Origin of the sequence: Rhizorhabdus histidinilytica (assembly GCF_900167915.1) — a bacterium.
Classification (GTDB): domain Bacteria; phylum Pseudomonadota; class Alphaproteobacteria; order Sphingomonadales; family Sphingomonadaceae; genus Rhizorhabdus; species Rhizorhabdus histidinilytica.
Genome location: NZ_FUYM01000006.1, coordinates 109,043 through 219,938, shown reverse-complemented (window position 1 = coordinate 219,938; position 110,896 = coordinate 109,043). Strand labels below are relative to the sequence as shown.

Sequence of the window (110,896 nt, the reverse complement as noted above, 5' to 3'; positions counted from 1 at the left end):
CGGATGCGGGTCTTCAGCGCGAAGCCTTTCGGCCGCCCGCCCGGCTGGTCGGCGATCGCGCGGATCGTGGCGAGGCCCTGCGGCGCGCCCTCGAACAGCGCCTGCGCGGCGGGTTCGTTGAGCGAGGCGGTGATGCGGATGCCGGGCGCCTCGTCGAACGCCTTGCCGTCGGCGCCGACCCAGGCGAAGCTCGGTTCGTCGGCGAAATGGACGCTCTGCGCCCAGGGACGCGTCTTCATCGACAGCAGCGTGCCGACGCTGACCATGCCGATCGCGCCGTGCCGGTCGGCGGCCTGCGCCTTGGTGGCGGAGGCGTGCGCCGCCTCCTCGCTCGGCAGCCCTTGCGGGAAGCCGCGCAGCGTGACGACGATCTTCCCCTTCACGTCGAGCCCGGCATAGTCGTCGATGCCGAGCTTCGCATTCTCGATACCGTAGCCGACGAACACCAGCGGCGCGGTGATGTCGAGCGCCGGCTCGTTGGGGTTGAGGCCGACCAGGACGTCGGTGCCGTGCGTCCAGCTCTGCGTCCTGCCGTTCGGCGCGGTGATCGCGACGCTGCCCGGGGTCGCGCCGGGATCGGTCTGCTGGAAGGTGATGCGCTGGAACCAGCCGCCATCGTCGCCGCCGGGCTTGAGTCCCAGCGCCTCGAACCGGCTGGCGACGTAGCGCGCCGCGATCTCGTGCCCGCGGCTGCCGGTGTCGCGCCCCTCGAGCAGATCGTCGGCGAGGAAGGACACGGTGGCGCGGAAGCTCTCGGGCGCGAAGGCCGGGGCGGCCGGCGTCTCGGCAATGGTGGCGAACGGCGCTGCGAGCAGGGCGAAGGCGGCGAACGCGCCGGCGACGGAGGCTGGTTTCACGGGCGGGAGTCTCTTTTGTCTATACAATTGCGGCGACCCTATCAGCGGGCGAGCGCTTGTCCAGTGCGACCACCTACCGCCGCAGCAGGAACACGGCATGTTCGGCGCGCAGGTTGGCGGCGGCGGCGGGGCGGCGGCTGCTGCCGGTCAGGAACCAGGCGCGCTCGACGGTGATGCCGCGCTCTCTCACGAAGGCGCGGAAGTCGTCGATGGTGAGCTGGTGGATGTTCTGGGTCGCGTACCAGCTCACCGGCAGCGCCGGCGTCACCGGCATCCGCCCGCCCCAGGCGAGGCTCAGCCGCACCCGCCAATAGGCGAAGTTGGGGAAGGAGACGAAGGCGCGCCGGCCGATCCGCATCAGCTCCGCCAGCACCCGATCGGGCGCGCGGGCGGTCTGGAGCGTCTGGCTGAGGATCGCATAGTCGAACGCGTTGTCGGGATAGTTGACCAGGTCGGTGTCGGCGTCGCCCTGTACCACCGACAGGCCACGGCCGACCGCGAGGCTGACATTGGCGGGGTCGATCTCGATGCCGCGCGCGTCGCAGCCCTTGGCGCGCAGCACGTCCATCAGTTCGCCGTCGCCGCAGCCGACGTCGAGCACCCTTGAACCGGGTGCCACATGGTCGGCGATGATCGCCAGATCGGGGCGCAGCGCGCTCACCGGCCCTCGCCCGCGCGCAGGAAGCCGTCGACCACGCGGTTGAGCTCGGGCACGTCGAGCAGGAAGGCGTCGTGGCCGAAGGGCGAACTCAACTCGACGAAGCTGACCGGCGCGCCGGCAGCATTGAGCGCGTGCACGATCGCGCGCGATTCGGCGGTCGGGTAGAGCCAGTCGGTGTCGAAGCTGACCAGGCAGAAGCGGGTCGCCTTCGCGGCGCCGAAGGCGGTGGCGAGCAGCCCGCCATGCTCTTCGGCCAGGTCGAAATAGTCCATCGCCCGGGTGATGTAGAGATAGGAGTTGGCGTCGAACCGGTCGACGAAGCTGATCCCCTGGTGGCGCAGATAGGATTCGATCTGGAAATCGGCGTCGAAGCCGAAGCTCTTGGCGCCATTGGCGTTGTTGGGCCGGGCCTGCAGCCGCCGGCCGAATTTCTCGGTCAGCCCCGCCTCGGACAGATAGGTGATATGCGCCGCCATCCGCGCGACGGCGAGGCCGGCGGCGGGCGGGTCGCCCGCGGCGTAATAGTCGCCGCCGGCCCATTTGGGATCGGCCATGATCGCCTGGCGGCCGACCTCGTGGAAGGCGATGTTCTGGGCCGAGTGGCGCGCGGTGCTGGCGATCACCACGGCGGAGCGGACCCGATCGGGGAAGGTCGCGGCCCATTGCAGCACCTGCATCCCGCCCATCGACCCGCCGACAGCCGCCGCCAGCGTGCCGACGCCGAGATGGTCGAGCAGCATCGCCTGCGCGCGGACCATGTCGCGGATGGTGATGACGGGGAAGCGCATGGCATAGGGCGTGCCGGTCGCCGGATCGATCGTGCCGGGGCCCGAGCTGCCGAGGCAGCTTCCCAGCACATTGGCGCAGATGATGAAGTGGCGGGCCGGGTCGATCGGCTTGCCGGCGCCGACCATCCGCGTCCACCAGCCCGGCTTGCCGGTGATCGGATGGGTCGAGGCGACATGCTGGTCGCCGGTCAACGCGTGGCAGATCAGGATCGCGTTGCCGCCGTCGGCGTCAAGGCTGCCATAGGTCTCATAGGCGATCTCGACCGGTGCCAGCTTCGCCCCGCCGTCGAGCCGCAGCGGGCCGGCCAGGGTCACGGAACGGGCGAGGCCGAAGCGGCTGTCGTCGGTCATGGGCGACCTCCGGGCTAGGACGGGGGCGGGGGGCTGTCAATGAGGGGGGCGCTCCTCTTCCCGTCATGCCTGCGGTCTTCTCAGATGTCCTCTGGCCGATGAGAGACATGGACCCCATCCTTCGGCCAGAGGCCGAAGTCTATCCCGAGCGCCTACCTTGCAGGCAGTCGAGGGGCTGGGGTGACCTGCTTGGGGGCGAGAGGTCACTGCAAGCATTGCAGCCCTTCGCCTTCCCCCGTAAAGCGCGCGCATGACACAGACCCTCGCGCCCAAGCCCTGGATCGATGCGATCGCCCCCTATGTGCCGGGGCGGTCCACCACCGACGACGGCCGCAAGGTCGCGAAGCTCTCGTCCAACGAGAATCCGCTTGGCACCAGCGAGGCGGCGCGCGCGGCGTTCATGGCCGGTGCGGCGTCGCTCGATCGCTATCCCGACGCTTCGGCGGCGGACCTGCGCGAGGCGATCGCCGCCGCGCATGGCGGGCTCGATCCGGCGCGGGTGATCTACGGCACCGGCTCCGACGAGATCCTCCACCTCGCCGCCGGCGCCTATGCGGGGCAGGGCGACGAGGTGCTGTTCGTCCGCTATGGCTTCTCGGTCTATCCGATCGCGGCGCGCCGGGTCGGCGCGACCCCGGTGCAGGCGCCCGACGCCGACTATGCGACCGACATCGATGCGCTGATCGCGCACATCACGCCGAAGACGCGGGTGATCTTCCTCGCCAATCCGAACAACCCGACCGGCACCTATACGAGCGGGGCGGAGATCGCGCGCCTCCACGCCGCGACCCCGGCCGATTGCCTGCTGGTGATCGACCAGGCCTATGCCGAATATCTCGAGGCGGGCGAGGACGACGGCGCCTTCGCGCTGGCGCAGTCGGCGGCCAACGTGCTGGTGACGCGGACCTTCTCGAAGATCTACGGCCTCGCCGCCGAACGGATCGGCTGGGGCTATGCCAGCGCGGCGGTGGTCGATGCCCTGCACCGCATCCGCGCGCCGTTCAACGTGACGACCGCCGGGCAGATGGCCGCGATCGCCGCGCTCGGCGACACCGGCTTCGTCGCGCGGAGCCGTGAGCATAATGCCCGCTGGCGCGCCTGGTTCGAGGATGAGATCGCCAGCCTCGGCAACCAGGGGCTGCGCGCCGTCCCGAGCAAGGCCAATTTCTCGCTGGTGCTGTTCGAAGGCAAGCTGACCGCCGAGCAGGCCTACAAGGGGCTGATGGAGGCGGGCTATATCGTTCGCTGGCTGCCCGGGCAGGGCCTGCCGCACGGCCTGCGCATCACCATCGGCACCGAGGAGGAGGTCCGCGGCCTTGCCGCCGTGATCCGCCGCATGGTCGAGGCGGCGGGCTGATGCTGCCCTTCGCCCGGGTCACGATCATCGGGCTGGGCCTGATCGGCTCCTCGGTCGCGCGCGCGGTGCAGGCGCAGATGCCGACCGTGCGGCTGACCGGCCACGACGCCAGTCCCGAGGTGCGCGAACGCGCGCGCGCCATCGGCTTCTGCGACGACGTCACCGACACGGCCGGCGCGGCGGTAGTCGACGCCGATCTCGTCATCTTCTGCGTGCCGGTCGGCGCGATGGCGGCGGCGGCGGCGGAGATCGCCGACGACCTGCCCGCCGACGCGATCGTCAGCGACGTCGGCTCGTCGAAGGAAAGCGTGCTCACGGCGCTGCGCGGCGCACTGCCCGACGCCACGATCATCCCCGCCCATCCGGTCGCGGGTACCGAGAATAGCGGCCCCGACGCGGGCTTCGCGACGCTGTTCCAGGGTCGCTGGTGCATCGTTACCCCGCCCGAGGGCGCCGATCCCACCGCGACCGAGCGGGTCGCCGAGTTCTGGCGGCGGCTGGGCGCCGACGTCGAGACGATGGACCCGCGCCACCATGACCGGGTGCTCGCCGTCACCAGCCATCTGCCGCACCTGATCGCCTACACGATCGTCGGCACCGCGTCCGACATGGAGGAGGTGACGCAGAGCGAGGTGATCAAATTCTCGGCCGGCGGCTTCCGCGACTTCACCCGCATCGCCGCGTCCGACCCGACGATGTGGCGCGACGTGTTCCTCAACAACAAGGACGCGGTGCTGGAGATGCTCCAGCGTTTCAGCGAGGACCTGACCGCGCTCCAGCGCGCGATCCGCTGGGGCGACGGCGACACGCTGTTCGACCTGTTCACCCGCACCCGCGCGATCCGCCGCTCGATCATCGAGCAGGGCCAGGACGACGCCGCCCCCGACTTCGGCCGCGCGCACTGATCCCGCGCGGCGGCGGTCCTCGCCGTCACTGTGGCAAATTTACCCGGCCGTCGGAATTGTGTCCGCAGCGGTTCATTCCCTGATTGTAACAATCGGTTCCCTTTATTAGTTGCGCCTGGCAACCGTCACGCCAGAAACGTGAAATTTCAACAGGTTGCTGAAATGAAGCCGCATCTCAAGCGGCGCGTACTTTATAAGGGGTACTTATCTTGAAGATGATCAAAATCGCGGCCGTCGCTGCCGCCCTCGCCGCGACTCCGGCGTTCGCCGCCGACTTCGCGGGTCCCTATGTGGGTGGTGGCGTCACGCTCGACAACGTCCAGGGCTCGGGCGCGCTCGAAGGCGTCGGCTTCTCGGGCGTCGGTGCGACCGCGTTCGCCGGCTACAACCTGCCGGTCGGCGCTTCCACCTTCGCCGGCGTCGAGGCGAACATCGACCTCAACACCGCCGATGCCGGCGGCGTCGAGGCGAAGTGGGGCTGGGGCGTCGGCGCCCGCTTCGGCTACAAGCTGAACGACAGCACCGCTCTCTATGCCCGCGCCGGCTATGCCCGCGGCAAGATCGAGGTGCTCGGTTCGAGCGGCTGGGGCGATGGCGTGCGCTACGGCGCAGGTCTCGAGACCCGCGTGACCGACAGCGTGTCGCTCCGCGCCGAGTTCACCCAGACCAACTATGAAGCGGACATCATCAACAACCAGGGCACCCTGGGCATCGTGTTCGGTTTCTGATCGAAACGGGGGAGGGCGCCGGGCGGGACCGGCGTCCTCCTTCCTTCACGGTCCGGACGGCCGCACGTTCAGTCAAAGCGTTCCGTAACCGTGGATCCCGCTTCGCGGGATGGCAAGGAGAGGGGCTTCATCCCGCCTCCGGCGGTGCTTGCGATCTCCCGGCATGACATTCGTGCCACTAGGCTCCGTCCGCCGGCCGCTCTAGGATAGGCGGATGGCCTATCTCTACCTCGCCATCGCGATCGTCGCCGAGGTGATCGGCACGACCGCGCTCAAGCTGTCCGACGGCTTCACCCGGCCGCTCGCCTCGGTCGCCACCTTGCTCGGCTACGGCGTCGCCTTCTTCTGCCTGTCGCTGACGCTGCGGACGATGCCGACCGGGGTGGCCTATGCGATCTGGTCGGGCGTCGGGCTGGTGCTGATCACCGGCGTCGCCTGGCTGTTCCAGGGCCAGAAGCTCGACATGGCCGCGCTGGTCGGCATGGCGCTGATCGTCGCCGGAGTGGCGGTGCTCAACCTCTTCTCGACCTCGATATCGTCCTGATGCGGACTATCAGCGGTCGAGCACATTCATCGCGGCATGGACGCGCGCCTCGATCTCGGCGCGGGGGAGTCCGGCGGGGACGGGATCGCCTAAGCGGATGGTGATGATGCCGGGGCGTTTCAGGAAGCTGTTGCGCGGCCACAACCGGCCGCTGTCGAGCGCGACCGGCACCACCGGCAGGTCGAGCGCCTTGTAGAGGCCGGCGAAGCCCGGCTGGAGCGGCGGCTGCTCGCCCGGCGCGACACGGGTGCCTTCGGGGAAGATCAGGATCGAACGGCCGCTGTCGCGTGCGGCGGTCGCTGCGCGCATCATCCGGCGCAGCGCCTTGGCCGATCCGGCGCGGTCGACCGGAATGACGCCCTCGCGACGGGCGATCTGCCCGAACAGCGGGATGTCGGCCAGCTCGCGCTTGAGCACGGCGGCCGGATCCCCGACGATCAGCAGCAGCTCGAGCGTCTCGAACATCGATTGGTGCTTGGCGGCGTAGAGGTGCGGGCCCGGCGGCACGACGCCCTCGACCGACGAGCGGATGCCGAGGATCCAGCGCGCGCACCAGCGGTGGAAGCGTGCCCAGCGTAGCGCGTGCCGCCGCAGCGGCGCGTCGCCGAACGGCACGATCAGGAAGGCGGTCAGCACCGCGACCACGGTGCCGGCATAGAAGAGGATCGCGAACAGGGTCGAGCGCAGGACGGTCATCAGATCCCGATCAGGGCGGCGATCCGCCGCAACAGATATTTGTTGTACTCACGCACCAGATCGATGAGCCCGGGCTCGGTCGGCACCGCGTCGGTGACGATCTCCAGCCCGTCGCCAGTCGCGTTGCGCAGGTCGAAGCGCGCGCGCACCATGTGCCAGTCGGAGGTGACGAGGCGGATCGACGTGTAGCGGCGGCGCGCGATCCAGCCCGCCGCCTCCGCCGCGTTGGAGCGCGTGTCGACCGATTCATGGCCGAGGTCGACGCAGCATTCGACCAGCGCCATCGGGGCCTTGAACTGCACGGCCAGCTCGTGCGGGCGGACCCGCCGGTCGGCGCCGGAGATCAGCAGCCGCTTCGCCTGCTTCGCCTCGAGCAGGCGCAGGCCGCGTTCGACGCGGCCGCGCCCGCCGGTCATCACGACGATGCCCTCGGTGACGACGCCATCGGGCGCGGGTTGCGGCAGGAACAGGGCAAAGGCCATGAAGCCCGCGATCCACAGCAGCAGGGCGGCCGCCGCCGCGCGGACGATCACAGCCGCCGCCTGAGCGCGAGGATGATCGTCGCCCGCGCGGCCAGCGTCGCGAGCAGCGTGCCGGCGAGCGGCAGCAGCGCAAGCATGCCCCAGGCGGCGAGCGGCAGGTCGACCGATCCGATCAGGTCCGATCCGACCCGGGCGATGCGATCGCCGACCGCGAAGATCACCAGTGAGGCGAGCAGCAGCCCGACCATCCCGCCGAACAGCGCGTCGGTCGCGATGCGCCGCTGGAAGAGCTGGGCGATCTGCGCGTCGGTCGAGCCGAGGTGGTGCATCACGTCGATCGTCGCCTGGTGGGTGTTGAGCGCCGACCGCGCGGCGAGCACGACGGTGAACGCCGCCGCCGCCGCCATCAGCAGGACGAGCACCGCCGCCAGCCAGCGCAGCGAGGCGATCAGCCCGGCGAGCGGCGCCAGCCATTGCGCATGGTCGTCGATCCGCGCGCGGGGACCGAGCGCCAGTACCGCCGCCTCGGCGGCGCGTTGCGCGCCATCGGCGCCGGGAACGAAGGCGACGTCGATCATCGCCGGCACCGGCAGGTCGTTGTCGGCAAGGCCCGCACCCAGCCAGGGGCGCAGCAGCTCGGTGATCTCGCCGTCGCTGATCCGGCGCACCGCGGCGACGCCCGGCTGCTTGCCCAGCGTCGCGACGATGCGGTCGGCGGTGGCGTCGCGCCGCGCCTGATCGGCGTCGACGATCTGGACGGTGATCTGCCCCGACAGATGCGAATCGAGCCCGCGAGCGGCGAAGCCCAGCGCCAGTCCGGCCGCGGCGGCGAGCACCATCAGGAACATCATGATCGCGATCACCCAGGGCATCGGCCCCGACAGCCAGCCCTCGGGCAGCAGCCGGCGGCCCGCGGCACTGGTCAGCCAGTTGCCCGATCCTCTCCCGAACAGCGCCATCAGCGGGGCGCCGCTTCGAGGCGGCCATTGTCCAGCCTGCCATTGTCCAGCCTGCCATTGTCCAGCCTGATCGTCTGGGCGTGGTGGACGCGCGGGATCAGATGCAGGTCGTGGGTCGCCACCAAAATCGTCGTGCCGAGCTTGTTGAGCGCCTCGAACAGATAGAGCAGCCGCCCCGCCATGTCGGGATCGACATTGCCGGTCGGCTCGTCGGCGACGAGGATCTCGGGCCGGCCGATCACCGCGCGGGCGATCGCGACGCGCTGCTGCTCGCCGCCAGACAGGGTGGCGGGGCGGGCATAGGCGCGGCCCGACAGGCCGACCCATTCGAGCATCTCGCGCACCGGCGTGTCGATGTCGGCTTCGGCGACGCCGTTCACGCGCAACGGCAGCGCGATGTTCTCATAAGCCGACAAATGCGGGATCAGGCGGAAGTCCTGGAACACCGTGCCGATGCGGCGGCGGAAGCCGGGCATGCGCGCGCGGGGCAGGGTGACGACGTCCTCCCCGAACATCCGGATCAGCCCGCGGCTCGGCCGCTGCGCCAGATAGATCAGCCGCAGCAGCGAACTCTTGCCCGCGCCCGACGGCCCGGTCAGGAAATAGAAGGCGCCCGCCGCCAGCCCGAAGCTGAGATCGCTCAGCGTCTCGGCGCCGGACCCGTAGCGCAGGCCGACATTCTCGAATTGGACGATGTTGGCGGCCCCCGGCCTCATCCGTCCTGCCTCACCGGATCGACACCTCGCACATGCCGCGAGCCATGGCACAGCATCGTCCCTCCCGCAAATGCTTGCAGCCGGAGTCGTGTCGGGGTTAGGGAGGTGAACGTGATACTCATCTGCCCCGCCTGCCAGACCCGCTATCTCGTTCCCGACGCCTCGATCGGCGCGACCGGCCGGCAGGTGCGCTGCGCAAGCTGCCGCCACAGCTGGTTCCAGGGGCCGCCCGAGCCCGCCGCCGCCGAGGTCCCGGCGGCTCCCGCGCCGGCTGCGCCGCCGCCCCAATCGACCATCGTCGAACCGGTGCCGCCGCCTGCGACCGCCGACAGCGAGCAGGCCGAGGCGGAGGTCCAGGCGCGCTATGACGGGCCGCAAGAGGTCGCCCCGATCCACGACCGTCCGATCCACGACCGGGTGCCCGCGCTCGCCGGCCGGCCGCGCCGCAACACCGCGAAGCTGCTGACGATCGCCTCGGCGATCATCGCGCTGGTGCTGGTGGCGGCGATCGGCGCCGTCGTCGCGGTCGGGCCCGACAAGCTGGCCGAGCGGCTGGGCCTCGTGCCCGCACCGGTCCCGCTGCTGATCGAGATGACCGGCAAGCCCGAGCGGCGCGAGACGGCGAGCGGCAACGAGCTGCTGGCGGTGACCGGCAAGATCGTCAACCCGACCGACCAGCCCCAGCCGGTCCGCGACATCCGCGCCGAGCTGCGCGACATGCAGGGCCGCACCGTCTATAGCTGGACGATCACCCGCCCGGTGCCGATGCTGGTCCCCGGCGGATCGGCCGAGTTCGACAGCGCCGCCGTCGACATCCCGCGCGGGGCGAAGAACCTGCATCTGAGCTTCATCGGCCCGACCGGGAGCTGAGGGCGGCGCGCGTCCCGAATGCGTCATCCTGGCGAACGCCGGGATCTCTCTTCCCTTTCTTTGCTCTGCCGGGGAACAAGCCAGGAAGATTCCAGCTTTCGCTGGAATGACGAAGCGGAAGGGAAAGGAGACGACATGCGCATCGGCGTGCTGACCGGCGGCGGCGACGTTCCAGGACTCAATCCCTGCATCCGATCGATCGCGCTGTCGGCGCTCGACCGCGGCTGGGAGGTGATCGGCTTCCGGCGCGGCTGGCAGGGTTTCCTCGAGATCGACCCCGCCGAGCGGGAGAGCGTCGCCGCGCACAGCATCGTGCTCGACCGCGAGGCGGTGCGCGGGATCGACCGGGTCGGCGGCACGATGCTCCACACCTCGCGCACCGACCCGCGCACGGTGGCGGGCGGCGACCGCACCGGCCATGTGCTCAAGGTGCTCGACGCGCTCGGCGTCGATGCGCTGATCACGCTGGGCGGCGACGGGACGCTGCGCTTCTCGGCGCATCTGTCGGCGAAGGGTTTCCCGGTCGTCTCGATCCCCAAGACGATGGACAACGACGTGTTCGGGACCGACTATTGCATCGGCTTCTCGACCGCGATCACCCGATCGGTCGACGCGATCAACGCGCTGCGCACCACCGCCGAGAGCCATGAGCGGATCGCGATCGTCGAGCTGTTCGGGCGGCGGAGCGGGGAGACCGCCCTGCTCGCCGGCTTCCTGGCGCAGGTCGACCGCACCGTGATCGCCGAGGTGCCGGCCGATCCCGACCTGCTGCTGCCGCTGCTCGCCGCCGATCGCCGCAGCCGGCCCGGCGCCTATGCGATGTGCGTGATCTCGGAAGGGGCGAAGCTGGCCGGCGACGAGGCGGGCGACGGCGACCGCGGGCTATCGGCCACCAAGCGCAGCGAGACTGCGGTCAGCCGGCGGCTGGCGCTGCTGATCGAGGAGCGGGCGAAGGAGGGGACGATCGTCCAGCAGCTCGCCTATCTGATGCGGTCGGGCGATCCCGACGCGCTCGACCGGATGGTCGGCTTCGCCTTTGGCGGCCTCGCCATCCAGAAGATCGAGGCAGGCGAGACGGGCCGGATGCTGGCGCTGCGCGACGGCAATTACTGCCATGTGCCGATCGACACGCTGCTGGGCGGCACCAAGACGGTCGACGTCGACAGGCTCTATGATCGGGCGCGCTACCGGCCGAAGCTGACCCATGTCGAGGGCATGCCGATGTTCCTCTATTGAGGGCGCGGGACGGCCGGCAAGATTTATCGCGATAGCCCATTGCGCCCCGCCGAACCCTTTGCTAGTGGCGCGGGCCTGCCAGCATCCCGGCCATCCGGGATTCTCCTCGGTGTGCGGTCGTGGCGGAACTGGTAGACGCGCAACGTTGAGGTCGTTGTGGCCGAAAGGCCGTGGAAGTTCGAGTCTTCTCGACCGCACCACCCCCCATCCTGATCGCTTGTAATCGCTCAGCCTTCCCTTCGGGGGACGCCCCTTGCCGCCGTCTCGCGGCCTGCGATCAGCCGCCCAGGGCGCGGGCGATCGCCGTGGCGCAGGCCGTCACCGCCGGGGCGATGCGGTCCGCGTCCAGTTCGATCAGCGCGACGACGCCGACGCTCGCCTCGAAGCGCATCGGCCCGCCGGCGCTCGCACGGATCGGGCTGGCGAGCCCGACGGCTCCCTTCTGCAATTGTCCATAGGTCAGGCTATATCCGTCGCGGCGCGCCCGCAGCACCGCCTCGCTCTCGCCGGGCGCCGGTTCGCGGCCGCTGAGGATCGCGATTCCGGCGGCGCCCCGGTCGAGCGGATGGCGGCTGCCGACGCGATAGGCGATGCCCATCACGCTGTCGCGCGGCTCGCAGACGAGGATCGCCACGCCTTCCCCGCCCTCCGCGACCGACAGGAAGGCGGTGCATTCCGTATCGTTGGCGAGGCTCTGCAGCAGCGGATGGGCGGCGGCGCGCAGCTGCGGCTGGAACGCCCTGGCGAGCGTCAGCACGCCGACGCCCAGCCGGAGCTGGCCGTCGGGACCGCGCGAGACCATCGCCCGCTGTTCGAGCGTCGCCGCGAGCCGGTAGGCGATCGCACGATGGATGCCGAGCTGGCCGGCGAGCTGCGCGATGCTCATTCCGTCCGGATGCCGCGCCAGCAGGTCGAGCAGCAGGAGCCCGCGGTCCAGCGTCTGGAGCGCGGCCGGAGCGGCCTTCGTCGCGTCTCTGTCCGGTTCCCGTCCCTTGCCCGCCACGCTGCCCCCTCGATCGATGTCCGCTGGTGCCATGGTCCGACTCGCTTGACCATGGCCTCTGGCTGGCGCATTTCTCTCTATAAGAACAAAAAGTGCGATATCAGTAACAGATTCATTTCTTCCCGTCGTGCACCGAAGGTCGATCGCAATGAGCCAAACCCCATCGGCGAGGTGCCCCTTCCACGCCGCCACCGACGCGGAGATCGCGGGCGCCGTCGCGGATTTCGACGTGTTCGAAGGGCCGTTCACGGTCGATCCGGCGGCCGCGATGCGCCTGTTCCGCGAACGCCGGCCGATCTTCTTCAGCCCGAAGCTCGGCTATTGGGTGGTCAGCCGCTACGAGGACGTGAAGGACGTGTTCCGCGACACCGGCGCCTTCTCGCCCGCCAATGCGCTGGAGAAGGTCACGCCGAGTTCGGCGGAGGCGAACGCGATCCTGGCCTCGCACGATTATGCGATGAACCGTACGCTGGTGAACGAGGACGAGCCCGCGCATATGGAGCGGCGGCGCGCCCTGCTCCACAGCTTCCTGCCCGCCGAGCTGGAGAAGCATGCACCGATGGTACGCCGGCTGGTCGCCCGCTTCGTCGACCGCTTCGTCGACCGTGGCGAGGCCGATCTGGTCGATGAGCTGCTCTGGGAAGTCCCGCTGACGGTGGCGCTCCACTTCCTCGGCGTTCCCGAGGACGACATGGAGGTGTTGCGCCGCTATTCGATCGCGCACACCGTCAACACCTGGGGCCGCCCCTCGCCCGACCAGCAGGTCGCGGTGGCCGAGGCCGTCGGCAATTTCTGGACCTATTCGGGCCAGGTGCTCGATCGGATGCGCCTCGATCCATCGGGCGACGGGTGGATGGAATATGCCTTGCGCCGGCAGCGGGAGCTGCCCGACGTCGTCACCGATTCCTATCTCCATTCGATGATGATGGCCGGCATCGTCGCCGCGCACGAGACGACCGCCCATGCCACCGCCAACGCGCTGCGGCTGCTGCTCGAAGATCGCGAGGCCTGGGACGAGATCTGCCGGGACAGCGCGCTGATCCCCAATGCGGTCGAGGAATGCCTGCGCCTGTCGGGCTCGATCATCGCCTGGCGGCGCGTCGCCCTCAAGGATGCCGAGATCGCGGGCCAGCCCATCGCCGCGGGTGAGAGGATCCTCGTCGTGATGACGTCGGCGAACCATGACGGGCGGCATTTCGAGAACCCCGACATGCTCGATATCCGGCGCGACAACACCACCGATCATCTGTCGTTCGGCTATGGCGCCCATCAGTGCCTGGGCAAGAACCTCGCCCGGATGGAGATGCGCATCCTGCTGGAGGAACTGTCGCGCCGGCTGCCGCACATGCGCCTGGCCGAGCAGCGGTTCGACTATCTGCCGACGATCTCGTTCCGCGGGCCGGACCATCTGCGCGTCGTCTGGGACCCGGCCGGCAATCCGGAGCGGGCCGACGACCGGGCGAGGACGCCTCGTCCGCTGCACCTGCTCGGCTCGCCGCCCCGCAGCAGCCTCGCCCGCCCCGTCCGCGTCGCCGCGATCGAAGCCCTGACCGACGACATCAGGCAGATCACCCTGGTCGATCCGGAGGGGCGCGACCTGCCGCTCTGGAGCGCGGGCGCGCATATCGACCTGCTCGCGGGCGGCTTCCAGCGCAAATATTCACTGTGCGGCGATCCCGCGGACCGCAAGCGCTACGTCGTCGCGGTCAAGCGCGAGGCGGCCGGTCGCGGCGGTTCGCTCCATATCCATGGCGAGGTCCGGGTCGGCGACACCATCCGCATCCTTGGTCCGAAGAACCTGTTCCGCCTGCCCGATGGATCGGAACCGATCGTGCTGGTGGCCGGCGGCATCGGCATCACGCCGATCATCGCGATGGCCGACCGGCTGAAGAGCCAGGGCCGCCGCTATGAGGTCCATTATTGCGGGCGGGCCCGCGCGGCGATGGCCTATGCCGACCGGCTCGAACGCGATCACGGTGCGGCCGCGCATGTCCATGCCAGCCGGGAAGGCCGTCGCCTCGACCTGGCGGCGCTGGCCGGCGCGGGGAAGGATATGATTGTCGCCTGCGGCCCGGATCGGATGATCGACGCCTTGCAGGCGCTGTGCGCCGACGCGCCCGACCGGCTGCGCTTCGAGCATTTCTCGGCGGTCGAAACGCTGCTCGATCCTTCGGTCGAAGCGCCGTTCGAAGCCGAGCTGCGCGACTCTGGCCTGACCCTCACCGTGCCGGCCGACAGGACATTGCTTCAGGTGCTTCGCGAGGTCGGCATCGATCTGCCCTCGGATTGCGAGGAGGGCCTGTGCGGTTCGTGCGAGGTCGGCGTCGTCGACGGGGAGGTCGACCACAGGGACATGGTGCTGACCGCGAAGGAGCGCGCGGAGAACAGGCGGATGATGGCCTGCTGCTCGCGGAGCCGGACCGGGCGGATCGGCCTGAGCCTGTAGGCCCCGGCTGCGGTCAGTAAAGGAACGGCGTCAGGTCGATGTCCTCCAGCGGATAGTAGCGCTGGAAGTCGGCGCGCGGATTGCCGACGCCTATGGTCGCGTTTAAAAGTTGGCTGTCGCTCCGGAATTCCTCCACCACCGTCGTCACGCGCATCTCCCGCCAGGCGACCGCCACGCCGGCCCGGCGCGCTCCCTCCCCGCTGACCTGCTCGAACGCGACGATGCTGTCATGTTCGGCATCCCAGAAGCGCGTCCCGGTGTTCAGCGCGTCCTCGAGCACGTCGTCGGTGAAGAGCCGCGCGCCCGGGCGTGTCGCGTCGAGGCGCACGATCGCATGGGCGGAGGTGTTGGCGAGGACCCCCTGGTCGATCGCATGCGCCGCATCGACGATCCTTGCGACGTCGTCGACATGGTGGCCGATGACGGTGAGTCCCCGCACGAAATCGATCGCCTTCATCACCGGCTTGCCCCCGCCGAAGGTGATCGCGCCGAACACGGCGGCGGTATAGCCGAAGGTGTCGAGCGGCTCGCCCGACAGAAGGTCGCTGCCCGAGAAGCTCTCATAGACGTCGCGTGGCCAGCCGAGCGGCGACAGCGACACGGCGAGGTCGACTAGAGGCTTGGCGAGCTCCTGCGCGACCTGTGCCGCGACCGGATCGCCCGAATAGAGCTTCTGCGCGGCCTTGAGACGCAGCTGATCGGCGGCATCCAGGACGCGCAGGCCCTGCGGCGTCAGCCCGCTGCCCTCGCTTTCGAGGCCGGCGATCCCGGCGTCGAGCAGGATCTCGTCGCTGCGATAGTCGCGCAGGCGCGCCAGCAGCGACTCCCGGGGCAGGGCGGCGGGATCGAGCAGCGGGATGCGTTGCAGCTTGCCGGCTTCGTCGATGATCGCGACGGTGCGGACGGGAAGGTCGCCACGCTCGAAGAACCGCATCGCGGCGGCATCCGTCACCAGTGCATCGATCAGCTCGTCGGGCGCGCCGTTCGCCGCGAGCCGTGCCGCGCCGTCGAGCGCATCGTCCGCGATCCGGCGCGCGGGCGAGCCGGGACTCATGTCGCGCATCACCTTGCGGCGTTCCTGCAGGATCGTCCGGGCGGGCAGGGCCAGGTCGGGGGCGTAGGCGCGCGTGGGCGCGGAGATGCCGGCCACCGGCGGCGCATCGGCGGGGATGTCGGCCTCCGCCAATCGAGGCAGGCCGAGCTGCGGCGCGCCGATCGCGCCGGCCAGCGTCGCGGCGCTGGCATCGGCCGACGGGGCCGCCAGGAACCGGTCGATCTGCACGCGGGCTTCGGCGTTCACCTGGGCCTGTGCGGTCGAGAAGCGGACCCGGTCCGCACGCTCGCCATCGAGCCGGGTCGCGGCGACGCTGCTCAGCGTCTGCAGGGCAAGGCGGTTCTGGTCGCTCCATGCCCCCATCGCCGCGCGCGCCGGTTCGAAGCGCGCGGTGACCTCGCCGATCCGCTTCTCGATATTCGCCCTGACCCCGTCGATCCCGGCGGAGATGCGCGCATCGGCGCGGTAGCCGCCGTCGATCGCCCTGCCGAGGATCGACTGGCCCTGCGCGGAAGCGGTCGCGAACTGGCTCGCATAGCTCGAGCCCCCGGTCTGTCCGCAGCCATATCGTCCATTGCCGTTCCGCCAGAGTATGCAGAAGCCGAACTCGCCCGAACCGGCGATCCCGTCGGCCGCCAGGGCCTTCATCGCGATGCCGCGCTTCTCGAAGAAGGCGGCCTCGGTTCCGGGCTGCGCGGCGATCTCATCGGGCGCGGGGTCCGGCCCGCTGCCGCTGCCGCAGCCGCCGGCCGGCAATGCCGCGCGGAGCTGCGCGGCGCGGGTGCGTGCCGCCTTCGACGCCTCCATCCGGCTGTCGAGCAGCGGTTGCAGCGTCGCCAGCGACCGCTGATTCCCGAAGGCCTCGTACACCGATTCGGCATAGCCGTTCGCCTCGTCGAGCGCTTCGAGCGCGCGCAGGCCGCCGGCATCGCGACAGGCGCGCATCGCCGTGAGTTCCTTGCGGGCGGCATAGCTTGCGGTGCGGCCGATATCGCTCGACAGCCGCGCGCGTCCGAGAGTCTCGAACAGCCTGTCGAGCGGGCCGCCGCTTCCGGCCTGGCGGCGGACATTCTCGATCACGGCGGCGCTCAGCACGGCATGTGCCGCCGCGGAGCGCTCGGCGTTGAAGGCGACGAGATTCTTCCAGCGTTCGAGCAGCTTGTCCTGCGCGTCGCGCAGCGCCGGCGAGCTGCTCGCCTCGAACAGGGCGCGGTTCTCCAGGAAGAGCTTTTCATAGAGGGCGAACTGCGCGTCGGGTTTGATCAGCACCTTGCCCAGGCGCCGTGACGCGCGCGAGACCAGCCTGTCCTGCCGCTTGCGCTCGCGGCGGCACTCCTGCTCGTTCCAGGCATGGCGGCCCATGAGGTAGGCGGCCATCACGAACGGCGCGTAGGGGCCGGTATAATAAGAGAGAGCGAAGGCCACGTTGTCGACCATCGTCACGTTCGGCGGCGGATCGCCCGCCCCCGTGATCCTGCCGTCGTCGGCGATCGTCACGCCCACGTAGAAGCCGTAGCGCTGCGCCAGATCGAGCTGGGTGAGGTCGCCCATTTCCTGCAGCGACGCGACCAGCGAGGCGCGCCCGACATTGCCGAGCCCGGCGAGCTGGAACCGGTCGAGCGTCGGATCGGCCATGAGCTCGCGGTGCAGGCGCTGCAGCACGGCCAGCTCGGCGCGGAGCTGTGCGAGCGCATCCTCGATCGAGGCGGCATTCTGGTCGCGCAGGATCGCGCGAACCGTCTCCCGATCCGCGCCGCCGACGGCATCCGCGGCGCCGATCGTCCCCTCGGACGCGCGGATCGCGGCGGTGAGCGCATCGAGGCGGGCGGCGACCTCCACGGTGCGCCAGTTGAGTTCCTCGAAGCCGATCAGGAAGGCATTGAACGTCCGTGCCTTGAAATCGGCTTCGGCGAGCAGGCGGGATTGCCGGCCGGCATCGTCGTCGACCCATCTGAGCAGCTTCTCGCCATAATCGAGCGGGCAGGAGCCAAGGGCGCCGGCCGGCGGCAGCGCCGCCGAAAGGGCCAGGGCGGCAAGGGCTTTTCGAAGCATCGCCTTCCTCATGGAGCGGGATCGGGCAGGCCGAACTGGGCGCGCAGCGCGGCGCCGTTCTGGCCGGCCGCCTGGTCGGGGATGAGGGTGTCGCGCGGCGACAGCTTCGCCCGGATGATGTCGCGCGTCTTGGGCGGCACCATGTTGGCCAGCGTCGCGGGATCGACGAACTGCGCATATTCGAGGATCAGGCTCTGATAGTCGCGCACCTGCCGGTCGATCTCGTCCTCGAACTGGCCGAGCAGGATATGCACCGCGTTCGAGCTGGCCGAGAGCGCGGCGCGGGCGCGCTCGAGCATCGCGAGGGTGTTGCGCAGGTCCAGGCATCCGCCGGCGGCGCAGCCCGACAGGCGCGCCCTGATCCATGCGATCTGGACCTCGACCTCCTCGGCGGTGAGGATGCCGTCGGCGTTGAGCGCGCCGTGCAGGGCGACGAGGTTCTGGTCGATCGCGGCGATGTCGACGAGGCGGCGGCGGAGGTCGTTGGCGACGCCCTCGGGATAGGCCAGCGCGGCGTCGGCCGATCGCACCCGGATCGCGGCGTCCAGCGTCTTCCGCTCGATCAGCAGGTCCTCGGCATCGGGCGTCGAGCCGCCGAGCGCGGCATCTATCCTGCGCCGCCGATCCTGGAGCCGGGCGATATCGACATAGGCCTGGGTGCGCAGCCGATCCTCGTAGGTCGTCGGCAGGCGGGGCGGGCCGCGATGCCAGCGGATGCGCGTCTCTGCGCCGAACAGGCGCGACTGGCGTGGGCCGAGCTTGACCGTCAGTGCGCCCTTGCTCCGGTCGAAGCGGCGCGACGTCCCCGGATAGACGTTTTCCGTCCGTCCGTTCTGGACGACGACGAGCGGCATGGCGGGAACGTCCTCGGGGCCCCCGAGCCCCTCGCGCAGGGGGAAGCCGTAGGCCTCGTTGGGGTTGAAGACCTCGACCTCGCCGTAGCAGGTCGGGTTGCCCGGTTCGTCGAAGGCGCAGGCCGGGACGCGCAGCTCGCCTTCGATCGAATGGATGATCCCCTGGTAGATCCATTCCTGTTGGAGCGCGAAGCGCTCGCCGTCGTCGATCGGCCTGCGCGACGATGTCGCCAGCTCCTTCATGCTCGCCGAGCGAAGCGGATCGGCCGTCGAAGGATCGCCGCGCAGGGTGATGACCTCGCCGAAGCAGGTCGGCGGGCGCGACACGCATTTGAGCGACCAGACGAGATCGGGGAGCGCCTGGGCCTGGTTGGCCGCGAAGTGGCGCAAGACCTCTGCGGGGGACTGGCGGGCGCCGGCCGGGCCCAGGTCGATGCGCTTGTCGCGCAGCAGGCGGATGCGCAACGCGGTGTCGACCCGTGCCGAGCGCGGATAGTCGACATCGGCACGCTGGAAGCCGTTGCGCGCCTCGAAGCTGATCGCGGCGCCCTGGAGCAGCAGATGCTCCGAGATGGCGTCCCGGCCGAGCTGGAGCGCCAGGGTCAGCGGCGTCCTGCCGAAACCGTCGGCGGCATCGATGTCCGCACCGCCGTCGAGAAGCTGGGCGACCTTGAAGCGGTCGTCGGCGCGCACCGCGGCGTGGAGCGTGCCGCCGCCCGTATCGACGGCGGCATAGACCGCGTCCAGGCGGGTGACGGTGGCGGGCTTCGCCGCGGCGGCCATCGCCGCGGTCTGGCCGAAGCGGTTGCGCTTCTGGACGTCGAGGCCGGCGTTGACGAGCACCGCCAGCGCGGCGATGCGCGGCGGGGTGAGCACGACGCGCGTACCTGTCGCCCGCGCATCGTCGCGGACGAAGCGGTACAGGACCGTCTCTCCATTGTCGTTGCTGGCCGAGGGATCGACACCGCTTTCGATCAGCAGCCTGAGCATGTTGGCCCGGCCGTAGTCGACCATCTGCTGAAGCACCTCGAACCGGTTCGAGGCGGGAATTTCGAGGCCGGCCGCGAGCAGCCGCGCGAGGACCTTGTCGCCGCCCCAGACCGCCAGCTCCCGTAGCATGGCGAGGCTGGCTGCGCCGGGCGCCGGGCGGGCGCCCGCATCGAGCAGCGCCAGCGCCGGGGTTTCGCGCGGCAGCCGGTCGACGGCTTCGCCGAGCAGGTCTCCGGCAAGGTCGCGGGCGCCATGGTTGAGCACCCAGTCGAGCATCGCGCGGCTTTCGAAGAGGATCGCCATGCGCAGCTCGCCGGCGCCGGCGCGGGCACCTGCCGTGTAGAGGGCGTCGAGAAAGGCGTAATCGACCTTGCCGCCCGCCATGTTCGAACTGAGCGTACTGCCGCTGAACCGGGGATTTGCGAAGTCGAAGCCCAGTTCCCGCAATTGCTGCGGCATGCTGTACTGCGCCGCACCGAGGGTGCGCCGGGGCGACATGAAGGCGTCGTGCAGGACCATGCCGTGGAGCACCGAGCGCCCCGCAGGGTCGGCTTCGTTGATGTCGGCGCCACGCTGGACCAGATAGGCGACCACCTGCGGCCAGCCGGCGCGGACCGCCGCACGCAGCGCCCAGTCGGTCGGCTCCTGTCCCGCGGCGTTGCGCGCGCCCGCGTCGAGCAGCGCGGCGACGATCGCCAGGTTGCCGCTCTCGGCCGCCGCGACCAGCGCGCGCGGCTGATCGGTCCCGGCCGTGTCGACGCCGGCCCCCGCGGCGAGGAGCCGCCGCACCGTCTCGACGCTTCCCGACACCGCGGCTTCGGGCAGGGCGAGCCGCCCGTCGGGGGCGGGGGCATCGGCCTTGGCGCCGGCGGCAAGCAGCGCTTCGACCTCGGAAAGCTCCCCGCGCGCGGCCGACGCGACGAGCCGCGCCTGGAGCTGCACCGGGGTCGTGCCGACCGCGATGCCGTAGCGCGCGGCGAGCACGGTCAGCAGATCGCCATCGTTGCGCGCCGCGGCGAGCGTGGCGAGACTATTGCCTTCATCGTCGACGGCCGCGAGGTCATGGCCCTGCGCGACGAGCGCCGCCAGCATCTGCTCGAAGGCGTTGCCGTCGGGCTTTTCCTGCAGGCCCTGCATCGCGATCAGCGCGCCGGCCATCGAGCGTGCCTGTGCGGTCTCGTCGTCGGAGGCGATGGCGTCGAGGAAGGCCGCGCGCATCGCCGCTGCGCGCGCGGCGGGCAGGCGCCGGGCGACCCATAGCGCCAGGGGAGGGGTGTCGGCGCCCGGCTTGCCGATCGCAGCCACCATCCGCGCAAAGATCGGGCCATCGTTGAGCAGCGCGGCCCGCATCAGCGCATCATGGTCGCCCCGCACGGGATCGGCGCCTCCGGCCAGCAGGGCGTCGACGATGTCGAGCGATCCGGAAAAGACCGCCGCGCCGAGCGGCGAGACATCCTCTTCGGCACCGAGCGTGACGGTGGCGTTGACGTCGGCGCCGCCGGCGATCGCCCCGGTCACCGCCGCGAGATCGCCGGATGCCGCTGCGCAGGCGAGCGCCGCATCCCGCTCCTGCGGGCAGACGGGAGCGGCGGAGCCATGGGAGGCGAGCGCAAGCATCATCACGAGCATGGTCCCGCGCCACAGTCGTCGCATGCGTTTCTCCCCCCGGAGAGGGAAGCTTAGCGCGCCGCGTTTGGCGCGCAAGACCAGTTCGATTGGATGGGGAACCTGGAGCTTCAGGCCATCATTTCACCACGATTGCGGCGGCAGATGTTCCGATCTATCTGGAAATGCCGCTATTTCGGCGCTTTCACGGCAGTCACCTCGATCTCGACCAAGAACATCGGCTGGACGAGGTTGGCGACCTGGAAGGTCGAGCGGGCGACGGTGTTGGGGTTCGCAGGCGAGCCGAAATAGTCGCGGAAGCCGGCGTTGAAGCCCGCGAAGTCGATCTTGCCGAGCTTGGGGTCGGCGGCGAGGAAGGCCTGCATCTTGACCACGTCGGCCATCGCATAGCCCTTGCTTTCGAGCAGCGCCTTGATCTTGGCGAGCACGCTCAGCGTCTGGGTGCGGGTGTCGCCATAATCGTCGATCGTCGCCATCCGGGCGGGATCGATCGGATCGGCGAGCTGGCCCGACAGGTAGAAGGTCTCGTAGCCGGCCGGGACGATCACGCCCTTGAGGATCAGGCCGGGCTTGCCGTCGGGCCCCGGGCTGGCGATGCGCTCGACCGGCGCGGGGGCGGCCGAGGCGGCTCCGGCAGCGAGGAGGGCGGCAGCGGCGGCGGCGATCATCGGCTTGGTCTTCATCACAGTCTCCCGCTTTCGGCGATCAGGGGGCGAGGGGCTTCGCCGGTTTCCCATCTGGCGACGACCGCCGTGGCGATCGCGTTGCCCAGCACATTGGTGGTGGTGCGGCCCATGTCCATGAAATGATCGATCGCCAGCAGCAAAGCCACCCCTTCGACGGGAAGGTCGAACTGCGCGAGCGTCGCCGCGACGACGACCAGGCTGGCGCGCGACACGCCGGCGATCCCCTTGCTGGTCACCATCAGCACCAGCAGCATGGTGATCTGGGTGGCGACCGGCAGGTCGACGCCATAGGCCTGGGCGATGAAGATCGCCGCGAAGGTGGCGTACATCATCGACCCGTCGAGGTTGAAGCTATAGCCGAGCGGCAGCACGAAGCCGTAGACGCGGCGCGGGACGCCGGCGCGGTCGAGCGCCTCCATCAGCCGCGGATAGGCGGCTTCGGAAGAGGCGGTCGAGAAGGCGAGCAGCAGCGGCTCGCGGATATGGCGGAGCAGCGGCGCGAGGCCGCCGCCGAGGAACGCCGCCCCGGCGCCGAGCAGGACCAGGCACAAGGCCGCCAGCGCGACGTAGAATTCGCCGATCAGCGCGCCGAAGGTCAGCAATATCCCGGCGCCCTGGGTCGCGACCGTCGCCGCGATCGCGCCAAACACCGCCAGCGGCGCGGCGCGCATGACATAGCCGGTGATCGTCATCATCAGCTCGGCGGTCGCCTCGACCACGGCCAGCAGCGGCTTGCCCCGCTCGCCTGCCGCCGCCAGCGCGACGCCGACGAACAGCGAGAAGACGACGATCTGCAGGATCTGGTTCTCGGCCATCGCCTGGACGACCGATTCGGGGAAGATGTGGAGCACGAACTGCCGGAAGCTCAGCGCCTTCCCGGCCATGTCACCGGGATCGCCGGTGCGGACGAGGTGCAGCGCCTCGCCCGGGGCGAAGGCGTTGACGAACAGCAGGCCGAGCGAGAGCGAGACGATGCCGGCCGTCACGAACCAGCCCATCGCCCGAGCGCCCATCCGGCCGAGACTCGCGGCGTCGCCCATATGCGCGATCCCGGCCACCAGCGTCGCGAACACCAGTGGCGCGACGATCATCTTGATCAGGCGCAGGAACACGTCGGCCGGAAGCTGGAGATAGTCGGCGATCTGCGCAGCGGCACCGGAGTCGCCGCCGGCCCAGAGGTGCACGCCGACGCCCGTGGCGATGCCGAGCGCCATGCCGCCGAAGATCAGCGGCGTCAGCTTGAGACGCATGTCGCTTTCCCTCAGCAGCAGCGGCCGTTGCCGCCCGATCCGAAGCGCGTCCGCTCGCGCTCGCGGAAGAAGTCGGCGCGGCTCATCGGCGGCCGGTCGGGATGATGCTCGGCCATGTGCGCGCAATAGGCGTCGTAGCTCGGCTGGCCGACCATCAGCCGGGCCGTGTCGCGCAGCCGGCGGAACAGCGCCCTCATTCCGCCGGCACCGCGTCGGGCAGGATCTCGTTCGCGGTCGGCGCCGCGCTGCGGCGGGCGGCCAGGCAGCTGCGGACCGCATAGACCATCAGCGACAGCACCACCGCGAGGAAGATGGCGCACAGGCTGGCGTCGATCCAGTCGTTGCGGATGATCTGCCGCATCGCCGCCATCGACCTGGCGGGTGCGAGCAGCTCGCCCCTTTCCGCCGCGGCGGAGAAGCGCGTGGCGTGGGCGACGAAGCCCACCGCCGGATCGGGCGAGAACAGCTTCATCAGCCCGGCAGTGATCGTGCAGATGACCAGCCAGACCGTGGGGATCAGCGTCACCCAGGCGAAGCGCTCCTGCTTCATCCGGAACAGGACGACGGTGCCGAGCATCAGCGCGACCGTCGCCAGCATCTGGTTCGAGATGCCGAACACCGGCCACAGCGTGTTCACCCCGCCAAGCGGATCGGTGACGCCCTGGTAGAGGAAGAAGCCCCACGACGCGACGCACAGGCCGGTCGCGATCACGCCGGGCAGGATCGTGTCGTTGCGCCGGAAGGACGGCGCGGCGAGGCCGATCAGGTCCTGGAGCATGAAGCGGCCCGCGCGGGTGCCGGCGTCGACGGCGGTCAGGATGAACAGCGCCTCGAACAGGATCGCGAAATGATACCAGAAGGCCTTCATCGCCGCCCCGCCCACCGCGTGGCTGAAGATTTCCGCCATCGCCACCGCCAGCGTCGGCGCGCCGCCGGTGCGCGAGATCACCGTCGCCTCGCCGACGTCGCGCGCCGCCTGCTGCAGCGTGTCGGCCGAGATCGGGAAGCCCATCGCGGTCACCGCCGCGGCGGCGCTGGCAGGATCGGTGCCGACCACCGCGGCGGGGCTGTTCATCGCGAAATAGACGCCGGGGTCGAGGATCGAGGCGCCGATCAGCGCCATGATCGCGACGAACGCCTCCATCAGCATCGCGCCATAGCCGAGCAGCGGCGCGTCGCATTCGTTGGCGATCAGCTTGGGCGTCGTGCCGCTGGAGATCAGCGCGTGGAAGCCCGACACCGCGCCGCAGGCGATGGTGATGAACAGGAAGGGGAACAGCGCCCCCGACCAGACCGGCCCGCCGCCCGCGACGAACTGGGTGAGCGGCGGCATGCGCAGCGGCGGCGCCATGATGACGATGCCGATCGCGAGCGCGGCGATCGCGCCGATCTTGAGGAAGGTCGACAGATAGTCGCGCGGCGCGAGCAGCAGCCACACCGGCAGGATCGACGCGACCGCGCCATAGCCGATCAGGATCCAGCAGAGCTGCTCGGGGGTGAAGGTGAACAGCGGCCCCCAGAAGGGCGAGGCCGCCACCGACTGCCCGTAGACGAGCGCGATCATCAGCCCGAGGAAGCCGAGGATCGACACCTCGCCGATCCGGCCGGGCCGGATCCAGCGGGTGTAGACGCCCATCGTGATCGCCAGCGGCACCGTCATCGCCACGGTGAACACGCCCCACGGGCTGTCGGCGAGCGCGCGGACGACGACGAGCGCCAGCACCGCGAGGATGATGACGATGATCATGAAGGTGCCTGCCAGCGCGATCGCGCCGGGCACCGTGCCCATCTCCATGCGGATCAGCTCGCCGAGCGAGCGGCCGTCGCGGCGCATCGACACGAACAGGATCATGAAGTCCTGCACCGCGCCGGCCAGTACCACCCCGGCGAGGATCCACAGCGTCCCCGGCAGATAGCCCATCTGCGCCGCGAGCACCGGCCCGACCAGCGGACCGGCCCCGGCGATCGCCGCGAAATGATGGCCGAACAGGACGCGCCGGTCGGTCGGGACATAGTCGAGCCCGTCGGTGCGGTAGAGGGCGGGCGTCGGCCGTGCCGGATCGAGCCGCATCACATGGCGGGCGATGTAGAGCGCATAATAGCGATAGGCGACGAGGAACACGCAGGCGGCGGCGATCACCATCCACAGGGCGCTGACCGGTTCGCCGCGGGTGAAGGCGATCACCCCCGTCGCATAGGCGCCCAGCGCCGCGAGGACGATCCAAATGACATGCCGCTGCACCGATCCGACCTTTCCCGAGGGGCGCTTGCCGAAGCGCGCCCGTGCCTCTCCCGAAGGCCTTCGATCGCAGGCCCCGCCCCCAAGCCAATAGGAGTGAGGGGGCGAGTACAAGTCATGATGCGGCACGATTCGATGCGCATATATTATAGGCCGGCACCCTATAAGATTTGGGCATGGACCCCAAAGCTGCGGGCATTGAGATCGCCCGGCGACCGCGCCATTGTCGCGGCCATGAAGGATCTCACGAAGGTCGTGCATCATCCCCCGGTCGACAAGGACGGCTTCACCAGCCTCGCCGTCCCGACCTATCGAGCCTCGACGATCGTGTTCGACAGCGCCGACGCCTATGCCCAGCGCAAGCGGCGCGGCGCATCGGGCTATGCCTATGGGCTCCACGGCACGCCGACCACGCGCACCCTCGAAAGCCAGCTCAGCGCGCTTGAGGAAGCCGCCGGCACGATCATCCTGCCGTCGGGCCAGGCGGGGATCGCGCTGATCTTCCTCACCGTGCTCGGGCCCGGCGACACCGTCCTGGTGCCGGCAAACCTCTATCCCCCGGCGCTCGATCTCTGCCGCGACATCCTGGCGCCGCTCGGGATCGGGCACCGCGTCTACGACCCGACGATCGGCGCGGGCATCGCCGCGCTGATCGATCCGGACTGCCGGCTGATCTGGACCGAATCGCCCGGCTCGGCGACGATGGAGGTCGGCGACCTCCCCGCGATCGTCGCCGCCGCCCGCGACCGGGGGGTGCTGACCGGCTGCGACAACAGCTGGGCGACGCCGCTGTTGTTCAAGCCGCTCGCGATCGGGATGGATTTCGCGATGGAGGCGATCACCAAATATATCGGCGGCCATTCCGACCTGCTGCTCGGCTCGGTCAGCGTGCGCGATCCGGCGTGGGATGTGCGGCTGCGCGAGCGGGCGCACATGCTCGGCATCGGCGTGTCGCCCGACGACTGCACGATCGCGCTGCGCGGGATCGAGACGCTCGGCGTCCGGCTCGGCCATATCGGCGGGGTCGCGCTCGATTTCGCCGGGCGGCTCGCCGATCATCCGGTGGTCGAGCGGGTGCTGCATCCGGCGCTGCCCGACTGCCCCGGCCATGTCTTCTGGAAGCGTGACTTCAAGGGCGCGAGCGGCGTGTTCAGCGTGATCTTCGCGCCCGAGCGCGAGGCCCTGCTCGACGCGGCGCTGGCGCATATGCGCAGCTTCGTGATCGGCGCGTCGTGGGGCGGGACGCGCAGCCTGCTCGCGCCGATGACGATGCCCGCCGAACGGCTCGGCGGGCCGCCGGGGCGCAGCCGGCGCCTGCTGCGGATCAGCATCGGGCTCGAGGACCGGGACGATCTCTGGTCGGATCTGGCGGACCTGCTCGACAGGCTCGCCGGGTCGGCCGCCGCCGGCTGACGTGCGCCGGCTCGCGCCCTTCGTCGTCCTCGCCGCGCTGCTGGCGGGCGGCTGCGACATCGGGGCGAGCCACAAGACGCACGGCCGGCTGACGCCCCACACGCTCGAAGCGGTCCGCGCGCGCGGCTATGTCCGGTGCGGCGCGAGCAAGGAGGCGCCCGGCTTCAGCGGGCCCGACGAGAGCGGGCGCTGGCGCGGGCTCGACGTCGACACCTGCCGCGCGATCGCCGTCGCCGCGCTGGGCGACCGCGAGAAGGTCCGCTTCGTTCCGCTGACCGGGCAGCAGCGGATCACCGCGCTCCAGACCGGCGAGATCGACGTGCTGCCGCGGACCACCACCTGGACGCTGCGCCGGGACGCCGCCGGGATCAATTTCACGATACCGACCTATTACGACTATACCGCCTTCATGGTCCGGCGGAAGGTCGGGGTCCACGACCTGGCCGGGCTGCGCGGCGCGTCGGCCTGCGTGCAGAGCGGCTCGATGACCGAGGTGATCCTCGCCGATGTCTCGCGCAAATACCGGCTGGCGCTGCGCCCGGTGATCTTCGACAATGTCCAGAGCACGCGGCAGGCTTTCCTGTCGGGCCGCTGCGACGCGCTGATCACCGACGCCTCGGCGCTCGCCGCGCTGCGGGCGACGCTGCCCGGCCGGGCCGACGACTATGTCATCGTCCGCGCCGACAGCAACGTCGCACCGCTCACCCCGGCGGTGCGCCACGGCGACGATCAGTGGTTCGACATCGTCAAATTCGCGATCGAGGCGATGATCGATGCCGAACAGCTCGGCATCGGGCGCGGCAATGTCGACCGCCTCCTCGCCTCGACCGATCCGAACGTCCGCCGTTTCCTGGGCGTCGAGCCCGGCAATGGCCGCGCGCTCGGGATCAGCGACGACTTCGCCTATCAGATCGTCCGCCAGATCGGCAATTACGGCGAGGTCTATGACGACAATCTCGGCAGCCGCAGCCGGCTGAACATCCCCCGCGGGCTCAACCGGCTCCAGCGCGACGGCGGCCTGATGCTGCCGATCGGCTTCTACTGATGCGGCGGCGGGGGGCAGGGCATGGCTGGGGCTGGTGGCTGCCCCAGATCGCGTTGCTGCTGGCGCTGGCGGGGCTGGTGCTGGTGGTCGCCCGGACCGTGTCCGACAATATGGAACGGCAGGACATGGTGCTGAGCCTGGGCTTCCTGCGCAGCACCGCCGAGTTCCCGATCGCCGAGTCCTTCCTCGCCTATGCACCGGGCGACACGATCGCCTGGGCGTTCGTCGTCGGCCTCGGCAACAGCATCGCGCTGACATTGCTCATCATCGTCCTGTCGACCATGGCGGGGGTGCCGGTCGCGCTGGCGCGGCATTCGGGGCACATGCTCGCGCGGACTCTCGCCGGCGGCTTCGTCGACCTGGTCCGTAACGTGCCGCTCGTGGTCCAGTTGCTGTTCTGGTACGGCGTCATCCTCATGGCCTTCCCGCCGGCGCGGGCGGCGGCGCAGCCCCTGCCGGGCCTGTTCCTTACCAATCGCGGCATCACCGTCACCACGGTCGGCATCACCGGCACCGCGCTGCCGATGATCGCGACGGTGATGGGCGGGCTGACCCTGACGCTGGTCGCCGCCTGGCGCGGACGGCTCCACCAGGCCAGCCTCTACACGCTCGGCACGATCGTCGCGGGGTCGGTGCTGTGGGTGGTCCTCGACCTCGGGCTCGCCCGCGACGTGCCGCATTTCGACCGCTTCAACTTCAGCGGCGGATTGACGCTGACGCCGGAGTTCGTCGCCGTCGTCTGGGGGTCGGTGATCTATGCAAGCGCCTTCGCGGCGGAGATCCTGCGCAGCGGCCTCGACGGCGTGCCGCGCGGCCAGTGGGAGGCGAGCCGCGCGCTCGGCCTGAGCAAGCGGCAGAGCCTGCGGCTGGTGATCGTGCCGCAGGCGTTGCGGATGATCGTGCCGCCGATGAACAGCCAGTTCATCACCATCCTCAAGAATTCGACCCTCGCGCTGGTGGTCGGCTATCCCGACCTCAACTTCGTCGCCAACACCGCGATCAACCATACGGGGCAGGGGCTGGAGGGCGTGGCGATCCTGATGCTGGTGTTCTTCACCCTGGCGAGCGCGATCTCGCTGGCGATGAACCGGCTCAACGCGCGCGTCCAGCGGGCCGGGGCATGAGATATGTCCGCACCGCGCCGGAGCCGGTCCGCCCCGCGCCGCCCCGGCCGAAGCGGCCGGCGCTGCGGTCGATCGTCAGCGGCGGCGCCAACCTCCTGACCACCGCGATCATCGTCCTGTTCGCGATCCGCGCCGTGCCGCACCTGCTGTCCTGGGCGGTGACCCATGGCGTGTGGAACGGCGACGGTGACGCGTGCCGCGACGCCGGGGCCTGCTGGGCCTTCCTGCGCGCGAAGATGCCGTTCATCCTGTTCGGTATCTATCCGGAGGCCGAGCGGTGGCGGCCGATCCTGGTCGTCCTGATCCTTGGCGCGGCGACATTGTGGTCGCTGCCGCGCGCGCACTGGACCCGCGCGACGCTGGGCCTGTGGGGCGTCGCGATCGTCGCGTCGCTGCTGCTGATGGCGGGCGGGCGCCTCGGCCTGTCGCCGGTGCCGACATCGGCCTGGGGCGGCCTGCCGATCACGATGCTGCTCACCATCTTCTCGCTGGCGCTGGGCTTCCCGCTCGGCATCGTGCTGGCGCTGGCGCGGCGGTCGGACATGCCGGTCTATCGCTGGACGGCGACCGCCCTGATCGAGGTGATGCGGGCGATGCCGCTGGTGACGCTGCTGTTCGTCGCCTCGGTGATGGCGCCGCTGCTGCTCCCGGCCGGGGTCACCGCCGACAATCTGACCCGCGCGCTGGTGGCGTTCGTGCTCAGCTCCTCCGCCTATATCGCGGAGGTGGTGCGCGGCGGCCTGCAGGGCGTCCCGCCGGGGCAGCAGGAATCGGCGCGCGCGCTGGGCCTCGGCCGGTCGACGGTGCTGCTGTCGATCATCCTGCCCCAGGCGATCCGCAAGGCGCTCGCCCCGCTGACCAGCACCGTCGTCGTGATCATCAAGAACAGCAGCCTGGTGCTCGTCGTCGGGTTGTTCGACCTGCTGAGCGCGGGTCGGGTGTCGCTCAATGACCCCGCCTGGCCGACGCCCTATGCCGAGACCTATCTCGTCATCGCGCTGATCTATTTCGTCATCTGCTACGGCTTCGCGCGCTATGCGTTGCACCTCGAACGGACGACGCAGGGCGGGGAGAGGCGGCCGTGATCCACATGGCGGGGGTGGGCAAATGGTATGGCGACTATCATGCGCTGCGGAACGTCTCGCTCGACGTCGCGCGCGGCGAGCGGATCGTCATCTGCGGCCCGTCGGGGTCGGGCAAGTCGACGCTGATCCGCTGCATCAACGGGCTGGAGACCCATGACGAAGGGGTGATCCGGATCGGCGAGGACGAGGTGCGCCCCGACCGCCGCGTGCTCCAGCGCATCCGCGCGCGGGTCGGCATGGTGTTCCAGGACTTCAACCTCTTCCCGCACCTGACGATCCTGGAGAATTGCGCGCTCGCGCCGATGAAGGTCCGGGGCCTGGCGCGCGACGCGGCCGAGGCGCTGGCGCGCGAGCTGCTCGAACGGGTGCGCATCGCCGACCAGGCCGACAAATATCCCGCGCAGCTCTCCGGCGGACAGCAGCAGCGCACTGCGATCGCGCGCGCGCTGGCGATGCAGCCGGAGATCATCCTGTTCGACGAGCCGACCTCGGCGCTCGACGCCGAGATGGTCAAGGAGGTGCTCGACATCATGAAGGCGCTCGCCACCGAGGGGATCACGATGCTGTGCGTGACCCATGAGATGGGGTTCGCCCGCGAGGTCGCCGACCGGATCATCTTCATGGATGCCGGCCAGATCGTCGAGACCGGCAGTCCGCACGACTTTTTCACCGCGCCCTGCCACGAACGCACCCGCGCCTTCCTCAGCCGGCTGCTCTATTGAACGCAGCCTATAAGGATTGGTTATAAAATCGTGCGGCAATGCAAATTGTTCTCCTGCCGTGCCTCCGTAAGCTGGTGTCCGCAGAACTGATCCGGCGCCCCGGGAGGCGCCGCTCTTCCATCCGCGGGAAAGGGACCGGGGATGTCCATGAAACGACGTGTCGACCAGCGGCTTCGTCAGCCAGGGGGGATTTCATGACAAAACAGATCCGCACGCTCTCGCTCACCACCACCATCCTCTTCGCGGGCGCCGCCGGGATCACCCCCGGGGCCGCCCAGGGTGTCGGCCCCGATCCGGACGGCGCGGACATCGTCGTGACCGGCTCGCGCTTCGGCAGCCGCTCGATCGCCGAGTCGCCGACGCCGATCGACCATATCGGCACCGAGGAGCTCAATCGCGGTGGCCGCGTCGAAATCCAGGAGATGCTCAAGACGGCGGTGCCGAGCTTCAGCACGCCGCGCCCTAATGCTTCCGGCGTCGGCGATTTCACCACGCCGCCGACGCTGCGCGGCCTGTCGACCGGCCAGCTCCTCGTCCTCGTCAACGGCAAGCGCCGCCATTCGTCGGGCGACCTCAGCACCAGCAACGGCATCGGCCGCGGCGACGTCGCCTATGACTTCAACTCGATCCCCTCGGCCGCGATCGGCCATATCGAGGTGCTCCGCGACGGTGCCTCGGCGCAATATGGGTCCGATGCGATCGCCGGCGTGATCAACCTGTCGCTCGACAAGTCCGAAGGCGTCAGCGGCAAGGTGACCACCGGCATCACCAAGCAGGGCGACGGCGAGTTCGTCGACGTCGGCGCCGGCTTCGGCCTGGCGATCGGCGACGGCGGCATCATCCGCACCACCGTGCAATATCAGAACCGCCGCGGCAGCAACCGCGCCGATCCCGATACGCGGCAGCAATATTTCGGGACCAATGCTGCCGGCCTGCCGACCGCGATCTCGTCCTTCTTCGGATCGGGCGTCGGGCTGACCCCGTCGAACGGCACGCTCGACCCGCGCGAGGCGACGGTCGATCGCGACACCTCCTATGAAGGCACCGCGCCGTTCACGATGAAGGCGATCTTCGTCAACAGCGAGCTGCCGGTCGGCGATGCCGTCACCCTCTACGGCTTCGGCGGCTACAGCGATCTCGACGGCAAGACCGCCAATTTCTTCCGCCGCGCCGGCCAGGACCAGACGGTGCGCTCGCTCCATCCCGACGGCTACGCGCCCTACGGCAATTTCGGCCTGCGCAACCTGTCGGCCTTCGGCGGCGCGCGCGGCGACGATCTCGCCGGCTTCGGCTGGGACCTGTCGACCGGCTTCGGCAAGAGCCTGATCAATTCGGACATCAGCAATTCGAACAATCCGTCGCTGGGCAATGCCAGCCCGACCGAGATGCGGATCAGCCGCATCCGCTTCTCGCAATGGACCACCAACCTCGACCTGACGCGCGAGTTCGACGTCGGCGACGGCACGCCGCTCAAGCTCGCGCTCGGCGGCGAATATCGCAAGGAGGTGTGGCGCCTGCTCGCTGGCGATCCGGCCAGCTATATCAACGGCGGCGTCCCGATCATCGGCGGGCCCGCCAACGGTGCGGCCGCCCCGGTCGGCGCGCAGCCCAACCCCGGCGTGTCGCCCGCCGACGCGACGACCGGAAGGCGCAACAGCAAGGCGGTCTATGGCGAGCTGGAGAAGGAGTTCTTCGACCGGCTGACGCTCAACGGCGCGGTCCGCTACGAGGATTTCTCGGACTTCGGCGACACCGTCAACTACAAGCTGTCGAGCCGGCTCGAGCTGGTCGACGCGCTGGCGCTGCGCGGATCGTTCAGCACCGGCTTCCGCGCGCCTCATCTCGCCCAGAGCTTCTTCAACTCGTCGCTGACCAACTTCATCAACGGTGCGCCGGTGCTGATCCGCAACTTCCCGGTCGACAGCGCGCCGGGCCGGCTGATCGGCGCGACGCCGCTCAAGCCCGAGAAGTCGAAGAACATCTCGATCGGCGCGGTCGCCAAGCTGTCGAGCTGGACGATCACGCTCGACGGCTACCGGATCAAGCTGAAGGACCGCATCGTCCAGTCGTCGACCTTCCAGGACGCCCGGCTGACCAGCCTGCTCGCGGCCAACGGCTTCCCCGGGATCGGCGGCGCGCAATATCTGACCAACGCGGTCGACTCGACCACGCACGGCGTCGACCTGACCGTCAGCGGCACGATCGACCTCGACGATTTCGGCAAGCTCGCGGTGCTGCTCGCCGGCAACTACAACAAGACCAAGCTGGACCGCGTCGCCGGCACGCCGGCGCCGCTCGCCGCGCTCGGCATCACCACGCCGCTGTTCGACCTCACCCAGCAGGTGCGGATCACCGACAGCCAGCCGCGCTCGAAGGTGCTGCTCAACCTCAACTGGTCGTCGGGCGACTTCACCCTGGGCCTGACCAACACCTATTACGGCAAGGTCTCGGCGGTCGCGTTCACCAGCCTGACGCCGGCGCAGATCGCGGTGCTGACCCAGAATTACGACGTGACCCTGGTGCCGGTCTCCGCGACCAGCCCCAATTCGCAGGTCATCCAGCATTTCAAGGGCAAGGTCATCACCGACCTGCAACTCTCCTACGACATGACGAAGGAGGTGCGGCTGACGGTCGGCGTCAACAACCTGTTCGACATCTATCCGTCGCAGAACATCCGCTCGACCGTCGCCAGCGTCGCGGCGGGAACCAACGGATCGGACAATGGCGGCACCTTCCCCTACAATGCCATCTCGCCCTTCGGGTTCAACGGCATGTCGTTCTTCGCCTCGGCGAGCGTGCGTTTCTGACGGCCCGCCCGCTAGCGATGATCGGCCTGGCGCTTCTCGCCGGCGGGGCGGTGTCCGCGTCCGCCGGTGAGGTCGCGACGATCAAGGCGCGGGTGGAGGCGGGACAGGTCTCCTGCGCCGCCGTCATCGCCGACCGTCTCGATCGCATCGCCGCGCGCGACCATCTCCTGCACGGCGTCATCGCGACCGATCCGACCGCGATCGCCCGGGCCCGGCGGATCGACCGCCTGCCGCCTTCGCGCAAGCGCCGCCTGCCGTTGCTGTGCGCGCCGCTGCTGGTGAAGGACAATATCGACGTCGCGGGGCTGCCGACCACGGCCGGTTCGGTCGCGCTCGCCGGCAATGTCGCCCGCCGCGACGCGGCGGCGGTCGCGGCGCTTCGCCGGGCCGGGGCGGTGGTGGTCGCCAAGACCAACATGTCCGAATTCGCGTTCAACTATCGCGGCCGCTCGTCGATCCGCGGCCAGACGACGAGTCCCTTCTCGATCCGCGAAAGCGCGGGCGGATCGTCGTCGGGCAACGGCGCGGCGCTGGCGGCCGGCTTCGGCGTGCTGGCGCTGGGCACCGACACGTCGGGATCGCTGCGGGTGCCGGCTGCGCTGGCGGGCGTGATCGGGTTGCGGCCGACCTTCGGCGCCGTGCCGCGCGACGGCGTGCTGGCGCTCAGCCCCAGCCAGGACGCGGTCGGGCCGATGTGCCGCGCCGCCGCCGATTGCCTCGCCGCGCTGCGCGTCCTGACCGGCCGTCGCGACGTCCCGCCCGCCGAGCCGCTGAAGGGGCTGCGGATAGGCCTTCTCGATCATCTCTTCCCCGCCGGACCGATGCGCGCCGCTGTCGACCGCGCCGTCGCACGCTTGTCTGCCGCCGGTGCGATCGTCTCGCCCGCTGGGCTCGTCGACGAGCAGGTGCTGGTGGGCGCGGTGCCGCCGCCGGGGCACACCGCGGCTTTCGCCAGCCGGTCCGCCTTCGATTTCGCCGGCGTGATGGATCGCTATCTGCCGCGCCGGATGGGCGTGCCCGCCGACACCAGGGCACTGCTGGAGGCGCTGCGGGACGGGCGGACCGATCCGAAGGTGGTGGCGGACGTGACCCGGTTCATCGCCAATCGCGATGGCGCGGCGGGCGATCCGCGCCATGCCGTCAACGGCGCCTTCCGCGACGCCTTCGTCGAGGCGCGCATCGCCCGGGCCTTCTCCTGCGCGCCCGGCTGCGGTTGTCTCGACCTGCTGCTCTATCCGTCGGTACGCGACGTCGCCGCCGATGCGGAGCGCGGGCCCGATACCGGCGGCACCCATCGGCTGGCGGCCTATTCGGGCCGGCCCGCCATCGCCTTCCCGATCGGCGCCGTCCGTACCGCCGGCGGCGTCCGGCCGGTATCGGTCGAGCTGATGGGGCGGCCGGGCAGCGACGCGATGCTGATGACGATCGTCGAGGCGTGGCAGGCCCGGCTCGACCTGCCCCTTGCCCATGGCTGCGCGGACGGGGAAGCGGCGATCTGCCTCGATGCCGCGACGGCGCCGTGACGGCGCCGTGATTCAGGCCTGGGGGCCGGCGCGGGCCGCGTCGTTGAGCGCCGCCGTGAACTCGCGGACCAGCCGCGCGCGCTGGGCGTCGGGCCGGAACAGGATATAGGATTTGAAATAGACCGCGGGCTCATAGGGCTTGATCACCAGCCCGCGCTTCTCGAACCCGTCCGCCGCCGCCGGATTGACCAGGCCGACGCCGACGCCCTCCAGCGCCAGCGCGCAGACGGTCAGCGACGCGGGGGTCTCGACGACGATATGGGGGCGGACCCCCTCCGCCTCGAAGGATTCGGTCATCCGCGCCCGCGCCCGATCCTCGGGCGACAGCGCGATGAACGCCATCTTGTCGAGATCGGCGGGGCGGATCACGCCCTTGCCGGCGAGCGGATGGTCGGCCGGCATCACGCACACCGCGCGGACGCTGTAGAACAGGCTGTGGTCGACCCCCGACAGGTCGACCTCGTCGGCGGCGAGCCCGATGTCGAACTGCTGGGTCGCGACATGGTCGCGCACCGCCGAGGAGGAGAGGATCTGCAGCGTGATCGAGACGTGCGGATTGACCTCGCGGAAGCGGCGGACGGCGCGCGGCACCAGCGTCGATCCCAGCGCCGCGAGGCTCGCGATCTTGAGGCTGCCCGATCCGAAATCGCGGATGCGCGCGGCCGACGCGCGCAGGCTGTCGAGCCCCTGGAAGGCGTTGCCGACGTCGCGGAAGAAGAGCTGGCCCTCGGGGGTGGGGACAAGCCGTCCCTTGACCCGGTCGAACAGCGGGAAGCCGACGCGATGCTCGAGCTCCGACACTGCCCGGCTGACCGCCGGCTGGGTGATGTTGAGCAGGTCGGCGGCGCGCGACGCCGAACCGCCGATCATCAGCGCGCGGTAGATTTCGAGTTGCCTGAAATTCATCCGCACCGTCCCAATACCCTATAAAGTTAGATTATAGGTGGCCGGATCGTCGTCAATCATATTTCTATGTCGGACCATGGCGGCGGTTCACGCGGGGATGTAGCGATCGGGCCGGTAGGGCTGCAGCAGCGGTGCCACCTCGCCCGACATGATCTCCCGCGCGGCGTAGCGGCCGAGGATCGGCGCCAGGGTGATGCCGCTGTGGGTGACGATCGCATAGACGCCCTTCGCGCCCGGCACCGGCCCGCAGATCGGGCGGTTGTCGAGTGGATAGGGGCGGAAGCCGAGCAGGATCTTCGTCGCCTTGCCCCTGGCGATCGCCGGGATGTACCTGGCGGTGCGATCGATCAGCATCTGGCCGTGATGCTGGCGCAGATACTCGTCCGGATAGGGCATCTGGTGGTCGAGGATCTCGGCATGCTGGGGCAGGTTCGGCGGGCCGCCGGTGAAGCTGGCGAGGAAGCGCCCGTCGGCATATTGCTTGAACTCGATGATGCTCGATGCCTCGTAGACCATCCGGGTGACGACCGGCTGCGGCGTGGTGTGGACGACCAGGCCGGGCTTGTGGGCGAGCTTCAGCGGCTTGTCGATCATCGCCATCAGCCGCGGCGTGTCGGTGCCGGCGGCGGTGACCAGCTGGTCGAGCGGGAAGTGCCCCTTGCTGGTCTGCACGCCGGCCAGGCTGCCGCCCTTCATCTCGACCGCCATGACCTCGCACGGATAGATCACGCGCGCGCCGAACCGCTTGGCGGCGGCCAGGTAGCGCTGGGTCGCGACCACCGGATCGACATGGCCGTCGCGCATCGTCTGGAAGGCGAAGCTGACGTCGTCGCCCGCGAACACGCCCGGACTGACCCGGCTGATCTCCTCGCTGGTCAACATGCGCGGCGGATCGTCGGTCGCGGCGAGCAGCTTCGCCTTGACGGCCAGCTCGTCGCGTTTCTTCTCGCCATAGGCCCAGCTGATCGATCCGCCCCAGATCGCGTTCATCCGCCACTGGCTGTCGTCTTCGAGCCAGGCCTTCATGCTTTCGAGGCGGAGCCGCATATAGTGGGCGTCGTTGACGACGGGATTGATCCAGGCGACCGACCGGCTCGTCGCGCCCGCCGCCGGCGCCTCCTTCTCGAAAACGGTCACCTCGGCGCCCGCCCTGGCGAGCTGGAGCGCGGTCGAGGCGCCGATGATCCCGCCGCCGACGATGCCGATCCTGGGGCGGCGGCCCGCGGCGAGGACGCCCATCGGCGCCAGCGCGGTCGCTGCCGCCATCCCGCCCAGTACCGTGCGGCGATGCAATCTCATCCCATGTCCTCCCCGGCTGATCGTCTCTTCCTACACGCGGAGCCTGTCAGAGTCAGAGCATGTAAAATCCTGATTCGATAACCGGATGTTATATCCCGGCCGTGGGATCGATCATCCCGAGCCAGCCCACCAGCAGCAGGACGAGGAGGCCGATCGACAGCTCGACGCGGATCGCCCGCCGCAGCGCGGGGCGGGCATCGCCGGGGCGATGCTCGAACAGCGGGGTGAGCCGGAACCGGTTGTTCGCGGCGAGCAGCAGCATCGCGCCGAACGCCGCCAGCTTGAGCGCCATCAGCCGGCCATAGGTGGTTTCGAGCAGCAACGGGAAGCGCTCGACCCCGACGATCATCGCGCCGTTGACCAACCCGGTCACGACCAACAACCCGACCGTCGCCCCGCCGATCGGCGCGAAGGCGCGCAGCATCGGGCGGACGGCGTCCTCCTCGGGCCGGCGGAGCGCGAGCAGCAGGCAGGCCATGCCGCCGATCCAGGTCGCGGCGGCGGCGACATGGATCATGTCGGCGAGCATATGGACCTGGCCCGTCACGCCCTCGCCACCGGCGGCATGCCCGGCCCAGGCGACGGTGATCGCCGCCAGCACGCCGGTGGCCGCCAGCGGGCGGAGCGCCGCGCGCATGGCCAGCGGCACCGCGACGGCGAGCAGGACGAGCCGCCCCAGCACCGCCTTGCCGGCCGCGGTGGCCGTCAGGACGAGCGACGCGATCTCCCAATCGACCGCGAACAACGGTTCGCCGGTCATCCCCGCGACCATCGCCAGGAAACCGAGCACCGCCAGCAGCATGGCAAGGGCCAGCAGCAGCGCGAAGGGGATGCGGAGCCGCGACAATTCCGTCCGCCCCCGTGCGGCGCCGCACGCCAGCCATAGGAACAGCGGCACGCCCGCGATCAACGACAGGGCGGCATAGTTGCCGAAGCGCAGGATGATCGCGGGCGCGTCCATCGTCACTTCACCGAGAAGGCGTAGGCGCCCTCGCTGCGGTGGGTATCGCCGGTCACGACGTGCCAGCTCAGGTTGTAGCTGCCCGCCGGCAGGGTGCGGGGCAGGGTCACGACCAGCGTCTTGCCGTCACCGCCCAGCGCGGTCTTGAGGCCCTTCACCGGCATCGGCGCGTGCTTCGCCATGCCCGGCATCGCGGTCATGACGATCTCGACGCCCGACAGCTTCGCGACCGGCGCTTCCGAGAAAACCAGCGTGACGGTCCGCACGTTCGACGCGGCCGTGTCCGCCGCGGGGACGGCGGCGACCAGCTTGGCATGGGCGAGCGCCGCGCCGCTGGAGAACAGGGCGACGGCGGCCAGGGCCGGGGCGGCGATCGAGGACAGGTAGCGCATCGTGGTTCCTTTGCTTTTCACGGTGTGAACAAGGCGATTACGCGGCCCGCGTCCTTTCCCCTCAGCCGGCATGAGTGATTTTCGTCCGGCGCGCGTATAATCGATGGTCAGAGGTGGTGAGATGAGCGAGAGCGACGGGATCGACGATATTCTGGAACGGCTGCGCGGCGGCGGCGCCGATCCGCGTCTGGAGGCGATGGACGAGGCCGTGCTCGCCGGACTCGCCGCGCATCGGGCCAGGCGCGCGGCGCGGCGCGGGCTGGCGCTGTCCGGGGTCGCGGCGCTCGGCATCGGGCTGGCGAGCAGCCTGGCGATGCCGCCGCGCGCATCGGCCGAGCCGGTTCCGCTGCTGATGGCGGCGCCGGCGAGCGCGCCGTCCAACCTGCTGCTGGGGGTGCGCTGAGATGGGGCGCTATCCGGTGCTGATCGTCCTGGCGGCCTTTCTCGCAGCGATCGCCGGGGTGTTCCTCGGCCGGATGCTGTTCACTCCCGAGCCGCCGATCGAGACCAGGTTCCATGCCTTCCTCCACCGCGAGCTCGAGCTCGATGCCGCGCAGACCGCGCGGATCGAGGCGCTCGAGCGCGAATTCGCCGTGCAGCGGAGCCGCTACGAACAGGAGATGCGGACCGATAATCGCAGGCTGGCCGCCGCGATCCTCGCCGAAAAGGGCTATGGGCCGGCGGTGGCGAATGCGGTTGATCGGTCCCACCACGCCATGGGCGCGTTGCAGAAGGCGACCTTGCAGCATCTGTTCGGGATGCGATCGGTCCTCAAACCGGATCAGGCGCGCCGCTTCGACGACGCCATGGTTCAGGCGCTGACAGCGCCGCAACGGTGAGCCCGGGCGAAGGGGAGCCGGACGACGGCGCGCTCGCCGCCCGCGCGCTGGCCGGGCATGAGGACGCCTATCGGCTGTTGATGGCGCGGCACCGGGTCCAGGTCCATCGCTTCGTCCGCGCCCAGATCGCCGACGCCGATGCAGCGCTCGACATCGTCCAGGACAGCTTCATTGCCGCCTTTGCCCATCTCGGCCGCTACGATCGCACCCGGCCGTTCCGGCACTGGATGATCCGCATCGCGCTCAACAAGTGCCGCGACCATCGCCGCCGCCAGATCGTGCGCAGCTTCTTCGCCCGCGCCAGGCCGCTCGACGAAGGACTGCACGTCGCCGGGGTGGAACCGGGGGCCGACGCCGAGATCGGCGGACGACAGGAATTGCGGCGGGCGCGGCAGGCGATCGACGTCCTGCCGGATAAGCTGCGCTCGGTCCTGCTGCTGCGCACCGTCGAGGGGATGAGCCAGGCCGAGGTGGCCGCGTTGCTCGGCGTCAGCGAGAAGACGGTCGAGATGCGGCTCTACCGCGCCCGCCTCAAATTGTCCGAGATGCTGGGGGCGACGCCGACCCCATAATGGTTCTGCATGGACCAACAAGGAATCGACAATTGAAAGCATGGGTGCGGGCCGCGACTATGCGGGGGCTTGCCATGGGGGCAGCTCTATCAGGATGACGTCGCATGAAGATCGGTGGGAAATGGTCGCTCGGGGGGTTCGCGCTGGCCGTGGTTCTGGCGGCGGGGGGTGCCATGGCGCATCCGGGGCATCACGCCGAACCGGCCTTTTCGAAGAGCGGGCCGGTGCTGTCCTACTTTTCCACCCCGAACCGCGAGCATCTCGAGATCAAGGGCGATGCGGCGACGACGCTCGCCAAGGTCGTGGTCGAGCTGAAGGCGCCGTCCGACGTGCTCGTCCAGTTCACCAGCGGGCTCGCCACGGTCACGCCCGACGGCTGCCCCTGCTCGGCGCGGGTGTCGCTCGCCATCGACGATCATGATCCGGTCGTGATCAAGCGGGTCAATCTGGGGACGATAGTCACCCGGATCGGCGACACCTACCAGCCCGATCGCCAGTCCGCCGACGGCTCCTACGCGTTGCAGCTGCCGGCCGGCCGGCACGAGATCGCGCTGATCGCGCAGCGGATCGAAGGGAGCAGCGCGCTGCTCTACGGTTTCTATCCCAATCTACAGGCGCTGGCCTTTCCGAGCGGGAAGTAGGACGCTCCAGGGAGCATCATCGGCCGGCGACGTCCCGTGAACGGACGTCGCGGCCTCGTCCGCGTCGGCGGGCCCAGACCACATCACGACGATATCTCTCCAGACGGAGCCTTGACGATGAGCGTTACGCCAAGCCGCCGGGACCTTCTCAAATCCGCCGCCCTGGCGGGCCCGGCGCTGTTGTCCGCGCAGGCCGTGGCCGCGCCCGCGTCCGGCCGCCCCGCGAAGCCGGCGGTGAAGGCGGTGCTGGCGCCGAATTCGATCCCGCTCTCGGCGCTGCCGGGCCATTTCGACGTCGACCCGAGCATCCGCAACCTCGAGGCGGGCTATTGGAGCGTCATGCCGCGCGTCGTCGCACAGGCCTATGCGCGCCACACCGAGGAGGTGAACCGGTCAAACTCGATCTTCGCGCGCAACGTGCTGCCGGGCGAGGCCTGCCTCGCCAACGGCAGCCGCGAGGCGCAGGTGGCGATCGCCCGCCAGGTCGGCTGCGCGCCCGAGGAGATCGCGGTCGCGCGCAGCGGATCGGACGCGTTGCAGTTGCTGATCGCCAATTATCGCGGCCTCAAGACGGGCGATGCGGTGATCTATTGCGACCTCGACTATGACGCGACGATCGGCGCGATGGAGTGGCTGGGCACGCATCGCGGCGCGCGCGTCGTCAGGTTCGCGATGCCCGAGCCGGCGACCACCGCCAACATCCTCGCCGCCTATGACGAGGTGTTGAAGCGCAATCCGGACGCGAAGCTGCTGCTCGTCACCCAGGTCTCCAACCGCACTGGGCTGGTGACGCCGGTGCGCGAGATCGTCGCGATGGCGCGGGCGCGGGGCGTCGACACGATCGTCGACGCCGCGCACGGCATCGCGCTGCTCGACTTCCAGCTTGCCGATCTCGACGCCGACTTCGTCGCCTGGTCGGTCCACAAATGGACCTCCGCGCCGCTGGGTACCGGGGCGATGTACATCCGCAAGAGCCGACTCGCCGACATCGACATCGCCTATGAGAATCATAATCTTCCGGCCGATAGCATCAATGCGCGGATCCCGCCGGGGACGGTCAACTTCGCGGCGATGCTGACCATCCCGCTCGCAGTCGACTTCCACTTCGCGATCGGCGCGGCGGCGAAGGAGCGGCACATGCGGGCATTGCGCAACCGCTGGGTCGACGCGGTGCGCGACCTGCCCAACGTCACCATGGCGGTGCCCGACGATCCCGCGCGCTACTGCACGATCACCAGCTTCCGGCTGAAGGGCATGGACAGCGACGAGAAGGCGAAGGCCGTCCAGCAGCGCCTGTTCGAGAAATACCGCATCCTGACGGTGTGGCGCACCGGGGTCGCCAAGGGCCCGGTCATCCGGGTGACGCCGGGCCTCTACAGCACCCAGGCCGACGTCGACGCGCTCGCCGCCGCGCTGCGCGCCGAACATGCGATGTTCGTCTGAGCGGCGGCGGTAGGGGGGCGATGATGGATTTTCGGGCTTCCCATGCTATAGGGCGCGCCATGGCCCGCCGCTTCTGGCTCCTTTTCCTGTGCCTGATCGCCACGTCGCTGGCCGCGACGACGACGACCCATGCGCGCGAATGGATCAGCGAGACGACGCTCGAATGTTCGGGCGCCGTGCACAGGGACGGCGACGCCGACCAATCGCAGGGTGACGGCGACAAGGCGGTGCCGCACCACCATGGCGGCTGCCATGGCCCGGCCGCCCCGGTGCCCGTCAACATGGCGCTCGACCATGCCGTCGACACCGGCTCCGACTATATCGGGCGCGGGGTCGCGGCACTGCCGTCGCGCGCGCTCGATCCCGCGCTGAGGCCGCCACAGGCCTGACCACCGTCCGCCGGCCGGCGATCGCCGGCCCGACGTCATCGGTCAGGATCATTTCCCATGAACAGATTGCTCGCGGCCGTGCTGGCCGCAGCCTCCTGCGTCGCGATGGCGCAGGCGCATGGCGGGCAGCCGGCGTCGACGACGCAGGCGCCGCCCGTCTACACGCTCGACCGTGCGGTGCTCGACGCCGGCGGCTCCGCCCCGGCTGCCGAGGCCGCTCGGGCCGGGATCGACGCCGCCCGCGCAGGGCGCACCGTCGCGGGGCTTCGCCCCAACCCGGTCGCGGAAGGGCAGGTCGAGAATATCGCCGGCAGGGGACCCTATAGGGGCTTGCGGAGCGCCGAGGCGACGATCGGCGTCGCCCTGCCGATCGAGCTCGGCGGCAAGCGCGGCGCGCGTGTCGCCGTCGCGGATGCCGAGCTGTCGAAGGCCGGGCTGGAGGCGGCGATCGCCGCCGCCGACATCCGGTTCCAGGTCTCCCAGCTCTATGTCGAGGCCGTCGCCGCCGATCGCCGGCTGGCGATCGCCGCCGACCAGGCACGGATCGCACGGGAGACGCTGCACGCGGCCGGCGTCCGGGTTCAGGCCGGCCGGGCGTCGCCGATCGAGCAGCAGCGCGCCGATGTCGCCCGGATCACCGCCGAGGCCGGCGTCGAGCGGCAGGCGCGGCTGGCCGAGGCCGCCCGCGCCAATCTGGCGCGGCGGATCGGCCGCCCGATTGACGGGGCGCTCGACGCGCGCCTGCTCGATCCGCCGCCGCCTGCCCGCTTCGGGCCGGAGCCGCCCGCCAGCGCGGACGGGACCCTCGCCCTCGCGGCGGCCGATGCCGACCTCGCGGTCGCCGATGCCGGCGTGCAGCTGGCGCGCGCGAACCGCGTGCCCGACCTCACCGTCGGGCCGGGGCTGCGCCGGCTGGCGGCGACCGACGATACGGCGGCGGTGTTCAGCGTCTCGATCCCGATCCCGCTGCTCAACGGCGGCCGCGCGGCCGTCGCCCAGGCACGGGCCGAGCGCACCCGCGCCGATGCCCGGCGCCGGATGACGGCGCAGGATGTCGAGCAGGCGATCACAGACGCCCGGGTCGAGGCGGCCAATGCCGCGACCATGGCGCGGGCCGCATCGGGCCCGGCGCTCGCCGCCGCGCAGGAAGCCGCCCGGATCGCCCGGATCGGCTATCGCGAAGGCAAATTCGGGCAGCTCGACCTGCTCGACGCCGAACGGACCCTGGCCGAGATGCGCGTCGCCGCGATCGACGCCCTCGCCAGCTACCAGAACGCCCGTGCGCGGCTCGAACGGCTGACCGCCGCCGCGCCCATGGGAGGACAGCATCCATGAAGACGATCCTCATGCGCGGCCCGTTGCCGCTGACCCTTGCCCTGTTGCTGTCCGCCTGCGGCGGCGGCGGCGCGCCGGACGGCGGCAATGAAGCTGACGATCACGGCCATGGCACCGAAGCCGCCGAGGCCGGGCACGCCGACGAAGGCGCGATCGCCCTGTCCGCCGACCAGATCGCGGCGGCGGGCATCCAGACCGGCCGCCCGATCGTCGGCGGCGCGGGGACGATCGAGCTGCCCGCCACGATCGAAGGCGATCCGCAGCGCACCCAGATCGTCTCCGCCGCCATCGCCGGCCGCGTCGTCGCGCTCCACCGCAACCTCGGCCAGTCGGTCGGGCGCGGCCAGACGATCGCGGTGATCGAGAGCCGCGAGGCGGCCCAGCTCAAGGGCGAGGTCGAGGCGGCCCGGGCACGGCTGGCGCTCGCCGATTCGAACCTCGCGCGCGAGCGGCGTCTGTTCGCGGAGAAGGTATCGCCCGAACAGGACATGGTCGCCGCGCGGACGGCGGCGGCCGAGGCGCGCATCGCCTATCGCCAGGCGCAGAGCCAGGTCGCGGCGGCGGGCGGCGGCGGCGGCGGGCTCAACCGGCTCGGCATCGTCGCGCCGCTGTCGGGGCAGGTGATCGCGCGGCCGGTGGTGCTCGGCCAGACGGTCGCGGCCGACGCCGAGCTCTACCGGATCGCCGATCTCGGCAAGGTCTCGCTCGCGCTCAGCCTGAAGCCGGAGGATGCCGGGCGCATCCGCCCCGGCAGCACGGTGACGGTGACGGCGCCCGGGCGGCAGGCGGAGGCGCGGATATCCTTCGTCTCCCCAGCGCTCGATCCGCAAACCCGGCAGGTGCCGGCGATCGCCACGCTCGACAATCGCGACGCGATCTGGCGGGTGGGCGAACCGGTGACGGCGTCGATCCAGCTGTCCGGCAGCAGGGGTGACGGCGCGATCCGGGTGCCCGCGACGGCGGTCCAGACAGTCGAGGGAAAGACGGTGGTGTTCGTGCGGACGCCGAAAGGCTTCCGGGCGACCCCGGTGCGGATCGGCGACGCCAGCGGCGACACCGTCCTGCTGCTCTCGGGCCTGGCCGGCCGCGAGGTGATCGCCACCACCAACAGCTTCACGCTCAAGGCCGAACTCGGCAAGGGCGAAGCGAGCCACGAGCATTGATGCCATGATCGCCCCCATCGTCACCTGGGCGGTCGAGAAGCGCTGGCTCGTCCTGCTGCTCACCGCTGTCGCCGCCGTCATCGGCGCGGTCTCCCTCCATCGGCTGCCGATCGACGCGGTGCCCGACATCACCAACAACCAGGTCCAGATCAACGTCCGCGTCCCCGCGCTGTCGCCCGAGCTGGTCGAGAAGCAGATATCCTTCCCGATCGAGACCGCGCTCGCCGGCATCCCCGGCCTCGATCACACCCGTTCGCTCAGCCGCAACGGCTTCGCCCAGGTCACGGCGGTCTTCTCCGACGCGACCGACATCTATTTCGCCCGCCAGCAGGTCGGCGAGCGGCTGCAGGGCGTGGCCGAGACTCTGCCGGAGGGCGCCAACCCCGAAATGGGGCCGATCGCGACCGGGCTGGGCGAGGTCTATATGTGGACCGTCCGGCTCCAGCACCGCGAGGAGGACACCCATCGTCCCGGCGAGCCGGGCCAGCAGCCCGACGGCAGCTACATCACCCCGGAGGGCGAGCGGCTGACCAGCGAGGCCGACAAGGCGACCTATCTGCGCACCGCGCAGGACTGGATCGTCGCGCCGCTGCTCAAGAACACGCCCGGCCTGGCCGGGATCGACGCGATCGGCGGCTATACCAAGCAATATCTGGTCGTTCCCGACGTCCAGAAGCTGGCGGCGCTCGGCCTGACGCTCACCGATCTCGGCACCGCGCTGGAGCGTAACAACGGCAGCGTCGGCGGCGGCTTCATCAACCGCAACGGCGAGGGGCTGGCGGTCCGGTCCGATGCGCTGATCCGCAACGCGGCCGAGCTGGCCCGCGTCGTGGTGGCGACGCGCGAGGGCGTGCCGATCACCCTCGACCAGGTCGCCAGCGTCCGCACCGGTCAGGCGATCCGCATGGGATCGGCGTCGGAGAACGGGACCGAGGTGGTGGTCGGCACCGCGGTCATGCGGATCGGCGAGAACAGCCGGACCGTCGCGACCGCGGTCGCCGAGCGGCTGAAGGCGATCAACGCATCGCTGCCGCCAGACGTCGTCGTCCAGCCGGTGCTCGACCGCACCGCGCTGGTCAACGCCACGATCGGGACGGTCGCCAGGAATCTCGGCGAAGGCGCGCTGCTGGTCGTCGTCGTGCTGTTCCTGCTGCTCGGCAACGTCCGCGCGGCGCTGATCGCGGCGGCCGTCATCCCGATCACGATGATGCTGACCGGTTTCGGGATGCTGCGTGCCGGCGTCTCGGCCAATCTGATGAGCCTCGGCGCGCTCGACTTCGGCCTGATCGTCGACGGCGCGGTGATCATCGTCGAGAACGCCCTGCGCCGGATGGCGGAGCAGCAGCACCGCGAGGATCGGTTGCTGACCGTGCCGGAGCGGCTGGCGACGGTCGCGGCCGCGGCGCGGGAGATGATCCGGCCGTCGGTCTACGGCCAGGCGATCATCATCCTCGTCTATGTCCCGCTGCTCACCCTGACCGGGATCGAGGGCAAGACCTTCGTGCCGATGGCGCTCACCGTCATCATCGCGCTGGCCGCCGCCTTCGTCCTGTCGCTGACCTTCGTGCCCGCCGCGATCGCGGTCTGGCTGTCGAAGCGGGTCGAGGAGAAGGACGGCCGGGTCGTCGCCTGGCTCAAGCGGCGCTACGAGCCGGGGCTCGACCGGGCGATGCGCAGGCCGTCGCTGACGATCGGGGCGAGCCTCGCCAGCCTCGCCGTCGCCGCGCTCGCCTTCCTCGCCTTGGGCCGGGTGTTCCTGCCTCAGCTCGACGAGGGCGACCTCATGATCCAGGCGCTGCGCATCCCCGCGACCTCGGTCGAGCAGAGCCAGGCGATGCAGACGCCGATCGAGCGGATGGTGGCGCGCCAGCCGGAGGTGCGGTTCGCCTTTTCCAAGACCGGCACGGCCGAACTGGCCTCCGACCCGATGCCGCCCAACGCCACCGACATGTTCGTGATCCTCAAGCCGCGCGACCAGTGGCCCGATCCCCGCTTGCCGAAGGCCGAGCTGGTGAAGCGGCTGGAAGGCGAGCTCGCCCATTTCCCCGGCAATGCCTATGAGATCACCCAGCCGATCCAGATGCGCTTCAACGAGTTGATCGCGGGCGTGCGCGGCGACGTCGCGGTCAAGATATTCGGCGACGACTTCGCGGCGATGAACCGCACGGCCGAGCAGATCGCCGCCATCCTGCGCCGCACCGAAGGCGCCGTCGACGTCAAGGTGGAGCAGACCAGCGGGCTGCCGATGCTCGACATCCGGGTCAACCGCGACGCGATGGCGCGGCTGGGCGTGACCGTACAGGACGTCCATGACGTCGTCACCGCCACGATCGGCGGCCGGACCTCGGGGATGATCTTCGAGGGCGACCGGCGCTTCCCGGTCGTCGTCCGGCTGTCGGATGGCCAGCGCGCCGATCTCGGCCTGCTCCGCCAGGTGCAGGTGCCTGTCGCCGGCGGCCGCTACGTGCCGCTGTCGAGCGTGGCGGAGCTGCGCATCGTCGACGGCCCCAACCAGATCGGCCGCGAGAACGGGAAGCGCCGCGTCGTCGTCCAGGCGAATGTCCGCGGCCGCGACGTCGGCGGCGTCGTCGCCGACGCCCAGGCGGCGATCGCCGGGCAGGTGCGGCTTCCGGCCGGCGTCTATCTCGAATGGGGCGGGCAGTTCGAGAATCTCGCATCGGCCACCGCACGTCTGCGGCTGGTGATCCCGGCCTGCTTCGTGCTGATCCTGCTGCTGCTCTACGGTGCGCTGGGATCGGTGCGGGACGCCGCGATCGTCTTCACCGGCGTGCCCTTCGCGCTGGTCGGCGGCGTCCTGCTGCTGCTGGTGCGCGGCATGGACTTCTCGGTCTCGGCCGCGGTCGGCTTCATCGCGCTGTCGGGCATCGCGGTGCTCAACGGCCTGGTGATGGTCAGCTCGGTCCAGGAGCTGGTCCGATCGGGCATCGACCGGGCCGAGGCGGCGCGGCAAGGCGCGATCCAGCGTCTGCGCCCGGTGGTGATGACCGCGCTGGTCGCGAGCCTCGGCTTCGTGCCGATGGCCTTCGCGAGCGGGGCGGGAGCCGAGGTGCAGAAGCCGCTCGCCACCGTCGTCATCGGCGGCCTGATCTCGGCGACCTTGCTGACCCTGTTCGTGCTGCCGACGCTCTATGCGCGCTTCGGCGGGAAGCGGGAGGCCAAGGGCGATTGAACGATAAGGGGGAGAGGCGAGGCCCTCCCCCTTACCATGGGATCAGGCGGTCTTCTTGGTCGACGCGGTGTAGATCTCGTCGATCGCCGAGCCGAGCGAGGCGTTGAACTCGTCGTCGCTCATCTGGGCGCGCAGGTCTTCGAGCAGCGCGCGGCTGAAGCTGGCGATCACGCCGCGGTTCTTGGCCAGCTCGATGCAGGCCTCGGGACGCTTGTAGCCGCCCGACAGCGCGACGACGCGCAGCACGCGCGGATGATCGACCAGCGAATCGAACAGGCCGGCCTGCTTCGGCAGCGACAGCTTGAGCATCACCTTGTCGTCTCCGGTCAGCGCGTCCAGCGCCTTGGTCAGCTCCTCCAGCAGGATCTGGTCGGCTTCGGCGCGCTCCGGGCTCTTGATGTTCACTTCCGGCTCGATGATCGGCATCAGCCCGGCGGCGAGCACCTGCTTGCCGACCTCGAACTGCTGCTTGACGATCGCGGCGATGCCCTCCCGGTTGGCGAGGTTGATCACCGAACGCTCCTTGGTGCCGAACACGCCCAGCCCCTTGGCGCGGGCGAGCAGCGCGTCGAGCTCGGGCATCGGCTTCATCAGCTGGACGCCGTTCTTCTCGTCCTCCAGGCCCTTGTCGATCTTGATGAAGGGCACCACGCCGCGCTCGTTGAGCACCTGCGGCACCGGCTTGCCGCCGGCCTGGCCGTCCATCGTCCGCTCGAACAGGATCGCGCCGATCACCTTGTCGCCGGTGAAGACGGGCGAGGTGATGATGCGGGTCCGCATCTGGTGGATCAGGCCGAACATCTCCTCCTCGGAGCTCCAGGCGCCTTCCTCGACGCCATAGCCCTTGAGGGCCTTGGGGGTCGATCCGCCGCTCTGGTCGAGCGCCGCGATGAAGCCGTTGCCTTCGGCGATTTTCCTGGCCGCGTTCTGATCGATCATTTGGTCTGGTCTCCTATGGACGTGGGGGTGGCCGATCCCGGCACGGGCGCCCAGGGCGGACCCTTGAGCTCGAGCGAATTGCCTTCGGGATCGGAGAGATAGATGGACGGGCCATCGCCGTCGGCGCCGTAGCGCGAGACGATCTCGCCCTGGATGCCATGGCCGGCGAGGTGCGCGAGCACCGCTTCCCCGTCCCAGGGCAGGACGCGGAAGCAGACATGGTCGACGTTGCGGCCCTCGCGGCCCGGCGCGGCGCCGCCGGCGCGGCCGAGCTCGCCGTCGACCGGCACCAGGTCGATCAGGCTGTTGCCGATGCGGAGCTGGTAGAGGCCGATCGCCGCCTGCTGCTTCTCCCAGCGGGCGCCGAGGACGTCGATGTAGAAGGCGGCGACGCGATCGAGATCGCGGATACGCAGCACGACATGGTCGATGTCCCGGATCGTGATCAATTCAGGCCTCGAGCGCTTTCACGCCCGGCAGCTCGCGGCCTTCCATCCATTCGAGGAAGGCGCCGCCGGCGGTCGACACGAAGCTGAAGTCGCCGGCGACGCCGGCATGGTTGAGCGCCGCGACGGTGTCGCCGCCGCCCGCGACCGAGACGAGCGAGCCGCCCTTGGTCAGCGCCGCCGCGGTGCGGGCCAGTGCGACGGTAGCGGTGTCGAAGGGCGGGGTCTCGAACGCGCCCAGCGGCCCGTTCCATACCAGCGTCCGGCAGGTCTTGAGCGCATCGCCCAGCGCCTCGACCGCGGCAGGGCCGACGTCGAGAATCATCTCGTCGGCGGCGACCTCGTGGACGTTGACGGTGCGGGTCGGCGGATTGGCCTTGAACTCCTTCGCCACCACCACGTCATAGGGCAGGTGGACGATGCACTCGGCCGCGTCGGCGGCATCGAGGATGGCGAGCGCGGTGTCCTTCAGGTCGTGCTCGCACAGCGACTTGCCGACATCGACGCCGCGTGCGGCGAGGAAGGTGTTGGCCATGCCGCCGCCGATGATCAGGTGGTCGACCCGCGCGACGAGGTGCTTGAGCACGTCGAGCTTGGTCGAGACCTTGGCGCCGCCGACCACCGCCGCGACGGGGTGCTCGGGCTTGCCCAGCGCCTTCTCCAGCGCCTCCAGCTCGGCCTGCATCGAGCGGCCGGCAAAGGCCGGGAGCAGCCGGGCGAGGCCCTCGGTCGAGGCATGGGCGCGGTGGGCGGCCGAGAAGGCGTCGTTGACGTAGAGGTCGCCGAGCTTCGCCATCGCTTCGGCCAGCGCGGGATCGTTCTTCTCCTCGCCCTTGTGGAAGCGGGTGTTCTCCAGCAGCGCGATGTCGCCGGGCTGGAGCTGGGCGACGGCGGCCTCGGCCTCCTCGCCGCAGCAGTCACCGATGAAGCGGACCTCGCGGCCGAGCACCGAGCGGAAGGCGGCGGTGACCAGCGCGAGGCTCATGTCGGGATTGCGCTCGCCCTTGGGGCGGCCGAAATGGGCAAGGACCAGGACGATCGCGCCCTTGTCGGCCAGTTCGGCGACGGTCGGGGCGGCGGCGCGCAGGCGGGTGTCGTCGGTGACGGTGGCGCCTTCCATCGGAACGTTGAGGTCCTCGCGGACGAGGACGCGCTTGCCGCGCACATCGCCGATATCGTCGAGCGTCCTGAATGCCATGCTTATCCTTCAACCTCCACTTCGTCGCCCAGCGCGATCGCGCCGCCTTCGATCACCCGCGCGATGCGTCCGCCGCGCCATTCCGGCCGCAGCGCGAGCTGCAGCCCGTCGGCCACCGCGTCCATCCGCCGGCACGGGTCGCATTCGCCCGTGATCTCGACGATCGCGCCGCCGATGCGGACCCGCGCTCCCTCCTCGCGCGGCAGGATGACGCCTTCAACCAGCAGGTTGGCCCGGCGCTGTTCCCATGAGACGGGACGGCCCAGATCCGCGATGGCCGCCGTCCAGTCCTCGGCCATCAGGATCGTCACCTGGCGCCGATTCGACTTGCCGGGGCGGATGGCGCCGCGATGGTCGCCATGCACCCCGGTGTCGAGCCCGATCATCACCCGGTCGAGCAGCTCCATCGGACCATGCGGACGGTCCTTCCGGGCGATGCCGATGAGGCGGCCGGGCATCAATGTTATTCCGTCATCCCGGCCCCTCGGCTGCCTGCAAGGCAGGCGCTCGGGGTAAATTTCAGCCGGAGGCTGAAGGCCGGGATCTCGGGAGGCCAGGGCGCGCCCTCATCCCCTGAGGCCCCGGCCGCCGGGGCGACGTGGGAGAGGAGGGCGGCCGGCATCGTCAGAGCAGCTTGCCCATCGCGCCGGCGGTGTCGACCATCCGGTTCGAGAAGCCCCACTCGTTGTCGTACCAGCTCAGCACGCGGACCAGCTTGCCTTCGAGCACGGCGGTCTCGAGGCTGTCGATGGTCGACGAATGCGCGTCATGGTTGAAGTCGATCGAGACCAGCGGCTCGTCGGTGTAGCCGAGCACGCCCTTGAGCGGGCCTTCCGACGCGGCCTTGAGCAGCGCGTTGACCTCTTCCTTGCTGGTCTCGCGCGACGGGGTGAAGGTCAGGTCGACGACCGAGACGTTCGGGGTCGGCACGCGGATCGCCGAACCGTCGAGCTTGCCCTTGAGCGCCGGCAGCACCTCGGCGACCGCGCGGGCGGCGCCGGTGGTGGTCGGGATCATCGACATCGCGGCGGCGCGGGCGCGGCGCGGATCGCTGTGGATCTGGTCGAGGATCTTCTGGTCGTTGGTATAGGCGTGGATCGTCGTCATCAGGCCGCGCTCGATACCGATCGCCTCGTGCAGGACCTTGGCGAAGGGCGCCAGGCAGTTGGTGGTGCACGATGCGTTCGACACGATCTTGTGGTCGGCGGTGAGCGTGTCGTGGTTGACGCCATAGACGACGGTCAGGTCGACGCCCTTGGCCGGGGCCGAGATGAGGACGCGCTTGGCGCCGGCGTCGAGATGCTTCTGGCCGCCCTCGCGATCGGTGAAGAAGCCGGTGCATTCGAGCGCGATGTCGATGCCCTGCGCGGCGTGCGGCAGCTTGGCCGGATCGCGCTCGGCGGTGACGGCGATGCGCTTGCCGTCGATGATCAGGTCGTTGCCGTCGACCTCGACGCTGCCCGGATAGGCGCCGTGGACGCTGTCGCGCTTGAACAGCCGGGCATTGGCCTTGGCGTCGGCGAGGTCGTTGATCGAGACCAGCTCAAGGCCGCAGTCCGGGCGCTCGAGGATGGCGCGGGCGACGTTGCGCCCGATGCGTCCGAAACCGTTGATCGCAACCTTCACAGCCATGTGCCGATACTCCTTTAGTTGGCGAGCGCCCCGATGATCCGCGGGGCGAGCTTGTCGGCCGTCAGGCCGAAATGATCGTAGAGCGCCTTGACCGGGGCCGACGCGCCGAAGCCGTCGACGCCGAAGCGCAGGCCTTTGCGGCCGACATAACGTTCCCAGCCCATCGTCGTGCCCGCCTCGATCGAGACGAGCAGCGCGCCCTCCGGCAGGATCGCGTCGCGATAGCTTTCGGGCTGCGCATCGAAGCGCTCCCAGCTCGGCATCGAGACGACATCGGCGCCGTGGCCGGCCTCTTCGAGCTTCTTCGCGGTGGCGAGGGCGATCTCGACCTCCGAGCCGCTGGCGATCAGCACCACCTTGCGCGCGGCTTCGGCTGCCTTCAGCCGATAGGCGCCCTTCGCCGAGAAATTCTCGCTGATGTCGGTGCGGACCTGCGGCAGGCCCTCGCGCGACAGCGCCAGCAGCGACGGGCCGTCGGCCTTCTCCAGCGCGAGCTGCCAGCATTCCGCGGTCTCGATCGCGTCGCACGGGCGGTAGACGTCGAGGTTCGGCATCGCGCGCAGGCTCATCAGATGCTCGACCGGCTGGTGGGTCGGGCCGTCCTCGCCCAGGCCGATCGAATCATGCGTCATGACGTAGACGACGCGCTGCTGCTGCAGCGCCGACAGGCGGATCGCCGGGCGGCAATAGTCGGAGAACACCATGAAGGTGCCGCCATAGGGGATGACGCCCCCGTGCAGCGCCAGCCCGTTCATCGCGCAGCCCATGCCGAACTCGCGGATGCCGTAATAGATGTAGCGGCCCGCATAATCCTCGGCGGTCAGCGGCGCCTGACCCTTGGTCTTGGTGTTGTTCGATCCGGTCAGGTCGGCCGAGCCGCCGATCGTCTCGGGCAGCTGCTCGTTGATCGGGCCCAGCGCCATCTCGGACGCCTTGCGGGTCGCCACCTTCTGCGGGTTGGCGGCGAGCTCCTTGATATAGGCGTCGAGCGAGAAGCCGGCCGGCAGCGCGCCGGCCATGCGGCGCTCGAACTCGGCGCGATCCTTCGACGCCACCAGCCGCGCTTCCCAGGCGCTGCGCAACGCGGTCCCGCGATGGCCGGCCTCGGCCCAGGCGGCCTTGATGTCCTCGGGGATGACGAACGGCTCGGCGGTCCAGCCGAGATGCCCGCGCGCCGCCGCGACCTCGTCGACGCCGAGGGCGGCGCCATGGGTGGCGGAGGTGCCCTGCTTGTTCGGGGCGCCATAGCCGATCACGGTGGTGCACTGGACGATCGACGGGCGCGGATCGGCCTTGGCCGCCTCCAGCGCCCTGTTGATGCTGTCCGGATCATGGCCGTCGCACGACACGGTGTGCCAGCCGGTGGCGGCGTAGCGGGCGAGCACGTCCTCCGACGAGCTGAGCGAGACCGAGCCGTCGATCGTGATCTTGTTGTCGTCCCACAGCACGATCAGGCGGCCGAGCTTGAGATGGCCGGCGAGGCCGATCGCCTCATGGTTGATGCCTTCCATCAGGCAGCCGTCGCCGGCGATCACCCAGGTGTGATGGTCGACAAGGTCGGTGCCGAAGGTCGCGTTCAGATGCCGTTCGGCGATCGCCATGCCGACCGCGGTGGCGAGGCCCGAGCCGAGCGGGCCGGTGGTCGCCTCGACGCCCGGCAGCTCGAAATTCTCGGGATGGCCGGCGCACGGGCTGTGCAGCTGGCGGAAGTTGCGGATGTCCTCGATCGTCGGGCGCGCATAGCCGGTCAGGTGGAGCAGCGCGTAGATCAGCATCGACCCGTGGCCGGCCGACAGGACGAAGCGGTCGCGGTCCGCCCATTTGGGCTGGGCCGGATCATATTTCAGATGCTTCGTGAACAGCTCGGTCGCGACGTCGGCCATGCCCATCGGCATGCCGGGGTGGCCCGAATTGGCGGCCTGCACCGCGTCCATCGCGAGCGCGCGGATGGCGTTGGCAAGCTGCCTCGATGCAATCGTCATAGGAAACCTTCTGCAGACCGGCGGGATCGATCGAACAAGGCCAGATTCCCTGTTCGCGGGGCTCCTTTGTCGTGCCGGAGCGGTATCGTCAACCATTGCGGGGCTTGTCGGAACGGTTTCAGCGGGGGTGAAAGCGGCGATGCGGTCCTTCCGCGCGACCCGTCCATCGCTCGAACCCGCGCTTGCGGGCCGTCGAGAGGCTGCTATTCCTCCGAATCGATGACCGATCACCGCCTGATACTGGCGCTAGGCCGCCTCGAACGCGCGATCACCCGGCTGGAAGCTGGGGTCGAAGCCGCGCCCTCCTTCGGCCATGACGAGAATGAGGCGCTGTTCCGCCTCGCCGAACGCCACCGCACGCTGCGCGAGGCGACCGAATCGGCGATAGAGCGGATCGACCGCCTGCTGGGGACGAACTGATGGCCGATGTCGACGTCGATGTCGCGGGTCGCCGCTACCGCCTGAGTTGCCGCGACGGCGAGGAGGATCATCTCCGCGCGCTCGTCCACATGGTCGGCGCCAAGGCCGAAGAACTGACCGGCGCGCTCGGCGAGATGACCGAGGCGCGCACCCTGCTGCTGTCGGCGCTGCTGCTCGCCGACGAGCTCAACGACCTGCGCGGCGCCGCTGCGGTCGCGCGCAAGGACCCGGCGCCCTCCGTCGCCGCCGCCGAGCCCGACCCCGCCTATGCGGTCGCGATCGAGCGCATCGCCGAACGCGTCGAGCGACTCGCCGACCGGATGGAACGGGACGGCCAGTAGTTTCCCGTCATGCTGAACTCGTTTCAGCATCCACCGGGCGGCGGGCGCCGGTTCAGAGTGGCTCGAAACCCAGGCCGATCGAAAGATCGTGCCAGCCGGCATTATCCTGTTCGATCAGGTTGAGCTTCCACGAGCGATGCCACCGCTTGAGCTGCTTCTCCCGCGCGATCGCGGTCGACATGTCCTCGAACAATTCGTAGCGAACCAGCTTCGCGACGCCGTAGCGCGAGGTGAAGCCATCCAGGGTCCCGCTCCTATGCTGATACAATCGCTTCGGAAGATCGGATGTGACCCCGATGTAGATCGTGCCGTTGCGATCGCTCGCGAGGATATGGACGCAGGGCTGGCGGTCCATTTCCCTCCGGTAGCACGGCGCGGGTGTGCTGGTGGATGCTGAAACAAGTTCAGCATGACAGGCTTCGCAAGGCCGCTCCCTTGAGCCGGACCCGCTTTGCACCTATATATGTCCTTGGCGGGTACTGCCCGGCACGAGCTGTAGCGAACATCCCTGAGGCGATTCACATTCCTAGGGGGCTGTCCCTGCCCGGATCCTGGTCCGGTGCACATGGTCCCCACCTGATGCTTATGGCGTCAGAGGATATTCCAGCAAACGACCATGGCGGTCCCGCCACCTTCCCCCATTCCCGCCGCGCCGCCGATGGACGCTGATCCGTCCAAGCCGGCGTTGCGCGCCGAACTCCGCGCCCTTCGCGACGCCTTCGTGCTCGATCTCCCGCCCGGCGAGCGGGCTCGGCTCGAGGCGCTGGCGGCCGATCATCTGCTGCGCGTCGCGGGCGGTGCGCGCAGCATCGCCTTCTATGTCGCGATGGGCAGCGAGATGGGATGTGCGGCGGCGATGGCCGCTACGGCAGCGCGGGGAATCGCCGTCGCGCTGCCCCATGTCGAGTCGCGGTCCGCGCCGATGCGCTTCCTGCGCTGGACGCCGGGCGATCCGCTCGAAACCGGCTGGCGCGGACTGTCGCAACCCGCCGCCGAATCGGCCGAGATCCGCCCCGATCTGATCGTCGCGCCGCTGCTCGGCTTCGATTCGGCGCTCAACCGAATCGGGCAGGGCGCGGGTTTCTACGATCGCGCCTTCGCCGCGCTGCCGCAGGCGCGCAGGATCGGCTGGGGCTGGTCGATTCAGCAACGACCCGCCATAGGCTGCGATCCGTGGGACGTGCCGCTCGATGCGGTCGTCACAGAGACGGGCGTGATCGAAGGGAACAACGCGTGACGAACCAACCGAGCTGGCGGAAACCCGCCGGCATCTTCCTGATCTTGCTCATCATTTCGGTGTGGGCGGTGATCGTCGCGACCGCCTCCCCCTGGATCGGCACGTTGCCGGCGCTGGTCCAGGCACCGGTCTACGTCGTCGCGGGCATCGTCTGGATCCTGCCGCTCAAGCCGCTGCTCGCCTGGATGGAGACCGGCCGCTGGCGCCGCTGAACCTCGTAAAATTACGGGGGGCATTAACCGGATGTATCGAATCTCGCGCTATCCCGATCCGGAGATCAGGGGTGTCGCGGTGAAAGAAGAAAGAATAGCCGAGAAGTCTGCAGCGCGCGCCGAATGGCGGCGTCTGTACGACATGATCGGCAAGCTTCTGTTCGATCACGGGCTGGAACCGTCCCCGGCGAATTTCGAATTGTGCCACCGCTATCTGTCGGGCCGCGACGCCGCGCTCAACGCGACGATCGACCGTGCGATCGCCAAGGACGGCGGGCTGACCGACGCCGTCGCCGGCACGATCGCCACCCGGCTGGACCCCGGCCTGTCGACCGACGAGCTGTCGCGCATGGCGCTGGAGGCGCAGGGCTATCTCGAGCAGATGACGACGATTCTCGCCCGGTCGGGTGAGGATGCGCGCGACTATGGCGAGGCGCTGGCGCACGAGGCCGAGGGGCTGGAGGCGGACGGATCGCCCGCGCTCGCGGTCAAGAAGCTGGTGGGCCTGACCCGGACGATGATCGACAAGGCGCAGGCCGCCGAAGAGGACCTGCGCCGCACCGAGCAGCAGATGAACGCGATGCGCGAGGACCTCGCCGCGGCGCATCGCAAGGCGAACAGCGATCCGCTGACCGGCTTGCCCAACCGCCGCGCGCTGGACCAGCATCTGCGGGGTGCGTTCGAGAACGCCCGGCGCGCCGCCTCGCCGCTCGCGCTGGCGATCTGCGACATCGATCATTTCAAGCAGTTCAACGACACCCATGGCCATCAGATCGGCGATGAGGTGATCAAGTTCGTCGCCTCCTCGCTCGGCCGCGTCGCGAGCGGCGACGTATTCGTCGCGCGCTATGGCGGCGAGGAGTTCGTGATGGTGTTCGAACGCGGCGCCGCCGCCAAGGCGATGGCGACGCTCGACAAGATCCGCGCCGCGATCGCCGCGCGCGAGCTCAAGGTCACCCACACCGGCCAGTCGCTCGGGCGGCTGAGCTTCTCGGGCGGGCTCGCCGCGCTCGACCTCCAGGATTCGCCGGGCTCGATCCTCAAGCGCGCCGACGCCGCGCTCTACCGGGCCAAGCAGAACGGCCGCAACCGCATCCACGCGGCGGAGTGACGGCGCGCCCTCGAACTGTCACGAATATGCTCGTCATGCCAGCGGAGGCTGGCATCCATGTCTGTTGTCTTCCCAGATGCCGTCTCGGGTGAAGGGAGACATGGACCCCTGCCTCCGCAGGGGTGACGGATGGAAGGTCGGGAGCGATTGACTTATTCTCCCGCATTGGCGCTCGGCCGTTGCTTCCTCTATGGGCGAAGCGATATTTGATGATCGAGGGCCCATGATGTCGGCTGCTGCCCCCTTCCGTTCGATCCACCGCCACGGCTTCGTGCGCGTCGGCGCGGGGACGCCGGTGGCGAGCGTCGGCGACGTCGCGGCGAACGCGGCGGGCATCCTCGACCTGGCGCGCCACGCCGATGCCGAGGGCGTCGACCTGCTCGTCCTGCCCGAGCTGGCCCTGTCCTCCTATGCGATCGACGACCTGCACCTGCAGGATGCCCAGCTCGACCGGGTCGAGGCCGAGCTGGCGGCGATCGTCGCGGCGAGCGCGAGCCTCGCCCCGGTGCTGCTGGTTGGCGCGCCGATCCGCCGCAACGGGCGGCTCTACAACACGGCGGTGGTGGTCTCGCGGGGCCGCATCCTCGGCGTCGTGCCCAAGAGCTTCCTCCCCAATTACCGCGAATATTACGAGAAGCGCTGGTTCGCGCCCGGCGCCGGCCTCACAGGACTCGCGCTGCGGCTGTGCGGGCAGGAGGTGCCGTTCGGGCCCGACCTGGTCTTCGCCGCCGAGGACCTCGAGGACTTCACCTTCCACGTCGAGATCTGCGAGGATTATTGGGCACCGCTGCCGCCGTCCACGGCGGGGGCGATGGCGGGGGCGCTGATCCTGTGCAACCTGTCCGCCTCCAACATCATCGTCGGCAAGGCGCGCGACCGGGCGCTGCTCGCCGCGTCGCAGTCGACCCGCGCGATCGCCGCCTATTGCTATTCGGCGAGCGGCCCGGGCGAGAGCACCACCGACCTCGCCTGGGACGGGCAGGCGATGATCCACGAACTGGGGCAGATGCTCGCCGAATCGACCCGGTTCGGCATGGACCCGGAGCTGATCGCCGCCGATGTCGACGTCGCGCGGCTGCGGCTCGAACGGATGCGGATGGGCACGTTTAACGACTGCGCGGCGGCGAACGGCCATCCCGAGGCGCGCTTCCGCACGATCGGCTTCGAACATCGCCCGCACCGCGCCGACGTCGGGCTGCGGCGGCCGGTGGCGCGCTTCCCCTTCGTCCCCGCCGATCCCCGCGCGCTCGATGCCGACTGCTACGAGGCGTTCAACATCCAGGTCGACGGGCTGGTGAAGCGCTTCGCCTCGACCCGCGGCAAGGCGATGGTGATCGGCGTGTCGGGCGGGCTCGATTCGACCCATGCGCTGATCGTCGCGGCCAAGAGCTGCGACCGGCTCGGCCTGCCGCGCACCGCGATCCGCGGCTACACCATGCCCGGCTTCGCGACCGGCGACGCGACCAAGGGCAATGCCTGGGCGCTGATGCGCGCGCTGGGCATCACCGCCGAGGAGATCGACATCCGCCCGGCGGCGCGCCAGATGCTCGGCGACATGGGCCATCCCTTCGCACAGGGGCAGCCGGTCTACGACGTCACCTTCGAGAATGTGCAGGCGGGTCTGCGCACCGACTATCTGTTCCGCCTCGCCAACCAGCATGACGGCTTCGTCGTCGGCACCGGCGACCTCAGCGAGCTGGCGCTCGGCTGGTGCACCTATGGCGTCGGCGACCAGATGAGCCATTATGCGGTCAATGCCGGCGTTCCCAAGACGCTGATCCAATATCTGATCCGCTGGTGCGTGCGGACCGGCCAGTTCGATCCGGCGACCGACGAGATATTGACCGCGATCCTCGGCACCGAGATTTCGCCCGAACTGGTCCCCGCCGATGCGTCGGGCGCGATCCAGAGCACCGAATCGAAGGTCGGTCCCTATGAGCTCAACGACTTCTTCCTCCACCATGTCGCGCGGCTCGGGCTGAAGCCGTCGAAGGTCGCCTTCCTCGCCTGGCATGCCTGGAAGGATGCCGATGCCGGGCTGTGGCCGGCGGGCTTCCCGGACGATCTGCGCAACGCCTACGACCTGGCGACGATCCGGTCCTGGCTCGAGAAATTCCTGTTCCGCTTCTTCACGATCAGCCAGTTCAAGCGATCGGCCATCCCCAACGGGCCGAAGCTGTCGGGCGGCGGCGCACTGTCGCCGCGCGGCGACTGGCGGGCGCCGTCGGACGGGACGGCGACGGTCTGGCTCGACGAGCTGGCCGCCGCGCTCGACGGCGTCGAGGACTGAGCGGAGCTCCCGCGCCCCTATGCCGGCCGCGCCCCTGACCCGCTATCGCTGCGTCCTGCTGCGGCGGAGCGGCGCGTCCGAGATTCGCATCGTCCGCGCCGAGGACGCGGCGGCGGCGCGCGCGCGGCTGGCGGCGGCGGGGCTCGACCCGGTCAGCGTCGAGCCGATCGGCCCCAGCCTGCTCGACCGGCTGGGCGACCGCTTCGCGCGAGGCGGCTGGCGCCTGCCGCGCTGGCGCCCGGCGCTGCCGCCCGGCGCCGCGCTGCCGGCGGGCCGGGTGCGCGCGATCGCGCTGTTCGCCCTCGCGACCATTCCGGTGACCACGGCGGTCGCGGCCTGGGGCCTCGCCGGCTTCGACCGCTGGCAGGCGGCGCGGCTCGCCCGGCGCGAGGCGCCCGCGCTCGCCGCCTATGCGCGCGGCGCGGCGACCGAGGCGGCGCGTGTCCGCATCGACGCGGTGATGGCCGCGCCGCCGGTCAGCGCGCTGGCCGACCGGCTGCGCGCCGTCCTGCCCGAGGAGGCCGGGTTGGCCGGCATGGAGCTGGCCGAGGGCGGCGAGCTGACCGTCGAGATCGAGACGCCGGATCCCGATCGGCTGCGTCCGGCGCTCGCCGCCGATCCCCTGCTCGGCTCGTTGCGCGAGGTGGGGCAGGCGAGGACGCAGGGCGGGACGATGCGGGTGACGCTGCGGGGACGGATCTGACGATGCGCCCGTCCATCCTCCGCCTGTCCGCGATCCGCTGGACTCCGGCTGTCGGCCTCGGCGCCGGCCTCGGCCTGATGCTCGCGACCGGGTTGGCCTGGGCTGGGCTCGACGCGCTCGCCGCGGCGCGGGCGCGGCTCTGGACGGTCGAGGCGCGGGCCAGCGCCGGGGCGGTGCCCGTGAAACGGCTGTTGCCGGTCGAGGCGTCGCATGGGCAGGAGGACCGGCGGACGGCGGAGGCGGCGCTGCTCGCGGCGATTCGGGGCGCGGCGGCCGACCGGCGCCTGCTGCTCGAACGGGTCGCGCCGGTGGCTGCCGACCGGGCGCTGCCCGCCGAACTCGGCGCCGACGTCACCGTTTCCGGCCCCGAGGCCGACGTGCTCGGTTTCGCCCGCGCGATCGAGACGGCGCATCCCGCGATCCGCTTCGCGCGCTGGCGGATCGGGCGGACCGGACCGGGCGAGACCGCGATCCGGCTCGACGCCCGCGCCATGGCCGTGTGGGAGCCGCGCTGATGCGCCGCCCGCCCGCCGGATCGCTCTGGATCGCCGGGGCCGTGCTGGTCGCGCTGGCCGCGCCCATGGCGCTGCTGTGGCGCGCGCAGCCACCGCTGCCCGACATTCCCGCGCGCGGCGACACCGTTCAGCCCGTGCCGGTCGCGGCGGCGGAGGAGGGCGCGGGCCGCCCTCTGTTCCTCGACCCGCTCGACCCCGCCGATGCCCCCGCCGCCGAGGACGCCCCCAGGCTGATCGGCATCGCCGGCCGCCTGCCCGACAACGCCATCGCGATGGTCCGCACCGCCGACGGCACCAGCAAGGTGCTGTCGCCCGGCGAGAGCTTCGACGGCTGGCGGCTCGAAAGCCTGTCGCCCGACGCGGCGCTGTTCAGCCGGGGCAGCCGGCGGGTGCGGTCCTTCCTGCCGGCGGCCGAGCCCCAGCCCCAGCCGGACGCGGCGACCGGAGAGGAAGAGGAGCAGTAGGACCGATCACAACTCACCCGTCATTCCCTCGAAAGCGGGAATGACGACGGTGGAGCGGTGTGCTTCTCGGGATGCGGGTCTCAATACACCCCGGAAATCTCGACCGGCAGGCGTCGGCCCGGCGGTTCGAGGAGGAGCGGCGGACCCTTGCCGAGCATCGCCTCGTCATAGCGGGTGCGGGCATATTTGGCCTGGGTGACGCTGTTGGCGGCCTCGCGGTCGCGCAGGATGGTCGGCTTCAGGAAGACGAACAGCGTCCGCTTCACATGGCTTTCCCTGCGCGACTTGAACAGCTCGCCCGCGATCGGGATGTCGCCGAGGATCGGCACCTGGCTGCGCGTCTGGGTGCGGTCGTCGCTGATCAGGCCGCCCAGCACGATCGTCTGGCCGTCGTCGGCGAGCACCGAGGTCTGGATGCTGCGGCGGTTGGTGATCAGGTCGGCCGCGCCGGTCACGGCGCTGGTCAGCGACGACACCTCCTGCGCCACCTCCAGCCGGACGACATTGCCCTGGTGGATGCGCGGCACGACGCGCAGGGTCAGGCCGACGTCCTGCCGCTCGATCGTCGTGAACGGATTGATCGTGTTGCCGTCGGTCGAGAAGCTGCCGGTCCGGAAGGGGACGTTCTGGCCGACGACGATCTCGGCCGGCTCGTTGTCGAGCGTCGTCAGGCTCGGAGTCGACAGCAGGTTGGACCGGGTCGACTGGCCGATCGCCTGGAGCAGGATGCTGAAATTGTCGCCGACGCGGATATTGGCCGATCCGCCATTGGGCAGCACCGCGCCGGCCGCCGGCGATCCGATCGCGGTCAGGATCGACTGGAGCGGCAGGCCGGGGCTGGTGAAGGAGGTGGCGCCGCCGCTCGCGCGGTTGATCGCCGCCGCGCCGATGCCAAGCTGGACGGCGAGCTGCTCGGCCTGATCGCCGGCGATCTCGACGATCGCGGCCTCGATCAGCACCTGCGGGCGGCGCACGTCGAGCTGGGCGATCAGCGGTTCGACCTCGGCGATGGCCGCCGGGGTGCCGCGCAGTACGATCGCGTTGAGCTCGGGCGCGGGCTGGACGGTGAGGTCAGGGGTCGAGAAGCCCTTGGGCGTCGAATCGCCTTCGCCGCCGCCGCCGAGCGCCGCCGTCTCGGCTGCAGCGCCGCCGAGCGTCGCCGGGGTGGAGCCGAGCGACAGGCCGGCCGCCTGGGCGCCGGCGTTGGATTGCTGGCGGGTGATCCGCGCCCGGCCGCCGGCGACCGCGCGGGCGGCGGGATTGGTGACGGTGCCTTGCTCGCCGAGCACGCCTTGCAGCACCTCGGTCACCGATTCGGCGTCGCCATTGTTGAGACGGATCATCCTGGTGATCGGCACGCCCGCGCCGGGCTTGTCGATGGTGTGGGCGAGGCGGCGGGCCTCGGACACCATCGCCGGCTCGCCGCGGACGAGGACGATGTTGCTGCGTTCGTCCGCGACGACGCGGGGGCCGCCGGTCGCGGTGCCGTCGCCCATCACGCCCTGGATCGCGGCGGCGACGTCCCTGGCGTTGGCGTAGCGCAGGGTGATGCTGTCGAACCGGCCGCCGCCGCCGCTGTCGAGCGCGCGGGCCAGCTGCTCGATGCGGCGGACATTCTCGGCATAGTCGGTGACGATGATCGCGTTGGGGCTGGCCATCGCCTCGATGCTGCCGAACTGCGCGACCAGCGGGCGGAAGACGCGCGCCGCCTGTTCGCCCGATACATTCTGCAGCCGGACCATGCGGGTGGTGACGTCCTGCCCCGACAGCCGCCCGCCCGAGCCCGCGTCGCGGATCGCCGAGGCCTGCGGGATGATCCGCCAGGACCGGCCCGACTTGACCGCCGCGAAGCCGTGGACGCGCAGCACCGACTGGAACAGGTCCCACACCCCGTCGACCGACAGCGGCTCGGCCGAGGTGACGTTGACCGTGCCCTTGACCGCGGGGTCGAGGATCAGGGTGCGGCCGGTGATGCGCGAAATCTGCTCGGCGACGTCGGCGATGTCGACGGCGCGCATGTTGACGACCACGTCGGCGGGCTGGCCGGCGCTCTGCGCCAGGATCGGCGTGCCGGCCATGGCGGCGGCGACCAGGGCGGAGAGGGCGGTGCGGGCGAACAGGGACACGATGGGCTTCCTCAACGGAGGGCGAAGGAGAAGGAGACGCGCTTGCCGCCGCGCAGCACGTCGATCTGGGCGGGGCCGCCGGCCATGACCTGGGCCATCAGCTGGCGGTCGGCGGTGACGGCGGTGGCGGGCAGGCCGTTGATCCGCTCGATCACGTCGCCGGGCAACAGCCCAGCCTTGCGCGCGGCGGGCGAGGGATCGGCGCCGATGCGATAGGCGCCCCCGACCGGCGCCGCGCCGAGCCCGTCGAGCAGCGAGGCGGCGCTCGCGCCGTTGGCCGAAAGTCCCGGCGGCGGCGTGATCGCCTGCATCGGCTGCGGCCCCGATCCGTCGGACGGGCCGGTCGCGGGCACCGCGCCGGGGGGCGACGGGGGCGCGGGCGGCGCGGTGGCGGACGACGCCTCCCCGCCCAGCGACGGGCGCGGCAGGTCGAGCCGCTCGAGCCGGCCATTGTTCCGCAGCAGCACGCGGTTGAAGGCGATCTCCTCGATCGTCGCGCCGCCGACCGACGCGCCGACGCCATAGGAGACGGGGCGGCCGCCGGGCGGCGCGATCAGCGCGGTCGAGGCCGAGGGCGGATCGGCGAGGATCACCCCGCGCAACTGGAGCGCGAGCCCGGTCGGCTGGGCCGAGGAGGCGTCGGGCCGGCCGAAGGGCGCCAGCGCCAGCGCGGGGGTGATGTCGGTACCGGCTGCCGGAGCGCTGGCGGCCGTGGCGGGCGGCGGATCGCCCGGGCCGGCGCCGAGCAGGTGCCAGGTGAGCCCGGCCAGCGCGACCGCGACCGACGCGACGACGAGGCCGGTGAAGATGTCGGCGGCGCGGGAAGCCTGGCGCGGGGTCATCGCGTCGTCGTCTCCCTGTCGCGGAAGCCGTCGAGGGTGACGAGCGGCGACGCCGGATCGCGCGCGTCCGCCACGGCGACGCTCAGCTTGGCCATGTCGGGGTCGTCGGTCGCGCTTTCGCGCACCGCGACGGTCCAGCGCTGGCCCAGCATCTCGACCTCGGCGGGCCCCGCGGGCAGGCCGGGCACCGCCAGCTCGGCGAGCCGGTTCTGCGCGACGAGCTGGGCGGCGGCGCGGCGTTCGAGGCCGCGGATCGAATCGACATGCGCCTCCGCCGCGCGGACCAGGCCGGCGGCGGCGATGGCGAGCACGAGCAGCGCCACCAGCGCCTCGATCAGCGAGAAGCCCGCTTCGCCGGGGCGGCTTTGGGTGGTCGGGCTCATGCGGCCGGCACCGGGATCGGGCTGGCGGAGAGCCCGTCATAGACAACGAGCCAGCGGTCCTTGCCGGAGCGGAGGCCGATCGTCGCGGGAACACCGGTGCCGTCGACGCCGAGCAGCAACGGCGGGGTGCGACGGCCCATGTCGAGCCGGATGCCGGCGGGCAGGCGGTGGCGGGCATGCGCTTCGTCGGTGCCGGTTTGCCAGCCGCGCCCGTCCCAGCCGGTGAAGGCATAACCCTTCTCATCCCAGCTCAGCGCGACCGGGCGGTCGGACACCATCGCTTCGTCGGCGACCGACTGGAGCCGGGTCGCGAGGCGGCGCGCCTCGGCCTCGACGCCGGGGGCGCGGGTGGCGGCGCCGATGCCGAGCACGGTGGCCCCCGCCGCGACGGCGATGATCGCGAGCACCGCGAGCATCTCGACCAGGGTCATTCCCGATTCGCCCCCCCGTGCCTGCATCTCAGGGCGCTTTGTCGCTCAGGTCGGCGTCGAGCCCCTCGCCGCCGGGCTTGCCGTCCTTGCCCAGGCTGACCAGGTCGAAGCCCGCGCCCCCGCTGCCGGGGTTGCGATAGACATAGGGACGGCCCCAGGGGTCGATCGGCACCTGCGCCAGATAGCCCTCGGTCGACCAGTTGCGCGGCTCGGGCGCGGTGGTCGGCTTCTTCGACAGCGCCGCCAGCCCCTGCTCTGTGGTCGGATAGTCGCCATTGTCGAGGCGGTACATCTTCAGCGCGGCGGAGATGGTGCGCAGGTCGGTCCTGGCGACCGTCACGCGCGCTTCGTCGGGGCGTCCGATGACGTTGGGGACGATCAGCGCCGCGACCAGCGCGATGATCGCCAGCACGACGATCATCTCGATCAGGGTCAGGCCGGCCTCGCCGTCCGAAAGGGCGCGCCGGCCGCCATGTTCGGGCTCGTCATGAAATTGTTGCGAAACTATGATCATGGCGGCGCTATGAGATATATCCATGAAACTGATGTTACAGTCGCCTAGCATAGCGCCGACCGTCGCGCGGCTAAAAAATATGCTCGGTCCGCGGGCCGAAGCGGGCGTCTGGCGGCTCGATGCGGGCGCGGTGCGCGCCATCCCGGGCGCGGCCGCGCGACCCGTCCTGCTGGTACCGGCCGAACATGTCCTGACGATGTCGGTCGCGTTGCCGCTGCCGTCGCACGCGCGCCGGCTCGCGGCGCTGCCCTTCGCGATCGAAGACCGCATCGCCGACCGTCCCGATGCGCTGCACCTCGCGCTCGGCGCGCAGCAGGCCGGCGGGGGCTGGCTCGCGGGAGCGGTCGATCGCGACCTGATGGCGGCCTGGATCGCGCACGCGGCCGAGGCCGGGATCGCCGACGCCGCGATCATGCCCGACGCGCTGGCACTGCCGGTGCCCGCGGCCGGCCGCTGGAACGTCCGCCGCGAGGACGACGGCCGCATCCTCGTCCGCACCCCCGACGGCGCCGGCTTCGCGGCGCGCGAGGCGCTGTTCGTTGCGCTGTGGACGGCGGCGGGCAAGCCGGACTGCGACGAGGTCGGCGATGTCGAAGAGGCATTGCCGATCGCGCTCGATCTCCGCCAGGGTGATTATGCGCGCCCGCACCAGGGCCTGTCGCGGACCGGCCGCCGGGTTGCGATCGTCGCCGTCGCCGGACTGGTAGCGCATGGCGCGATCGCTGCCGCTGACACCGTCGCGCTCCGCTCGGTCGCCGCCCAGCGCGGGGCGGAGCTGACCCGGATACTCAACGGCGCCGCGCCCGGCCGCTATGCCGGCACCGACCCGCGCGAGGCGGCGCTGGTCGCGGCCGAGCTGCTGCCGGCGGGCGGCAATGCCCCGCCCGGAACGCTGTTGCCGCTGCTCGGCCGGGCCTCCTCGGCGCTGGCACCGTTCGGCGGCGCGGTGACGATCCGGTCGATGCAGTTCGACGAGGCGGGCCGCAGCCTGCGCCTCGACGTCGACCTCGCCGACCCCGCCGCGCGGGGGGCGATCGTCAATGCGCTGCGCTCGGCGGGCCTCACCGGCCGCTTCGACGGCGCCAGCCTGATCGTCGGAGGCGCGGCATGAGGCAACTCGATTTCGCCACGCTGTTCCCGACCTTCGAGCCCGCGCGGCAGAAGGCGATCGGGCTGTGGCAGGCGCGCAGCCGGCGCGAGCAGTGGCTGCTCGGCGGGCTCGCCGCGATCCTCGCGCTCTATGTGCTGGTGGCGATGGTGATCCTGCCGATCCAGCGCGCCCGCGCCCAGGCGCTGTCCGACATCCGCACCTATGAAAGCCTGAGCGCGCGGCTGCGCAGTGCCGGCCCGATCGGCCAGGCGCCCGCCCAGCCGCAGGCGAGCGGCAGCCCCGCCGCGATCCTCTCGGCCAGCGCGGCGCGCTTCGGCGTGGTGCCGGTGGTCAATGAGGACGGCGAGGGCATCCGCGTGACCGTGGCCGACGCGCCGTACGAATCGCTGCTCCGCTGGATCGCCGAGGTCGAGCAGACCAGCCGGCTGCGGGTGGTCCGTCTGCGGCTCGACCGCCGCCCGTCGAGCGGCTTCGTCTCCGCCGAACTGATGGTGCGCGCATGACCGGGGCGCTTCCCTACGGCTTCGCCCGCCGCCACGGCGTCCTCGTCCAGCCGGCGGCAGGAGAGGGCGACGCGCGCTGCCTGTTCCGCACCGGCGCCAGCCCCGAGGCGATGCTCGAGGTGCAGCGCCGCTTCGGCGCCGGCCTCGCCTTCGAGCCGGTGGCCGAGGAGGCGTTCGAGAGTGCCGTCGCCGCCGCCTATCGCGACAGCGCGGGCGGGACGATGGACCTCGCCGACACCGACGACCTCGCGACGCTGGCGGACAGCGCGGCGGCGGTCGACGACCTGCTCGACAGCCGCGACGACAGTCCGGTGATCCGCCTGATCAACGCGCTGCTGCTCCAGGCGGTGCGCGATAGCGCGTCGGACATCCATGTCGAGACGCAGGAGAAGCGGCTGATCGTCCGCTTCCGCATCGACGGCGTGCTGCGCGACGTCGTCGAGCCGAAGCGCGCGCTGGCGCCGCTGCTGGTCAGCCGCATCAAGGTGATGGCGCGGCTCGACATCGCCGAGAAGCGGGTGCCGCAGGACGGCCGCGTCACCCTGCGGGTCGGCGGCTACGACATTGACGTGCGCGTCTCGACCATCCCGACCCAGCATGGCGAGCGGGTGGTGATGCGCCTGCTCGATCGCGGCTCGACCGGGCTCGACACCGCCGCGCTCGGCCTGTCGGAGCGTGACCGCGACGTCTTCCTCGGCCTGCTCGACCGGCCGCACGGCATATTGCTCGTCACCGGCCCGACCGGATCGGGCAAGACGACGACGCTCTACACCGCGCTCACCCACCTCAACGACCGCAAGCGCAACATCATGACGGTCGAGGACCCGATCGAATATGAGCTGGCGGGCGTCGCCCAGACCCAGGTCAACGCCCGGACGGGGATGACCTTCGCGCGCGGCCTGCGCGCCATCCTGCGCCAGGACCCCGACGTGATCATGGTCGGCGAGATCCGCGACCAGGAGACTGCCGAGGTCGCGGTGCGATCGTCGATGACCGGCCATTTCGTGTTGTCGACGCTGCACACCAACAGCGCGATCGGATCGATCACCCGGCTGATCGACATGGGGGTGGAGCGCTACTTGCTCGCGCCGATGGTGGTCGGGCTGATCGCCCAGCGGCTGGTGCGGCGACTGTGCGAACATTGCCGCTGGCAGGACCGCGCGACCGAGGCCGATTCGGCGCTGCTCGGCCGCGCGATCAAGCCCGGCAAGAAGATCTGGCGCGCGCAGGGCTGCGAGCATTGCTACGGCGAGGGCTATAAGGGCCGGATGGCGCTGTACGAGGTGGTCGCCGCCGACGACGAGCTGCGCCGCCTGATCCATGACGGCGCGTCGGAGGCGGAGCTGACCGCGGCCGCCCGCAAGGCCGGGCCGAGCCTGCTCGACGACGGCATCGCCAAGCTCCGCGCCGGCCTGACCACGATCGAGGAAGTCGCCCGCGTCGTGCAGGACGAGGGCTGATGCCGGCCTTCGCCTATCGCGCGGTCGACACGCGGGGCGCCGCGAAGCAGGGGGTGATCGAGGCGTCGAGCCCCGCCGCGGCGCGCCAGCTCCTGCGCGACCGCGAGCTGTTGCCGACCTCGGTCGAGGCGGCCACGGCGGGCGGGACCGCGCCCGGCATCGGCGCGCGGCTGTTCCGCCGCAAGGTCGGCGCCCGCGCGCTCGCCACCGTCACCCGCCAGATCGCGACCCTGGTGACGAGCGAGGTCAATATCGAGCAGGCGCTCAAGCTCGTCGCCGAGCAGGCCGAGGGCGCGGCGCTCCGCTCGCTGCTGCTCGACGTGCGCGGCGCCATCCTCGACGGCTACAGCTTCGCCGCCGCGCTGCGGCTGCACCCGGCGACCTTCCCGGAATATTACACCGCCTCGGTCGCGGCGGGGGAGCAGGCTGGCCGGCTGGCGCAGGTGCTCGCCCATCTCGCCGACTTCGTCGAGAACCGGCAGCGCAACCAGCAGAAGATCCAGCTCGCGCTGCTCTATCCGGCGCTGCTCGCGGTCGTCTCCTTCGGGATGATGGCGCTGCTGATGGTCTATGTCGTCCCCGACATCGTCCGCGTCTTCATCTCGCGCGGGGCGGAGCTGCCCTTCCTCACCCGTGCGCTGATCGCGATCTCGGGCGGCTTGCAGAAATATGGGTTGGCGATGGCGATCGCGCTGCTCGCGGCGATCCTGATCTTCGGCCGCTGGCTGCGGGTGCCGGCCAACCGGCTGCGCTTCGACCGGCGGATCGCCACGACCTGGCCCGTCGCGCGGTTCAGCCGCCAGTACAATGCCGCGCGCTTCGCGGCGAGCCTTGCCACCCTGGTCCAGAGCGCGGTGCCGCTGGTCGACGCGCTGAATGCCGCCGCCGCCGTCACCCCCAACCGGCATGTCCGCGAGGCGGCGATCGGCGTCGCGACGCGGGTGCGCGAGGGGGCGAGCCTGCAGGCGGCTATGGGCGAGTCGGGCATCTTCCCGCCGATGCTGGTGGCGATCGTCGCCAGCGGCGAGAATGGCGGCCAGCTTGGCCCCGCCCTCGCCCGCGCCGCCGCCGAGCTGGAACGCGAGCTGGAGGCGATGGCGGCGCTGCTCGTCTCGCTGGTCGAGCCGCTGGTGCTGCTGATGATGGGCGGGCTGGTGCTGCTGATGGTGCTCGCGATCCTGCTGCCGATCATCAACCTCAACAATATCGTGGGGATGTGATGAGGGGCCTTCTCCTAATTCCTCCCCGCGCGCAGCGGGGGGAGGGGGACCGTCGAAGGCGGTGGAGGGGGCGCCGGCGAAGCGGGCGCTGCGCGCCGACCCCTCCACCATCCTTCGGATGGTCCCCCTCCCCATCTGCGATGGGGAGGAATGTCCGGGCCTTAAAGCTCGGTCTCGATCTTCATGCCGCCGGGGGGCGACAGGAAGGGCAGCGTCGCGGCACCCTCGGCGGTGACGATCAGGCGCAGCATGCCCTTCTCCTCCAGCCCGCCGACGATGAACGGACGGCGGCGTTCGCCGGCCGGTGCGAGATTGATCACCGCCAGGCCCGGCGTCTGCCGGACGTCGAAGGTCATCGCCAGCACCGGGACCGCCGGGCCGCCGAACGCGTTGCAGCTTCCCGGCTCGCTCCTGATCCGGCCGTCGGCGCCCTGCTTGCCGCCACCGATTGCGACCCGTGCGAGATCGACCTGCATATGCAGGTCGCAGGCGAAGCCCGGCCGCGCGATCGCGGCGAGCAGGCCGAAGCCGGCGCTGCCCTTCGCATCTTCGATCAGCACGCGGCCGGGGCGCAGCAGCGCACGAGCGGCAAGGGCGGTCCCGGGGCCGGTGACGGCCACATCGGCGGCGAAGCCGAGCCCGGTGAGACTGGCGAGCGGCGACCAGCGCCACTCGGCGCGGCTGCCGCCGTCGAGCGGGGCGGCGCCATGCCATATCGTGCCGGTCGCGCCCGGCAGCGGCGCGACGATCCGTGCCGGGACCGTCGCCAGCAGGGTCAGCAGATAGACGCCCAGCCCGATGCCGCCGATGGCGAGCGTGCGGCGGTCGAGGCGACGGCGAACGGGAGCGTCATATGAATCGGGATAGACGTCGATTGCTGCGGCTGGTGCCGCAGGCACTGCTTCTGGGATCGGCATCGTCCTTCCTGTCTCCGCTCGCCGCCGCGCCGGCCCGGTCGGGGAAGCGCCCGCGCGTCGCGCTGCTGCTGCCGCTGTCGGGGCCGTCGGCCACGGTCGGCCTTAGCATGCAGCGCGCGGCCGCGCTCGCCCAATCGCCGGGCGGGAAGGCCGACGAGACGATGGTGCTGGATACCGGCGGAACCGCCGCCGGTGCGGTGCTCGCGGTACAGCAGGCGCTCAAGCGCGACGTGCGCGCGCTGGTCGGTCCGCTGTTCGCCGAGGAGAGCCGCGCCGCCGCAGGAGCTGCGGGGCAGGTGCCGGTGCTGAGCTTCAGCAATGACGAGGACCTGATCGGCAGCGGCGCCTTCCTGCTCGGCATCACCGCCGGGCAGAGCGTGACCGCGATCCTGCGTTATGCGCGCGGACGCGGGGTGCGCCGGGTCGCGGTGTTCGGCGGCTCGTCGCGCTGGGCGGCGCAGGGCAATGCGGCGGCCGAACGGCTGCGCGGCGCCGCCGGGCTCGACGTGGCGATGCTGCCGACCGATGCGGCCGCGGCCGACCTGCCCGCCGCGCTGCGCCGGCAGGGCGAGCTGCCCGACGCGCTGCTCGTCACCGAGGGCGGCGACGCGCTGCGCCAGGCCGCCCGCGCGCTGGCGGGCAGCGGCATACAGCTGCTCGGCACCCAGCAGGCGATGGACCTGCCGCCGCAGGACGTGGCGGGGGCCTGGCTGTCGGCGCCCGATCCCAACGCGCTCGCCGACTTCGCCGGCCGCTACCAGAAAGCCGGGGCGACAGGCCCGGGGCTGATCGCCGCGCTCGCTTATGACGCGATGACGATCGTCGAGGCGCTGCGCGCCAACGGCGTGGTCGACCGGCCGGCGCTGCTGTCGGTGCCGCAGTTCAACACCGTCACCGGCCCGATCCGCTTCGCCGCCGACGGCAGCGCCGCTCGCTCGCTCGCGGTGCTGGTGGCGGGTCCCGATGGCTATGTGGTGGCGGACAAGAGCGGATCGTTGTGAGACTTGCCGGTGCGAAAGAGCACCGTCATCCCGGCGAAAGCCGGGATCTCCCTTTTCTTTCCGGCGATATCCGCGTTCGGACGCCGCAAGGCAGGGAGATTCCAGCTTTCGCTGGAATGACGGGAGAGGGGGGCGAAGCCGGCTTCACCCTGATCGAACTGATGATCTCGCTCGCGCTGTTCGGGCTGATCGCGCTCGCAGGGCTGGCGCTGGTCGACAGCCTGATGGGAATCCGCGACCGCACCGAGGGCCGGCTCGACCGGCTCGCCGAGGTGCAGCGCGCCATGTACGTGATCGACAACGACCTGACCCAGATCAGCCCCGGCGCGCTCCAGGGCGACGCCGCGACACTGAGTTTCAACCGTCCCCTCGCGGCGGCGGGCGGGCTGCCGGTGCGGATCGACTATCAGCTCGGCGCCGGTACGCTGCTGCGCGGGGTGCGCGGTCGCGGCCTGCCGCAGGGGGCGCAGCGCATGCTCCAGGGCGTCGCGGCGGTGCGCTGGAGCTATTACCGGCCGGGCGAGGGCTGGGTCGACCGCTGGCCGCCTGCGCCCGAACTGGCCGGCCAATGGCCCGCCGCCGTCGCCGCCGACATTGCGCTGGCGCCGGGCGGCACCGTCGGCGGATCGCTACGGCGGGTCGTGCCGCTGCCGGTGCATCCGTGACGATACCGGAGGCTGCATCTCCGCAGGTGGGCGAGGAGGGCATGATCCTCGTCAACGTGCTGCTGTTCGTCGCGATCGCGAGCGGCCTGTTGCTGTTGATGATCTCGGCCGAGGACAACGGCCTCGAGCGCGGCCTCAGGATGCGCGAGGCGGCGCGGGCGCAGGCGATCGCACGCGGCGGCGAGGTGTCGGCGGTGGTGGCGCTGCGCCGCGACGCGCTGGTCGCGCCTGACACCGACAACCGCGCCGAACCCTGGGGCGCGCTCGCCGAATCGGGCGCGCCGATCGAGGGTGGCAGCTTCGACCTCGCCATCGCTGACGCGCAGGGGCGGTTCAACGTCAACGCTCTGATGGAGCCCGATCCGGTCGCGACGGCGACGCTCGGCCGAATCGCGGCGGCGGTCGGGATGACACCCGAGCAGGCGGTCAGGGCGGTCGCCGCGATCCGCGCCGCCGGGCCGCTGACCGACATCCGTCCGCTCGGCGCGCTCGGCCTGGGGCCGGGCCAGGTGGCGCGGCTGTCGGGGCTGCTGACCGCGCTGCCCTATGCCGGCAAGATCAACCTCAACGCGGCGAGCGAGGACCTGATCGGCATATTGACCGGCGATCCGATGGCGGCGCGGCGGATCGTCGCCCTGCGCGACCGGCAGGGCTATCTGACCGCCGCCGACCTCGCCTCGCTTGACGTGCCGATGCCGCAGGGGACGGGGCTCACCTCCAACCTCTTCTGGGTGCGGACGCGGGTGCGGATCGGCGACACCAGCCAGCAGATCACCAGCCTGATCGCCCGCAAGGACGATGGCCAGGGGGGGAAGATCGCGGCGGTGGTTGGCCGCTGGACCGGCGCGTCCGCGCCGATGCAGGCGCCTGCGCTGCCCTGATCCACCGTCATGCTGAACTTGTTTCAGCATGACGGTGGATGGAGGGTCCCGTAAGACTCTCCCCATGAAGACTCTCCCCATCGCCATCGCCGCCGCGCTCGTCGCGGCCGCCGTCCAGCCCGCCGCCGCCAAGGTCGCGGTCGATCCCATCCGTCTGACCGAGACCGTGAAGACGCTCGCCTCCGACCTGTTCGAGGGCCGCGCGCCCGGCACGGCGGGGGAGGAGCGGACGATCGGCTATCTCGTCGCGCGCTTCGAGGCGCTGGGACTGGAGCCGGGCGGACCCGGCGGGCAATGGGTGCAGACGGTGCCGCTGCTCCACACCCGGCTCGGCACACCGACGACGCTGGGCTTCCAGGAGCCGAAGCGGGCGATGCCGCTGGTGCCGGCGAAGGACGTCTACGTCTCCACCGTGCGGCCTGACGACGCCGCGCGGATCGCGAATGCGCCGGTCGTGTTCGTCGGCCATGGCGTCAAGGCGCCCGAGCGCGGCTGGGACGACTTCAAGGGCGCCGACCTCAAGGGCAAGGTCGTGATCTTCCTGGTCAACGATCCCGACTTCGCGGCCAGGCCGGGTGAGGCGGTCGCGGGCAGGTTCGGCGGCCGGACGATGACCTATTATGGCCGTTGGACCTACAAGTTCGAGGAAGCCGCGCGGCAGGGGGCGGTCGGCGCGCTGATCGTCCATGAGACGACGGGTGCGGGCTACGGCTGGAACGTCGTGATCAGCGGCGGCGGCGAGAATTACGACATCGTCCGCAAGCCGGAGGAGGTGACCAGTGTCGCCCTGCAAGGCTGGTTGTCGGGCGACGCCGCCACCCGGCTGTTCGCCTCGGCCGGGCTCGACCTGACGAAGCTGTCGGCGGCGGCGCGGTCCCCCGATTTCCGGCCGGTCGAGTTGAAGGGCGTGACCTTCGCCGCCGACGTGCCCGTCGCGCACGAGACGGTGACGAGCCGCAACGTACTGGCGCGGCTGCCCGGCGCGCAGCGGCCCGGCGAGGTGGTGATGCTCGGCGCGCACTGGGACGCCTATGGCGCGGGCAAGCCCGATGCGCAGGGCCGCATCTACCGCGCCGGAGCGAACGACGACGCGCTGGGCATCGCGGGCCTGTTCGAGATCGCCCGCGCGATGAAAGCGGGCCCGGCGCCCGCCCGCAGCGTGGTCTTCGCCGCCTGGACCGCCGAGGAGCGCGGCCTGCTCGGTTCCGAATATTATGCCGCCAATCCCGTCTATCCGGTCGAGACGACCGTCGCCAACCTCGCCATCGACATCCTCCAGACGGCGGGGCCGGCCAAGGACGTCGTGCTGGTCGGCAAGGGGCAGGGCACGCTCGAGGACGATCTGACGCGGGTCGCGGCGACGCAGGGGCGGACGGTCACTCCGGAAAGCCTGCCCGAGCGCGGGCTGTTCTACCGCGCCGATCATTTCTCGCTCGCCAAGCGCGGGGTGCCGGTGCTGCTGCTGATGGGGATCGCCGGGGCGTCCGACCTGAAGCAGGGCGGCGTGAAGGCGGGGCAGGCGTGGATCGATGCTTATACCGGTCAATGCTATCACCAGGCCTGCGATGCCTGGAGCCCCGACTGGAACCTCGCCGGGGCGGTGGAGGACATCGACCTGCTCGGCACCATTGCCGAGGAGCTGGCGAACGGCGGCGCCTGGCCGCAATGGAAGCCCGGATCGGAGTTCAAGGCGATCCGCGACCGCAGCGCGGCGGCGCGGCGATAGCCGCCCTTTTCCCTAACCTGGATCAATTTCTGCGAAGTCACGGAGGACGAAGGAGAATTTTTTCAACCGTTACGACCGAAACCAGTGAAACCATTGCGGGGCAGCACCGTTCTCGATTCCCGCGGCGGGGGCGCCGTTGAACAAGGGAGCGTCGCGCGGCATGCAGGAGCAGATTCGTTCGATTTTCGAAGCCCCCACGGGGGACCGGCCGCCCGCCTCCCGGATTCGCCATATCGCCGTCGTCGGCAATGCGCTGCCCCGCCGCTGCGGGCTCGCCACCTTCACGTCGCATGTCGTCGATGCGCTGCGCGCGCGCTTCCCCGCGCTGATGGTCGATCATTATGCGATGGATGACGGATCGGGGGTCGCCTATCCGGCCGACGTCCGCACCATCGCCGCCGGCGATCCCGCCGCCTATCGGCTCGCCGCCGGGCTGATCGAGGCGAGCGGGGCGCAGGCGATCTGGCTCCAGCACGAATTCGGCATCTTCGGCGGCGATGGGGGACGCCATATCCTCGGCCTGATCGAGCGGTCGACCCTGCCGATCGTCGCGACGCTGCACACCGTCCTAGAGCGGCCGTCTCCGGCCGAGCGTGCCCCGTTCGAGGCGCTGCTGCGGCGCGCCTCCCACCTGATCGTGATGGCAGAGCGCGGCCGCCGCATCCTGCAGGAGGTCTATGGCGTCGAGGCGGACCGGATCGCCGTCATTCCCCATGGCGTCCCTGATCGGGCGCATGCCGATCCCGAGGCCGCGAAGGCCCGGCTGGGCCTGTCCGGGCGGAAGATCGTGATGACCTTCGGCCTGCTCGCGCCCGACAAGGGCATCGACGTGATGATCGAGGCGATGCCGGCGATCGTCGCCGCCCATCCCGACTGCTGCTATCTGGTCATCGGTGCGACCCACCCCAACCTCGTCCGCGATCAGGGCGAGGCGCTGCGCGAGGCGCTGATGGCGCGGGCCGAGGCGCTCGGCGTCGCGGGCAATATCCGCTTCGTCGGCACCTTTCTCGAACAGGAGGAACTGCTCGACCGGCTCGAGGCCTGCGACGTCTACGTCACGCCCTATCTCAACATGGCGCAGATCACCTCGGGCACGCTGTCCTACGCGATCGGCCTCGGCAAGCCGGTCGTCTCGACACCCTATCTCCACGCCGCCGAGCTGCTGGACGAAGGACATGGCGTACTCGTGCCGCCGCGCGACGCCGGTGCGCTCGCCGCGGCGGTCAGCGGGCTGCTGCGCGACGACGATGCGCGCGACGCGCTGGCGCGGCGCGCCTATGCGCTGGGGCGTCGGCTGCTGTGGCCCAAGGCGGTCGAGCGCGCGCTGGACCTGATCGGGAAGGCGGTGGAAGCGGAGGCGGAGGACCGGCCGCGCACCGGCCTGTTCGCGATGAAGCGTGCGCCGCTGCCCCTCCAGCTCGGCGCACTGCTGCGGATGACGGACGCTACCGGCCTGCTCCAGCACGGCATCCATGGCATCCCCGACCGCAACCATGGCTATTGCATCGACGACAATGCCCGGGCGCTGATCCTGACCTGCCGGATCGAGAAGGGCGATCGAGGCCTGCTCGACCAGCTCGCCTCGACCTATGCCGCCTTCGTCCACCATGGCTGGAACCCCGCCCGCGGCCGGTTCCGCAACTTCATGGGCTATGACCGCCGCTGGTGCGAGGAGGAGGGATCGGAGGACAGCAACGGTCGGACCCTGTGGGCGCTCGGCTGCGCCGCCGCGCGTGGCGCCGATCCCGGGCTGCGCGGCTGGGCGGCGGCGCTGTTCGATGAGGCGTTGCCGCTCGCCGAGGCGCTGGCGTCGCCGCGCGCCCGCGCCTTCGCGGCACTGGGCGCGGCCGAGAGGCTCGCCGCCGATCCGGACCACACGGCATCGCGTGCGATCCTGCGCGCCGTCGCCGACGAGCTGGCGGCGCTGCTCGCCGCCGCCCGACGGCCCGGCTGGACCTGGTTCGAGCCGGTGCTGGCCTATGACAATGCCCGTCTGCCCGAGGCGCTGCTGCGGGCGGGCACCGCGCTCGGCGATCGGGAGCTGGTCGAGGCGGGGCTGGAGGCGCTCGGCTGGCTCTGCGGCATCCAGACCGGCGCGGGCGGGGTCTTCCGTCCGGTCGGCACCGACAGCTTCCACCGTCGCCACGCCCCGCCGCTGCCTTATGACCAGCAGCCGCTCGAGGCGCAGGCGACGATCGACGCCTGCATCGCCGCGCGTGCGGCGACCGGCGACGGGCAGTGGGCGGAGCTCGCCTGGCGCGCCTATGGCTGGTTCATCGGCGACAACGACCTTGGCTTGCCGCTGGCGCAGACGCCCGATGGCGGATGTTTCGACGGATTGATGCCGCATGGCGTCAATCGCAACCAGGGCGCGGAATCGATTCTGGCGCTGCAATTGGCCAATGTCGCGATGATCTCGCTTTCCACGACTCTCGACGCTAGAAAGACGCGTGACGCCGCCTGAACCCCAGAGACAGGGGCTTCGTTCCGGTCCCAGGGATTCGTGGGAGCCCATGCTCGCAGCCTATAGTCATCCGCTCCGCCTCTCCGCCGATGCATCGCGGGTCGTCGTGCGACCCTTTCACCTCGCCTGGCAGGGCAATGGCAGTGAGCCGGGCCGCGCCCAGCGACTCGTCCGTGCCGTGCTCGACCTCGACGCGACGGAGACGCGCCGGCAGCTCGACCTGGTCCTCGCCGATTTCGAGGCGCGCCACTGGCAGACGCGCCGCGTGTTCGCGACGCGCTTCGACCAGATCCGCACCTTGCTCGGCTTCGACGCGGGCGGCATCGACGACGACAAGCGGCAGCTGATCGGCGCCTATTTCTGCCACGAATACAGCTATGCCGCCGCGGCGCTGATGAACCCCAGCGTGGTGCCGCATCCCGATCAGAGCGGCCTGTCGCCCTCGACGTTGCGCATCCTGATGTCGCTGCGCGCGGTGGGGGAGGGGCACATCAGCTCGGTCGCGTTCCGCGAGGGGCTGATCAGCGCCGGCTGCGAGCTGACGCTGGCGCCCGAACCACCCTTCGCCACCGCCGCCGACGCCCCCGACGCCGACGGCATCTATGATCTCGACGGCCCGACCACGGTCTATCGCCACCCCGACAGCACCCTGTCGGGCACGGTGATCTTCCCGATCACACCCGCCCAGCGCAACGGGCTGGAGGACCTGCGGCTGACGCTGTTCACCCATGACGACGGCAGCCGCGAATATATCGGGACTTACACCGCCTATTCGGGGCGCGAGATCCAGTCGGAGCTGATGCGCACCCGCGACTTCCGGGCGATCGACCTGGTGCCGATCCGGGGGGCGGCGGCGCGCAACAAGGGCATGGCGCTGTTCCCGCGCAAGATCGGCGGCCGCTACATGATGATCGGCCGGCAGGACGGGCAGAACCTGTTCCTGCTGGCGTCCGACCGGGTCGACCAGTGGGAGGACGGCGATCTGCTGCTCAAGCCGGTCTATCCGTGGGAGCTGGTCCAGATCGGCAATTGCGGACCGCCGATCGAGCTCGACGAGGGCTGGCTGCTGCTGACCCATGGCGTCGGAGCCATGCGCAAATATGCGATCGGCGCGGTGCTGCTCGACAAGGACGACCCGTCGAAGCTGCTCGGGCGGACCGTCGAGCCGATCCTGGCCGCGCACGACCAGGACCGGGAGGGCTATGTGCCCAACGTCGTCTACACCTGCGGTGCGCTGCGCCATGGCGATCATCTGTTCCTGCCCTATGGCGTCGCCGACAGCTCGGTCGCCTTCGCCTTCGTGCCGATCGCCGAGCTGCTGTCGAAGATGTCCTGACGCCCGCGGGAGAGCGGCGATTCGATCGCCCGACGGGGTTGCGGGCCCGGACGAGACGGGAGCGGCCGGCCTCGCTTGCCAGCACCGGCCGACCGCCGCAATGTCACGACCGGTCCCAAGCTGTGCGGAGAGCGCCCTGCCCATGACGTCGCGCGAATTGACCGGCCTGCTCCCGCTTCCCGAGAGGGCGGCGGGCGACGAAGCGAAGCGCCGCTGGGCCGATGCGGCCTGCCTGCTGGCGTTCGGCGCGATCGGCTGGCCATGGCTGCTCTACAGCCTGTGGGGTGGACGCCGGGCGGAAAAGGCGCGGCTGCTCGACCGGCTTGGCCTCGACGATCATGCGCTGCCCCATCTCGGCAGCTGGAAGGCCGATGTCGGCTTCCTCCACCGCATCGTCGACGCAGTCGAGGAGCTGCGTCCCAGGGTCGTGGTCGAGCTGGGGGCGGGGGCCTCGACGCTGGTCTGCGCCCGTGCGCTCGAACGCAACGGCGGCGGTCGGCTGGTCAGCTACGACCAGCATGGCGGCTTCGTCGAGGCGACCGCGCAATGGCTCGAATCGCAGGGCGTCGCCGCCGATCTGCGCCACGCCCCGCTGACCCGCTCGGTGCCGGGCTGGCCGGGCTCCTGGTACGACCTCACCGACCTGCCGGAGCGGATCGACCTGCTGATCGTCGACGGGCCGCCCTGGACGGTCCATCCCTTCGTGCGCGGCGCGGCGGATAGCCTGTTCGACCGGCTGTCGCCCGGCGCCGTGATCCTGCTCGACGACGCGGCCCGGCCCGGCGAGCGGATCGTCGCCCGACGCTGGCGCGAACGCCATCCCGGTATCGCCTTCCGCCGCCTGTCCGGCAGCACCAAGGGCACGCTGGTCGGCCGCCGTTCGACGGGCGGTGAGGTCGTCCCCTTCCCCGCCCGCCCGGCGGCGCGGCCGGAACTGGCGGGATGGCGGCGGGCGGCGGCGGTGATGATGCTGGTCGGTGCCGGCTGGGTCGCACACGACGTCGCCGACGGGATGGACGCCCCCGCCGAGGCGGCGGCCTTCCTCGCCGAGGCGAGCTCGTCGCACAGCGCCGGCCTGACCCGGCAGCGGATGCGCAGCCAGATCGAAAGCGCGCGGCTCAACCGGCCCGAGATCGCCGCCGCGACCGGGATCGCCATCCCCGCCCTACCGGGCCGCTGGCAGGTGGTCGACGTCCAGCTCTATCCGACCGGCGAGGGCATGGCGGTGGCGACGGCGATGCGCACCGATCGCGGCGAGCCCGTCACCCTGTTCGCAACCCGCGCCGAGACTCCCGCCGAGCGCCGTCCGCTGCTCGGCCGGAGCCATGGCCGTGCCGTCGCCTATTGGGAGGTCGGCGCCTTCGCCTATGCGCTGACCGCCGACATCGACCCGGCCCGCGTCCTTACCCTCGCTGCCGAGGTCGCGGCGGCGGGATAGAAGGATACCGCTCCTTTTCACGTCGTCCCGGCGAAAGCCGGGATGACGATGAAGGGAACGGGACAAGGCAAAGGGCGCGGAACCCCGTGGTCCCGCGCCCCGCGTCTTTTCGGATGCGATCAGAAGTTCGCGGTCAGGCCCAGCGAGAAGCTGCGGCCGACCTTGTAGCGGTTCAGGTAGATGATGTTCGAACCGGCCCGCTGGAACTCCTTGTAAGGGGTTCCGGTCAGGTTGCGCGCCTCGACCTTCAGCTCCATGTCGGTGCCGAGCAGCTTGAAGCCCTGGCGGCCGACCAGGTCGAGCCGGAAGCCAGGCTTCTCGATGATGTCGGGCTGGCGCAGCGTGCCCTGGATCGGGCCGCGGTTGGTCACGCGCTCGCTCGCATAGTTGAGCAGCATCGTGATCTGCGACAGGCGCTCGGTATCCTCGAAGCTGAGCTGGAGGTTGGCGATATGGTCCGACTGGCCGGTCAGCGGCGCACCGTCGCGGAACAGCGTGTTGGCGGCGACCGGCGACAGGTCCGGTCCGATCACGATCGAGTCGTCGACCTTCAGCTTCGACTTGGTCCAGGTGTAGTTGGCGATCATCACCAGCCGCTTGGTGGCGAAGAACTCGCCGCCGAGGCTGTCGAGCGGGAAGTGCTTCTCGGCCTCGATCTCGGCGCCGTAGAGCTGCGCCTCGGGCGCGTTGGCGAAGCCGGTGCGGAGCACGCCGCCGCCCGCGAAGAAGGCCGACGCCTCGATCGGATTGTCGATCTTCTTGTAGAAGCCGGCCAGCGACAGCCGCTGGTTGCGGTCGAAATACCACTCCCAGCGCGCCTCGGCATTGTACAGCTTCGAGTCGGTCAGGAACGGGTTGCCGGTGAACTGGCGGTCGCTCTCGAAGTCCTGGTAGATCTGGCGCGCCAGCTCGCGGAACTGCGGACGGGCGACGGTCTTCGATCCGGCGAGGCGGAACTGCATGTCGTCGTTGAAATTATAGGTCAGCGTCAGCGCCGGCAGGAAATAGCTCTTCGAGATGTTCGTGCCCGATCCGGCGTCGGGGGTGACGGTCTGCCTGGCGTCCTCGTAGCGGACGCCGCCCTGGATGCGCAGGCCGTTGCCGAGCTCGATCTCGGCCTGGCCGTAGCCTGCGTGGATCACGAGATCCGCGTCATAGGCGCGCGATCCTTCCGCGCCCGACACGTCGCGCAGCTGGATGTTGTAGGTGTAGATATTGTAGTCGGATAGCAGGAAGTCCGGCCGCTCCTGCGCGACGCCCTGGTTCAGCGCGCCGGTCGGGCGGAAGAACTGGAACTGGTAGCGCTCGGACGTGCGCTTCGTCTTGTTGTAGGCATAGCCGGCGGTCAGCGTGCCCTTGAGCGCGCCGTCGAGCTTGTAGCCGATGTCGGCGCTGCCCGCGTAGACGTCCTCGTTGAGGTCGCTGAACGCGATGTCGGCCGACTGGCCGGCCGAGGTCAGGTTGTTGACGTAATCGCCGACGACCGGGCTGTAATTATAGCTGAAGCTGCGCTCATAGGGGCTTTCGCGCTGCGAGTTGGCGTAGGTGCCGCGCAGGTCGATGCTGAGCTTGTCGAAACGCAGCTCGGCGACGCCCTGGGTGTCGATCAGCTGGCGCTCGAACCAGTAGGTGTTCTGCTTGAGCAGCGACGCCGGCAAGGTCGGGTCCTGGTCCTCGACGCTGCGGTTGTAGCCGGCCGACAGGCGGCCCTGCTTGACGGTGTCGCGGATGAACAGGTTGGTCCAGCGGAACTTGTGATCGTTGACCTCGGCGCCGAGGCCGAGCAGGCCGTTCACCGTGACGTGGTTGTCGGTGATGACGGTCTGGAACTGGGTCTGCGGGATGCCGGCCAGGTCGGGGTCGATCGACGACTGCTGGAGCACGTCGCGGGTCCGCCAGCTGTTGCTGTAGCCGAAGGCGGCGAGGACGCCGACGCGGCCGCTGTCGGTGTCGAACGAGGTGCCGCCGGTCAGGTCGGCCGAGAAGTTGGCCGGGATGTTGCGGTTGCGCTGGAGCAGCGCGGTGTCCGCATTGTTCAGGCTGGCGGCGAAGCCCTGCAGGTCCTGTGCGCTGTAGTTGGCGCCCTGGACGATCGGGGTGGTGCCGGAATTCCTGATCGCGGTCTTCAGCCCCCTGGGGATGTCGCGGGTGCCGTCGTCGAAGCCGAACCAGTCATAGTCCGACCCGTAATAGGTGTAGCCGAGATTGCCGGTCGTCACGCTGTCGCCGGCGATCGATCCGCCGATCGACAGGAAGGTCTCGGTCGGTATCGCCTTGGTCGTCAGGTTGATCACGCCGCCGCCGAACTCGCCCGGATAATTGGCCGAGTAGCTCTTCTGGACGAGCGACGAGGCGAGGATGCTGGTCGGGAACAGGTCGAGCGGGACGACACGCTTGAGCGGCTCGGGGCTCGGCAGCGGCGAGCCGTTGAGCAGCGCCAGCGAATAGCGGTCGCCGAGGCCGCGGACGTAGACGAAGCCGTTGCCGACCACCGACAGGCCCGTGACGCGCTGGAGCGCGCCGGCGATGTCGCCGTCGCCGGTGCGGGCGATGTCGGCCGAGGAGAGCACCGAGACGACCTGCGGGGTCGCGCGGACGACGTTCTGCTGGCGGCGGCCGGTGACGACGATGTCGCGGGCGGCGGGTGCGCCGAGCGTCGAGATTTCGACCTGCTCTTCGCCCTGGACGGCGGCCGACCGGTCGGCGGGCTGGTCTGCGGGCGCCGGCGCGGCGGCCTGCGCGAGCAGCGCGGCCGGCGACATCAGCGCCGTCGAAAGGAGGAGAATGCGCCCGAGGGCGAGAGGGTTGTTCATGGTGGGTCCCCGTTCAAATGTGCGAACGGGCGGCGAACGCTTGCGCGACCGCCGCCCGTATCGTCGTTCAAGCGCCGGTCAGTTCGGGATCGCGGTGCAGGCCCCGCTGGTGCTGCCGAACGACGCGGTCGAGGAGTTGCAGGTCCAGCCCGCATACCAGGTGTCGGTCGCGTCCCGCACCGCGCCGATGTACGACGTGGTGACGAAGAAGCTGCCGAGCGTCTTGGCGTCGAACGGCGTCACGGCCGCTTCGTTGGCGCCGTTGATGTAGGTCCCGGTCAGCGACGCGGTGAAGCCCGGCTTGTTGTTGCTGCCGGCGGTGAAGATCGTCTGGACCGCCGCCTCGTTGCCGTCGGCGCGATAGTTGCCGCCGGCGCAGGCGAAGGCGACCGAGTTGAACACCGGCGGGCCGACGTCGTCGAGGCTGCTGTTGGCCGCGCGGGTCGTGGTGGTGCCGGTCTCGTCGATGTCGAGGCAGGCGCCGGTGCCGGTCACCACGCCGTTGACCATCGTATAGTCGGTGCCGCCGCGCAGCAGCATGACGTTGCCGCCCTGGACGGTCGAGCGCTGGACGAAGGTGAAGTTGGCGAGACGGGTGTTCTGCCGCGGGGTCGCGTCCTCGTTGCCGTTCGAGTCGGCCTCGATCATCGAGTCGCCGTTCGAACCGTCGCGCTGCACGCCGATCACGAACTGGATGAAGCCCTTGTAGCCGAGGTCGGTGTCGAGGCCGTCGTCGTCGGCGCCGGTGATCACCAGATATTTCAGGTTGGCACGGCCGCCGAAGATCTCGATGCCGTCGTCCGAGCTGTTGTGGATCTGGATGTGGTCGAGCGTCGTGCCGCTGCCGACGCCGCCCAGGGTCAGGCCCTGCAGCTCGTTGCCTGGCGCGATCGCGAAGCCCGAATAGCGGATCTGGACATATTGCAGCGTGCCGCTGTTGTCGGCCGCCTGGTCGCCGCCATAGAGCGAGCTGGTGGTGCCTTCGATGACCTGCTGGCACTGGGCGGAGCCGCCGGCGACCGCGGTGTTGCAGTCCGAGATCGGCGCGCGGCCCAGCAGGATGATGCCGCCCCACAGGCCCTGGCTGCTGTCGGTCGCGGTGCCGACGACGTTGTCGCGGGCGGTGAAGATGATCGGCGACGACGCGGTGCCGATCGCGTTCAGGCGCGAGCCGCGGTTGACGACCAGATAGTCGTTGCCGGACGAAGCGAAGACGGTGACGCCCGGCTGGATGGTGAGGGTGACGCGCTGGCCGCCCGCGGCCGCGCCGTCGCCGCCGATGTCGGTGCCGACATTGACCGGGCCGGAGAGTGAGTAGACCACGCCCGGCAGCTTCTGCAGCGTGTAGTCGGCGCTGATGCGCCCCGAAATCTCGCAGTTGCGGAACGCCGAGGTGACGGTGCCGCGGTCGATCGTGCCGGTCGGGCAGCTCGCGGCGGCCTGGCCCGGGGTCGGGGTGGGGGTCGGCGTGGGCGTCGGGGTGGGCGTGGGGGTCGGGGTGACGATGGTGCCTTCACCGGGCGAAGCGACGTCGTCGGCGCCGCCGCAGGCGGTGACCGCCAGCGCGCAGCCGAGCATCAGGATGGTGCGGAACTTGTTCATGATGGCCCCTTTGCTGGACGAGGGGGCGCCCGACTCTCGGCCACGCCCTTCGGAACCCGCTCCTAGAGAGGCTGGATGGCGGCTCGATTACGCCGACATGACAGTTTGGAGACAGCCGGCCGGGGTCAGGTCCGGTCGGGCCAGGGCCGTTCGCGATACCATTTGGTGATGACGTATTTGGCGCCCCTGCGGACCTTCATCCCGCAATGGAGCGTCGCCTCATTGGGCTGGCCGGATCGGTCGATATTGGCCCAGACCACCAGTTTTCCGCGCTGGGGCGGGATGATCTTGTCGAGCCGGCGGAAGCGGGTGGCGCCGCCGGCGGCGGGCTCGTTGAGGTAGATCATCGCGGTCCAGCTCCGCTGGCCGGTCTCGCCGCAATGGGCGAGATAGTCGAAGCCGGTCGGTTCGAAATAGTCGGTATGGTCGCGGAACTCGTCGCCGACGTCATATTTCTGGCCCTGGATCGGTTCGCCGAGTCGGGGATCGATGCCCAGCGCATCGGCGATCCGCGCGTCGATCGCCTGCGCCAGCGCGCCGCGGGGATCGAGATCGCAGGTCTTGCTGGTGCGGAAATAGGCGATGCCCTGGTCGTCGGCGATCGTCGATGGCCGGTTGTCGCGGTCGATCAGCGCGACCAGCTCGGCGCAGGTCTCCGCCGGCAGGAAATCGCGGATCACGAACAACTCGGCCTTCGCGCCGGGCAGCTTTTGTGCACCACGGGACTTGAGATGGTCGGCGACGGGGGAGATCAGGTCGGTCATGGCGATCGCCTGCGTAGAGCCTGATCGTTTGAGGCGGAAGCGCAAAGCGCTTCCGCCGATGACGTGAATCAGGCTCTCAGCATATGTCGAGACCTTGATTCACGTTTCAGGCTGATTCAGCCTGAAACGATCAAGGTCTTGCGCGATCGGGGCGGGTCAGGCCATGGGGCGCGTCATCGTCCTGCAACATGATCGCTGCGGAACCGACCTTTTTCCGTCAGCCTTCGCGACGCGCCAGTTCGGCCTCATAGGCCGCGCGCAGCCGGGGAAGCACCGGATCATGCCCGACGGGCAGCGGCGTGCCGAGGTGGAGGTGGCGCAGCTCGGCCATGAAATCCGCGACCAGCGCCGGCCCGCCGTCCTCCATGAGCTGCTGGCGGATCGCCAGCTCCGGCGTGGTCGGCAGGTGGCGGCGGCCCCAGGCGCCCATCTGGACGAGCAGCGGCAGCAGCTCGATCCCCTTGTCGGTCAGGCTGTAGACCGCCTTCTGCTTGTGGGTGGGATCGTCCTGCCTCGACAGCACCCCCAGGGCAACGAGGCGCTTCAGCCGGTCGGCGAGGATGTTGGAGGCGATGCCCTCCTCCGACTGGCCGAGCAGCTCGCGGAAATGGCGGCGGTTGCCGAACATCATGTCGCGGATGACGATCAAGCTCCAGCGGTCGCCGAGCACTTCGAGCGTCAGGTTGATCGGGCAGCCGGAGCGGCCGGAAAGTCGATCCGTCATCATAACTGCTTGCAAAATACAATCGGTTGAACTAGAGCGCAACTGCTTGCAGATTGAAAGCGGTTCAGGAGGGCATCATGAGCAAGGTTCGCGCAGCCGGCTTCTCGATCTCGCTCGACGGTTTCGGCGCCGGCCCCGACCAGAGCCTCGCCGACCCGCTGGGGCATCGCGGCACCGAGCTGCACCAATGGTATTTCGCGACGCGCAGCTTCCGCGCGATGATCGGTGAGGAGGGCGGCGATACCGACGGCGTCGACGCGGTCCACGCCCGCCGCGCGATGGAGGGATTCGGCGCACATATCCTCGGCCGCAACATGTTCGGTCCGGTGCGTGGCCCCTGGAAGGGCGACGAATGGACGGGCTGGTGGGGCGACGAACCGCCGTTCCACGCGCCGACCTTCATCCTCACCCACCATCGGCGCGAGCCGCTGGTGATGGCGGGCGGCACCGTCTTCCACTTCGTGACGGAGGGGATCGGCGCGGCATTGGAGCAGGCAAAGGCGGCGGCCGGCGATCGCGACGTCAAGATCGGCGGCGGCGTGTCGACGCTGCGCCAATATCTGGCGGCCGGGCTGGTCGACGAGTTGCATCTCGCGGTGGCGCCGGTGCTGCTCGGCCGCGGCGAAGCGCTGTTCGCGGGGCTCGATCTTCCCGCACTCGGCTATAGGGTGCTCTCCAGCGAAGCGGGCGAGATCGCCCGGCATGTCATCATCGGCCGATGAACGGAAAGGCAGCGCGACCATGACGATCCAGCTCTACGCCCATCCCTTCTCCTCCTACTGCCAGAAGGCCAAGACCGCGCTCCACGAGAAGGGCATCGCCTTCGAGGAGAAGATGCTCGACGGCAGCGAGCCGAACGCGGGCGAATTCGCCGCGCTCTGGCCGATCGGCAAATTCCCGGTGGCGGTCGACGACGGCCGGCTGGTGTTCGAGGCGACCGGCATCATCGAATATGTCGAGGCGCGCTTTCCCGATACGCCGCGCCTGATCCCGGCCGATCCGCTCGCCGCGGCCGAGACGCGGATGTGGGACCGCTTCTTCGACAATTATGTCGCCTATCCGCAGCAGCGCCTGGTCTACATCGCGATCGGCCGCGAGCATGACGACGGCGGCGATCGCTGGCGCGCGGCGCTCGACACCGCCTATGCGCTGCTCGACGAACGGATGCGGGACCGCGAATGGGTGGCGGGCGACTTCGGCCTGGCCGACTGCTCGGCGGCGCCGCAGCTGCTCTACGCCGACTGGAGCCACGCGATCCCCGAGAAATACGAGGCGCTGCGAGCCTATCGCGCGCGGCTGCTCGCCCGGCCGAGCTACGCCCGCGCGCTCGACGAGGCGCGGCCCTATCGCCACTTCTTCCCGCTCGGCGCGCCCGAGGGCCGGGACTGACGAGGCCATTCTTCGGCTTCTAGAGCGTCGTGCGTTTAACTTGACGCACCACGTCCGCTCATCCTGAGGAGGGACTGAGCCTTGGCGAAGGCCCGTATCGAAGGATATTCGAGCCTCGAACACCCCTTCGAGACAGCATTTCGACTACGCTCAATGCTTCCTCAGGGTGAGCGGGTCGGATAAAAGGCTCGATTGGTCCTACCGCGCTTCCTTCCGCCGGCTGAGCGCGGCGATGCAGGAGGCGCGGTCGATGTCCTCGCCGGTCGGCAGGCGGGCGTCGACATGGGTGACGACCGGCTCGCGGCCTGGCCCCGGCGGATAGAGATAGGCATCGAGCACGCAGACGCCGCTGGCATATTGCAGCTTGCGCGCCGGCTCCTCGCGAACGTCCTGGTCGGGGACGCCGAACAGGCTGATCAGCGCGCGGGCGTCCTTGCCCAGCACCCGGTCGAGCCCGGCCTCTGCCCGCACCGGCGGCGGTGGGGCGGAGACGACGGGAACCTGGCCGCTCGGCCCGCAGGCGGCGAGCAGCGCGGCGGGGGCGAGGGGCAGGAGGCGGACGGATCGCAACAGGGTCATGCCGTCCCGCACAGCATCATATCGGTCCGGGCGCAAGCGCCGGGCGGCGGACCGCTTGGCGGCGGCGACGGCTTTCGCTAGGAGCCGGGCGCATGATTCCCCCCCGCTACGACGTCGTCGCGATCGGCAACGCGCTGGTCGACGTGCTGTGTCACAAGGACGACGGCTTCGTCGCGGCGCAGGGGCTGCGGCGCGGGCTGATGCAGCCGATCGCCCCCGACCGCGCCGTGCTGCTGCACGAGGCGATGGGACAGTGCGAGGAGGTATGCGGAGGCTCCGCCGCCAACACGATGGCGGCGCTCGCGCGGCTGGGGCTGCGGCTCGCCTTCATCGGCCAGGTCGGCGACGACCGGCTGGGGCGGTTGTTCGCCGCCGACATGGCCGCCAGCGGCATCGCCTTCCCGCTGCCGCCGATCGACCGGCCGACCGGGCGGTGCCTGATCATCGTCAGCCCCGACGGGCACCGCACGATGAACACGGCGATCGGCGCGTCCGAATATCTGCCGGCGGCGGCATTCGACGGCGCGATCGCGGCGGATACCGCGATCCTCTACGTCGAAGGCTATATGTGGCGGACCGACGAGCCGCGCGCCGCTGCCCGCGCCGCGATCGAGGTCGCCCGCGCGCATGGCCGGCGCACCGCCTTCACCCTGTCCTCCGAATATTGTGTCCAGCAGCACCATGACGATTTCGTCGCGCTGCTCGACGCGGGGCTGATCGACATCCTGTTCGCCAACGAAGGCGAACTGGCCGAGCTCAGCGGCCGGGCCGATTTCGAGGCCGGCGTCGCCTGGGCGGCGGCGCGGGTCCCGCTGCTGATCGCGACGCGCGGGCGGGACGGGGCGATCGCGGTCGAGGGCGCGCGCCGCTACGAGGCGCCGGCCGAGCCCTTCGGTGCGGTCGTCGACACGACCGGGGCGGGCGACCTGTTCGCCGCCGGGGTGCTGGCCGGGCTCGCGCAGGGGCGCGACCTGCCGGTGGCGCTGCGCATGGGGGCGATCGCGGCGGGGCGGATCATCGCCCTGACCGGGCCGCGCCTGCCGGAGGGGGAGGACCTCGCCCGGCTGATCGAGGACCGGCTCCGCACGTCCTGACAAAGAAAGAGCCCGGCGGTTGCCGGGCTCGATCCTTTGGTCCTGCTCCCGTCGATCACTCGATCGGCGGCACCGGCTGCGGCGGCGCGTCGGGATCGGTCTCGTGAGTCTCGACGATGCCCCGGCCGAGATTGCTCTTCCGATAGCCGTACAGGAAATAGACGATCAGCCCGACCGCGGCCCAGCTGAAGAACAGCGTGATCGTGTAGCGCGACAGGCTGAAGAACAGGTAGATGCAGCCGATCGTCGCGATCGGGGCGACCAGCGCCACCGCCGGCGTGCGGAACGGGCGGCGGCGGTCCGGATCGGTCCGGCGCAGCACCAGCACCGCGATCGACACCGCGGCGAAGGCGAACAGCGTGCCTGAGTTGGAGATGTCTGCGAGCGCGCCCACCGGGAACAGCGCGGCGAAGATCGCCACGAATACGCCGGTCAGGATCGTCACCACATGCGGCGTCTTGAAACGCGGATGGACCCGCGAGAAGACGCCCGGCAGCAGGCCGTCGCGGCTCATCACGAAGAAGATGCGGGTCTGGCCGAACATCATCATCAGGATGACGGAGGGCAGGGCGAGGCCGGCGGCGAGGCCGAGCAGGTTGCCGATCTCCTTGTAGCCGATCTCGCGCAGGGTCCAGGCCAGCGCCTCCTTCGAGCAGACGACCTTGGCGTCGCCGATCGCCGAGCAGGCCTGCGCCAGCGCGGGCGATCCGGTGGGGATGGCGGCGCCCGAGGCATCGAGCATCGGCTGGGCGCCGACGCCGCCGATCACGCCGGCGGCGACGAGCATGTAGAAGATGGTGCAGATGCCGAGCGAGCCGATCAGGCCGATCGGCATGTTGCGCTGGGGATTCTTGGTCTCCTCGGCGGCGGTCGAGACCGCGTCGAAACCGACATAGGCGAAGAAGATCGATGCCGCCGCCGCCGAAATGCCGGCGAAGCCGAGCGGGGCGAAGGGATCGAAATTGTTCATGTTCATCACCGGCAGCGCCAGCACCACGAACAGCGACAGCGCGGCGACCTTGATGCCGACGAGCACGGCGTTGACGGTGGCGCTCTCCTTGGTGCCGAGCACCAGCAGCCAGGTCACGAGCAGCGCGATGATCGCGGCCGGGATGTTGACGATGCCGCCGTCGATCGGGCCGAGCACCAGTTCCTTGGGTACGGTTATCCCGGTCAATGATTGGAACAGCCCGACGACATAGCCCGACCATCCGACCGACACCGCGCCGGCGGCGATCGCATATTCGAGGACGAGCGCCCAGCCGACCATCCAGGCGACCAGTTCGCCCATCACGGCGTAGCTGTAGGTGTAGGCGGAGCCGGACACCGGCACCATCGCCGCCATCTCCGCATAGCAGAGGGCGGCGACCGCGCAGACGAAGCCGGCGATCACGAAGCTGAGCATCATGCCGGGGCCGGCCTTCTGCGCGGCTTCGGCGGTGAGAACGAAGATACCGGTTCCGATAATGCCGCCGATCCCCAGCATGGTCAGCTGGAACGGCCCTAGCGATCGGTGCAGCGACTTCTTCGCTGCGGTGGCGAGAATGGCGTCGAGAGGCTTAACACGCCCGAATATCATGCGGATGTCCCTTTCATGCCGGGCTTGTGCGCGCGGCCGGTCATGGGAGGGGGAGCCTAATCGCTAATTCGCCGCGCGCAACAGAATTGCGCGAGGGCGGTCGGCCGGCCTTCGCGGATCAGTTCACCAGCATCGCGTGGAACTGCCGGCCGCCGAAGACGTGGACGTGGAGGTGGGGCACCTCCTGATGGCCGTGGCCGCCGACATTGGCGAGCAGGCGATAGCCCGGCGCGGGCAGCCCCGCCTCGCGCGCGACATGACCGACGGCGCGGACGAAGCCGGCGATCTCGGCGTCGCTCGCCTTGGCGGCGAAATCGTCCCACGACACGTAGCGGCCCTTGGGGATCACCAGCAGATGGATCGGCGCCTGCGGGTTGATGTCGTGGAAGGCGAGCGCCCATTCGTCCTCATAGACCTTCCGCGACGGCAACTCGCCGCGCAGGATGCGCGCGAAGACATTGTCGTCGTCATAGGGCTGGGTCGCGTCGATCGGCATGGTCTTCCTCAACTCCCACTTCGTCGTTCCCGCGAGGGACGGATCACCCCTTCGGCCGCGCCGCCTTCTCGGCGAGGCCCGACACGCCTTCGCGGCGGTCGAGCTCGGCGAGCACGTCGGCGAAGGGCACCCCCGCCTCGCCGAGCAGCACCATCAGGTGGAACAGCAGGTCGGCCGCCTCGCTCGTCACCCCGTGGCGGTCGCCGGCCATCGCCGCGATCACCGTCTCGACCGCCTCCTCGCCCAGCTTCTGGGCGATCTTGGGCATGCCCTTCGCGAACAGCGCGGCGACATAGGAGGTGGAGGGATCGGCGGCGCGCCGCGCCGCGATGGTCGATTCGAGCTGGTCGAGGGTGCCGGTCATGCCGTCGCTTCAAGCGTGCCGGCGCGGCAAGGTCAATCGTCGAAACGCCGATCGCCGAAACGGCGAACCCCCGCCCGTCCATCGCCGCCGGGGTGGCGGGGAAGGGCGGGCGGGGGCCGCATCACGCAAAACAACGCACCGGAACACACGCTATGGGAACGCAAGCCACTCGAACATCATGCGCAACTCATGGCTCGCGGCGCCTGCGGCTCGCATAGCGACCCACCAGCACCCCCGCGACCGCGACCAGGAACAGGACGAGCGCACTGGGCTGCGGAACCTTCTGCAGCCACGCCGTCACCGTATCGAGTTGCGCCCAGGCGGGAGAGGCGATCACGGCGGCCATGCTCAACGCAAATACCCCCCGGAATGCGGAACTGACCATCGGACCATCCTCCCCCGCCCTCGCCCCCGGGCGAGAGAATAACGGGTTGCCAAGAAGGTAAGCCAGAATCGTGCCATTTGCGCCTAACGCCCGTTTTCCGGGGGTTTCGGTGCCGGATGGCGCGGGCGGGTGGGGTAAGGGTGTAAAGAAACCCGACAGGCGAGGCCCGATCGGATATGGCGCACGAAAAAGGGGCCGGGATCGCTCCCGGCCCCTTTCGAAGGAACGTTGCGGACCGGCGATCAGGCGCCGGCGACATCCGCCACGTCGATCTTCACGCCCGGGCCCATGGTCGAGCTGACCGCGGCCTTGCGGAGATACTTGCCCTTGGCGCCGGCGGGCTTCGCCTTGACGATCGCGTCGACGAACGCGTCGAAATTGGCGCGCAGGTCCTCGGCCGGGAAGCTCGCCTTGCCGATGCCCGAGTGGATGATACCGGCCTTCTCGACGCGGAACTCCACCTGGCCGCCCTTGGCAGCCTTGACGGCTTCGGCGACGTTCATCGTCACGGTGCCGAGCTTCGGGTTCGGCATCAGGCCCTTCGGACCCAGGATCTTGCCGAGGCGGCCGACCAGGCCCATCATGTCCGGGGTCGCGATGCAGCGGTCGAAATCGACCGTGCCGCCCTGGATCGTCTCGAGCAGGTCTTCGGCGCCGACGACCTCGGCACCGGCGGCCTTGGCTTCGTCGGCCTTGGCGCCGCGCGCGAACACGCCGACGCGGACGTCCTTGCCGGTACCCTTGGGCAGGGTGACGACGCCGCGGACCATCTGGTCGGCGTGGCGCGGATCGACGCCCAGGTTCAGCGCGACCTCGATCGTCTCGTCGAACTTCGACGTGGCGTTCTGCTTGGCGAGGGCGATCGCCTCATCGACGCCGTACAGCTTCTGGCTGTCGACCGACGCGGCCTGGTTCTTCTGCTTCTTGGTCAGCTTGGCCATGGTCTCAGCCCTCCACCACTTCGAGGCCCATCGCGCGGGCCGAGCCTTCGATGATGCGGGTCGCCGACTCGATATCGTTGGCGTTGAGGTCCTTCATCTTCACTTCGGCGATCTGGGCCAGCTGCGACCGCTTGATCTTGCCCGCGCTCGCCTTGCCCGGCTCCTTCGAGCCCGACTTCAGGTTGATCGCCTTCTTGATCAGATAGGTCGCCGGCGGGGTCTTGGTGATGAAGCTGAACGAACGGTCCGCATAGACGGTGATGATCGTCGGCAGCGGGGTGCCGACCTCGAAATCACCGGTCTGGGCGTTGAACGCCTTGCAGAAGTCCATGATGTTGACGCCGCGCTGACCGAGCGCGGGGCCGATCGGCGGCGACGGATTCGCCTTTCCAGCGGGCACCTGGAGCTTGATATAGCCCGTGATCTTCTTTGCCATGTTTCACTCTCTTCCAAGTTTAGCGGTCCATGCGAAGGCCGAGGCCCTCTCCCGCAATGTTCGGCACCTGCAAGGCGCCTATTCCGGATCGCTCCGAAACTTTCCAAATCGTCATGCTGAACTTGCTTCAGCATCCACCCATCATCCGCATCGTGCGTGCGTGTGGCCCGGTGGATCCTGAAGCAAGTTCAGGATGACGGCCCTGGTCAGGCCGTCACTTGACCCGCTCGACCTGCTCGAACTCGAGCTCGACGGGGGTCGCGCGGCCGAAGATCGACACCGACACCTTGACGCGGCTGCGGTCGAAATCGAGTTCCTCGACGACGCCGTTGAAGCTGGCGAACGGACCGTCGAGCACTTTGACCTGGTCGCCGATCTCATAGTCGACCTTGAGCTTGGTCTTGGGCGCGGCGGCGGCGGCCTCCTCCTTGGTGTTGAGGATGCGCGCGGCCTCGGCCTCGCTGATCGGCTGCGGCTTGCCCGACGAACCCAGGAAGCCCGTCACCTTCGGCGTGTTCTTCACCAGGTGATAGACGTCGTCGTTCATGCTGAGCTTCGCCAGCACATAGCCGGGGAAGAATTTGCGGTCCGACGTGATCTTCTTGCCGCGGCGGACTTCGGTCACCTTCTCGGTGGGAACCTCGACGGCTTCGACGAGCTGCTCCAGGCCCAGGCGCGCGGCATCGGCCAGGATCGCTTCGCGGACCTTGTTCTCGAAGCCCGAATAGGCGTGAATGATGTACCAGCGCGCCATGAACGCCAACGTCTCCGTCTTTTAGCCCAGGAGGGACAGCAGGAACTTCACGATCGACGCGAACATCTGGTCGATCCCGAAGAAGAACAGGCCCAGCAGCAGGGTCATGATGCCGACCATGATGGTGGTCGCGATCGTTTCCTTGCGGCTCGGCCAGACGACCTTGCGGGTCTCGGCCTTGACCTGGTTGATGAACTCAACGGGTGAAGTCTTCGCCACGTCCTCAGCCTATCCTGCCCGGTCCAACCCGGAAAATCACTCAAACAACGACACGAGGCCGCGGTCCGCTGTTCGGCCTTTCGGCCGGCGGACCTGACCTCGTCTCGTTTCTCGACCCCAGCGGCCTGCCGGCCATCGTCAGATGGCAGGAGTGGAGGGACTCGAACCCCCGGCCCTCGGTTTTGGAGACCGATGCTCTACCAACTGAGCTACACTCCTCCGGGTCCGAGACGCGGGCACATAGCGGTGGGGGCGTGCAAGCGCAAGGGGTTGGTGCATGCGGGCGGCGGATGCCGGGCCGGATCGCGCCGCCGCGATCGCGCCGTCCGATCATGCCGCCATCACGCCGCGATGTCGTAGCCCTGGATCTCGCCCGACAGATAGAGGTTGCGCGCCTTGGCGCGGCTCAGCTTGCCCGAGCTGGTCTTGGGCAGGGTGCGCGGCGGCACCAGTTCGACGACGCAGTGCATGCCGGTGATCGCGCGGACCTTCTCGCGGATCTGGTCGCGCAGCCGGGCGCGCTCCTCGGGATCGGAGGTGCGGCACTGGACGAGCACGGCGGGGGTCTCCTCGCCGCCGGGGGTGGTGATCGCGAAGGCGGCGATGTCGCCGGCCTTGAAGCCGGGAAGCTGCTCCACCGCCCATTCGATGTCCTGGGGCCAGTGGTTCTTGCCGTTGATGATGATCATGTCCTTGGCGCGGCCGACGATGTAGATGTAGCCGTTGGACATGTAGGCCATGTCGCCGGTGTCGAGCCAGCCGTCGACCATGCAGGCTTCGGTCGCCTCCTGGTCGCGGAAATAGCCGGTCATGATCGACGGGCCCTTGGCCCACAGCTTGCCGATCATCTTGTCGGGCAGCACCGATCCGTCCTCGTCGCGGATCTCGACGGCCATGTCGCGCACCGGCTTGCCGCAGTTGACGATGGCGCGGAAGCGGCGCGGCCGATCCTGGCTGTGGTCGCCGCCCGACAGCTGGGTCTCCTCGACCAGCTCGACGACGATGCCCTCGCCCGGCGGCATGATCGAGACGGCGAGCGTCGCCTCGGCCAGACCGTAGCTCGGCAGGAAGGCGGTCGCCTTGAAGCCGGCCTCCGCGAAGGCGTCGACGAACGACTGCATCACGTCGGGCCGGATCATGTCGGCGCCGTTGCCGGCGAGCCGCCAGCGCGACAGGTCGAAACGCTCGGACGCCTTGGTCTGGCTCGACATGCGGCGTGCGCAGATGTCGTAGCCGAAGGTCGGCGAATAGCTGATCGAGGTGCCCTCGTTGCGGCTTATCAGGTCGAGCCAGGCGAGCGGGCGGCGGGCGAAATCCTCGGTCTTGAGGTAGTCGACCGACACCTGGTTGGCGATCGGCGACAGGAAGCAGCCGACCAGCCCCATGTCGTGATACCAGGGCAGCCAGCTGATGCAGCGGTCCTGCGGCTCGAGCAGCATGCCCCAGGCATGGGCGGCGAGGTTGTTGAGCAGCGCGCGATGGGTGACGGCGACGCCGTGCGGGAAGCGGGTCGATCCGCTCGAATATTGCAGATAGGCGATGTCGTCGGGCGACGCCTGCGGCAGGATCGCGTCGACCGCCTCGCGCGTCTCGAACGCCTCGTAGCTCAGCGCCTCGACCCCGCGCAGCGCGGCGGCGGCGGCCGCCATCTCGGCCAGCTCCTCGGGGAAGAAGAGCAGCTTCGGGTCCGAGCTGCCGAGCTGGACGGCGAGCTGGTCGATATAGCTGTCCTTGCCGCCGAACGAGGTCGGCAGCGGCAGCGGCACGGGCCAGGCGCCGGCATAGACCGCGCCGAAGAACAGCGCGGCGAAATGCGCGCCCGTCTCGGCGATCAGGGCGATGCGGTCGCCGGGACGGATTCCCGCCGCGATCAGCCGGCCGGCATTGGCCAAGGCCTCGGCGCGCAGCTCCGAAAAGGGATAGGGACGCGTCAGCGTGCCGCGGGCGTCGTGGAAATTCAGCCCTCGCGCGCCGGTCGCGGCATAGTCGAGGGCGGCGCCCAGCGTTTCGAAATCGGAGAAACGGCGCGGCAGCGCATCGGCTGTCGGCGTCGGCACCAATGCCATTATCGGTCTGATCCTTCGTTCATTTGCGGCCATGTCCACCCGATCCAGCATCGTCGCATCCTCGCGGTCATGCCGGCCAGCCACCAGGCAGCCTCGTTCATTGCGCCACATCTTGCCGAGCGGCGCGTTCAAAATCCGGCCCGACTGTGGCACAATCATGGCGCATGCCCCGTTCCGTTGCCAAAGCCTTACCGCCCTATGACGCCGCCACGCTCGAGCGCGCCGCGCTCGACTATGCCGCGCGCTATGCGACGACGCGGGCGAAGCTGGCCGCCTATCTGCGCCGCAAGCTGCGTGAGCGCGGCTGGGACGGCGACGGCCCCGCCCCGGTCGAGGCGCTGGTCGCGCGCTTCGCCGAGCGCGGCTATGTCGACGACCGCGCCTTCGCCTCCGCCAGGGCCGACGCGCTGCTGCGGCGCGGCTATGGCGCGCGACGGATCGGCAGCGCGTTGCGCGCCGCCGGGATCGACGCCGAGACGACCGAGGCGCTGCGTGAGCGGATCGACGACGACGCCGAGGCGGCGGCACTGCGCTACGCCCGGCGCAAGCGGATCGGGCCGTTCGCCGCGCGCGCCGCCGATCCCGCTGAAAAACGCCGCTGGATCGCCGCGATGGCGCGTGCGGGCCATCCGATCGAACTGGTGTTGCGCCTGCTCCAGGTTGATCCCGACGAGGTAGGGGTTGAACCGTGACGCAGAACGCGCAATGGCAGGGGTTTGGGGCGCGGCACCGGATTCGGAAGCGCTTCGTTTCAACGGCGCTCTATGATAGAAGCTGACGCCAGGGCTGCGGGTGACAGGGCGATGAATGAGAAGTCTGTTGCGTCTGTGACGTTGCGCGACGTCAGCGTGGACAGCGGGCAGGAATGCATATCGATGGCTGCCGGCGAACCCGCCGAGACCGTCGTGGGTGCAGTGAAATGGTTCGACGCCACCCGCGGTTTCGGTTTCATCGCCACCGACGGCGATCGCGGCGACGTGCTCGTCCATTTTTCCGTGCTGCGCGACCATGGCCGCCGGACGCTGCCCGAAGGCGCGCGCATCGCGTGCGAGGTGGTCGCGCGCGACCGCGGCCTGCAGGCGCGCCGCATCCTCGCGATCGACCTGTCGACCGCGACGGGTCCCGATCCCGACCTGATCGCCAAGCGCAACGCCGACCGCGTCGACCCGACCCAGCTGATCGACCAGGCGGGCGATCCCGAGCCGGTCACCGTCAAGTGGTTCAACCGGCTGAAGGGCTATGGCTTCCTCGTCCGCGACGGCGAGACCCAGGATATCTTCATCCATATGGAAACGGTTCGCCGCGCCGGCCTGCCCGACCTTCTTCCCGAGACGCGGATGAGGGCGCGCATCGCCGAGGGCCGCAAGGGCCCGCTGGCGGTCGAGCTGATCACCGACTGACGATGGTCGCGCCGTTGCGGCTGCTCGGCGCGTTCGGCGCCCTGTCCTTCGCGCTGGCCGGCTGCGCGCCGACCTCCGCCGGGTCTCCGCCCGCCGCCGAGGCGAAGGCGACCGTTCCGCTGACGATCCACACCGCGCGCGGCAAGCTCGCTTATGCGGTCGAGGTCGCCGCGACGCCGCAGGAGCAGGCGCGCGGGCTGATGTACCGCACCAGCCTGCCCGACCATGGCGGGATGATCTTCCCGATGAAGCCGCCGCGCGAGGCAAGCTTCTGGATGAAGAACACCTACATCCCGCTCGACATGATCTTCATCCGCGCCGACGGCACGATCGCCCGGATCGCCGCCAACACCGTACCCGAGGACCTGACCCCGGTGGAATCGGGCGAGCCGGTCGCCGCCGTGCTCGAGATCATCGGCGGCGGTGCGGCCGCCAACGGCATCGCCGAAGGTGATAAGGTGGAGTGGAAGAAGAAATAGTAATGGTCTTGGGGTGGAACGGGATGCGCAGCGTCCCGCAAGGCCGAACGGCCGCCCGAGCTTATGTGAGGAAAGCCAAGTGCGCGGATGCGCACGCCGGCGCATGAGGCCAATCAAACACCCCACAAACACTTGCGCCCGCTAGGCCGCAAAGGCTAAGCGGACAGCATGCTCAAGAAGATCTTCACCTGGTGGGACGGTGCCACGATCGGCACCCTGCTGTTCAGCAAGCTCAACGGCACGCGGGTCGGTGAGGATGAGCTGGGCAATGTCTATTTCGAGGGCGGCCGCACCACCGATGGCCGGCCGCGCCGCTGGGTCATCTATTCCGGGTCGAACGACGCCAGCCGGGTTCCGCCCGCATGGCACGGCTGGCTGCACCACAGCACCGATTTGACCCCCGACCAGCTTCCGGCGCCGCGCGCCTGGCAGAAGCCGGCCGAACCGAACCTGACCGGGACCGAGGCGGCCTATCGGCCGGCCGGCGCGCTGGAGCGGGGCGGCGTCCGCGCCGCCGCGACCGGCGATTACGAGGCATGGAGCCCGAACTGAGCCATGAAGTCGCTGTTGCGTGAGAATATCGGCGAGGCGCTCGTCGGACTGTTCGTCGTCCTGTTCGCCGCCTGGTTCGTCTGGTTCGCCTGGGGCGCCACCGGCGGCGGCGCCAAGGCCGGCGCGATCCACGTCACCGCGCTCTTCCCCAACAGCACCGGCATCAACGTCGGCAGCGAGGTGCGCGTCGCCGGCATGAAGGTCGGCACCGTGACCAGCCAGGCGCTCGATCCGCAGAGCTTCCAGGTCAAGGCCACGCTCGCGATCGACCCGAAGGTCAAGCTGCCGGCGGACAGCAGCGCGGCGATCACCTCCGAAGGCTTTCTCGGCGCGACCTTCGTCTCGCTGATCCCGGGCGGCGATACCGTTCCGCTCAAGGACGGCGACACCATCGCCGACACCCAGGGCGCGATGGACCTGATGAGCATGGTCGGCCAGTTCATCAACAAGTCGGGCGGCGCGGCCGCCGGCGGGGCCGAAGAGGCGCCCAAGCCGTGAGGCGCATCCTGCTGGGCGCGGTCGCGCTCGGCGGCCTCGCGACCCTTGGCGCGTGGCAGGCGATCAGCCAGCAGCAGGTCCCGGTCGAGGCGGTCCCGTCGGACGAGCAGGCCGGCGCGCCCGCCCTGGCGCCGAGCGGCGACACCGAAAGCGAATCGGCCAACAGCAGCACGCCCGCGGCGCCACCGACGCCCGTCGCCGAGAAGATCCCCGACAAGCCGCTCGTCACCGAAGGCACGCCGATGGGCGCGCGGGTGGCGGTGCTCGGCCTGCTCAACAAGCGCAACGGCGAATCGCGCGACGTCACCCTCAGGCCGGGGCAAGCGATCCGGATCGGCGACGTCGTCCTGCGTCTGCGCGCTTGCGAGACGACTGCTCCCTGGGAGGATCAGAAGCTGACCGGCGCCTTCGTCCAGACCGACGTGCGCGGCCGCGACGGCGCCTGGCGGCGGGTCTTCTCGGGCTGGCTGTTCAAGGAGTCGCCGTCGCTCAACGCGGTCGAGGACCCGGTCTACGACGTCTGGCCCAAGAGCTGCACGATGGTGCATCCCGATATCGGCCCCGATACGGTGCGCGTGTCGGGATCGGTCGCGCCGCCGTCGAGCGCGAAGAAGTCGGGCGCCGCCCAGCCTGCCGCGGCCCCCGCGACCGCAACGCCGCCGGCCGCCCCCGCCCCGGTGACGACGCCGAGCGCGACGTCCAGCAACGCGACATAGTCGTCGCGGCTCACCTCGATCGCGCCGAGCGACTGGAGGTGATCGGTGATGAACTGGCAATCGAGCAGCCGGAAGCCGCCGACCCGGAGCCGCGCGACGAGCCAGGCGAGCGCGACCTTCGATGCGTTGCTCTCACGGCTGAACATGCTCTCGCCGAAGAAGGCGCCGCCCAGCCGCACGCCATAGAGCCCGCCGACCAGCCGCCCCTCGCGCCAGCATTCGATCGAATGGGCGTGGCCGCGGCGGTGGAGATCGGCATAGGCGGCCTCGATCGCCGGGTTGATCCAGGTGTCCGGCCGCTGGCTGGTGACCGCCGCGCATTCCGCGACGACCTCGCCGAACGCGCGATCGGCAGTGACGGCGAATCGATCGGAACGGATCGTCTTGGCGAGCGAGCGCGACAGGCGGAAATGGTCGAGCGGAAGGATGCCGCGCTTCTTCGGCTCGACCCAGTAGACGTCGTCGGCGGCACGGCTGTCGGCCATCGGGAAGACCCCGATCGAATAGGCTCTCAGCAGCAGGTCCGGATCGATCGCCTTCATCGACTATGCTCTCGCGGAAAGTATAGCCGATCGGCGAAAAATCGGAAGGGTTCGACCATGGGCCGAAGGGGTGTCACTCGCCCCGCTTCATCGCCTCGCGCTCGGCGCGTGCGGCTTCGAGGAACTGGCGCATGCAGCCGGTCTGGCCATTGGTGCCGTTGGGCGAGCAACTGTTGGGCAGGCCCTGTTTGCTGACCATGTCGAAGGTCCGGGTGCGCTCGACCCAGCTCTGCGTGACCTCATCGGCCTTGGGCTTCTTCCGCAGCGCCTTGGGGATGCGGTAACGTTCGCTCTCCGGCTGGCGGGCGCAGACGATGATCTCCTCGTCCGAGCTGCGCGGACAGGGATCGTCGCCGAACACGACCAGCGTGCTCATCCGCGGCGGGGGCGGCTCCTCGGCCTTCGGGGCGGCGAGCGCGGGCGCCGCGAGCAGCAGCGCGATCGGGAACAGGAGCTTCATCACGACAGCTAACGCGCGAGACGCTTTCGGGGTGCTGAATGGGGCGGGGGCCGCCCTGAAAAGAACAGGACGTCGGGAAGCGTCAGAACTTGATCCCGCACTTCTTGCCGTCGGCCTTGTCCTCTTCGCACGCCTTGCGGGCGAGCTGGCGGAAGCAGCCCGATGCGCCGCCGGCGCCGCTGGTCGAGCAGCTCTGCGCACCGCTGCGGCCGACATATTCCAGGCTCGACGCGCGGTCGCTCCAATTGTCGTTGCGCGGCTCGGTGCGGCGGAGCTGCTCGGGGATGCGGTAGCGTTCCCCTTCCGGCATGCGCTGGCACACGACGATCTCGTCGCCGTTGCTGGTCGGGCAGGGATCGCTGCCGAAGATGGTCAGCACGCGCTGGGTCCGCTGCGCCTGGGCGGGCATGGCGAAGGGCGCGGCGGCGGCGATGGCGGCCAGGACAGCAAGCGCCGGCGGGAGAAAACGGTGGGTCGTCATCGGCGCGATTCCTTGGCTGTGGTCGCCCATTATATGTGGCGCGAAAGCCCGATGGCAATGCGGCAGCCGAGCCGGATCGCGCCCGACAGCAGCGGATAGGCCGGGGCCTGTTCGGCGCCCGCGGCGATCGCGGCGTCGCGATGCTCGACCTCCTCGGCGCGGAACTCCTCGATCGTCGCGCTGAGCTCGGGATCGCCGTCGCCGATCTGTTCGAGCTGCTCGCGATAATGGCGGTCGATCTCGGTCTCGATAGCGGCGGTGCAGGCCATCGCCGCCTTGGGCCCGATCAGCGCCGTCGCCGCGCCCAGCGCGAAGCCCGCGACGTTCCACAGCGGTTGAAGCGCGGTCGGCCGCACCCCGCGCTCGGCGGTCATCCGGTCGAACACCGCGCGGTGGCGCGCCTCCTGCCCCGCCATGCGCGCGATCGCGCGGGCATCGGCCGATCGCTGGCCCATCACCGCGAGCTGCCCGGCATAGATGCGCGTCGCGCCATATTCGCCGGCCTGGTCAACGCGGAGCATCGCCGCGCGCTGTTGCGCGTTGGCGACCACCGAAGACGCGGCGCGCTGTTGCGCGTTGGCGACCGCCGAAGACGCGGCCCTCCGATTCGCATCCGCGTTCACGGCTTGCGCTTCCACAAGGCAATGATGGCGAGCCCGCCGAGGATCGAGAAGATCGCATTGAAGCCGGCGAGCGAGATGCCGAACAGCGTCCATTGCGGCACGTCACACTGGATCATCGGCGTCGCCATGATCTCGGCGAGCAGGTCGCCCTCCGACCCGCCGGTGGGCGGGGCCGAGCAGCGGGTGATCCCCTGCCACCAATGATATTCGACGCCGGCATGGAAGACGCCGATCGCGCCGCTGACCAGGATCGCGACGATCGCCAGCGCGAGGACGATCCGCCCCGCCCGCTTGTCGCCGAGCGGGAAGGCGAACAGCGCCAGCGCGATCGCCGCCTCGTGCGGCCAGCGCTGCCAATGGCACATCTCGCAGGGGAAGAGCCCGCCGATGAATTGCGAGCCGAGCGCCCCCAGCATCAGCGCCGAAGGCAGGAGGAGCGCAGCGAGCCGCGCCTGGGCGAAACCGGTCATGGGGGGGGTATAACCGAACCCCCCTCCCTTTCAAGGGAGGGGGGTTGTGGAGCTCTGTTAGCGCGCGCCGCTCCTGGCGCCGGCGAGGGCGGTGCGGAGCGGGGGCTGGGCCATGCGGGCGATGGTCTTGACCGCATAGTCGAGCTGGAAGTCGTCGATCCCCTGCTTCTTCAGCGCCTCCGAAGTGAGCTGGAAGCGCGGATCGGGCTTGCCGTCATCCTCGAGCACCTTGTCGTCGATCTTCGCCTCGTTGATCAGGTGGCGGCGCAGGTCGGCCTCGCGCAGACGCGGCCGGTCCTTGTAGTCGGGATCGCTGAGCTGGGGCACCAGGATGTCGGGCTTGATCCCACCCTCCTGCACCGACTTGCCCGACGGCGTGTAGTAGCGCGCCGTGGTCAGCTTGAGCGCGGTGTCGTCGGACAGTTCGAGCACGGTCTGGACCGAACCCTTGCCGAAGGTCCGCTCGCCCATCACCAGCGCGCGCTTCTGGTCCTGCAGCGCGCCCGCGACGATCTCCGCGGCCGAGGCGGAGCCGGCATCGACCAGCACGATCATCGGCAGGCCGTGGGCGAGGTCGGGCGGGCTCGCCGTCGCGTAGCGGCGCTCGATGTCGTTCTTCTCGCGCCCGCGCTGGGAGACGATCTCGCCGCGATCGAGGAAGATGTCGGACACGTCGATCGCCTGGTCGAGCAGGCCGCCGGGGTTGGAGCGCAGGTCGATCACATAGCCGAGCGGGTCATGCCCCAGCGACTTCTGGATGCCGGCGATCGCCGCGCGCACCGAATCGCCGGTGTTGGCGTTGACGAAGGTGTTGATGTTGATGATGCCGACCTGGTCCTTGACCTCCCACTTGACCGGCTTGAGCTGGATCAGCTCGCGGGTCAGCGAGACGTCGAACGGCTTGTCGCGGCCGGGACGGACGACGGTGATCAGGATCTTGGTACCGGGCTTGCCGCGCATCTGGTCGACCGCCTCGTCGAGGGTGCCGCCGTAGAGCAGCTTGCCGTCGAGATGGGTGATGAAGTCGCCGGTCTTGAGGCCGGCCTTCGCCGCGGGGGTGTCCTCCTGAGCGGTCATGATCTTGACCGCGCCGTCCTCCATCGTGACCGACAGGCCGAGGCCGCCATAGGCGCCCTGCGTCTGGGTGCGCATGTTCTGCCGGTCGCGCGCGTCGAGATAGGAGCTGTGGGGGTCGAGGCTGGCGAGCATGCCGTCGATCGCGCCCTTGATCAGGGTGCGGTCGTCGACCTTGTCGACATAGTCCGAGCGGACCCGCTCGAACACGCTCATGAACTGGTCGAGCTCCTTGTAGGTGCCGACGTCGACCGCGCCGATCGCGGGGGCGAGGGTGGCAACCATGACACCGGCGCCGAACAGGCCGATGGAACGCAACAGGGTCTTCGTCATCAAATCAGCCCGCTCCAAACAAGGCGTCATCGTACAGGCTTTTGCCGGGGTGCGAAATAGGCGCCTGCCCGGCTTCGACCATCGGACAAGATGGTTGGCCGGGCGCTGCGGGTCAATGGCGGCCCCGGCCGCGGCTCATCCGCGGGTCAGCAGCGGCAATATGTCGATCGGCCGTCCGGCGTGCCGCAGCTCGACCGTGATGCGCGGATTTCCGCCATCCGCGACGCCCAGCGGGCTGCCCTGGATCACCTCCGCGCCGACCTTGGCGGCGACCCGGCCGAGCCCGGTGATCAGTGTCGACCAGCCATTGTCATGGTCGATGATGACGATGCCGGCATAGCTGCGGAACGGGCCGGCGAAGGCGATCCGGCCGTCGGCGGGCGAAACGATCTGCGCACCGCGCGCCGCCGCCAGGGTCAGCCCGCGCGCGCGGACGCCCGAGTCGGACAACTCGCCCATCCCCGAGACGAGCCGGCCGCGCACCGGCAGGCGATAGGGCGGCGGCGCCTGCGCGATCGCCGACAGCCTGGCCAGCTCGGACGGCGGCGGTGGCGCGGCGCGGCCGGGCAGCGGCGGGCGCAGGCGTGGGCCCGGCAGGCTGGCGAGACGGGTGCGGATGTCGGACTGTTCGCCGAGCTCCTCGATCAGCTCGGCGATGTCCTTCGCCTTCTCGCCCATCGCGATCATCCGGTCTTGTTCGGCCATCGCGTCGTCGACCAGCCCCTGAGAGCGGCGGCGCTGGTCGGCTTCGAGCCGGGCGAGCGCGGTGCGGCGGATGCGGAGCTGGTCCTGCTCGCGGCGCAGGTCGGCGACCGCCAGCCCGGCCGAGCGGCGCAGCGCGTCGCCGCGCGCCACTTCGGCGCGAAGCCCGGCGGTGCGGGCGCGGATCTCGGGCAGTGCCGATCCCAGCAGGGCACGGACATGGACCATGTCATCGACCGATCCGGGCTGGACCAGCGCCAGCGCGGCAGGGCGGCGCGCCATCGTCTGGAGCGCCGCGGTCAGCCGCACGATCGGTCCCTGCCGCTCGGCGAGGCGGGCCCGTTGGCGGGCGCGGAGCCGGTCGACGATGCCGACCCGCGCCTCGGCGGCGGCGATCCGTGCTTCCGACGCCTGGATCGCGACGGCGGCGGCGGCCTGCTCGGCGCGGGCGCGGTCGGCGGCGCGGGTCATCGCCTTCGCCCGGTGCTCGAGGTCGGCGGCGCGGCGCTCGGCGGCCGACGCGTCGCGCTTCGCTGCCGCGAGCGCGCGCTGCTGCTCGGCGACGCCGGGGTCGCGCGACAGGGCGTAAGCGGGAATGGCGAGCATTGTAGCGACCGCTACAATAATCATTCCTCCCCGGAACGGGGAGGGGGACCGGCGAAGCCGGTGGAGGGGCGGCGCGTCAGCGCCGGCTGCGCCGTCGCCCCCTCCACCATGCTTCGCATGCGTTGAAGCGAGTTTGCATCCCCCGGACACAAACTTGGCTGGCCGGGGGCCAGCCAAAGCTTCAACGCCCTCCCCGTTCCGGGGCGGATTTTGGAAGGCTGCCTGCATCACCCTTCCCGATGATAGGGGTGGCCGGCGAGGATGCTGGTCGCGCGCCAGAGCTGTTCGGCGAGCATCGCGCGGGCGAGCAGGTGGGGCCAGGTCGCCTTGCCGAAGGCGAAGAGCAGGTCGGCCTCGCGGCGCTGGGCCTCGTCGAAGCCGTCGGCGGCGCCGATCAGGAAGCGGACCTCGCGCCGGCCGTCGTCGCGCCAGCGGCCGAGTTTCTCGGCGAACGCCATCGAGCCGAGCTGCTCGCCCTTCTCGTCGAGCATGACGAGGACGGTGCCGGGATCGCGCGGCGGCACGCGGCCGCCGGTGTCGGGCAGCTCGGTGATGCGGGTCGGCCAGCCGATCCGCTTCATGTAGCGGTCGACCAGCTCGGCCTCGGGACCCCGGCCGATCCTGCCCCGCGCGACGATGTGCAGCAGCAATGTGGTTCAGGGCCTCCCTGCCGCTGCCCTGCCGGATCAGCCCTGGACCGCGACGGGCGCGGGCGCGTCGCCGAAATTCCACATCCGTTCGAGATTGTAGAAGCTGCGGACCTCGGGGCGGAACAGGTGGACGATCACGTCGCCCGCGTCGATCAGCACCCAGTCGGCCGTCGGCAGGCCTTCGATCCGGACCGCGCGGCCCGTCTCGCTCTTGATCCTGTCGGCCAGCTTGGTCGCCATCGAGGCGACCTGTCGGGTCGAACGGCCCGATGCGATCACCATATGGTCGGCGATCGACGATTTGCCCGCGAGCGGGATCGAGACGGTCTCGATCGCCTGGTCGTCGTCGAGCGATTTCAGCACAAGCTGATGCAGCTTGTCCGAAGGGTCGGCATCCCTGGCGGCAGAGGCGTCTCTGGGCCTGATGCTGTCGGTGGCGGTCAATGTACCTCCTAGGGTAGCGGCCGGCGCGTCAACCTGTCGCGCAAGCCTCTGTTGCTGTGGGAAAGGTGCCAGCCTGGGTCCTTGGCCCGGAGCCGCGTTGCGGAACCGCGATCAGGATAGAAGTGCAGCAGCACGAGGGCCGGCGGTCTCCAGCTCGTCCAGTCTTTCGCCTTGGCCGCGGGCCGGACGAAATGCCGCAGCCAGCCCATCGCCCTCGAAGCGCGGGCGCCGTCATCATAACCCGGACGGGCGACGACGGCAATGACCACCCTGCGCGCTATGCCGCGCCAGTCCTGCCACCGGTCGAATTGGGCGAGATTGTCGGCCCCCATGATCCAGACGAAGCGGCGCTTCGGGTAGCGGCGGACGAGCTTGCGGAGCGTATCGGCGGTGTAGCGCGTGCCGAGCCGCGCCTCGATCGCGGTCGGGCGGATCGGCGCGCGCCGCGCCATCCGCGCCGCCGAGGCGTAGCGGGCGGCGAGCGGGGCCATGTCGGGAGTGCCGGCCTTGAGCGGATTGCCGGGCGACACCAGCCACCACATCTCCTCCAGCCCGAGCGCCTCGATCGCGAACAGGCTGATGTGGCGGTGGCTGTAATGCGCCGGGTTGAAGCTGCCGCCGAGCAGTCCGGTGGGGGTCATCGCGCCGCTCTAGCCGCTGCGAGGGGGAAGCGGAAGAGCGTCATCCTCGTTCCCCTCCCTTCAAGGGAGGGGGGCCTCGAATGGCAGCACCGCCTTGTACGCCTCCAGCCCCGGCTTGCCGGGCCGCGCGACGCCGCGTGCGAGGAGGAAGGCATCGGCGACGATCTCGGCCTGCTGCTCGATGCCGTAGCGGGCGAAGGGCTTGCCCGACTGCAATGTATAGGCATATCGGCAGAAGGGATGGCGCATCAGCGGCAGGTACCAGCGGCCGCCGCGCTGCGCCTGCCAGACATGGGTCATTTCATGGACGAACAGCGCCTGCATCGAGAGCGACGCGGCGGCATAGCAGTCGCGCCACAGCGGTCCGGCGGGGTGGCACCAGAGATGGCCGTCGGGCGCCATCAGCACGTTTGGCGGCTGGAACGGCCACCAGCGGGCGCGGCGGATCGTGACGCGGCCGGTATCGACCGCGTCCCCGAACATCGATCGGACGAGCGCCCCTTCGGCGTCGGTCAGTGGTCTCCTGTCCATTCGGGCCGATATATAGAAGGAAACATCGCGGCGCGCGCGGCGTTGGCGCGCTTCATTCCCAATTCAGCGGCGCTTGGGCATAAGGGCCGCCGAAACGACGATATCGACAGGAGCCGCATGCGCCCGCTTTTCCTTTCCCTGCTTCCCGCCGCGATCGCGGCGGCGGCCCCCGCCATGGCGCAGACCGCCTCGCTCGACCAGGTCGCCGCGCATCTGCGCGGGATCACGACGATGACCGCCGACTTCGTCCAGACCGACCGCAACGGCAAGTCGCTGTCGGGCACGCTGACCCTGCGCCAGCCGGGCAAGGTCCGCTTCGAATATCAGAAGGGCGTGCCGCTGCTGATCGTCGGCGACGGCAAGGCGCTGACGATGATCGACTATTCGGTGCGGCAGGTGTCGCGCTGGCCGGTCGGCAACTCGCCGCTGTCGGTGCTGATCGACCCGCGCCGCGACATGAGCCGCTTCGCCAAGGTGGTGCCCTCGACGATCCCGGGTACGATCACGGTCGAGGCGCGCGACGGCAAGCATCCCGAGTTCGGCACGATCACGATCGTCTTCGCCAGGGGCGCGGGGCCCGGCGGCCTCGCGCTCCAGGGGTGGACAGTGCTCGATGCGCAGAACGGCCGCTCGACCGTCCGGCTGACGAATCAGCGCTTCGGGGTGGCCATTTCCGACAAAGCGTTCAAATGGGACGACCCACGCCCGAAGGGGCCCCGGAATTAGCCCCGTCGTTCATAAAGGCGACAGGTTGGACCCCCTAAAAGCCTTTCCAGCGGTCGTGATCTTCTCGGGATTCCCCCCTGTTGCTCGAGAAACCAATCACGCCCCGCCTGCGTGACGAACGCCAGGTCGGCCCTCGCTCCCCGCCCCCGGAGCGAGGGCCATTCCTTTTGGAGGCCGCGCGGGCACTTCGCGAACAGCCGTCCGGCAATCGCCTTTGACGATAATCCCAGCGAAAGATCCGCTCTCGCGCGAACGACGGAGCGAGGGGAAGTCCTTAGTTCTGCACCATCCGCGCGAGCTCGGCGACGGTGAAGGGCTTCTGGAGGAAGGCCATGCCCTGCGTCAGGTCGGCGGGAGCCGGATGGCCCGAGGCGATCACCACGCGGAGCTGGCGGTTCTTCTCCAGCGCCGCGCGGGCGACGGACAGGCCGTCGGAGCCCGTTCCCAGCGCCATGTCGGCGAGAATGACGTCGAGGCTGACCGTGTCGATGGCATGGCGCGCGGCCTCGGCCGACGCCGCGGTCAGCACGAAGAAGCCCAGGTCCTCCAGCATCTGCCGGAGCATGTGGTTGAGCATGAGATCATTCTCGACCACCAGGATACGCCCAGCAACTGGCCCCATCACACAACGCCTCCCATACCGCGGCCGTAACGCCCGAACGCGACAGAGGGTCCAACCCCGGCAAATCATTTTCACGCGATCGTCGCGGCGGCGGCGCATTCGTTCCCTGCGTTGACTCCGCCGGCCGTTTCGGGGAAGGAGAAGGAATGGGGAATGCGATAGCCCCACGAGGCGGCATGCCGAAATATCGCGTCCGACTCTGGTAGGGACGCTCCATGCCTGCACTGAACAGCATTTCCGTCGACAAGCTGACGCGCCTCATCGGCACCCCCTCATCCCCCGCCCTCATCGATCTCCGCGCCGGCATCGGCGACGAAAGGCTGATCCCCGGATCGATTCCCCGCCGCGCGGCCGAGGTGTCGGAATGGGGAAGGGCCCTCGCCGGCCGGTCGGCCGTCATCATCGACGAGGATGGCGGGCCGCTGAGCCAGGGCGTCGCCGCCTGGCTGCGCAGCGACGGCATCGCCGCCGAGATATTGGAGGGCGGACATGCCGCCTGGCGGAACGGGCGGCATCCGCTGGTCCGTACCGATCGCCTGCCGTCGCGCCAGGCCGGCGGTCAGACGCTCTGGGTGACGCGCGCGCGGCCGAAGGTCGACCGGATCGCCTGCCCATGGCTGATCCGCCGCTTTGTCGACCCCGGCGCCCGTTTCCTGTTCGTCGTGCCGGCCGAGGTGATGGCGGTGGCCGATCGCCTGAACGCGACGCCGTTCGATTTCCAGCATGACGACGTGTTCTGGAGCCATCGCGGCGAACGCTGCACCTTCGACGTGATGGTCGAGGAATTCGGCCTGGGCGACCTGCCCGCGCTCGCCTATCTGGCGGAGGTGGTGCGCGGCGCCGACACCGGCCGGCCGGACCTGGTTCCCGAAGCCGCCGGGCTGGTCGCGCTGTCGCTCGGCCTGTCGCGCCTCCATGCGGACGACGACCAGCAGCTCGAAGCCGGCCTGCCGATCTATGACGCGCTGTACCGCTGGTGCCGCGACGCGCGCGCGGAGACGCATGACTGGGATGCCCACAAGCCGCGGGAGGCGCGTCCATGACCGCCGCCGCCGCGCCGGCCGCGGCGGTCGCCCGCCCCGCCCAGGCGACCCTCGGCGAGGCCTTCCGGGTCTGGGCGAAGATCGCGCTGCTGTCCTTCGGCGGGCCGGCCGGCCAGATCGCGGTGATGCATCGCGTGCTGGTCGAGGAGAAGCGCTGGATCGGCGAGCACCGGTTCCTGCACGCGCTGAACTATTGCATGCTGCTCCCCGGGCCCGAGGCGCAGCAGCTGGCCACCTATATCGGCTGGCTGCTCCACAAGCGGCGCGGCGGGGTGATGGCCGGGCTGCTGTTCATCCTGCCGGGCGTCGTGTCGATCATGGCGCTGAGCTGGATCTACGTGCTCTACGGACGGCTGGGCATCATCGCCGCGCTGTTCTTCGGGCTCAAGGC

The 110,896-nt window shown here is 70.0% G+C and carries 111 protein-coding genes, 2 tRNA genes and 1 pseudogene (2 of these 114 cut by a window edge); 56 read left to right on the top strand and 58 right to left on the bottom strand.

What is annotated here, in order from left to right:
- The 3 genes from B5X82_RS15035 to metX all read right to left on the bottom strand — a co-directional run.
- Positions 1-857, bottom strand: the 5' portion of a protein-coding gene (locus tag B5X82_RS15035; RefSeq protein WP_079648976.1) for a M28 family metallopeptidase. It extends 808 nt beyond the left edge of the window; 857 of the gene's 1,665 nt are visible here — the first part of the coding sequence; the start codon lies at positions 855-857; the stop codon falls past the left edge of the window.
- A gap of 73 nt (positions 858-930) precedes the next feature.
- Positions 931-1,518 (bottom strand): methionine biosynthesis protein MetW, encoded by a 588-nt coding sequence (metW, locus tag B5X82_RS15030; RefSeq protein WP_079648975.1) that lies wholly within the window; start codon positions 1,516-1,518, stop codon positions 931-933.
- A complete protein-coding gene (metX, locus tag B5X82_RS15025; RefSeq protein ID WP_079648974.1) occupies positions 1,515-2,657 on the bottom strand; it encodes a homoserine O-acetyltransferase MetX in 1,143 nt (380 codons plus the stop codon). The genes metW and metX overlap by 4 nt, the downstream gene beginning before the upstream one ends.
- Positions 2,658-2,907: 250 nt before the next feature.
- On the opposite strand from metX, the gene hisC reads away from it, so the two are divergent.
- From hisC to B5X82_RS15005, 4 genes are all read left to right on the top strand, one after another.
- Positions 2,908-4,014, top strand: coding sequence for a histidinol-phosphate transaminase (hisC, locus tag B5X82_RS15020; protein WP_079648973.1), 1,107 nt, complete (start codon positions 2,908-2,910; stop codon positions 4,012-4,014).
- Positions 4,014-4,919 carry a prephenate/arogenate dehydrogenase family protein gene (locus B5X82_RS15015; protein ID WP_079648972.1) on the top strand — a complete coding sequence of 302 codons (906 nt, stop codon included), beginning with the start codon at positions 4,014-4,016 and terminating at the stop codon, positions 4,917-4,919. Before hisC ends, B5X82_RS15015 begins: the two co-directional genes overlap by 1 nt.
- Positions 4,920-5,134: 215 nt before the next feature.
- Entirely contained in the window at positions 5,135-5,647 is a 513-nt protein-coding gene (locus tag B5X82_RS15010) for an outer membrane protein (protein ID WP_223811432.1), read from the top strand.
- A 214-nt stretch (positions 5,648-5,861) separates the two neighbouring features.
- A complete protein-coding gene (locus B5X82_RS15005) occupies positions 5,862-6,191 on the top strand; it encodes a DMT family transporter (protein ID WP_079648970.1) in 330 nt (109 codons plus the stop codon).
- Positions 6,192-6,200: 9 nt separating this feature from the next.
- Here B5X82_RS15005 and B5X82_RS15000 read toward each other — a convergent pair whose 3' ends face one another.
- The 4 genes from B5X82_RS15000 to ftsE are packed head-to-tail and all read right to left on the bottom strand — an operon-like array spanning position 6,201 to position 9,044.
- Positions 6,201-6,887 carry a lysophospholipid acyltransferase family protein gene (locus B5X82_RS15000; protein ID WP_079648969.1) on the bottom strand — a complete coding sequence of 229 codons (687 nt, stop codon included), beginning with the start codon at positions 6,885-6,887 and terminating at the stop codon, positions 6,201-6,203.
- Positions 6,887-7,420, bottom strand: a complete 534-nt coding sequence (locus tag B5X82_RS14995; RefSeq protein ID WP_079648968.1) for a YdcF family protein — start codon at positions 7,418-7,420, stop codon at positions 6,887-6,889. Before B5X82_RS14995 ends, B5X82_RS15000 begins: the two co-directional genes overlap by 1 nt.
- Positions 7,417-8,328: a cell division protein FtsX gene (locus tag B5X82_RS14990; RefSeq protein WP_079648967.1), complete on the bottom strand. Its 912-nt coding sequence runs from the start codon at positions 8,326-8,328 to the stop codon at positions 7,417-7,419. Before B5X82_RS14990 ends, B5X82_RS14995 begins: the two co-directional genes overlap by 4 nt.
- The gene (ftsE, locus tag B5X82_RS14985) at positions 8,328-9,044 is read right to left on the bottom strand and encodes a cell division ATP-binding protein FtsE (RefSeq protein ID WP_079648966.1); all 717 of its coding nucleotides are present in this window, start codon (positions 9,042-9,044) and stop codon (positions 8,328-8,330) included. The genes B5X82_RS14990 and ftsE overlap by 1 nt, the downstream gene beginning before the upstream one ends.
- 105 nt (positions 9,045-9,149) lie before the next feature.
- Between ftsE and B5X82_RS14980 the strand changes: the two genes are divergently transcribed.
- From B5X82_RS14980 to B5X82_RS14970, 3 genes are all read left to right on the top strand, one after another.
- Positions 9,150-9,914, top strand: coding sequence for a zinc-ribbon domain-containing protein (locus B5X82_RS14980; RefSeq protein WP_235862704.1), 765 nt, complete (start codon positions 9,150-9,152; stop codon positions 9,912-9,914).
- A gap of 135 nt (positions 9,915-10,049) precedes the next feature.
- The gene (locus tag B5X82_RS14975) at positions 10,050-11,150 is read left to right on the top strand and encodes a 6-phosphofructokinase (protein ID WP_079648964.1); all 1,101 of its coding nucleotides are present in this window, start codon (positions 10,050-10,052) and stop codon (positions 11,148-11,150) included.
- Positions 11,151-11,263: 113 nt separating this feature from the next.
- Positions 11,264-11,350: transfer RNA gene (locus tag B5X82_RS14970), tRNA-Leu, on the top strand.
- 77 nt (positions 11,351-11,427) lie between these two features.
- Here B5X82_RS14970 and B5X82_RS14965 read toward each other — a convergent pair.
- The gene (locus tag B5X82_RS14965) at positions 11,428-12,186 is read right to left on the bottom strand and encodes an IclR family transcriptional regulator (protein ID WP_079648963.1); all 759 of its coding nucleotides are present in this window, start codon (positions 12,184-12,186) and stop codon (positions 11,428-11,430) included.
- A gap of 115 nt (positions 12,187-12,301) precedes the next feature.
- On the opposite strand from B5X82_RS14965, the gene B5X82_RS14960 reads away from it, so the two are divergent.
- Entirely contained in the window at positions 12,302-14,599 is a 2,298-nt protein-coding gene (locus B5X82_RS14960; RefSeq protein WP_079648962.1) for a cytochrome P450/oxidoreductase, read from the top strand.
- A 13-nt stretch (positions 14,600-14,612) separates the two neighbouring features.
- On the opposite strand, the gene B5X82_RS14955 is transcribed toward B5X82_RS14960, so the two are convergent.
- The 6 genes from B5X82_RS14955 to B5X82_RS14930 all read right to left on the bottom strand — a co-directional run bounded on the left by B5X82_RS14955 (position 14,613) and on the right by B5X82_RS14930 (position 25,353).
- The gene (locus B5X82_RS14955) at positions 14,613-17,705 is read right to left on the bottom strand and encodes a serine/threonine-protein kinase (RefSeq protein WP_079648961.1); all 3,093 of its coding nucleotides are present in this window, start codon (positions 17,703-17,705) and stop codon (positions 14,613-14,615) included.
- Positions 17,706-17,713: 8 nt separating this feature from the next.
- Positions 17,714-21,202 (bottom strand): ankyrin repeat domain-containing protein, encoded by a 3,489-nt coding sequence (locus tag B5X82_RS14950; protein ID WP_079648960.1) that lies wholly within the window; start codon positions 21,200-21,202, stop codon positions 17,714-17,716.
- A 143-nt stretch (positions 21,203-21,345) separates the two neighbouring features.
- The gene (locus B5X82_RS14945) at positions 21,346-21,858 is read right to left on the bottom strand and encodes a RidA family protein (protein ID WP_079648959.1); all 513 of its coding nucleotides are present in this window, start codon (positions 21,856-21,858) and stop codon (positions 21,346-21,348) included.
- Positions 21,858-23,111 carry a dicarboxylate/amino acid:cation symporter gene (locus B5X82_RS14940; protein WP_079648958.1) on the bottom strand — a complete coding sequence of 418 codons (1,254 nt, stop codon included), beginning with the start codon at positions 23,109-23,111 and terminating at the stop codon, positions 21,858-21,860. Before B5X82_RS14940 ends, B5X82_RS14945 begins: the two co-directional genes overlap by 1 nt.
- A gap of 11 nt (positions 23,112-23,122) precedes the next feature.
- On the bottom strand, positions 23,123-23,308 hold the full coding sequence (locus tag B5X82_RS14935) for a YbdD/YjiX family protein (protein ID WP_079648957.1): 186 nt from the start codon (positions 23,306-23,308) through the stop codon (positions 23,123-23,125).
- Entirely contained in the window at positions 23,305-25,353 is a 2,049-nt protein-coding gene (locus tag B5X82_RS14930) for a carbon starvation CstA family protein (RefSeq protein WP_079648956.1), read from the bottom strand. The genes B5X82_RS14935 and B5X82_RS14930 overlap by 4 nt, the downstream gene beginning before the upstream one ends.
- Positions 25,354-25,584: 231 nt before the next feature.
- On the opposite strand from B5X82_RS14930, the gene B5X82_RS14925 reads away from it, so the two are divergent.
- From B5X82_RS14925 to B5X82_RS14895, 7 genes are all read left to right on the top strand, one after another.
- Positions 25,585-26,763 carry a trans-sulfuration enzyme family protein gene (locus B5X82_RS14925; RefSeq protein WP_176152569.1) on the top strand — a complete coding sequence of 393 codons (1,179 nt, stop codon included), beginning with the start codon at positions 25,585-25,587 and terminating at the stop codon, positions 26,761-26,763.
- A gap of 1 nt (position 26,764) precedes the next feature.
- Positions 26,765-27,808, top strand: a complete 1,044-nt coding sequence (locus B5X82_RS14920) for an amino acid ABC transporter substrate-binding protein (protein ID WP_079648954.1) — start codon at positions 26,765-26,767, stop codon at positions 27,806-27,808.
- A complete protein-coding gene (locus B5X82_RS14915) occupies positions 27,808-28,932 on the top strand; it encodes an ABC transporter permease subunit (RefSeq protein WP_079648953.1) in 1,125 nt (374 codons plus the stop codon). The genes B5X82_RS14920 and B5X82_RS14915 overlap by 1 nt, the downstream gene beginning before the upstream one ends.
- Positions 28,929-30,017, top strand: coding sequence for an amino acid ABC transporter permease (locus tag B5X82_RS14910; RefSeq protein WP_079648952.1), 1,089 nt, complete (start codon positions 28,929-28,931; stop codon positions 30,015-30,017). The genes B5X82_RS14915 and B5X82_RS14910 overlap by 4 nt, the downstream gene beginning before the upstream one ends.
- Positions 30,018-30,022: 5 nt before the next feature.
- Positions 30,023-30,739 (top strand): amino acid ABC transporter ATP-binding protein, encoded by a 717-nt coding sequence (locus B5X82_RS14905; RefSeq protein WP_079649090.1) that lies wholly within the window; start codon positions 30,023-30,025, stop codon positions 30,737-30,739.
- A gap of 194 nt (positions 30,740-30,933) precedes the next feature.
- Positions 30,934-33,546 carry a TonB-dependent receptor plug domain-containing protein gene (locus B5X82_RS14900; RefSeq protein WP_079648951.1) on the top strand — a complete coding sequence of 871 codons (2,613 nt, stop codon included), beginning with the start codon at positions 30,934-30,936 and terminating at the stop codon, positions 33,544-33,546.
- 50 nt (positions 33,547-33,596) lie between these two features.
- Positions 33,597-35,069, top strand: coding sequence for an amidase (locus B5X82_RS14895; RefSeq protein WP_235862703.1), 1,473 nt, complete (start codon positions 33,597-33,599; stop codon positions 35,067-35,069).
- A 12-nt stretch (positions 35,070-35,081) separates the two neighbouring features.
- On the opposite strand, the gene B5X82_RS14890 is transcribed toward B5X82_RS14895, so the two are convergent.
- The 4 genes from B5X82_RS14890 to copC form a co-directional block, all read right to left on the bottom strand.
- Entirely contained in the window at positions 35,082-35,975 is an 894-nt protein-coding gene (locus B5X82_RS14890) for a LysR substrate-binding domain-containing protein (RefSeq protein ID WP_079648949.1), read from the bottom strand.
- An 87-nt stretch (positions 35,976-36,062) separates the two neighbouring features.
- Complete coding sequence (locus B5X82_RS14885; RefSeq protein WP_079648948.1) at positions 36,063-37,274, bottom strand: NAD(P)/FAD-dependent oxidoreductase; 1,212 nt, start codon at positions 37,272-37,274, stop codon at positions 36,063-36,065.
- Between the two features lie 88 nt (positions 37,275-37,362).
- A complete protein-coding gene (gene copD / locus B5X82_RS14880; RefSeq protein WP_079648947.1) occupies positions 37,363-38,235 on the bottom strand; it encodes a copper homeostasis membrane protein CopD in 873 nt (290 codons plus the stop codon).
- Positions 38,236-38,237: 2 nt separating this feature from the next.
- Positions 38,238-38,627 carry a copper homeostasis periplasmic binding protein CopC gene (gene copC, locus B5X82_RS14875; RefSeq protein WP_079648946.1) on the bottom strand — a complete coding sequence of 130 codons (390 nt, stop codon included), beginning with the start codon at positions 38,625-38,627 and terminating at the stop codon, positions 38,238-38,240.
- Positions 38,628-38,748: 121 nt separating this feature from the next.
- Between copC and B5X82_RS14870 the strand changes: the two genes are divergently transcribed.
- The 9 genes from B5X82_RS14870 (at position 38,749) to B5X82_RS14830 (ending at position 48,199) form a co-directional block, all read left to right on the top strand.
- Entirely contained in the window at positions 38,749-39,030 is a 282-nt protein-coding gene (locus B5X82_RS14870; protein WP_079648945.1) for a hypothetical protein, read from the top strand.
- A 1-nt stretch (position 39,031) separates the two neighbouring features.
- Entirely contained in the window at positions 39,032-39,466 is a 435-nt protein-coding gene (locus B5X82_RS14865; RefSeq protein ID WP_079648944.1) for a Spy/CpxP family protein refolding chaperone, read from the top strand.
- A complete protein-coding gene (locus B5X82_RS14860; protein WP_079648943.1) occupies positions 39,463-40,038 on the top strand; it encodes an RNA polymerase sigma factor in 576 nt (191 codons plus the stop codon). The genes B5X82_RS14865 and B5X82_RS14860 overlap by 4 nt, the downstream gene beginning before the upstream one ends.
- Before the next feature lie 104 nt (positions 40,039-40,142).
- On the top strand, positions 40,143-40,679 hold the full coding sequence (locus B5X82_RS14855) for a hypothetical protein (protein ID WP_079648942.1): 537 nt from the start codon (positions 40,143-40,145) through the stop codon (positions 40,677-40,679).
- Between the two features lie 117 nt (positions 40,680-40,796).
- Complete coding sequence (locus B5X82_RS14850; protein ID WP_079648941.1) at positions 40,797-42,122, top strand: aminotransferase class V-fold PLP-dependent enzyme; 1,326 nt, start codon at positions 40,797-40,799, stop codon at positions 42,120-42,122.
- A 59-nt stretch (positions 42,123-42,181) separates the two neighbouring features.
- Positions 42,182-42,511: a hypothetical protein gene (locus tag B5X82_RS14845; RefSeq protein ID WP_079648940.1), complete on the top strand. Its 330-nt coding sequence runs from the start codon at positions 42,182-42,184 to the stop codon at positions 42,509-42,511.
- Between the two features lie 57 nt (positions 42,512-42,568).
- Positions 42,569-43,846 carry a TolC family protein gene (locus tag B5X82_RS14840; protein WP_079648939.1) on the top strand — a complete coding sequence of 426 codons (1,278 nt, stop codon included), beginning with the start codon at positions 42,569-42,571 and terminating at the stop codon, positions 43,844-43,846.
- Entirely contained in the window at positions 43,843-45,009 is a 1,167-nt protein-coding gene (locus B5X82_RS14835) for an efflux RND transporter periplasmic adaptor subunit (protein ID WP_079648938.1), read from the top strand. The genes B5X82_RS14840 and B5X82_RS14835 overlap by 4 nt, the downstream gene beginning before the upstream one ends.
- Before the next feature lie 4 nt (positions 45,010-45,013).
- Positions 45,014-48,199 (top strand): efflux RND transporter permease subunit, encoded by a 3,186-nt coding sequence (locus B5X82_RS14830; RefSeq protein WP_079648937.1) that lies wholly within the window; start codon positions 45,014-45,016, stop codon positions 48,197-48,199.
- A 42-nt stretch (positions 48,200-48,241) separates the two neighbouring features.
- Here the strand turns inward: B5X82_RS14830 and B5X82_RS14825 are convergent, their stop codons facing one another.
- The 6 genes from B5X82_RS14825 to tkt all read right to left on the bottom strand — a co-directional run bounded on the left by B5X82_RS14825 (position 48,242) and on the right by tkt (position 54,396).
- On the bottom strand, positions 48,242-49,138 hold the full coding sequence (locus B5X82_RS14825) for a fructose bisphosphate aldolase (protein ID WP_079648936.1): 897 nt from the start codon (positions 49,136-49,138) through the stop codon (positions 48,242-48,244).
- The gene (locus tag B5X82_RS14820; protein WP_079648935.1) at positions 49,135-49,587 is read right to left on the bottom strand and encodes a VOC family protein; all 453 of its coding nucleotides are present in this window, start codon (positions 49,585-49,587) and stop codon (positions 49,135-49,137) included. Before B5X82_RS14820 ends, B5X82_RS14825 begins: the two co-directional genes overlap by 4 nt.
- Before the next feature lies 1 nt (position 49,588).
- Positions 49,589-50,782, bottom strand: a complete 1,194-nt coding sequence (locus B5X82_RS14815) for a phosphoglycerate kinase (RefSeq protein WP_079648934.1) — start codon at positions 50,780-50,782, stop codon at positions 49,589-49,591.
- Between the two features lie 2 nt (positions 50,783-50,784).
- Complete coding sequence (locus tag B5X82_RS14810; RefSeq protein ID WP_079649089.1) at positions 50,785-51,240, bottom strand: MOSC domain-containing protein; 456 nt, start codon at positions 51,238-51,240, stop codon at positions 50,785-50,787.
- 166 nt (positions 51,241-51,406) lie between these two features.
- On the bottom strand, positions 51,407-52,414 hold the full coding sequence (gene gap / locus B5X82_RS14805) for a type I glyceraldehyde-3-phosphate dehydrogenase (RefSeq protein WP_079648933.1): 1,008 nt from the start codon (positions 52,412-52,414) through the stop codon (positions 51,407-51,409).
- Between the two features lie 14 nt (positions 52,415-52,428).
- The gene (gene tkt / locus B5X82_RS14800; protein WP_079648932.1) at positions 52,429-54,396 is read right to left on the bottom strand and encodes a transketolase; all 1,968 of its coding nucleotides are present in this window, start codon (positions 54,394-54,396) and stop codon (positions 52,429-52,431) included.
- A 219-nt stretch (positions 54,397-54,615) separates the two neighbouring features.
- Between tkt and B5X82_RS14795 the strand changes: the two genes are divergently transcribed.
- Together B5X82_RS14795 and B5X82_RS14790 are read left to right on the top strand one after the other, a co-directional pair.
- The gene (locus tag B5X82_RS14795) at positions 54,616-54,816 is read left to right on the top strand and encodes a hypothetical protein (protein ID WP_079648931.1); all 201 of its coding nucleotides are present in this window, start codon (positions 54,616-54,618) and stop codon (positions 54,814-54,816) included.
- A complete protein-coding gene (locus B5X82_RS14790) occupies positions 54,816-55,157 on the top strand; it encodes a cell division protein ZapA (RefSeq protein ID WP_079648930.1) in 342 nt (113 codons plus the stop codon). Before B5X82_RS14795 ends, B5X82_RS14790 begins: the two co-directional genes overlap by 1 nt.
- 52 nt (positions 55,158-55,209) lie before the next feature.
- Here the strand turns inward: B5X82_RS14790 and B5X82_RS14785 are convergent, their stop codons facing one another.
- Positions 55,210-55,512 carry a GIY-YIG nuclease family protein gene (locus tag B5X82_RS14785; protein ID WP_079648929.1) on the bottom strand — a complete coding sequence of 101 codons (303 nt, stop codon included), beginning with the start codon at positions 55,510-55,512 and terminating at the stop codon, positions 55,210-55,212.
- Between the two features lie 303 nt (positions 55,513-55,815).
- Between B5X82_RS14785 and B5X82_RS14780 the strand changes: the two genes are divergently transcribed.
- The 7 genes from B5X82_RS14780 to B5X82_RS14750 all read left to right on the top strand — a co-directional run bounded on the left by B5X82_RS14780 (position 55,816) and on the right by B5X82_RS14750 (position 61,689).
- Positions 55,816-56,394, top strand: a complete 579-nt coding sequence (locus B5X82_RS14780; RefSeq protein ID WP_079649088.1) for a 5-formyltetrahydrofolate cyclo-ligase — start codon at positions 55,816-55,818, stop codon at positions 56,392-56,394.
- Positions 56,391-56,606: a DUF2842 domain-containing protein gene (locus tag B5X82_RS14775; RefSeq protein WP_079648928.1), complete on the top strand. Its 216-nt coding sequence runs from the start codon at positions 56,391-56,393 to the stop codon at positions 56,604-56,606. Before B5X82_RS14780 ends, B5X82_RS14775 begins: the two co-directional genes overlap by 4 nt.
- A gap of 142 nt (positions 56,607-56,748) precedes the next feature.
- Positions 56,749-57,717 carry a GGDEF domain-containing protein gene (locus B5X82_RS14770; RefSeq protein WP_223811124.1) on the top strand — a complete coding sequence of 323 codons (969 nt, stop codon included), beginning with the start codon at positions 56,749-56,751 and terminating at the stop codon, positions 57,715-57,717.
- Between the two features lie 226 nt (positions 57,718-57,943).
- A complete protein-coding gene (locus tag B5X82_RS14765; protein ID WP_079649086.1) occupies positions 57,944-60,007 on the top strand; it encodes an NAD(+) synthase in 2,064 nt (687 codons plus the stop codon).
- 19 nt (positions 60,008-60,026) lie between these two features.
- Positions 60,027-60,710, top strand: coding sequence for a hypothetical protein (locus B5X82_RS14760; protein ID WP_079648927.1), 684 nt, complete (start codon positions 60,027-60,029; stop codon positions 60,708-60,710).
- 2 nt (positions 60,711-60,712) lie between these two features.
- Positions 60,713-61,225 (top strand): hypothetical protein, encoded by a 513-nt coding sequence (locus tag B5X82_RS14755; RefSeq protein ID WP_079648926.1) that lies wholly within the window; start codon positions 60,713-60,715, stop codon positions 61,223-61,225.
- Positions 61,225-61,689 (top strand): hypothetical protein, encoded by a 465-nt coding sequence (locus tag B5X82_RS14750; RefSeq protein ID WP_079649085.1) that lies wholly within the window; start codon positions 61,225-61,227, stop codon positions 61,687-61,689. Before B5X82_RS14755 ends, B5X82_RS14750 begins: the two co-directional genes overlap by 1 nt.
- Before the next feature lie 80 nt (positions 61,690-61,769).
- Here the strand turns inward: B5X82_RS14750 and gspD are convergent, their stop codons facing one another.
- From gspD to gspG, 5 genes are read right to left on the bottom strand one after another with little or no spacing between them, the layout of a single operon-like run.
- Complete coding sequence (gene gspD, locus B5X82_RS14745) at positions 61,770-63,815, bottom strand: type II secretion system secretin GspD (protein WP_079648925.1); 2,046 nt, start codon at positions 63,813-63,815, stop codon at positions 61,770-61,772.
- Positions 63,816-63,826: 11 nt separating this feature from the next.
- The gene (locus tag B5X82_RS14740) at positions 63,827-64,657 is read right to left on the bottom strand and encodes a type II secretion system protein N (protein ID WP_079648924.1); all 831 of its coding nucleotides are present in this window, start codon (positions 64,655-64,657) and stop codon (positions 63,827-63,829) included.
- Positions 64,654-65,040, bottom strand: a complete 387-nt coding sequence (gspI, locus tag B5X82_RS14735) for a type II secretion system minor pseudopilin GspI (RefSeq protein WP_079648923.1) — start codon at positions 65,038-65,040, stop codon at positions 64,654-64,656. Before gspI ends, B5X82_RS14740 begins: the two co-directional genes overlap by 4 nt.
- Complete coding sequence (locus B5X82_RS14730; RefSeq protein WP_079648922.1) at positions 65,037-65,498, bottom strand: GspH/FimT family pseudopilin; 462 nt, start codon at positions 65,496-65,498, stop codon at positions 65,037-65,039. Before B5X82_RS14730 ends, gspI begins: the two co-directional genes overlap by 4 nt.
- Before the next feature lies 1 nt (position 65,499).
- Positions 65,500-65,985: a type II secretion system major pseudopilin GspG gene (gene gspG, locus B5X82_RS14725; protein WP_079648921.1), complete on the bottom strand. Its 486-nt coding sequence runs from the start codon at positions 65,983-65,985 to the stop codon at positions 65,500-65,502.
- Between the two features lie 79 nt (positions 65,986-66,064).
- Here gspG and gspL point away from each other — a divergent pair, with 79 nt between their 5' ends.
- The 4 genes from gspL to gspF are packed head-to-tail and all read left to right on the top strand — an operon-like array spanning position 66,065 to position 70,279.
- Positions 66,065-67,096: a type II secretion system protein GspL gene (gene gspL / locus B5X82_RS14720; protein ID WP_176152568.1), complete on the top strand. Its 1,032-nt coding sequence runs from the start codon at positions 66,065-66,067 to the stop codon at positions 67,094-67,096.
- On the top strand, positions 67,093-67,599 hold the full coding sequence (locus B5X82_RS14715) for a type II secretion system protein M (protein WP_079648919.1): 507 nt from the start codon (positions 67,093-67,095) through the stop codon (positions 67,597-67,599). Before gspL ends, B5X82_RS14715 begins: the two co-directional genes overlap by 4 nt.
- Complete coding sequence (gspE, locus tag B5X82_RS14710; protein WP_079648918.1) at positions 67,596-69,059, top strand: type II secretion system ATPase GspE; 1,464 nt, start codon at positions 67,596-67,598, stop codon at positions 69,057-69,059. The genes B5X82_RS14715 and gspE overlap by 4 nt, the downstream gene beginning before the upstream one ends.
- Positions 69,059-70,279 (top strand): type II secretion system inner membrane protein GspF, encoded by a 1,221-nt coding sequence (gene gspF, locus B5X82_RS14705; RefSeq protein ID WP_079648917.1) that lies wholly within the window; start codon positions 69,059-69,061, stop codon positions 70,277-70,279. Before gspE ends, gspF begins: the two co-directional genes overlap by 1 nt.
- 161 nt (positions 70,280-70,440) lie before the next feature.
- On the opposite strand, the gene B5X82_RS26415 is transcribed toward gspF, so the two are convergent.
- Positions 70,441-71,196: a type II secretion system protein N gene (locus tag B5X82_RS26415; RefSeq protein WP_139385111.1), complete on the bottom strand. Its 756-nt coding sequence runs from the start codon at positions 71,194-71,196 to the stop codon at positions 70,441-70,443.
- On the opposite strand from B5X82_RS26415, the gene B5X82_RS14695 reads away from it, so the two are divergent.
- From B5X82_RS14695 to B5X82_RS14665, 7 genes are all read left to right on the top strand, one after another.
- Entirely contained in the window at positions 71,154-72,197 is a 1,044-nt protein-coding gene (locus B5X82_RS14695) for a penicillin-binding protein activator (protein ID WP_235862702.1), read from the top strand. The genes B5X82_RS26415 and B5X82_RS14695 overlap by 43 nt on opposite strands.
- A 116-nt stretch (positions 72,198-72,313) precedes the next feature.
- On the top strand, positions 72,314-72,862 hold the full coding sequence (locus tag B5X82_RS14690) for a type II secretion system protein GspJ (protein ID WP_079648914.1): 549 nt from the start codon (positions 72,314-72,316) through the stop codon (positions 72,860-72,862).
- 41 nt (positions 72,863-72,903) lie between these two features.
- Positions 72,904-73,743, top strand: a complete 840-nt coding sequence (locus tag B5X82_RS14685) for a type II secretion system minor pseudopilin (protein WP_235862701.1) — start codon at positions 72,904-72,906, stop codon at positions 73,741-73,743.
- A 64-nt stretch (positions 73,744-73,807) separates the two neighbouring features.
- The gene (locus B5X82_RS14680; protein WP_079648912.1) at positions 73,808-75,469 is read left to right on the top strand and encodes a M28 family metallopeptidase; all 1,662 of its coding nucleotides are present in this window, start codon (positions 73,808-73,810) and stop codon (positions 75,467-75,469) included.
- Positions 75,470-75,629: 160 nt separating this feature from the next.
- Positions 75,630-77,933 carry a glycosyltransferase family 4 protein gene (locus B5X82_RS14675; RefSeq protein ID WP_079648911.1) on the top strand — a complete coding sequence of 768 codons (2,304 nt, stop codon included), beginning with the start codon at positions 75,630-75,632 and terminating at the stop codon, positions 77,931-77,933.
- A gap of 49 nt (positions 77,934-77,982) precedes the next feature.
- Complete coding sequence (locus B5X82_RS14670; RefSeq protein WP_079648910.1) at positions 77,983-79,269, top strand: glycoside hydrolase family 130 protein; 1,287 nt, start codon at positions 77,983-77,985, stop codon at positions 79,267-79,269.
- Between the two features lie 142 nt (positions 79,270-79,411).
- Complete coding sequence (locus tag B5X82_RS14665) at positions 79,412-80,707, top strand: class I SAM-dependent methyltransferase (RefSeq protein ID WP_079648909.1); 1,296 nt, start codon at positions 79,412-79,414, stop codon at positions 80,705-80,707.
- A 119-nt stretch (positions 80,708-80,826) separates the two neighbouring features.
- Here the strand turns inward: B5X82_RS14665 and B5X82_RS14660 are convergent, their stop codons facing one another.
- The 4 genes from B5X82_RS14660 to B5X82_RS14645 all read right to left on the bottom strand — a co-directional run bounded on the left by B5X82_RS14660 (position 80,827) and on the right by B5X82_RS14645 (position 86,610).
- On the bottom strand, positions 80,827-83,520 hold the full coding sequence (locus B5X82_RS14660; RefSeq protein WP_079648908.1) for a TonB-dependent receptor domain-containing protein: 2,694 nt from the start codon (positions 83,518-83,520) through the stop codon (positions 80,827-80,829).
- A gap of 78 nt (positions 83,521-83,598) precedes the next feature.
- On the bottom strand, positions 83,599-85,122 hold the full coding sequence (locus tag B5X82_RS14655; RefSeq protein WP_079648907.1) for a hypothetical protein: 1,524 nt from the start codon (positions 85,120-85,122) through the stop codon (positions 83,599-83,601).
- A gap of 125 nt (positions 85,123-85,247) precedes the next feature.
- Entirely contained in the window at positions 85,248-85,886 is a 639-nt protein-coding gene (locus tag B5X82_RS14650; protein WP_079648906.1) for a prolyl hydroxylase family protein, read from the bottom strand.
- A gap of 217 nt (positions 85,887-86,103) precedes the next feature.
- A complete protein-coding gene (locus B5X82_RS14645; RefSeq protein ID WP_235862700.1) occupies positions 86,104-86,610 on the bottom strand; it encodes a winged helix-turn-helix transcriptional regulator in 507 nt (168 codons plus the stop codon).
- Between the two features lie 77 nt (positions 86,611-86,687).
- Between B5X82_RS14645 and B5X82_RS14640 the strand changes: the two genes are divergently transcribed.
- Complete coding sequence (locus B5X82_RS14640; RefSeq protein WP_079648904.1) at positions 86,688-87,332, top strand: dihydrofolate reductase family protein; 645 nt, start codon at positions 86,688-86,690, stop codon at positions 87,330-87,332.
- Entirely contained in the window at positions 87,313-87,999 is a 687-nt protein-coding gene (locus tag B5X82_RS14635) for a glutathione S-transferase family protein (RefSeq protein ID WP_079648903.1), read from the top strand. Before B5X82_RS14640 ends, B5X82_RS14635 begins: the two co-directional genes overlap by 20 nt.
- A 198-nt stretch (positions 88,000-88,197) precedes the next feature.
- Here the strand turns inward: B5X82_RS14635 and B5X82_RS14630 are convergent, their stop codons facing one another.
- The gene (locus B5X82_RS14630) at positions 88,198-88,578 is read right to left on the bottom strand and encodes a hypothetical protein (RefSeq protein ID WP_079648902.1); all 381 of its coding nucleotides are present in this window, start codon (positions 88,576-88,578) and stop codon (positions 88,198-88,200) included.
- A 92-nt stretch (positions 88,579-88,670) separates the two neighbouring features.
- Between B5X82_RS14630 and B5X82_RS14625 the strand changes: the two genes are divergently transcribed.
- Positions 88,671-89,672, top strand: coding sequence for an adenosine kinase (locus tag B5X82_RS14625; RefSeq protein WP_079648901.1), 1,002 nt, complete (start codon positions 88,671-88,673; stop codon positions 89,670-89,672).
- A 55-nt stretch (positions 89,673-89,727) separates the two neighbouring features.
- Here B5X82_RS14625 and B5X82_RS14620 read toward each other — a convergent pair whose 3' ends face one another.
- From B5X82_RS14620 to B5X82_RS14575, 10 genes are all read right to left on the bottom strand, one after another.
- Complete coding sequence (locus B5X82_RS14620) at positions 89,728-91,251, bottom strand: amino acid permease (protein WP_079648900.1); 1,524 nt, start codon at positions 91,249-91,251, stop codon at positions 89,728-89,730.
- A 118-nt stretch (positions 91,252-91,369) separates the two neighbouring features.
- Positions 91,370-91,747 carry a histidine triad nucleotide-binding protein gene (locus B5X82_RS14615; protein WP_079648899.1) on the bottom strand — a complete coding sequence of 126 codons (378 nt, stop codon included), beginning with the start codon at positions 91,745-91,747 and terminating at the stop codon, positions 91,370-91,372.
- A 43-nt stretch (positions 91,748-91,790) separates the two neighbouring features.
- Positions 91,791-92,111, bottom strand: a complete 321-nt coding sequence (locus tag B5X82_RS14610; protein ID WP_079648898.1) for a phosphoribosyl-ATP diphosphatase — start codon at positions 92,109-92,111, stop codon at positions 91,791-91,793.
- Between the two features lie 187 nt (positions 92,112-92,298).
- Positions 92,299-92,448, bottom strand: coding sequence for a PEP-CTERM sorting domain-containing protein (locus tag B5X82_RS26800; protein WP_176152567.1), 150 nt, complete (start codon positions 92,446-92,448; stop codon positions 92,299-92,301).
- A 290-nt stretch (positions 92,449-92,738) separates the two neighbouring features.
- On the bottom strand, positions 92,739-93,437 hold the full coding sequence (rplA, locus tag B5X82_RS14600) for a 50S ribosomal protein L1 (RefSeq protein ID WP_079648896.1): 699 nt from the start codon (positions 93,435-93,437) through the stop codon (positions 92,739-92,741).
- A 4-nt stretch (positions 93,438-93,441) separates the two neighbouring features.
- Positions 93,442-93,873, bottom strand: a complete 432-nt coding sequence (gene rplK / locus B5X82_RS14595; RefSeq protein WP_079648895.1) for a 50S ribosomal protein L11 — start codon at positions 93,871-93,873, stop codon at positions 93,442-93,444.
- Positions 93,874-94,087: 214 nt separating this feature from the next.
- The gene (gene nusG, locus B5X82_RS14590; RefSeq protein WP_012048773.1) at positions 94,088-94,627 is read right to left on the bottom strand and encodes a transcription termination/antitermination protein NusG; all 540 of its coding nucleotides are present in this window, start codon (positions 94,625-94,627) and stop codon (positions 94,088-94,090) included.
- Between the two features lie 21 nt (positions 94,628-94,648).
- On the bottom strand, positions 94,649-94,846 hold the full coding sequence (gene secE, locus B5X82_RS14585; protein ID WP_012048772.1) for a preprotein translocase subunit SecE: 198 nt from the start codon (positions 94,844-94,846) through the stop codon (positions 94,649-94,651).
- Between the two features lie 143 nt (positions 94,847-94,989).
- Positions 94,990-95,065 (bottom strand) — tRNA-Trp (locus tag B5X82_RS14580).
- Between the two features lie 122 nt (positions 95,066-95,187).
- The gene (locus B5X82_RS14575) at positions 95,188-96,912 is read right to left on the bottom strand and encodes a fatty acyl-AMP ligase (protein WP_079648894.1); all 1,725 of its coding nucleotides are present in this window, start codon (positions 96,910-96,912) and stop codon (positions 95,188-95,190) included.
- A 164-nt stretch (positions 96,913-97,076) separates the two neighbouring features.
- Here B5X82_RS14575 and B5X82_RS14570 point away from each other — a divergent pair, with 164 nt between their 5' ends.
- The 6 genes and pseudogenes from B5X82_RS14570 to B5X82_RS14545 form a co-directional block, all read left to right on the top strand.
- Positions 97,077-97,604, top strand: a complete 528-nt coding sequence (locus tag B5X82_RS14570; RefSeq protein ID WP_223811127.1) for a regulatory protein RecX — start codon at positions 97,077-97,079, stop codon at positions 97,602-97,604.
- A gap of 183 nt (positions 97,605-97,787) precedes the next feature.
- Positions 97,788-98,312, top strand: coding sequence for a cold-shock protein (locus B5X82_RS14565; RefSeq protein ID WP_176152566.1), 525 nt, complete (start codon positions 97,788-97,790; stop codon positions 98,310-98,312).
- Between the two features lie 2 nt (positions 98,313-98,314).
- The gene (locus B5X82_RS14560; protein ID WP_079648891.1) at positions 98,315-98,791 is read left to right on the top strand and encodes a DUF192 domain-containing protein; all 477 of its coding nucleotides are present in this window, start codon (positions 98,315-98,317) and stop codon (positions 98,789-98,791) included.
- Positions 98,792-98,959: 168 nt separating this feature from the next.
- Positions 98,960-99,343: an NADH:ubiquinone oxidoreductase subunit NDUFA12 gene (locus B5X82_RS14555; RefSeq protein WP_079648890.1), complete on the top strand. Its 384-nt coding sequence runs from the start codon at positions 98,960-98,962 to the stop codon at positions 99,341-99,343.
- 3 nt (positions 99,344-99,346) lie between these two features.
- Positions 99,347-99,841 (top strand): outer membrane lipid asymmetry maintenance protein MlaD, encoded by a 495-nt coding sequence (gene mlaD, locus B5X82_RS14550; RefSeq protein WP_079648889.1) that lies wholly within the window; start codon positions 99,347-99,349, stop codon positions 99,839-99,841.
- A 242-nt stretch (positions 99,842-100,083) separates the two neighbouring features.
- Positions 100,084-100,317, top strand: a pseudogene (locus B5X82_RS14545) (DUF2155 domain-containing protein); the annotation flags it as partial.
- Between the two features lie 35 nt (positions 100,318-100,352).
- On the opposite strand, the gene aat reads toward B5X82_RS14545, so the two are convergent.
- The 11 genes from aat to B5X82_RS14490 all read right to left on the bottom strand — a co-directional run bounded on the left by aat (position 100,353) and on the right by B5X82_RS14490 (position 108,114).
- The gene (aat, locus tag B5X82_RS14540) at positions 100,353-101,099 is read right to left on the bottom strand and encodes a leucyl/phenylalanyl-tRNA--protein transferase (protein WP_079648888.1); all 747 of its coding nucleotides are present in this window, start codon (positions 101,097-101,099) and stop codon (positions 100,353-100,355) included.
- Between the two features lie 73 nt (positions 101,100-101,172).
- On the bottom strand, positions 101,173-101,559 hold the full coding sequence (locus tag B5X82_RS14535; RefSeq protein ID WP_079648887.1) for a hypothetical protein: 387 nt from the start codon (positions 101,557-101,559) through the stop codon (positions 101,173-101,175).
- 82 nt (positions 101,560-101,641) lie between these two features.
- A complete protein-coding gene (locus B5X82_RS14530) occupies positions 101,642-102,040 on the bottom strand; it encodes a hypothetical protein (protein WP_079648886.1) in 399 nt (132 codons plus the stop codon).
- Positions 102,041-102,069: 29 nt separating this feature from the next.
- Complete coding sequence (locus B5X82_RS14525; protein WP_235862707.1) at positions 102,070-102,561, bottom strand: demethoxyubiquinone hydroxylase family protein; 492 nt, start codon at positions 102,559-102,561, stop codon at positions 102,070-102,072.
- A 98-nt stretch (positions 102,562-102,659) separates the two neighbouring features.
- A complete protein-coding gene (locus tag B5X82_RS14520) occupies positions 102,660-103,133 on the bottom strand; it encodes a disulfide bond formation protein B (RefSeq protein WP_079648885.1) in 474 nt (157 codons plus the stop codon).
- A gap of 57 nt (positions 103,134-103,190) precedes the next feature.
- Complete coding sequence (locus B5X82_RS14515) at positions 103,191-104,540, bottom strand: S41 family peptidase (RefSeq protein ID WP_079648884.1); 1,350 nt, start codon at positions 104,538-104,540, stop codon at positions 103,191-103,193.
- 135 nt (positions 104,541-104,675) lie between these two features.
- A complete protein-coding gene (locus B5X82_RS14510; RefSeq protein ID WP_079648883.1) occupies positions 104,676-105,872 on the bottom strand; it encodes a murein hydrolase activator EnvC family protein in 1,197 nt (398 codons plus the stop codon).
- 203 nt (positions 105,873-106,075) lie between these two features.
- Positions 106,076-106,498: a 23S rRNA (pseudouridine(1915)-N(3))-methyltransferase RlmH gene (locus tag B5X82_RS14505; protein WP_079648882.1), complete on the bottom strand. Its 423-nt coding sequence runs from the start codon at positions 106,496-106,498 to the stop codon at positions 106,076-106,078.
- 36 nt (positions 106,499-106,534) lie between these two features.
- Positions 106,535-106,924 carry a ribosome silencing factor gene (gene rsfS / locus B5X82_RS14500; protein ID WP_176152575.1) on the bottom strand — a complete coding sequence of 130 codons (390 nt, stop codon included), beginning with the start codon at positions 106,922-106,924 and terminating at the stop codon, positions 106,535-106,537.
- 26 nt (positions 106,925-106,950) lie between these two features.
- The gene (locus B5X82_RS14495; RefSeq protein ID WP_079648881.1) at positions 106,951-107,583 is read right to left on the bottom strand and encodes a nicotinate-nucleotide adenylyltransferase; all 633 of its coding nucleotides are present in this window, start codon (positions 107,581-107,583) and stop codon (positions 106,951-106,953) included.
- A 60-nt stretch (positions 107,584-107,643) separates the two neighbouring features.
- Positions 107,644-108,114: a vgr related protein gene (locus tag B5X82_RS14490; protein ID WP_079648880.1), complete on the bottom strand. Its 471-nt coding sequence runs from the start codon at positions 108,112-108,114 to the stop codon at positions 107,644-107,646.
- Positions 108,115-108,231: 117 nt separating this feature from the next.
- Here B5X82_RS14490 and B5X82_RS14485 point away from each other — a divergent pair, with 117 nt between their 5' ends.
- Positions 108,232-108,840 (top strand): LolA family protein, encoded by a 609-nt coding sequence (locus B5X82_RS14485; protein ID WP_079649082.1) that lies wholly within the window; start codon positions 108,232-108,234, stop codon positions 108,838-108,840.
- Positions 108,841-109,114: 274 nt separating this feature from the next.
- Here B5X82_RS14485 and B5X82_RS14480 read toward each other — a convergent pair whose 3' ends face one another.
- Positions 109,115-109,462, bottom strand: a complete 348-nt coding sequence (locus B5X82_RS14480; protein ID WP_079648879.1) for a response regulator — start codon at positions 109,460-109,462, stop codon at positions 109,115-109,117.
- A 215-nt stretch (positions 109,463-109,677) separates the two neighbouring features.
- On the opposite strand from B5X82_RS14480, the gene B5X82_RS14475 reads away from it, so the two are divergent.
- Complete coding sequence (locus B5X82_RS14475; protein WP_079648878.1) at positions 109,678-110,505, top strand: chromate resistance protein ChrB domain-containing protein; 828 nt, start codon at positions 109,678-109,680, stop codon at positions 110,503-110,505.
- Positions 110,502-110,896: the start of a chromate efflux transporter gene (chrA, locus tag B5X82_RS14470; RefSeq protein WP_079648877.1), read on the top strand. 1,003 nt of this gene lie beyond the right edge of the window; 395 of the gene's 1,398 nt are visible here — the first part of the coding sequence; the start codon lies at positions 110,502-110,504; its stop codon lies beyond the right edge, outside the window. The genes B5X82_RS14475 and chrA overlap by 4 nt, the downstream gene beginning before the upstream one ends.

What these genes read in the sequence shown, in the direction of transcription:
- B5X82_RS14950 (WP_079648960.1), bottom strand. Translation starts at nt 21,202, where the DNA reads ATGCGACGACTGTGGCGCGGGACCATGCTCGTGATGATGCTTGCGCTC.
- B5X82_RS14845 (WP_079648940.1), top strand. Translation starts at nt 42,182, where the DNA reads ATGGCCCGCCGCTTCTGGCTCCTTTTCCTGTGCCTGATCGCCACGTCG.
- B5X82_RS14940 (WP_079648958.1), bottom strand. Translation starts at nt 23,111, where the DNA reads ATGCGTCTCAAGCTGACGCCGCTGATCTTCGGCGGCATGGCGCTCGGC.
- B5X82_RS14825 (WP_079648936.1), bottom strand. Translation starts at nt 49,138, where the DNA reads ATGATCGATCAGAACGCGGCCAGGAAAATCGCCGAAGGCAACGGCTTC.
- B5X82_RS14915 (WP_079648953.1), top strand. Translation starts at nt 27,808, where the DNA reads ATGCGGCGGCGGGGGGCAGGGCATGGCTGGGGCTGGTGGCTGCCCCAG.
- B5X82_RS14830 (WP_079648937.1), top strand. Translation starts at nt 45,014, where the DNA reads ATGATCGCCCCCATCGTCACCTGGGCGGTCGAGAAGCGCTGGCTCGTC.
- B5X82_RS14990 (WP_079648967.1), bottom strand. Translation starts at nt 8,328, where the DNA reads ATGGCGCTGTTCGGGAGAGGATCGGGCAACTGGCTGACCAGTGCCGCG.
- B5X82_RS14840 (WP_079648939.1), top strand. Translation starts at nt 42,569, where the DNA reads ATGAACAGATTGCTCGCGGCCGTGCTGGCCGCAGCCTCCTGCGTCGCG.
- copD (WP_079648947.1), bottom strand. Translation starts at nt 38,235, where the DNA reads ATGGACGCGCCCGCGATCATCCTGCGCTTCGGCAACTATGCCGCCCTG.
- B5X82_RS14490 (WP_079648880.1), bottom strand. Translation starts at nt 108,114, where the DNA reads ATGGACAGGAGACCACTGACCGACGCCGAAGGGGCGCTCGTCCGATCG.
- B5X82_RS14515 (WP_079648884.1), bottom strand. Translation starts at nt 104,540, where the DNA reads ATGACGAAGACCCTGTTGCGTTCCATCGGCCTGTTCGGCGCCGGTGTC.
- B5X82_RS14495 (WP_079648881.1), bottom strand. Translation starts at nt 107,583, where the DNA reads ATGACCCCCACCGGACTGCTCGGCGGCAGCTTCAACCCGGCGCATTAC.
- B5X82_RS14910 (WP_079648952.1), top strand. Translation starts at nt 28,929, where the DNA reads ATGAGATATGTCCGCACCGCGCCGGAGCCGGTCCGCCCCGCGCCGCCC.
- B5X82_RS14575 (WP_079648894.1), bottom strand. Translation starts at nt 96,912, where the DNA reads ATGGCATTGGTGCCGACGCCGACAGCCGATGCGCTGCCGCGCCGTTTC.
- tkt (WP_079648932.1), bottom strand. Translation starts at nt 54,396, where the DNA reads ATGACGATTGCATCGAGGCAGCTTGCCAACGCCATCCGCGCGCTCGCG.
- B5X82_RS14610 (WP_079648898.1), bottom strand. Translation starts at nt 92,111, where the DNA reads ATGACCGGCACCCTCGACCAGCTCGAATCGACCATCGCGGCGCGGCGC.
- B5X82_RS14630 (WP_079648902.1), bottom strand. Translation starts at nt 88,578, where the DNA reads ATGACCCTGTTGCGATCCGTCCGCCTCCTGCCCCTCGCCCCCGCCGCG.
- B5X82_RS14715 (WP_079648919.1), top strand. Translation starts at nt 67,093, where the DNA reads ATGAGGCAACTCGATTTCGCCACGCTGTTCCCGACCTTCGAGCCCGCG.
- B5X82_RS14965 (WP_079648963.1), bottom strand. Translation starts at nt 12,186, where the DNA reads ATGGCACCAGCGGACATCGATCGAGGGGGCAGCGTGGCGGGCAAGGGA.
- B5X82_RS15005 (WP_079648970.1), top strand. Translation starts at nt 5,862, where the DNA reads ATGGCCTATCTCTACCTCGCCATCGCGATCGTCGCCGAGGTGATCGGC.
- B5X82_RS14795 (WP_079648931.1), top strand. Translation starts at nt 54,616, where the DNA reads ATGACCGATCACCGCCTGATACTGGCGCTAGGCCGCCTCGAACGCGCG.
- B5X82_RS14850 (WP_079648941.1), top strand. Translation starts at nt 40,797, where the DNA reads ATGAGCGTTACGCCAAGCCGCCGGGACCTTCTCAAATCCGCCGCCCTG.
- B5X82_RS14520 (WP_079648885.1), bottom strand. Translation starts at nt 103,133, where the DNA reads ATGACCGGTTTCGCCCAGGCGCGGCTCGCTGCGCTCCTCCTGCCTTCG.
- B5X82_RS14485 (WP_079649082.1), top strand. Translation starts at nt 108,232, where the DNA reads ATGCGCCCGCTTTTCCTTTCCCTGCTTCCCGCCGCGATCGCGGCGGCG.
- hisC (WP_079648973.1), top strand. Translation starts at nt 2,908, where the DNA reads ATGACACAGACCCTCGCGCCCAAGCCCTGGATCGATGCGATCGCCCCC.
- B5X82_RS14960 (WP_079648962.1), top strand. Translation starts at nt 12,302, where the DNA reads ATGAGCCAAACCCCATCGGCGAGGTGCCCCTTCCACGCCGCCACCGAC.
- B5X82_RS14790 (WP_079648930.1), top strand. Translation starts at nt 54,816, where the DNA reads ATGGCCGATGTCGACGTCGATGTCGCGGGTCGCCGCTACCGCCTGAGT.
- gap (WP_079648933.1), bottom strand. Translation starts at nt 52,414, where the DNA reads ATGGCTGTGAAGGTTGCGATCAACGGTTTCGGACGCATCGGGCGCAAC.
- B5X82_RS14655 (WP_079648907.1), bottom strand. Translation starts at nt 85,122, where the DNA reads ATGAACAAGTTCCGCACCATCCTGATGCTCGGCTGCGCGCTGGCGGTC.
- B5X82_RS14685 (WP_235862701.1), top strand. Translation starts at nt 72,904, where the DNA reads ATGATCCTCGTCAACGTGCTGCTGTTCGTCGCGATCGCGAGCGGCCTG.
- B5X82_RS14870 (WP_079648945.1), top strand. Translation starts at nt 38,749, where the DNA reads ATGAGCGAGAGCGACGGGATCGACGATATTCTGGAACGGCTGCGCGGC.
- B5X82_RS15015 (WP_079648972.1), top strand. Translation starts at nt 4,014, where the DNA reads ATGCTGCCCTTCGCCCGGGTCACGATCATCGGGCTGGGCCTGATCGGC.
- B5X82_RS14565 (WP_176152566.1), top strand. Translation starts at nt 97,788, where the DNA reads ATGGCTGCCGGCGAACCCGCCGAGACCGTCGTGGGTGCAGTGAAATGG.
- B5X82_RS14480 (WP_079648879.1), bottom strand. Translation starts at nt 109,462, where the DNA reads ATGGGGCCAGTTGCTGGGCGTATCCTGGTGGTCGAGAATGATCTCATG.
- B5X82_RS14640 (WP_079648904.1), top strand. Translation starts at nt 86,688, where the DNA reads ATGAGCAAGGTTCGCGCAGCCGGCTTCTCGATCTCGCTCGACGGTTTC.
- B5X82_RS14780 (WP_079649088.1), top strand. Translation starts at nt 55,816, where the DNA reads ATGGACGCTGATCCGTCCAAGCCGGCGTTGCGCGCCGAACTCCGCGCC.
- nusG (WP_012048773.1), bottom strand. Translation starts at nt 94,627, where the DNA reads ATGGCGCGCTGGTACATCATTCACGCCTATTCGGGCTTCGAGAACAAG.
- gspI (WP_079648923.1), bottom strand. Translation starts at nt 65,040, where the DNA reads ATGAGCCCGACCACCCAAAGCCGCCCCGGCGAAGCGGGCTTCTCGCTG.
- B5X82_RS26415 (WP_139385111.1), bottom strand. Translation starts at nt 71,196, where the DNA reads ATGCCGATCCCAGAAGCAGTGCCTGCGGCACCAGCCGCAGCAATCGAC.
- gspL (WP_176152568.1), top strand. Translation starts at nt 66,065, where the DNA reads ATGCTCGGTCCGCGGGCCGAAGCGGGCGTCTGGCGGCTCGATGCGGGC.
- B5X82_RS14900 (WP_079648951.1), top strand. Translation starts at nt 30,934, where the DNA reads ATGACAAAACAGATCCGCACGCTCTCGCTCACCACCACCATCCTCTTC.
- B5X82_RS14810 (WP_079649089.1), bottom strand. Translation starts at nt 51,240, where the DNA reads ATGCCCGGCCGCCTCATCGGCATCGCCCGGAAGGACCGTCCGCATGGT.
- metX (WP_079648974.1), bottom strand. Translation starts at nt 2,657, where the DNA reads ATGACCGACGACAGCCGCTTCGGCCTCGCCCGTTCCGTGACCCTGGCC.
- rplK (WP_079648895.1), bottom strand. Translation starts at nt 93,873, where the DNA reads ATGGCAAAGAAGATCACGGGCTATATCAAGCTCCAGGTGCCCGCTGGA.
- B5X82_RS14730 (WP_079648922.1), bottom strand. Translation starts at nt 65,498, where the DNA reads ATGCAGGCACGGGGGGGCGAATCGGGAATGACCCTGGTCGAGATGCTC.
- B5X82_RS14535 (WP_079648887.1), bottom strand. Translation starts at nt 101,559, where the DNA reads ATGAAGCTCCTGTTCCCGATCGCGCTGCTGCTCGCGGCGCCCGCGCTC.
- B5X82_RS14555 (WP_079648890.1), top strand. Translation starts at nt 98,960, where the DNA reads ATGCTCAAGAAGATCTTCACCTGGTGGGACGGTGCCACGATCGGCACC.
- B5X82_RS14945 (WP_079648959.1), bottom strand. Translation starts at nt 21,858, where the DNA reads ATGAAGACCAAGCCGATGATCGCCGCCGCCGCTGCCGCCCTCCTCGCT.
- B5X82_RS14620 (WP_079648900.1), bottom strand. Translation starts at nt 91,251, where the DNA reads ATGATATTCGGGCGTGTTAAGCCTCTCGACGCCATTCTCGCCACCGCA.
- B5X82_RS14530 (WP_079648886.1), bottom strand. Translation starts at nt 102,040, where the DNA reads ATGACGACCCACCGTTTTCTCCCGCCGGCGCTTGCTGTCCTGGCCGCC.
- B5X82_RS14750 (WP_079649085.1), top strand. Translation starts at nt 61,225, where the DNA reads ATGCGCCGCCCGCCCGCCGGATCGCTCTGGATCGCCGGGGCCGTGCTG.
- ftsE (WP_079648966.1), bottom strand. Translation starts at nt 9,044, where the DNA reads ATGAGGCCGGGGGCCGCCAACATCGTCCAATTCGAGAATGTCGGCCTG.
- B5X82_RS14760 (WP_079648927.1), top strand. Translation starts at nt 60,027, where the DNA reads ATGCCGGCCGCGCCCCTGACCCGCTATCGCTGCGTCCTGCTGCGGCGG.
- B5X82_RS14660 (WP_079648908.1), bottom strand. Translation starts at nt 83,520, where the DNA reads ATGAACAACCCTCTCGCCCTCGGGCGCATTCTCCTCCTTTCGACGGCG.
- B5X82_RS14975 (WP_079648964.1), top strand. Translation starts at nt 10,050, where the DNA reads ATGCGCATCGGCGTGCTGACCGGCGGCGGCGACGTTCCAGGACTCAAT.
- B5X82_RS14675 (WP_079648911.1), top strand. Translation starts at nt 75,630, where the DNA reads ATGCAGGAGCAGATTCGTTCGATTTTCGAAGCCCCCACGGGGGACCGG.
- B5X82_RS14475 (WP_079648878.1), top strand. Translation starts at nt 109,678, where the DNA reads ATGCCTGCACTGAACAGCATTTCCGTCGACAAGCTGACGCGCCTCATC.
- B5X82_RS14815 (WP_079648934.1), bottom strand. Translation starts at nt 50,782, where the DNA reads ATGGCATTCAGGACGCTCGACGATATCGGCGATGTGCGCGGCAAGCGC.
- B5X82_RS14665 (WP_079648909.1), top strand. Translation starts at nt 79,412, where the DNA reads ATGACGTCGCGCGAATTGACCGGCCTGCTCCCGCTTCCCGAGAGGGCG.
- B5X82_RS14855 (WP_079648942.1), top strand. Translation starts at nt 40,143, where the DNA reads ATGAAGATCGGTGGGAAATGGTCGCTCGGGGGGTTCGCGCTGGCCGTG.
- B5X82_RS14680 (WP_079648912.1), top strand. Translation starts at nt 73,808, where the DNA reads ATGAAGACTCTCCCCATCGCCATCGCCGCCGCGCTCGTCGCGGCCGCC.
- B5X82_RS14865 (WP_079648944.1), top strand. Translation starts at nt 39,032, where the DNA reads ATGGGGCGCTATCCGGTGCTGATCGTCCTGGCGGCCTTTCTCGCAGCG.
- B5X82_RS14755 (WP_079648926.1), top strand. Translation starts at nt 60,713, where the DNA reads ATGCGCCCGTCCATCCTCCGCCTGTCCGCGATCCGCTGGACTCCGGCT.
- B5X82_RS15010 (WP_223811432.1), top strand. Translation starts at nt 5,135, where the DNA reads ATGATCAAAATCGCGGCCGTCGCTGCCGCCCTCGCCGCGACTCCGGCG.
- B5X82_RS14560 (WP_079648891.1), top strand. Translation starts at nt 98,315, where the DNA reads ATGGTCGCGCCGTTGCGGCTGCTCGGCGCGTTCGGCGCCCTGTCCTTC.
- B5X82_RS14905 (WP_079649090.1), top strand. Translation starts at nt 30,023, where the DNA reads ATGGCGGGGGTGGGCAAATGGTATGGCGACTATCATGCGCTGCGGAAC.
- B5X82_RS14935 (WP_079648957.1), bottom strand. Translation starts at nt 23,308, where the DNA reads ATGAGGGCGCTGTTCCGCCGGCTGCGCGACACGGCCCGGCTGATGGTC.
- mlaD (WP_079648889.1), top strand. Translation starts at nt 99,347, where the DNA reads ATGAAGTCGCTGTTGCGTGAGAATATCGGCGAGGCGCTCGTCGGACTG.
- gspG (WP_079648921.1), bottom strand. Translation starts at nt 65,985, where the DNA reads ATGATCATAGTTTCGCAACAATTTCATGACGAGCCCGAACATGGCGGC.
- B5X82_RS14785 (WP_079648929.1), bottom strand. Translation starts at nt 55,512, where the DNA reads ATGGACCGCCAGCCCTGCGTCCATATCCTCGCGAGCGATCGCAACGGC.
- B5X82_RS14885 (WP_079648948.1), bottom strand. Translation starts at nt 37,274, where the DNA reads ATGAGATTGCATCGCCGCACGGTACTGGGCGGGATGGCGGCAGCGACC.
- B5X82_RS14510 (WP_079648883.1), bottom strand. Translation starts at nt 105,872, where the DNA reads ATGATTATTGTAGCGGTCGCTACAATGCTCGCCATTCCCGCTTACGCC.
- B5X82_RS14635 (WP_079648903.1), top strand. Translation starts at nt 87,313, where the DNA reads ATGTCATCATCGGCCGATGAACGGAAAGGCAGCGCGACCATGACGATC.
- B5X82_RS14770 (WP_223811124.1), top strand. Translation starts at nt 56,749, where the DNA reads ATGATCGGCAAGCTTCTGTTCGATCACGGGCTGGAACCGTCCCCGGCG.
- B5X82_RS14625 (WP_079648901.1), top strand. Translation starts at nt 88,671, where the DNA reads ATGATTCCCCCCCGCTACGACGTCGTCGCGATCGGCAACGCGCTGGTC.
- gspE (WP_079648918.1), top strand. Translation starts at nt 67,596, where the DNA reads ATGACCGGGGCGCTTCCCTACGGCTTCGCCCGCCGCCACGGCGTCCTC.
- gspF (WP_079648917.1), top strand. Translation starts at nt 69,059, where the DNA reads ATGCCGGCCTTCGCCTATCGCGCGGTCGACACGCGGGGCGCCGCGAAG.
- rplA (WP_079648896.1), bottom strand. Translation starts at nt 93,437, where the DNA reads ATGGCCAAGCTGACCAAGAAGCAGAAGAACCAGGCCGCGTCGGTCGAC.
- B5X82_RS14740 (WP_079648924.1), bottom strand. Translation starts at nt 64,657, where the DNA reads ATGACCCCGCGCCAGGCTTCCCGCGCCGCCGACATCTTCACCGGCCTC.
- copC (WP_079648946.1), bottom strand. Translation starts at nt 38,627, where the DNA reads ATGCGCTACCTGTCCTCGATCGCCGCCCCGGCCCTGGCCGCCGTCGCC.
- B5X82_RS14765 (WP_079649086.1), top strand. Translation starts at nt 57,944, where the DNA reads ATGTCGGCTGCTGCCCCCTTCCGTTCGATCCACCGCCACGGCTTCGTG.
- B5X82_RS14525 (WP_235862707.1), bottom strand. Translation starts at nt 102,561, where the DNA reads ATGCTCCGCGTTGACCAGGCCGGCGAATATGGCGCGACGCGCATCTAT.
- B5X82_RS14570 (WP_223811127.1), top strand. Translation starts at nt 97,077, where the DNA reads ATGCCCCGTTCCGTTGCCAAAGCCTTACCGCCCTATGACGCCGCCACG.
- B5X82_RS14835 (WP_079648938.1), top strand. Translation starts at nt 43,843, where the DNA reads ATGAAGACGATCCTCATGCGCGGCCCGTTGCCGCTGACCCTTGCCCTG.
- B5X82_RS14615 (WP_079648899.1), bottom strand. Translation starts at nt 91,747, where the DNA reads ATGCCGATCGACGCGACCCAGCCCTATGACGACGACAATGTCTTCGCG.
- B5X82_RS14670 (WP_079648910.1), top strand. Translation starts at nt 77,983, where the DNA reads ATGCTCGCAGCCTATAGTCATCCGCTCCGCCTCTCCGCCGATGCATCG.
- B5X82_RS14925 (WP_176152569.1), top strand. Translation starts at nt 25,585, where the DNA reads ATGAAGGATCTCACGAAGGTCGTGCATCATCCCCCGGTCGACAAGGAC.
- B5X82_RS15000 (WP_079648969.1), bottom strand. Translation starts at nt 6,887, where the DNA reads ATGACCGTCCTGCGCTCGACCCTGTTCGCGATCCTCTTCTATGCCGGC.
- B5X82_RS14690 (WP_079648914.1), top strand. Translation starts at nt 72,314, where the DNA reads ATGACGGGAGAGGGGGGCGAAGCCGGCTTCACCCTGATCGAACTGATG.
- B5X82_RS14890 (WP_079648949.1), bottom strand. Translation starts at nt 35,975, where the DNA reads ATGAATTTCAGGCAACTCGAAATCTACCGCGCGCTGATGATCGGCGGT.
- B5X82_RS14650 (WP_079648906.1), bottom strand. Translation starts at nt 85,886, where the DNA reads ATGACCGACCTGATCTCCCCCGTCGCCGACCATCTCAAGTCCCGTGGT.
- aat (WP_079648888.1), bottom strand. Translation starts at nt 101,099, where the DNA reads ATGAAGGCGATCGATCCGGACCTGCTGCTGAGAGCCTATTCGATCGGG.
- B5X82_RS14645 (WP_235862700.1), bottom strand. Translation starts at nt 86,610, where the DNA reads ATGACGGATCGACTTTCCGGCCGCTCCGGCTGCCCGATCAACCTGACG.
- B5X82_RS14955 (WP_079648961.1), bottom strand. Translation starts at nt 17,705, where the DNA reads ATGCTTCGAAAAGCCCTTGCCGCCCTGGCCCTTTCGGCGGCGCTGCCG.